General features: G+C 54.9%; 106 protein-coding genes, 1 tRNA gene, 1 other RNA gene and 1 riboswitch (1 of these 109 running past the window's edge). Of the genes, 56 read left to right on the top strand and 52 right to left on the bottom strand.

The window, feature by feature from the left end; all coding sequences use genetic code 11:
* Positions 1-164: 164 nt before the first annotated feature.
* The 5 genes from parE to nudF all read right to left on the bottom strand — a co-directional run bounded on the left by parE (position 165) and on the right by nudF (position 4,637).
* Positions 165-2,060, bottom strand: coding sequence for a DNA topoisomerase IV subunit B (parE, locus tag ACLGE8_RS08400; protein WP_185668386.1), 1,896 nt, complete (start codon positions 2,058-2,060; stop codon positions 165-167).
* A 27-nt stretch (positions 2,061-2,087) separates the two neighbouring features.
* Entirely contained in the window at positions 2,088-2,663 is a 576-nt protein-coding gene (gene yqiA, locus ACLGE8_RS08405; RefSeq protein WP_410997869.1) for an esterase YqiA, read from the bottom strand.
* Positions 2,663-3,490, bottom strand: coding sequence for a 3',5'-cyclic-AMP phosphodiesterase (gene cpdA, locus ACLGE8_RS08410; protein ID WP_410997870.1), 828 nt, complete (start codon positions 3,488-3,490; stop codon positions 2,663-2,665). The genes yqiA and cpdA overlap by 1 nt, the downstream gene beginning before the upstream one ends.
* A gap of 92 nt (positions 3,491-3,582) precedes the next feature.
* A complete protein-coding gene (locus tag ACLGE8_RS08415; protein ID WP_333498757.1) occupies positions 3,583-4,008 on the bottom strand; it encodes a DUF1249 family protein in 426 nt (141 codons plus the stop codon).
* Positions 4,005-4,637 carry an ADP-ribose diphosphatase gene (gene nudF / locus ACLGE8_RS08420; RefSeq protein ID WP_410997872.1) on the bottom strand — a complete coding sequence of 211 codons (633 nt, stop codon included), beginning with the start codon at positions 4,635-4,637 and terminating at the stop codon, positions 4,005-4,007. The genes ACLGE8_RS08415 and nudF overlap by 4 nt, the downstream gene beginning before the upstream one ends.
* A 210-nt stretch (positions 4,638-4,847) precedes the next feature.
* Here nudF and tolC point away from each other — a divergent pair, with 210 nt between their 5' ends.
* The 3 genes from tolC (at position 4,848) to ACLGE8_RS08435 (ending at position 8,301) form a co-directional block, all read left to right on the top strand.
* Positions 4,848-6,275 (top strand): outer membrane channel protein TolC, encoded by a 1,428-nt coding sequence (tolC, locus tag ACLGE8_RS08425; RefSeq protein ID WP_410997874.1) that lies wholly within the window; start codon positions 4,848-4,850, stop codon positions 6,273-6,275.
* Between the two features lie 179 nt (positions 6,276-6,454).
* Positions 6,455-7,135 carry a DUF1190 family protein gene (locus ACLGE8_RS08430; RefSeq protein ID WP_185668391.1) on the top strand — a complete coding sequence of 227 codons (681 nt, stop codon included), beginning with the start codon at positions 6,455-6,457 and terminating at the stop codon, positions 7,133-7,135.
* A 5-nt stretch (positions 7,136-7,140) separates the two neighbouring features.
* Positions 7,141-8,301, top strand: coding sequence for a glutathionylspermidine synthase family protein (locus ACLGE8_RS08435; protein WP_410997876.1), 1,161 nt, complete (start codon positions 7,141-7,143; stop codon positions 8,299-8,301).
* A gap of 3 nt (positions 8,302-8,304) precedes the next feature.
* Here the strand turns inward: ACLGE8_RS08435 and ygiD are convergent, their stop codons facing one another.
* Positions 8,305-9,093: a 4,5-DOPA dioxygenase extradiol gene (gene ygiD / locus ACLGE8_RS08440; RefSeq protein ID WP_410997878.1), complete on the bottom strand. Its 789-nt coding sequence runs from the start codon at positions 9,091-9,093 to the stop codon at positions 8,305-8,307.
* A 195-nt stretch (positions 9,094-9,288) separates the two neighbouring features.
* Here ygiD and zupT point away from each other — a divergent pair, with 195 nt between their 5' ends.
* Positions 9,289-10,062, top strand: a complete 774-nt coding sequence (gene zupT, locus ACLGE8_RS08445) for a zinc transporter ZupT (protein ID WP_410997880.1) — start codon at positions 9,289-9,291, stop codon at positions 10,060-10,062.
* A gap of 63 nt (positions 10,063-10,125) precedes the next feature.
* Here the strand turns inward: zupT and ribB are convergent, their stop codons facing one another.
* Positions 10,126-10,779 (bottom strand): 3,4-dihydroxy-2-butanone-4-phosphate synthase, encoded by a 654-nt coding sequence (gene ribB / locus ACLGE8_RS08450; protein ID WP_185668394.1) that lies wholly within the window; start codon positions 10,777-10,779, stop codon positions 10,126-10,128.
* 107 nt (positions 10,780-10,886) lie between these two features.
* A riboswitch (FMN riboswitch) is annotated at positions 10,887-11,036 on the bottom strand.
* Positions 11,037-11,157: 121 nt separating this feature from the next.
* On the opposite strand from ribB, the gene ubiK reads away from it, so the two are divergent.
* Complete coding sequence (ubiK, locus tag ACLGE8_RS08455; RefSeq protein WP_234508350.1) at positions 11,158-11,427, top strand: ubiquinone biosynthesis accessory factor UbiK; 270 nt, start codon at positions 11,158-11,160, stop codon at positions 11,425-11,427.
* A 107-nt stretch (positions 11,428-11,534) separates the two neighbouring features.
* Here the strand turns inward: ubiK and hldE are convergent, their stop codons facing one another.
* The 3 genes from hldE to ACLGE8_RS08470 are packed head-to-tail and all read right to left on the bottom strand — an operon-like array spanning position 11,535 to position 17,179.
* Complete coding sequence (gene hldE / locus ACLGE8_RS08460) at positions 11,535-12,968, bottom strand: bifunctional D-glycero-beta-D-manno-heptose-7-phosphate kinase/D-glycero-beta-D-manno-heptose 1-phosphate adenylyltransferase HldE (RefSeq protein WP_410997883.1); 1,434 nt, start codon at positions 12,966-12,968, stop codon at positions 11,535-11,537.
* A gap of 47 nt (positions 12,969-13,015) precedes the next feature.
* On the bottom strand, positions 13,016-15,856 hold the full coding sequence (glnE, locus tag ACLGE8_RS08465; RefSeq protein WP_410997884.1) for a bifunctional [glutamate--ammonia ligase]-adenylyl-L-tyrosine phosphorylase/[glutamate--ammonia-ligase] adenylyltransferase: 2,841 nt from the start codon (positions 15,854-15,856) through the stop codon (positions 13,016-13,018).
* Positions 15,857-15,877: 21 nt separating this feature from the next.
* A complete protein-coding gene (locus ACLGE8_RS08470; protein ID WP_410997886.1) occupies positions 15,878-17,179 on the bottom strand; it encodes an inorganic triphosphatase in 1,302 nt (433 codons plus the stop codon).
* A 234-nt stretch (positions 17,180-17,413) separates the two neighbouring features.
* On the opposite strand from ACLGE8_RS08470, the gene ACLGE8_RS08475 reads away from it, so the two are divergent.
* Both ACLGE8_RS08475 and ACLGE8_RS08480 read left to right on the top strand, forming a co-directional pair.
* Complete coding sequence (locus ACLGE8_RS08475; RefSeq protein ID WP_410997887.1) at positions 17,414-18,034, top strand: TIGR04211 family SH3 domain-containing protein; 621 nt, start codon at positions 17,414-17,416, stop codon at positions 18,032-18,034.
* Positions 18,035-18,102: 68 nt separating this feature from the next.
* Positions 18,103-19,344 carry a multifunctional CCA addition/repair protein gene (locus ACLGE8_RS08480; RefSeq protein ID WP_410997889.1) on the top strand — a complete coding sequence of 414 codons (1,242 nt, stop codon included), beginning with the start codon at positions 18,103-18,105 and terminating at the stop codon, positions 19,342-19,344.
* Positions 19,345-19,354: 10 nt separating this feature from the next.
* Here the strand turns inward: ACLGE8_RS08480 and bacA are convergent, their stop codons facing one another.
* Positions 19,355-20,176 (bottom strand): undecaprenyl-diphosphate phosphatase, encoded by an 822-nt coding sequence (gene bacA / locus ACLGE8_RS08485; protein WP_410997891.1) that lies wholly within the window; start codon positions 20,174-20,176, stop codon positions 19,355-19,357.
* 92 nt (positions 20,177-20,268) lie between these two features.
* The gene (gene folB, locus ACLGE8_RS08490) at positions 20,269-20,628 is read right to left on the bottom strand and encodes a bifunctional dihydroneopterin aldolase/7,8-dihydroneopterin epimerase (RefSeq protein ID WP_410997893.1); all 360 of its coding nucleotides are present in this window, start codon (positions 20,626-20,628) and stop codon (positions 20,269-20,271) included.
* A gap of 108 nt (positions 20,629-20,736) precedes the next feature.
* Between folB and plsY the strand changes: the two genes are divergently transcribed.
* Positions 20,737-21,357: a glycerol-3-phosphate 1-O-acyltransferase PlsY gene (plsY, locus tag ACLGE8_RS08495; RefSeq protein ID WP_333496171.1), complete on the top strand. Its 621-nt coding sequence runs from the start codon at positions 20,737-20,739 to the stop codon at positions 21,355-21,357.
* Between the two features lie 90 nt (positions 21,358-21,447).
* Here plsY and tsaD read toward each other — a convergent pair whose 3' ends face one another.
* Positions 21,448-22,461, bottom strand: a complete 1,014-nt coding sequence (gene tsaD, locus ACLGE8_RS08500) for a tRNA (adenosine(37)-N6)-threonylcarbamoyltransferase complex transferase subunit TsaD (protein ID WP_410997895.1) — start codon at positions 22,459-22,461, stop codon at positions 21,448-21,450.
* A 236-nt stretch (positions 22,462-22,697) separates the two neighbouring features.
* Between tsaD and rpsU the strand changes: the two genes are divergently transcribed.
* The 3 genes from rpsU (at position 22,698) to rpoD (ending at position 26,892) form a co-directional block, all read left to right on the top strand.
* Positions 22,698-22,913 carry a 30S ribosomal protein S21 gene (gene rpsU / locus ACLGE8_RS08505; protein WP_001144069.1) on the top strand — a complete coding sequence of 72 codons (216 nt, stop codon included), beginning with the start codon at positions 22,698-22,700 and terminating at the stop codon, positions 22,911-22,913.
* Between the two features lie 238 nt (positions 22,914-23,151).
* Entirely contained in the window at positions 23,152-24,894 is a 1,743-nt protein-coding gene (dnaG, locus tag ACLGE8_RS08510; protein WP_185668406.1) for a DNA primase, read from the top strand.
* Positions 24,895-25,047: 153 nt separating this feature from the next.
* Positions 25,048-26,892 carry an RNA polymerase sigma factor RpoD gene (rpoD, locus tag ACLGE8_RS08515; protein ID WP_185668407.1) on the top strand — a complete coding sequence of 615 codons (1,845 nt, stop codon included), beginning with the start codon at positions 25,048-25,050 and terminating at the stop codon, positions 26,890-26,892.
* Positions 26,893-27,080: 188 nt separating this feature from the next.
* Here the strand turns inward: rpoD and mug are convergent, their stop codons facing one another.
* Positions 27,081-27,587, bottom strand: coding sequence for a G/U mismatch-specific DNA glycosylase (gene mug / locus ACLGE8_RS08520; RefSeq protein ID WP_410997898.1), 507 nt, complete (start codon positions 27,585-27,587; stop codon positions 27,081-27,083).
* A gap of 126 nt (positions 27,588-27,713) precedes the next feature.
* On the opposite strand from mug, the gene ACLGE8_RS08525 reads away from it, so the two are divergent.
* Positions 27,714-27,789 (top strand) — tRNA-Ile (locus ACLGE8_RS08525).
* Between the two features lie 123 nt (positions 27,790-27,912).
* The gene (locus ACLGE8_RS08530; protein WP_410997900.1) at positions 27,913-28,071 is read left to right on the top strand and encodes a hypothetical protein; all 159 of its coding nucleotides are present in this window, start codon (positions 27,913-27,915) and stop codon (positions 28,069-28,071) included.
* Here ACLGE8_RS08530 and ACLGE8_RS08535 read toward each other — a convergent pair.
* The 5 genes from ACLGE8_RS08535 to prpB form a co-directional block, all read right to left on the bottom strand.
* The gene (locus ACLGE8_RS08535; RefSeq protein WP_410997902.1) at positions 28,068-28,682 is read right to left on the bottom strand and encodes a Fic/DOC family protein; all 615 of its coding nucleotides are present in this window, start codon (positions 28,680-28,682) and stop codon (positions 28,068-28,070) included. The genes ACLGE8_RS08530 and ACLGE8_RS08535 overlap by 4 nt on opposite strands.
* A gap of 152 nt (positions 28,683-28,834) precedes the next feature.
* Positions 28,835-30,724 (bottom strand): propionate--CoA ligase, encoded by a 1,890-nt coding sequence (gene prpE, locus ACLGE8_RS08540; protein ID WP_410997904.1) that lies wholly within the window; start codon positions 30,722-30,724, stop codon positions 28,835-28,837.
* A gap of 39 nt (positions 30,725-30,763) precedes the next feature.
* Complete coding sequence (locus tag ACLGE8_RS08545) at positions 30,764-32,215, bottom strand: bifunctional 2-methylcitrate dehydratase/aconitate hydratase (RefSeq protein WP_410997906.1); 1,452 nt, start codon at positions 32,213-32,215, stop codon at positions 30,764-30,766.
* A 40-nt stretch (positions 32,216-32,255) separates the two neighbouring features.
* On the bottom strand, positions 32,256-33,425 hold the full coding sequence (prpC, locus tag ACLGE8_RS08550) for a 2-methylcitrate synthase (RefSeq protein WP_410997908.1): 1,170 nt from the start codon (positions 33,423-33,425) through the stop codon (positions 32,256-32,258).
* Between the two features lie 109 nt (positions 33,426-33,534).
* Positions 33,535-34,416: a methylisocitrate lyase gene (prpB, locus tag ACLGE8_RS08555; protein WP_410997910.1), complete on the bottom strand. Its 882-nt coding sequence runs from the start codon at positions 34,414-34,416 to the stop codon at positions 33,535-33,537.
* Positions 34,417-34,666: 250 nt separating this feature from the next.
* Here prpB and prpR point away from each other — a divergent pair, with 250 nt between their 5' ends.
* Positions 34,667-36,268 (top strand): propionate catabolism operon regulatory protein PrpR, encoded by a 1,602-nt coding sequence (prpR, locus tag ACLGE8_RS08560; protein ID WP_410997912.1) that lies wholly within the window; start codon positions 34,667-34,669, stop codon positions 36,266-36,268.
* 94 nt (positions 36,269-36,362) lie between these two features.
* On the opposite strand, the gene ACLGE8_RS08565 is transcribed toward prpR, so the two are convergent.
* The 4 genes from ACLGE8_RS08565 to ACLGE8_RS08580 form a co-directional block, all read right to left on the bottom strand.
* Positions 36,363-37,448: a porin gene (locus tag ACLGE8_RS08565; protein WP_410997914.1), complete on the bottom strand. Its 1,086-nt coding sequence runs from the start codon at positions 37,446-37,448 to the stop codon at positions 36,363-36,365.
* Between the two features lie 1,027 nt (positions 37,449-38,475).
* Positions 38,476-38,775 (bottom strand): DUF1889 family protein, encoded by a 300-nt coding sequence (locus tag ACLGE8_RS08570; RefSeq protein ID WP_410997916.1) that lies wholly within the window; start codon positions 38,773-38,775, stop codon positions 38,476-38,478.
* Between the two features lie 272 nt (positions 38,776-39,047).
* Positions 39,048-40,601: a peptide MFS transporter gene (locus ACLGE8_RS08575; RefSeq protein ID WP_410997918.1), complete on the bottom strand. Its 1,554-nt coding sequence runs from the start codon at positions 40,599-40,601 to the stop codon at positions 39,048-39,050.
* Between the two features lie 450 nt (positions 40,602-41,051).
* A complete protein-coding gene (locus ACLGE8_RS08580; protein ID WP_410997920.1) occupies positions 41,052-41,816 on the bottom strand; it encodes a siderophore-interacting protein in 765 nt (254 codons plus the stop codon).
* A 236-nt stretch (positions 41,817-42,052) separates the two neighbouring features.
* On the opposite strand from ACLGE8_RS08580, the gene ACLGE8_RS08585 reads away from it, so the two are divergent.
* Positions 42,053-42,637, top strand: coding sequence for a PadR family transcriptional regulator (locus ACLGE8_RS08585; protein WP_410997923.1), 585 nt, complete (start codon positions 42,053-42,055; stop codon positions 42,635-42,637).
* Here ACLGE8_RS08585 and ACLGE8_RS08590 read toward each other — a convergent pair.
* Complete coding sequence (locus ACLGE8_RS08590) at positions 42,634-44,154, bottom strand: methyl-accepting chemotaxis protein (protein ID WP_410997925.1); 1,521 nt, start codon at positions 44,152-44,154, stop codon at positions 42,634-42,636. The genes ACLGE8_RS08585 and ACLGE8_RS08590 overlap by 4 nt on opposite strands.
* Before the next feature lie 365 nt (positions 44,155-44,519).
* Between ACLGE8_RS08590 and ygjG the strand changes: the two genes are divergently transcribed.
* Positions 44,520-45,911, top strand: coding sequence for a putrescine aminotransferase (gene ygjG, locus ACLGE8_RS08595; protein ID WP_410997927.1), 1,392 nt, complete (start codon positions 44,520-44,522; stop codon positions 45,909-45,911).
* A gap of 145 nt (positions 45,912-46,056) precedes the next feature.
* Entirely contained in the window at positions 46,057-48,075 is a 2,019-nt protein-coding gene (locus ACLGE8_RS08600; RefSeq protein ID WP_410997929.1) for an FAD-dependent oxidoreductase, read from the top strand.
* A 145-nt stretch (positions 48,076-48,220) separates the two neighbouring features.
* Here ACLGE8_RS08600 and rlmG read toward each other — a convergent pair whose 3' ends face one another.
* The gene (gene rlmG / locus ACLGE8_RS08605; RefSeq protein ID WP_410997931.1) at positions 48,221-49,357 is read right to left on the bottom strand and encodes a 23S rRNA (guanine(1835)-N(2))-methyltransferase RlmG; all 1,137 of its coding nucleotides are present in this window, start codon (positions 49,355-49,357) and stop codon (positions 48,221-48,223) included.
* Between the two features lie 83 nt (positions 49,358-49,440).
* On the opposite strand from rlmG, the gene ACLGE8_RS08610 reads away from it, so the two are divergent.
* The 4 genes from ACLGE8_RS08610 to sstT all read left to right on the top strand — a co-directional run bounded on the left by ACLGE8_RS08610 (position 49,441) and on the right by sstT (position 53,774).
* Positions 49,441-49,941 (top strand): M48 family metallopeptidase, encoded by a 501-nt coding sequence (locus ACLGE8_RS08610; RefSeq protein WP_333012258.1) that lies wholly within the window; start codon positions 49,441-49,443, stop codon positions 49,939-49,941.
* 72 nt (positions 49,942-50,013) lie between these two features.
* Positions 50,014-51,000 (top strand): Gfo/Idh/MocA family protein, encoded by a 987-nt coding sequence (locus ACLGE8_RS08615; RefSeq protein WP_410997933.1) that lies wholly within the window; start codon positions 50,014-50,016, stop codon positions 50,998-51,000.
* Between the two features lie 273 nt (positions 51,001-51,273).
* A complete protein-coding gene (locus ACLGE8_RS08620; RefSeq protein WP_410997935.1) occupies positions 51,274-52,242 on the top strand; it encodes a TerC family protein in 969 nt (322 codons plus the stop codon).
* A gap of 284 nt (positions 52,243-52,526) precedes the next feature.
* Complete coding sequence (gene sstT / locus ACLGE8_RS08625) at positions 52,527-53,774, top strand: serine/threonine transporter SstT (RefSeq protein ID WP_410997937.1); 1,248 nt, start codon at positions 52,527-52,529, stop codon at positions 53,772-53,774.
* Positions 53,775-53,793: 19 nt separating this feature from the next.
* Here sstT and ACLGE8_RS08630 read toward each other — a convergent pair whose 3' ends face one another.
* From ACLGE8_RS08630 to uxaC, 3 genes are all read right to left on the bottom strand, one after another.
* A complete protein-coding gene (locus tag ACLGE8_RS08630) occupies positions 53,794-54,345 on the bottom strand; it encodes a YgjV family protein (protein ID WP_220440913.1) in 552 nt (183 codons plus the stop codon).
* Between the two features lie 81 nt (positions 54,346-54,426).
* Positions 54,427-55,914, bottom strand: coding sequence for a UxaA family hydrolase (locus ACLGE8_RS08635; RefSeq protein ID WP_410997939.1), 1,488 nt, complete (start codon positions 55,912-55,914; stop codon positions 54,427-54,429).
* Positions 55,915-55,928: 14 nt separating this feature from the next.
* The gene (gene uxaC / locus ACLGE8_RS08640; protein ID WP_185667876.1) at positions 55,929-57,341 is read right to left on the bottom strand and encodes a glucuronate isomerase; all 1,413 of its coding nucleotides are present in this window, start codon (positions 57,339-57,341) and stop codon (positions 55,929-55,931) included.
* A 475-nt stretch (positions 57,342-57,816) separates the two neighbouring features.
* Between uxaC and ACLGE8_RS08645 the strand changes: the two genes are divergently transcribed.
* From ACLGE8_RS08645 to ACLGE8_RS08695, 11 genes are all read left to right on the top strand, one after another.
* Positions 57,817-59,121, top strand: a complete 1,305-nt coding sequence (locus ACLGE8_RS08645; protein WP_410997941.1) for an MFS transporter — start codon at positions 57,817-57,819, stop codon at positions 59,119-59,121.
* A 129-nt stretch (positions 59,122-59,250) separates the two neighbouring features.
* The gene (exuR, locus tag ACLGE8_RS08650; RefSeq protein WP_185667874.1) at positions 59,251-60,027 is read left to right on the top strand and encodes a transcriptional regulator ExuR; all 777 of its coding nucleotides are present in this window, start codon (positions 59,251-59,253) and stop codon (positions 60,025-60,027) included.
* 304 nt (positions 60,028-60,331) lie between these two features.
* The gene (gene yqjA, locus ACLGE8_RS08655) at positions 60,332-60,994 is read left to right on the top strand and encodes a DedA family general envelope maintenance protein YqjA (protein WP_333496213.1); all 663 of its coding nucleotides are present in this window, start codon (positions 60,332-60,334) and stop codon (positions 60,992-60,994) included.
* Between the two features lies 1 nt (position 60,995).
* Positions 60,996-61,376: an EnvZ/OmpR regulon moderator MzrA gene (gene mzrA, locus ACLGE8_RS08660; RefSeq protein WP_410997944.1), complete on the top strand. Its 381-nt coding sequence runs from the start codon at positions 60,996-60,998 to the stop codon at positions 61,374-61,376.
* Between the two features lie 147 nt (positions 61,377-61,523).
* A complete protein-coding gene (locus tag ACLGE8_RS08665; protein ID WP_185667871.1) occupies positions 61,524-61,892 on the top strand; it encodes a DUF1090 domain-containing protein in 369 nt (122 codons plus the stop codon).
* A gap of 26 nt (positions 61,893-61,918) precedes the next feature.
* On the top strand, positions 61,919-62,224 hold the full coding sequence (locus ACLGE8_RS08670) for a YqjD family protein (protein WP_185667870.1): 306 nt from the start codon (positions 61,919-61,921) through the stop codon (positions 62,222-62,224).
* Between the two features lie 2 nt (positions 62,225-62,226).
* Positions 62,227-62,625: a phage holin family protein gene (locus ACLGE8_RS08675; RefSeq protein WP_410997946.1), complete on the top strand. Its 399-nt coding sequence runs from the start codon at positions 62,227-62,229 to the stop codon at positions 62,623-62,625.
* Positions 62,622-62,912 carry a YqjK-like family protein gene (locus ACLGE8_RS08680; protein WP_410997948.1) on the top strand — a complete coding sequence of 97 codons (291 nt, stop codon included), beginning with the start codon at positions 62,622-62,624 and terminating at the stop codon, positions 62,910-62,912. Before ACLGE8_RS08675 ends, ACLGE8_RS08680 begins: the two co-directional genes overlap by 4 nt.
* Positions 62,913-63,104: 192 nt before the next feature.
* The gene (locus ACLGE8_RS08685) at positions 63,105-63,497 is read left to right on the top strand and encodes a DoxX family protein (RefSeq protein ID WP_064542109.1); all 393 of its coding nucleotides are present in this window, start codon (positions 63,105-63,107) and stop codon (positions 63,495-63,497) included.
* A 70-nt stretch (positions 63,498-63,567) separates the two neighbouring features.
* On the top strand, positions 63,568-64,554 hold the full coding sequence (locus tag ACLGE8_RS08690; protein WP_410997950.1) for a glutathione S-transferase family protein: 987 nt from the start codon (positions 63,568-63,570) through the stop codon (positions 64,552-64,554).
* Positions 64,555-64,683: 129 nt separating this feature from the next.
* Entirely contained in the window at positions 64,684-65,049 is a 366-nt protein-coding gene (locus ACLGE8_RS08695) for a DUF805 domain-containing protein (RefSeq protein ID WP_410997952.1), read from the top strand.
* Between the two features lie 104 nt (positions 65,050-65,153).
* On the opposite strand, the gene ACLGE8_RS08700 is transcribed toward ACLGE8_RS08695, so the two are convergent.
* Positions 65,154-66,050 carry a LysR family transcriptional regulator gene (locus tag ACLGE8_RS08700; RefSeq protein ID WP_185667865.1) on the bottom strand — a complete coding sequence of 299 codons (897 nt, stop codon included), beginning with the start codon at positions 66,048-66,050 and terminating at the stop codon, positions 65,154-65,156.
* 104 nt (positions 66,051-66,154) lie between these two features.
* Here ACLGE8_RS08700 and ACLGE8_RS08705 point away from each other — a divergent pair, with 104 nt between their 5' ends.
* Together ACLGE8_RS08705 and ACLGE8_RS08710 are read left to right on the top strand one after the other, a co-directional pair.
* Entirely contained in the window at positions 66,155-66,856 is a 702-nt protein-coding gene (locus ACLGE8_RS08705; protein ID WP_410997954.1) for a pirin family protein, read from the top strand.
* A 26-nt stretch (positions 66,857-66,882) separates the two neighbouring features.
* Complete coding sequence (locus ACLGE8_RS08710; RefSeq protein ID WP_410997956.1) at positions 66,883-67,044, top strand: hypothetical protein; 162 nt, start codon at positions 66,883-66,885, stop codon at positions 67,042-67,044.
* Positions 67,045-67,174: 130 nt separating this feature from the next.
* On the opposite strand, the gene ACLGE8_RS08715 is transcribed toward ACLGE8_RS08710, so the two are convergent.
* From ACLGE8_RS08715 to ACLGE8_RS08725, 3 genes are all read right to left on the bottom strand, one after another.
* A complete protein-coding gene (locus ACLGE8_RS08715; protein WP_410997958.1) occupies positions 67,175-68,479 on the bottom strand; it encodes a serine dehydratase subunit alpha family protein in 1,305 nt (434 codons plus the stop codon).
* A 19-nt stretch (positions 68,480-68,498) separates the two neighbouring features.
* Positions 68,499-69,824: a hypothetical protein gene (locus tag ACLGE8_RS08720; protein ID WP_410997960.1), complete on the bottom strand. Its 1,326-nt coding sequence runs from the start codon at positions 69,822-69,824 to the stop codon at positions 68,499-68,501.
* 664 nt (positions 69,825-70,488) lie between these two features.
* Positions 70,489-70,698, bottom strand: a complete 210-nt coding sequence (locus ACLGE8_RS08725) for a hypothetical protein (protein ID WP_410997962.1) — start codon at positions 70,696-70,698, stop codon at positions 70,489-70,491.
* Between the two features lie 181 nt (positions 70,699-70,879).
* Between ACLGE8_RS08725 and ACLGE8_RS08730 the strand changes: the two genes are divergently transcribed.
* Together ACLGE8_RS08730 and ACLGE8_RS08735 are read left to right on the top strand one after the other, a co-directional pair.
* Positions 70,880-71,446 (top strand): hypothetical protein, encoded by a 567-nt coding sequence (locus ACLGE8_RS08730; protein WP_410998107.1) that lies wholly within the window; start codon positions 70,880-70,882, stop codon positions 71,444-71,446.
* Between the two features lie 340 nt (positions 71,447-71,786).
* Complete coding sequence (locus tag ACLGE8_RS08735) at positions 71,787-72,362, top strand: recombinase family protein (protein ID WP_410997964.1); 576 nt, start codon at positions 71,787-71,789, stop codon at positions 72,360-72,362.
* Between the two features lie 105 nt (positions 72,363-72,467).
* Here ACLGE8_RS08735 and ACLGE8_RS08740 read toward each other — a convergent pair whose 3' ends face one another.
* The 8 genes from ACLGE8_RS08740 to ACLGE8_RS08775 all read right to left on the bottom strand — a co-directional run bounded on the left by ACLGE8_RS08740 (position 72,468) and on the right by ACLGE8_RS08775 (position 82,179).
* Positions 72,468-74,147 (bottom strand): DUF262 domain-containing protein, encoded by a 1,680-nt coding sequence (locus ACLGE8_RS08740; protein ID WP_410997966.1) that lies wholly within the window; start codon positions 74,145-74,147, stop codon positions 72,468-72,470.
* A 309-nt stretch (positions 74,148-74,456) separates the two neighbouring features.
* Entirely contained in the window at positions 74,457-75,158 is a 702-nt protein-coding gene (locus ACLGE8_RS08745) for an inovirus-type Gp2 protein (protein ID WP_410997968.1), read from the bottom strand.
* 624 nt (positions 75,159-75,782) lie between these two features.
* The gene (locus ACLGE8_RS08750) at positions 75,783-77,177 is read right to left on the bottom strand and encodes a tyrosine-type recombinase/integrase (protein ID WP_410997970.1); all 1,395 of its coding nucleotides are present in this window, start codon (positions 77,175-77,177) and stop codon (positions 75,783-75,785) included.
* 289 nt (positions 77,178-77,466) lie between these two features.
* Positions 77,467-77,847: RNase P RNA component class A (rnpB, locus tag ACLGE8_RS08755), an RNA gene on the bottom strand.
* A 32-nt stretch (positions 77,848-77,879) separates the two neighbouring features.
* Positions 77,880-79,025 carry a glycerate 2-kinase gene (gene garK / locus ACLGE8_RS08760; protein WP_410997972.1) on the bottom strand — a complete coding sequence of 382 codons (1,146 nt, stop codon included), beginning with the start codon at positions 79,023-79,025 and terminating at the stop codon, positions 77,880-77,882.
* A 95-nt stretch (positions 79,026-79,120) separates the two neighbouring features.
* The gene (gene garR, locus ACLGE8_RS08765; protein ID WP_410997974.1) at positions 79,121-80,011 is read right to left on the bottom strand and encodes a 2-hydroxy-3-oxopropionate reductase; all 891 of its coding nucleotides are present in this window, start codon (positions 80,009-80,011) and stop codon (positions 79,121-79,123) included.
* A 30-nt stretch (positions 80,012-80,041) separates the two neighbouring features.
* Positions 80,042-80,812 (bottom strand): 2-dehydro-3-deoxyglucarate aldolase, encoded by a 771-nt coding sequence (garL, locus tag ACLGE8_RS08770; RefSeq protein ID WP_410997976.1) that lies wholly within the window; start codon positions 80,810-80,812, stop codon positions 80,042-80,044.
* Between the two features lie 26 nt (positions 80,813-80,838).
* On the bottom strand, positions 80,839-82,179 hold the full coding sequence (locus ACLGE8_RS08775; protein WP_410997978.1) for an MFS transporter: 1,341 nt from the start codon (positions 82,177-82,179) through the stop codon (positions 80,839-80,841).
* 415 nt (positions 82,180-82,594) lie between these two features.
* Here ACLGE8_RS08775 and garD point away from each other — a divergent pair, with 415 nt between their 5' ends.
* Complete coding sequence (garD, locus tag ACLGE8_RS08780) at positions 82,595-84,166, top strand: galactarate dehydratase (RefSeq protein ID WP_410997980.1); 1,572 nt, start codon at positions 82,595-82,597, stop codon at positions 84,164-84,166.
* Positions 84,167-84,224: 58 nt separating this feature from the next.
* Here garD and ACLGE8_RS08785 read toward each other — a convergent pair whose 3' ends face one another.
* The gene (locus ACLGE8_RS08785; protein ID WP_410997982.1) at positions 84,225-85,040 is read right to left on the bottom strand and encodes a DeoR family transcriptional regulator; all 816 of its coding nucleotides are present in this window, start codon (positions 85,038-85,040) and stop codon (positions 84,225-84,227) included.
* Between the two features lie 249 nt (positions 85,041-85,289).
* Between ACLGE8_RS08785 and kbaZ the strand changes: the two genes are divergently transcribed.
* The 8 genes from kbaZ (at position 85,290) to kbaY (ending at position 92,663) form a co-directional block, all read left to right on the top strand.
* Positions 85,290-86,585, top strand: coding sequence for a tagatose-bisphosphate aldolase subunit KbaZ (gene kbaZ / locus ACLGE8_RS08790; RefSeq protein ID WP_410997984.1), 1,296 nt, complete (start codon positions 85,290-85,292; stop codon positions 86,583-86,585).
* Between the two features lie 19 nt (positions 86,586-86,604).
* A complete protein-coding gene (agaV, locus tag ACLGE8_RS08795) occupies positions 86,605-87,078 on the top strand; it encodes a PTS N-acetylgalactosamine transporter subunit IIB (protein ID WP_410997986.1) in 474 nt (157 codons plus the stop codon).
* A 10-nt stretch (positions 87,079-87,088) separates the two neighbouring features.
* Positions 87,089-87,868 (top strand): PTS N-acetylgalactosamine transporter subunit IIC, encoded by a 780-nt coding sequence (gene agaW, locus ACLGE8_RS08800; RefSeq protein WP_410997988.1) that lies wholly within the window; start codon positions 87,089-87,091, stop codon positions 87,866-87,868.
* A complete protein-coding gene (gene agaE / locus ACLGE8_RS08805; RefSeq protein ID WP_410997990.1) occupies positions 87,858-88,736 on the top strand; it encodes a PTS N-acetylgalactosamine transporter subunit IID in 879 nt (292 codons plus the stop codon). Before agaW ends, agaE begins: the two co-directional genes overlap by 11 nt.
* 15 nt (positions 88,737-88,751) lie before the next feature.
* A complete protein-coding gene (gene agaF, locus ACLGE8_RS08810; protein ID WP_410997992.1) occupies positions 88,752-89,186 on the top strand; it encodes a PTS galactosamine/N-acetylgalactosamine transporter subunit IIA in 435 nt (144 codons plus the stop codon).
* Complete coding sequence (gene nagA, locus ACLGE8_RS08815; RefSeq protein ID WP_410997994.1) at positions 89,183-90,316, top strand: N-acetylglucosamine-6-phosphate deacetylase; 1,134 nt, start codon at positions 89,183-89,185, stop codon at positions 90,314-90,316. The genes agaF and nagA overlap by 4 nt, the downstream gene beginning before the upstream one ends.
* Before the next feature lie 301 nt (positions 90,317-90,617).
* Positions 90,618-91,772 carry an SIS domain-containing protein gene (locus tag ACLGE8_RS08820; protein ID WP_410997996.1) on the top strand — a complete coding sequence of 385 codons (1,155 nt, stop codon included), beginning with the start codon at positions 90,618-90,620 and terminating at the stop codon, positions 91,770-91,772.
* Positions 91,773-91,784: 12 nt separating this feature from the next.
* A complete protein-coding gene (kbaY, locus tag ACLGE8_RS08825; RefSeq protein WP_410997998.1) occupies positions 91,785-92,663 on the top strand; it encodes a tagatose-bisphosphate aldolase subunit KbaY in 879 nt (292 codons plus the stop codon).
* Between the two features lie 82 nt (positions 92,664-92,745).
* On the opposite strand, the gene rsmI is transcribed toward kbaY, so the two are convergent.
* A complete protein-coding gene (gene rsmI / locus ACLGE8_RS08830) occupies positions 92,746-93,609 on the bottom strand; it encodes a 16S rRNA (cytidine(1402)-2'-O)-methyltransferase (protein WP_035891050.1) in 864 nt (287 codons plus the stop codon).
* A gap of 62 nt (positions 93,610-93,671) precedes the next feature.
* Between rsmI and ACLGE8_RS08835 the strand changes: the two genes are divergently transcribed.
* The 4 genes from ACLGE8_RS08835 to dolP are packed head-to-tail and all read left to right on the top strand — an operon-like array spanning position 93,672 to position 97,292.
* Complete coding sequence (locus tag ACLGE8_RS08835) at positions 93,672-95,753, top strand: penicillin-binding protein activator (RefSeq protein WP_410998000.1); 2,082 nt, start codon at positions 93,672-93,674, stop codon at positions 95,751-95,753.
* Positions 95,711-96,100 carry a YraN family protein gene (locus tag ACLGE8_RS08840; protein ID WP_410998002.1) on the top strand — a complete coding sequence of 130 codons (390 nt, stop codon included), beginning with the start codon at positions 95,711-95,713 and terminating at the stop codon, positions 96,098-96,100. The genes ACLGE8_RS08835 and ACLGE8_RS08840 overlap by 43 nt, the downstream gene beginning before the upstream one ends.
* A 16-nt stretch (positions 96,101-96,116) precedes the next feature.
* A complete protein-coding gene (gene diaA, locus ACLGE8_RS08845; RefSeq protein ID WP_368478127.1) occupies positions 96,117-96,707 on the top strand; it encodes a DnaA initiator-associating protein DiaA in 591 nt (196 codons plus the stop codon).
* A gap of 9 nt (positions 96,708-96,716) precedes the next feature.
* Positions 96,717-97,292, top strand: a complete 576-nt coding sequence (gene dolP / locus ACLGE8_RS08850; RefSeq protein WP_410998004.1) for a division/outer membrane stress-associated lipid-binding lipoprotein — start codon at positions 96,717-96,719, stop codon at positions 97,290-97,292.
* Between the two features lie 24 nt (positions 97,293-97,316).
* On the opposite strand, the gene ACLGE8_RS08855 is transcribed toward dolP, so the two are convergent.
* From ACLGE8_RS08855 to ACLGE8_RS08875, 5 genes are all read right to left on the bottom strand, one after another.
* Positions 97,317-97,955 carry an NAD(P)H-binding protein gene (locus ACLGE8_RS08855; RefSeq protein ID WP_410998006.1) on the bottom strand — a complete coding sequence of 213 codons (639 nt, stop codon included), beginning with the start codon at positions 97,953-97,955 and terminating at the stop codon, positions 97,317-97,319.
* 112 nt (positions 97,956-98,067) lie between these two features.
* A complete protein-coding gene (locus ACLGE8_RS08860; RefSeq protein WP_410998008.1) occupies positions 98,068-101,211 on the bottom strand; it encodes a CusA/CzcA family heavy metal efflux RND transporter in 3,144 nt (1,047 codons plus the stop codon).
* Positions 101,212-101,221: 10 nt separating this feature from the next.
* Positions 101,222-102,457 (bottom strand): efflux RND transporter periplasmic adaptor subunit, encoded by a 1,236-nt coding sequence (locus tag ACLGE8_RS08865; RefSeq protein ID WP_410998010.1) that lies wholly within the window; start codon positions 102,455-102,457, stop codon positions 101,222-101,224.
* On the bottom strand, positions 102,457-102,801 hold the full coding sequence (locus ACLGE8_RS08870) for a copper-binding protein (RefSeq protein WP_410998012.1): 345 nt from the start codon (positions 102,799-102,801) through the stop codon (positions 102,457-102,459). Before ACLGE8_RS08870 ends, ACLGE8_RS08865 begins: the two co-directional genes overlap by 1 nt.
* A 24-nt stretch (positions 102,802-102,825) precedes the next feature.
* Positions 102,826-104,211: a Cu(I)/Ag(I) efflux RND transporter outer membrane protein gene (locus tag ACLGE8_RS08875; RefSeq protein ID WP_410998013.1), complete on the bottom strand. Its 1,386-nt coding sequence runs from the start codon at positions 104,209-104,211 to the stop codon at positions 102,826-102,828.
* Positions 104,212-104,721: 510 nt separating this feature from the next.
* Here ACLGE8_RS08875 and ACLGE8_RS08880 point away from each other — a divergent pair.
* From ACLGE8_RS08880 to ACLGE8_RS08890, 3 genes are all read left to right on the top strand, one after another.
* The gene (locus ACLGE8_RS08880) at positions 104,722-106,008 is read left to right on the top strand and encodes an ABC transporter substrate-binding protein (RefSeq protein ID WP_410998014.1); all 1,287 of its coding nucleotides are present in this window, start codon (positions 104,722-104,724) and stop codon (positions 106,006-106,008) included.
* Between the two features lie 107 nt (positions 106,009-106,115).
* Positions 106,116-106,799 carry a copper/silver response regulator transcription factor gene (locus tag ACLGE8_RS08885; RefSeq protein WP_185667834.1) on the top strand — a complete coding sequence of 228 codons (684 nt, stop codon included), beginning with the start codon at positions 106,116-106,118 and terminating at the stop codon, positions 106,797-106,799.
* Entirely contained in the window at positions 106,789-108,234 is a 1,446-nt protein-coding gene (locus ACLGE8_RS08890) for a Cu(+)/Ag(+) sensor histidine kinase (protein ID WP_410998015.1), read from the top strand. Before ACLGE8_RS08885 ends, ACLGE8_RS08890 begins: the two co-directional genes overlap by 11 nt.
* On the opposite strand, the gene ACLGE8_RS08895 is transcribed toward ACLGE8_RS08890, so the two are convergent.
* Positions 108,231-108,656, bottom strand: coding sequence for a YhbP family protein (locus ACLGE8_RS08895; protein WP_185667832.1), 426 nt, complete (start codon positions 108,654-108,656; stop codon positions 108,231-108,233). The two genes, ACLGE8_RS08890 and ACLGE8_RS08895, sit on opposite strands and share 4 nt — an antisense overlap.
* A 54-nt stretch (positions 108,657-108,710) precedes the next feature.
* On the opposite strand from ACLGE8_RS08895, the gene ACLGE8_RS08900 reads away from it, so the two are divergent.
* Positions 108,711-108,995 carry a GIY-YIG nuclease family protein gene (locus tag ACLGE8_RS08900; RefSeq protein ID WP_410998016.1) on the top strand — a complete coding sequence of 95 codons (285 nt, stop codon included), beginning with the start codon at positions 108,711-108,713 and terminating at the stop codon, positions 108,993-108,995.
* Here ACLGE8_RS08900 and ACLGE8_RS08905 read toward each other — a convergent pair.
* Positions 108,982-109,485 carry a GNAT family N-acetyltransferase gene (locus ACLGE8_RS08905; protein ID WP_410998017.1) on the bottom strand — a complete coding sequence of 168 codons (504 nt, stop codon included), beginning with the start codon at positions 109,483-109,485 and terminating at the stop codon, positions 108,982-108,984. The two genes, ACLGE8_RS08900 and ACLGE8_RS08905, sit on opposite strands and share 14 nt — an antisense overlap.
* The gene (locus tag ACLGE8_RS08910) at positions 109,479-110,003 is read right to left on the bottom strand and encodes an SCP2 domain-containing protein (protein ID WP_220440894.1); all 525 of its coding nucleotides are present in this window, start codon (positions 110,001-110,003) and stop codon (positions 109,479-109,481) included. The genes ACLGE8_RS08905 and ACLGE8_RS08910 overlap by 7 nt, the downstream gene beginning before the upstream one ends.
* Positions 110,004-110,222: 219 nt before the next feature.
* Between ACLGE8_RS08910 and ACLGE8_RS08915 the strand changes: the two genes are divergently transcribed.
* The 3 genes from ACLGE8_RS08915 (at position 110,223) to ACLGE8_RS08925 (ending at position 113,288) form a co-directional block, all read left to right on the top strand.
* Positions 110,223-111,218, top strand: coding sequence for a peptidase U32 family protein (locus ACLGE8_RS08915; RefSeq protein ID WP_410998018.1), 996 nt, complete (start codon positions 110,223-110,225; stop codon positions 111,216-111,218).
* An 8-nt stretch (positions 111,219-111,226) separates the two neighbouring features.
* Positions 111,227-112,105: a U32 family peptidase gene (locus tag ACLGE8_RS08920; RefSeq protein WP_410998019.1), complete on the top strand. Its 879-nt coding sequence runs from the start codon at positions 111,227-111,229 to the stop codon at positions 112,103-112,105.
* 175 nt (positions 112,106-112,280) lie between these two features.
* The gene (locus ACLGE8_RS08925) at positions 112,281-113,288 is read left to right on the top strand and encodes a luciferase-like monooxygenase (protein ID WP_410998020.1); all 1,008 of its coding nucleotides are present in this window, start codon (positions 112,281-112,283) and stop codon (positions 113,286-113,288) included.
* Between the two features lie 142 nt (positions 113,289-113,430).
* Here the strand turns inward: ACLGE8_RS08925 and mtr are convergent, their stop codons facing one another.
* The gene (gene mtr, locus ACLGE8_RS08930) at positions 113,431-114,675 is read right to left on the bottom strand and encodes a tryptophan permease (RefSeq protein WP_410998021.1); all 1,245 of its coding nucleotides are present in this window, start codon (positions 114,673-114,675) and stop codon (positions 113,431-113,433) included.
* 145 nt (positions 114,676-114,820) lie between these two features.
* Positions 114,821-114,908, bottom strand: partial view of a DEAD/DEAH family ATP-dependent RNA helicase gene (locus ACLGE8_RS08935; RefSeq protein WP_410998023.1) — the 3' portion only. It continues 1,874 nt past the right edge of the window; 88 of the gene's 1,962 nt are visible here — the last part of the coding sequence; its start codon lies beyond the right edge, outside the window — the gene reads right to left on this strand; the stop codon is at positions 114,821-114,823.

Here is a 114,908-nt window from a genome sequence, read left to right on the forward strand (position 1 = left end):
AGGTGTTTTAACAAATCAAAAGGGGTTTTAATAACTGGCTTAAAGCTGAAAGCTTTCCGGAACCCCCAGCCTAGCTGGGGGTTTTCTGTGCACAATAAAAAAGGAGACGCAAGCGTCTCCTTTTCAATCGTAGGCCGGGCAAGCGAAGCGCCTCCGGCAATTTATCAGGCTTCCAGCTCCGCCATGTCGCCTTTCTCCTGCAGCCAGTTACGGCGGTCTTCAGAACGCTTCTTGGCCAGCAGCATGTCCATGGTAGCATCAGTCTGCTGTTCATCTTCATCGGTGATGTACAGCTGCACCAGGCGGCGAGTGTTCGGATCAAGCGTAGTTTCGCGCAGCTGCATCGGGTTCATTTCACCCAGACCTTTAAAGCGCTGTACGTTCGGCTTGCCTTTCTTGCGCTTAAGCTGCTCCAGCACGCCCGCTTTTTCCTCTTCGGTCAGGGCATAGTAAACCTCTTTGCCCAGATCAATGCGGTACAGCGGCGGCAGCGCCACGTAGACGTGGCCTTCTTTCACCAGCGCGCGGAAGTGCTTCACAAACAGCGCGCACAGCAGCGTCGCGATGTGCAGACCATCGGAGTCCGCATCCGCGAGGATACAGATCTTGCCGTAGCGCAGCTGGCTGAGATCCGAACTGTCCGGATCGATACCGATCGCCACGGAAATATCGTGCACTTCCTGCGAGGCCAGCACTTCATCAGAAGAGACTTCCCAGGTGTTGAGGATCTTACCTTTGAGCGGCATGATCGCCTGATATTCACGATCGCGCGCCTGCTTGGCAGAACCGCCTGCGGAGTCACCTTCGACGAGGAACAGTTCGGTGCGAGCCAGATCCTGCGCGGTACAGTCAGCCAGTTTACCCGGCAGCGCCGGGCCGCTGGTGAGCTTTTTACGCACCACTTTTTTCGCCGCGCGCAGACGGCGCTGGGCGCTGGAGATAGCCATTTCGGCCAGCAGCTCAGCCGCCTGGACGTTCTGGTTCAGCCACAGGCTGAAGGCATCTTTCACCACGCCGGAGACAAACGCCGCGCACTGACGGGAAGAGAGACGTTCTTTCGTCTGCCCGGCGAACTGTGGGTCCTGCATCTTCACCGACAGCACGTAGGCGCAGCGATCCCAGATATCTTCCGCCGACAGCTTCACGCCGCGCGGCAGAATGTTGCGGTATTCGCAGAACTCGCGCATCGCGTCGAGCAGGCCCTGACGCAGGCCGTTAACGTGCGTCCCGCCCTGCATGGTCGGGATCAGGTTGACGTAGCTTTCGGTCAGCAGCTCGCCGCCTTCCGGCAGCCATAGCAGCGCCCAGTCCACCGCTTCAGTTTCGCCAGAGAAGTTACCGACAAACGGCTTTTCCGGCAGCAGCGGCAGGCCATTCACGGCTTCGCAAAGATAGTCGTTCAGGCCGTCGGCGTAGCACCAGGTCTGTTCGGTGTCGTTCACTTTGTCTTTAAAGACGATTTCAACGCCCGGGCAGAGTACCGCTTTCGCTTTCAGCAGGTGGCTTAAGCGGGAAACGGAAAAACGCGGGCTGTCGAAGAAGCTTTCATCTGGCCAGAAGTGGACGCTGGTCCCGGTATTGCGTTTACCGCAGGTACCAGTGACGTGCAGATCTTCAACCTTGTCGCCGTTTTCAAACGCGATGGTGTAGACCTGACCATCGCGACGAACGTTGACCTCAACGCGCTTCGACAGGGCGTTGACCACCGAGATCCCCACGCCGTGCAGGCCGCCGGAGAACTGGTAGTTTTTGTTGGAGAACTTACCGCCCGCGTGCAGGCGACAGAGGATCAGCTCAACGGCCGGAACGCCTTCTTCCGGGTGGATATCGACGGGCATACCGCGGCCGTCATCGATCACTTCCAGTGATTGATCGGCATGAAGAATAACCTCAACACGCTTGGCGTGCCCGGCAAGCGCTTCATCCACACTGTTATCAATCACTTCCTGACCAAGGTGGTTCGGACGTGTGGTATCTGTGTACATCCCCGGGCGGCGGCGAACCGGCTCAAGCCCGGTGAGTACCTCAATGGCATCAGCGTTATAAGAAGATTGCGTCATGATCTATTCGTAGGTAGTTGGCGCTGCTTAATGCAACCCCAGAAAATCGATAATCTGTGTGAAGTGATCTTCAAAGCCGGTAAATGCGTGATTACCGCCCTCCTCTACCGTTTGTCGGCAGGAGGCGAAATAGTTCACGGCCTGGCGGTAATCAAGCACTTCGTCACCGGTCTGCTGAAGCAACCAGATAAGATCCGGTGCCTCCAGTGGGTCAATTTGCATGACTTTGAGATCGTAAATATGGCGTGACTCTAGCACATATTGCTGCCCAGTGTAGGGATTCTCATTCGGCCCCAGGAAATTCACCAGCAGCTCAAACGGGCGTATCGCCGGGTTCACCACCACCGCCGGCAGCATGAAACATTGGGACAACCAGGTTGCATAATAGCCGCCCAGCGATGACCCCACGATGCCCAGCGGTTCACCGCCGTGTTTCAGCACCAGCGCTTCCAGCATCTCCGCCGCTTCCGCCGGATAGGCCGGCAACTGCGGGATCAGCATATTCACGTCGGGATAGTGCTCCGCCAGCCACTGCTTAAGCGCCGTGGCCTTTGCCGACAGCGGGGAACTGTTGAATCCATGTAGATAAAGGAGCGTTGACATCAATAGCCTTCGGATGCGGTATCAGGATGGAATTCGCATCCGGCAAGGCGGCAAACTTCGGTGGTTAATGAACCATCGTCATGCAGCTCAAGCCAGCGCCATCCAGGGGAAGCGGTATCCAGCGTGAAGTTGGCACAGTGTGGTTTAAACTGCACGCAGGTTGACGGCGTGGCCATGATGCGACGACCGTTCCAGTCGACATCCAGTTCCTGATGAATATGACCACAAAGCAGGTTTTTTACGCGAGGGTAGCGTACCAGCACATTATCCAGCGCCCCTGCGTTACGCAGGCTGTGCTGATCGAGCCAGCTGCATCCCGCCGGCAGCGGATGATGATGCAGCAACAGCAGCGTGTGCCGGTCCGGCGCTTCCGCCAGCCGTTTTTCCAGCCACTCAAGCTGGAACTCGCTCAGCTCGCCGTGCGGCACGCCGAACACCTGACTATCCAGCAGGAGGATCTGCCAGTTTTCGCCCACTAGTACCCGCTTGGCCGGGGAGATCCCCGCGTCCTGAAGCGTGCTGTACATGGATGGCTGGAAGTCATGATTTCCCGGCAACCAAACGCAGGGTGCAGCGAAACTCGCGATGCCGTCAGCAAAGTGCTGATAGGCCGCGGATGAATGGTCCTGCGCTAAATCGCCCGTCGCCACCACCAGGTCAACGTCACGCGCCGAGGCATGGATAGCCTGCAAGACGGCGTGATAGCTTGCCCAGGTGTTCACGCCTAACAGCGTTTCATCTTTTTCCGCAAACAGGTGAGTATCAGTGATTTGCAGTACCCTGACACTGGCCCCACCAGCCAGAGGAAGGTTTAAAAGGCTTTCCAAATGGTGTCCTTAGGTTTCACGATGCAAACATACACATCATCCTTTCATGCTGCGTCATCGCTGGCAGCGTTCCAGATACAGCTTGAAAGGTGCTATGTACAAACCGGAATCGCCATCGCTCCATGTGCTAAACAGTATCTTAGCCAATCAGCTAAAAACTGATTAATTTGATGCTTTTCGTCGCGTTGATGCAACTTTTTATTTGGATAATCATATCGCGCTTTGAAGCGAAAGATCTGCTGACTTGAACACACTTCAGCCACCATCGCATCGTGATACAGCCGTACGCTCATCGACGGCAGGCTCCAGTAGCTCACCGCCGGGTGCGTCTGCTCAATCGCTACCAGCGTAGTGTAGCGGGTTGATTCCGTTATCGTTAACCGATATTGCGCATTGGCCACCTGATAGTTCACCGTTTCGCCGGCTTCATCAACGCGCGGCAGTAAGCGACGTAATTGTGCGAAATTGGTCTCGCACAGGCGCATCATTTCTGGGAAGTCAGGTGTATAACGCTTCATTTGGCCCACTCTTTTCGTAAGTCCTGATAATGCAGCTGTAGCCATTGCAAAGCGATGACAGAAGCTGCGTTGTCAATTTTTCCCTCTTCTACACATTGATAAGCGTACTCCCGGCTTACCACATGAACCCGGATATCTTCGTGTTCATCCGCCAGGCCATGAATACCTTTGGCCGTTGTTGCATCCACTTCACCGACCATAATGGTCAGGCGCTCGCTGGTGCCTCCAGGGCTTGCCAGATAACTCAGACACTCTTTTACCCGGCCGAGTTCAAGCCCGGCCTCTTCCTGCGATTCGCGACGAGCTACGTCCTCTACGCTTTCGCCCTCTTCAATCATGCCGGCCACCATTTCCAGCAGATAAGGGGTTTCGCTGGTGTCATAGGCCGCAATGCGGATTTGCTCAATCAGCACCACTTCGTCACGCACTGGGTCAAAGGGTAGCAAGACCGCAGCGTGACCGCGCTCAAAAATTTCGCGCCGGACTTCGCCGCTCATCTCGCCGTTGAACAGACGATGGCGGAAACGGTACACATCAATCGAAAAAAAACCGCGATATACCGTTTCTCGTGCAATAATTTCTACATCATTTTTCGAGAGGGTAACCACTGGGTTACGTGATTTTGTCATGGCCTTGCCTATGCTGTAATTGTGGTGAAATTGTGGATTTAAAATCCGTTTGTCTTAGGATCCACTCTCTCTGTGGTAGATTGGTGCAAATTAACGCCAGATGGCACATTACGACAACTTTTTAACGTGGCAGACTCTGGTACAATCGGCGAATATTTTTTCTGTGAATTAGATCAGCGCTAAGCTTCACAACAAGGAATGCAAATGCAAATGAAGAAATTGCTCCCCATCCTTATTGGTCTGAGCCTTACGGGTTTCAGTACAATGAGCCAGGCAGAGAACCTGTTACAGGTCTATCAGCAGGCACGTACCAGTAACCCAGATCTCCGTAAATCCGCAGCAGACCGCGATGCCGCATTCGAAAAGATCAACGAAGCGCGTAGCCCGCTGTTACCGCAGTTAGGTTTGGGTGCCGATTATACCTATACCAATGGCTTCCGCGACAATAACGGCGTGAACTCCAACGCAACCAGCGGCTCGCTGACGTTAACGCAAAGCCTGTTTGATATGTCCAAATGGCGTGCTCTGACCCTGCAGGAAAAAGCGGCAGGCATCCAGGACGTGACCTATCAAACCGATCAGCAGACGCTGATCCTGAATACCGCCACGGCGTACTTTAACGTGTTGAGCGCAATTGACTCGCTCTCCTATACCGAAGCGCAGAAACAGGCGATTTACCGCCAGTTGGATCAAACCACTCAGCGCTTTAACGTGGGCCTCGTGGCGATTACCGACGTGCAGAACGCCCGTTCACAGTACGATACCGTACTGGCGAATGAAGTGACCGCGCGTAACAACCTCGACAACGCCGTTGAAGCACTGCGTCAGGTGACCGGTAACTACTACCCAGAGCTGGCGTCTTTGAACGTCGACAGCTTTAAAACGGACAAACCGCAGGGCGTTAACTCGCTGCTGAAAGAAGCGGAAAACCGTAACCTCTCCCTGTTGCAGGCTCGCCTGAACCAGGACCTGGCGCGTGAACAGATTCGCCAGGCGCAGGACGGCCATCTGCCGACGCTGGATTTGAACGCCTCTACTGGGGTGTCCAACACCTCCTACAGCGGTTCTAAAACCCGTAATTCATCTCAGTACGACGACAACGATGCCGGCCAGAACAAAATTGGCCTGAGCTTCTCCCTGCCGCTGTACCAGGGCGGGATGGTTAACTCACAGGTGAAACAGGCGCAGTACAACTTCGTCGGCGCCAGCGAGCAGCTTGAAAGCGCGCACCGCTCCGTCGTGCAGACCGTGCGTTCTTCCTTCAACAACATCAATGCCTCTATTAGCAGCATCAACGCCTACAAACAGGCCGTGGTTTCTGCGCAGAGTTCATTAGACGCGATGGAAGCGGGTTACTCCGTGGGTACGCGTACTATCGTTGACGTGTTGGATGCAACCACCACGCTGTACAACGCTAAGCAGCAGCTCTCCAGCGCGCGTTATAACTACCTGATCAACCAGCTGAATATCAAAAATGCGCTGGGTACGCTCAACGAGCAGGATCTGATTGCGCTGAACAATGCGCTGGGTAAAAACGTCGCAACCTCTACCGACAGCGTTGCGCCACAGAATCCGCAGCAGGACGCTTCAGCAGACGGCTATACCTCTCCGGCGACCAGCAAAGCGCGTCTGCGCTAAGGCCTCTCGCCGTATTGAAAAGGGTTCGCTTTTAGCGAGCCTTTTTTCATTCTCTTGCGCTAACGTAAGGCAACGTAAAGATCCGCCGCTTTACGCCCTTCTTCGCTTCATTTTCAACCACTCATCCACTATCCTGAGCGTTATTGCAATACCACTCTACTGGGTCCAGGAAGAACACAATGAAACGGACGAACAATATTCAACACGCCGCCTTCCGTAAAAGCTGGGGCGCGCGTCACCTCACGCCGGTCGCATTAGCCGTTACCGCGGTATTCATGCTGGCAGGCTGTGAAAAAACTGACGAAACCGTCACCCTGTATCAGAACGCGGACGACTGCTCAGCAGCGAATCCGGGCAAAAGCGCCGAGTGTAAAACCACCTTCGATAACGCGCTGAAAGAAGCCGAACGTACCGCGCCGAAGTACGCCAGCCGTGAAGACTGCGTCGCTGAATTTGGCGAAGGCCAGTGCCAGCAGGCACCAGCTCAGGCCGGTATGGCACCTGCCAGCGGTGAAAACCAGGCGCAGGCGCAAAGCAGCGGCAGCTTCTGGATGCCGCTGATGGCGGGCTACATGATGGGCCGTATGATGAGCGGCGGCATGGGCGGCTACCAACAGCAACCAGTCTTCACCTCGAAGAACCCATCCAGCCCGGCCTACGGTAAATACACTGATGCCGGCGGTAAAAACTACGGTGCAGCGCAGCCAGGCCGTTCGATGAACGTACCGAAAACCGCCATGGCGCCAAAACCGGCAACCACCAGCACCGTGACTCGCGGCGGCTTCGGTGAGTCCGTGGCGAAACAGTCCACCATGCAGCGTAGCGCGTCGGGCACCACCACCCGTTCAATGGGTGGCTGATTAACATGGAAAGAATCAGCATTACTGAACGCCCGGACTGGCGTGAAAAAGCGACAGAGTACGGCTTCAACTTTCACACCATGTACGGCGAGCCGTACTGGAGCGAAGAAGCTTACTACAAGCTGACGCTGGCGCAGGTTGAAAAGCTGGAAGAGGTTACCGCTGAACTGCACCAGCTGTGCCTGAAAGTGGTTGAGCGCGTCATCGCCAGCGATGAACTGATGGCGAAGTTCCGCATTCCAAAGCACACCTGGACCTTCGTCCGTCAGTCATGGCAAACGCAGCAGCCGTCGCTCTACTCGCGTCTCGATCTGGCGTGGGACGGCACCGGTGAACCGAAGCTGCTGGAAAATAACGCCGATACGCCAACGTCACTGTACGAAGCGGCTTTCTTCCAGTGGATCTGGCTTGAAGATCAGATCAACGCGGGCAACCTGCCGGAAGGCAGCGATCAGTTCAACAGCCTGCAGGAAAAGATCATCGAGCGCTTCAACGTGCTGCGCGAACAGCACGGCTTCCAGCTGCTGCACCTGACCTGCTGCCAGGACACGGTGGAAGATCGCGGTACCGTGCAGTATCTGCAGGACTGCGCCGCTGAAGCCGGCGTGGCGACCGAGTTCCTCTATATTGATGAGATCGGTCTGGGCGAAAAAGGCCAGTTTACCGATCTGCAGGATCAGGTCATCAGCAACCTGTTCAAGCTCTATCCGTGGGAATACATGCTGCGCGAGATGTTCTCTACCAAGCTCGAAGATGCTGGCGTGCGCTGGCTGGAACCGGCCTGGAAGAGCATCATCTCTAACAAAGCGCTGCTGCCGCTGCTGTGGGAGATGTTCCCGGATCACCCAAACCTGCTGCCAGCCTATTTTGCCGAAGACGATCATCCAGAGATGGACAAATTCGTGGTGAAGCCTATCTTCTCCCGCGAAGGCGCAAACATCTCGATCGTTGAGAACGGTAAAACCATCGAGCAGGTGGAAGGGCCGTACGGTGAAGAGGGGATGATCGTGCAGCAGTTCCATCCGCTGCCGAAATTTGGTGATAGCTACATGTTGATTGGCAGTTGGCTGATTAACGACGAACCGGCTGGGATTGGCATCCGTGAGGACAGAGCGTTGATCACTCAGGATCTGTCACGCTTCTACCCCCACGTTTTCGTCGAATAATCGTTAACCGATTAGCACCGACAGCATACTTAAGGAGCCCATTTCGATACCGTCTACCGGGATCGTGATGGGCTCTTCGCCATCCCAGGCCCCCAGCACATAAAGCAGCGGCAGGAAGTGATCCGCCGTTGGGTTCGACAATGAACCGCCTTCATGCATCAGATAGTTCACCAGCGGATGCTGCTCTACCGGCCCTTTCCAGTCCAGGTTTGCCTTCACATAGTCGTTAAACGACGTTGCCCATGGGTAAGGCGTTGAATCACCGTGCCATTTCGCCGTACGCAGGTTGTGCACCACGTTGCCGCTCGCCACCAGCATAATGCCTTCATCGCGCAGGCTCGCCAGCTTACGACCCATTTCAAAGTGCCACGCCGCTGGCTTAGTGCTGTCGATACTCAGCTGCACCATCGGGATGTCCGCATTCGGGTACATCTTAATCAGCACGCCCCAGGAGCCGTGATCGAAGCCCCAGGCTTCTTTATCCAGCGCCACCGGAACCGGTGCCAGCAGCTCTACCAGCTTCTGCGCCAGCGCCGGGGAGCCCGGAGCCGGGTAATGGGTATCGTAAAGCGCCTGCGGAAAACCGCCGAAATCGTGGATCGTTTTCGGGGTTTCCATCGCCGTCACGCCCGTGCCGCGGGTAAACCAGTGCGCAGACACCACCACGATCGCTTTCGGACGCGGTAAGGTTTCGCCAAGGTGCTGCCAGGTACGGGTATAGAGGTTATCTTCCAGTACGTTCATCGGGCTACCGTGACCTAAAAACAGTGCTGGCATTCGGCTACGAGACATGATGTTATCCTTCCAGAGGGAATAATTGAATAACACCACATTAACCTGTTTTGAGTGAGGATAAACTCAGATAAGCGTGATGATGATCTTCAGAAAATTTGAATGTAAGGATGAAGTAAAGAATAGCGTCGCCTCTCGCCACGGCTGACGATTTTCAATATCATGAATGATAATCATTATCATAAGGAGTAAGCGATGTCGGTACCGCTGATTCTGACATTACTGGCAGGAGCTGCCACCTTCATTGGTGCAATACTCGGGGTTATCGGACAAAAACCGTCCAACCGAGTACTCGCTTTTTCACTCGGCTTCGCCGCCGGCATTATGCTGCTGATCTCCTTAATGGAGATGCTGCCCGCCGCGCTCGACGCTCCCGGAATGTCGCCGGTATTGGGCTACGGGATGTTTGTCGTTGGCCTGATTGGCTATTTCGCCCTCGATCACATGTTGCCGCATGCGCATCCGCAAGATTTGATGCAGAAAAACACCCAGCCGCTGCCGCGCAATATCCGCCGCACCGCCGTGCTGTTAACCCTCGGCATCAGTCTGCACAACTTCCCGGAAGGTATCGCCACCTTCGTCACCGCCAGCAACAACCTTGAGCTTGGCTTCGGCATTGCGCTCGCCGTGGCGCTGCACAATATTCCTGAAGGGCTGGCGGTTGCCGGGCCGGTCTATGCCGCCACGGGCTCAAAGCGTAAAGCGGTATTCTGGGCGGGGATTTCCGGTATGGCAGAAATACTCGGCGGCGTGCTGGCGTGGGCGATCCTTGGCAGCATGGTGTCACCGGTGCTGATGGCCTCGATTATGGCGGCCGTCGCCGGGATTATGGTCGCCCTTTCCGTCGATGAACTCATGCCGCTGGCCAAAGAGATTGACCCTAACAACAACCCCAGCTACGGCGTGCTGTGCGGCATGTCGGTTATGGGGATGAGCCTGGTGATTCTGCAGTCGATGGGCATTGGCTAACGTCAGGCAATAAAAAAGCCCGGTGCGTATCGCAAACCGGGCTTCATCACGTAGGCCGCTAGATTAGCTGGCTTTACGCTCGTGTTCACGACGGTAGGCCACCAGATCTTCGATGGTCACCAGCGCCATGTTATGTTTCTTCGCAAACTCGATGCACTCTGGCGCGCGTGCCATGGTGCCGTCGTCGTTGGTCAGTTCACACAGCACGCCTGCTGGTTTAAAGCCTGCCAGCGTCACCAGATCGATAGTCGCTTCGGTGTGACCACCACGGGTCAGTACGCCACCCGCCTGCGCGCGCAGTGGGAAAACGTGACCAGGACGGTTCAGATCGGAAGGTTTCGCATTGTCGGCAATCGCCGCGCGAACGGTGGTCAGACGGTCAGCGGCAGAAACGCCGGTGGTCACGCCGTGAGCCGCTTCGATGGTGACGGTAAAGCCGGTGCCGTAGGCGCTGGTGTTGTTTTCTACCATCATTGGCAGTTCCAGCTGTTTACGACGTTCGTCGGTGAGACACAGACAAACGATGCCGCTACCGTGACGGATAGTCAGCGCCATTTGTTCAACGGTCATGTTTTCGGCGGCAAAGATCATGTCGCCTTCGTTCTCGCGATCTTCGTCGTCCAGCACCATCGCACCGCGACCTTCGCGCAGAGCAACAAGCGCGTTTTCAACGCGTTCGAACGGAGTACCAAAAGAGGAAAGTAGCGTCTGATTCATGGTAAAAAAACCTCATTAATATTATGGTTACCAGAATCAGGGCAGTCTTAGGAGTGCCGATATAACGGCAAATAGATAACGCGAGCGGGTGCTTAACCCAACTGAGTCGTTACTCTCTCCCATCCGGACTCTAACCGTCGGCCCCGGAATTACACCGGATCTGCTGACCTTCCCATGTTCATAGGAAGCGCTCGCGGGCTTTCAGCCGTAGCTGATTTACCGCCGGTGGGGAATTTCGCCCCGCCCTGAGAATAAGCGTACTCACTATAACGCCAATGACTATCTTCGGCAATGCATAAGCTTCGAACAATTCTGGTTTATCGCACCGGGATAAGACACTACAATAGCCTTCATGCCGACAGAATCAGGGAACAAGAGATGATCGACCCGAAAAAAATTGAACAAATTGCCCGCCAGGTCCACGAGTCCATGCCGAAAGGTCTGCGTGAGTTCGGTGATGATATTGAGAAGAAAGTTCGTCAGGTGATCCAGTCGCAGCTGACGCGCCTTGACGTGGTGAGCCGTGAAGAGTTTGACGTGCAGACTCAGGTTCTGCTGCGTACGCGTGAGAAGCTGGCGCTGCTGGAACAGCGGATTAGCGAGCTGGAAAACCGCGCTGCGGCACCGGCTGTAGACGACAAAGAGTAATCGTTGTTGAGTGCCGGATGGCGGCTACGCCTTATCCGGCCCACAAATCGGATGCTCGAGAAGTTGTAGGCCGGATAAGCGTAGCGCCATCCGGCATCAATAGTGCGCTACTTCTCGCTATCTTTCTGAATCTTCTTGATAATATTGGTCGTTGAACAACCATCTTCAAAGTTCAGCACCAGCACCTCACCACCGTTGGCCCACACTTCTTCGCTACCGGCAATTTGCTCTGGCTTATAGTCACCGCCTTTGACCAAACGATCCGGCAGGATCCCGGCAATCAGACGCTGCGGGGTATCTTCTTCAAACGACACCACCCAGTCGACCGACTCCAGCGCGCCCAGCACGATCATGCGCTGATCCAGCGGGTTAACCGGACGGGTTTCGCCTTTCAGGCGCTTGGTTGAAGCATCGCTGTTCACCGCGACGATCAGACGATCGCCCAGCTTACGTGCGTTAGCCAGATAGGAGACGTGCCCCGCGTGCAGAATATCGAACACGCCGTTGGTCATCACCACTTTCTCGCCGCGACGACGAGCAGCGGCAACCGCCTGCTTCAGTTCTTCTTCGCTCATCACGCCAAAACCGGTGTCTGCACGACCGCGCACGGCGTTTTCCAGTTCGATAGGTGAAACGGTAGACGTACCCAGTTTACCCACCACTACGCCCGCCGCGGCGTTGGCAAAGAAGCACGCCTCTTCCAGGGTATTACCGGAAGCCAAAGTCGCTGCAAGCACACCGATAACGGTATCGCCCGCACCGGTCACATCGTACACTTCCTGCGCCTGCGTCGGCTGATGCAGCGGTGCTTTGCCCGGCTGCAGCAGCGTCATGCCCTGCTCGGAACGCGTCACCAGCAGCGCGGAAAGATCGTAATCGGCAATCAGCTTCATGCCGCGCTCAACGATCTCGGCTTCGTCTTTACACTTGCCTACCACCGCTTCGAACTCAGAGAGGTTTGGCGTCAGCAGCGTTGCGCCACGGTAGCGTTCGAAGTTGGTGCCTTTCGGGTCGATCAGTACCGGCACGTTCGCTTTGCGCGCCAGTTGGATCATCTGCTGTACGCTTTCCAGCGCGCCTTTGGCGTAGTCGGACAGCACCAGCGCACCAACGCTCGGCAGACCGCTCTGGATGCGGTCATGCAGCGGCTGTGGATCTACGCCGGCAAACCCTTCTTCAAAATCCAGACGGATAAGTTGCTGGTTACGCGACAGCACGCGCAGCTTGGTGATGGTCGGGTGCGTAGGTACAGAAACAAAGTCACACTTCACGTTGACGTCGGCCAGCGCTTTATTCAGCGCGCGCGCCGCATCGTCAATGCCGGTCAAACCGACCAGACGCGAACCCGCCCCCAGGGATGCAATGTTCATCGCCACGTTTGCCGCGCCGCCAGGACGTTCTTCGATAGTTTCCACCTTCACCACGGGAACCGGGGCTTCCGGGGAAATACGACTGGTTGGGCCATACCAATAGCGATCCAGCATGACGTCGCCAACCACCATCACTCCTGCGCGTTCAAATTCCGGCAGCGTTACTTTCATTCTTGTCTCCTGGGAGAATCAAAATTTTGGCGCGATAATAGCACATTTCACGGTTGAACCAGCCACTTCTGCCAGCTGGCGCTGACCAGTTCACGTTCCCGAAGGAAGCTTGATAAATCGACATTTCCCGGCAGCTCCTGAAGCGCCAGGTGATGCAACGCATCGCGCAACGTGGTATAGGCGCGGGTGAGCGCCTGTGCTTCGTGCTCGTCCATAATATCGTTTTGCGCCAGCAGTTCGAGAATGCGCACGTTATCCGACCAGCGAGTCAGCTTCGGCTTCTCGTGGGCGTAGCGCAGCACCAGGTACTGGGTAATAAACTCAATATCGGTGATCCCGCCCGCATCGGTTTTGATATCAAAACGATCGCGCTGTTTACCGCCAAGATGAGCGCGCATTTTTTCACGCATTTCACGCACTTCGGTTTGCAGCGCGCTGCCTTCCCGCGCGGTAGTCAGGATCTGTCGGCGAATGTCGTCAAACTGCTGCTGCAACTGTGGGTCGCCGTAGACCACGCGAGCTCGCACCAGCGCCTGATGCTCCCAGGTCCACGCTTCGTTTTGCTGATAATCAGCAAATGATTCGGCGGTGGTCACCAGCATGCCCGCCGCGCCGGATGGGCGCAGACGCGCATCGACTTCATACAAAATGCCGGACGAAGTACGGGTGCTGAACAGGTGCATGATGCGCTGCGCCAGACGCAGATAGAACTGACGGCCATCGATTTCTCGTTCGCCGTCGGTCATCGCATCCATCGGGCAGTCATGCAGGAACACCAGATCCAGATCCGAACTGTAGCCCAGCTCCCAGCCGCCAAGCTTGCCGTAGCCAATCACCGCAAAGCCGCGACCGTGGCGCTCCCGCAGATGGGTTGGCTGACCGTAGCGCGCCACCATCTGTACCCACGCCTGCTGAACAACAGCGTCTATCATCGCCTCTGCAAGCCAGGTTAAGTGGTCGCTGACCTTCATCACCGGCAACGTACCGGCAATATCGGCGGCGGCAATGTGCAGCAGCTGCGCCTGCTTAAACTGGCGCAGGGCTTCCAGCTGCTGCTCTTCGTCCTCTTCCGGTACGCGCAGCAGATACTGGCGCAGCTCGTCACGATAGGCATCGGTCGCCGTCGGTTGGTAGAGCGTGTTCGGGTCAAGCAGCTCATCCAGCAGCAACGGGTAGCGTGCCAGTTGGCTTGCCACCATCGGTGACGCGGCGCACAGACGGATTAGATGCTTTAAGGTACCAGGATATTCGCTTAACAGCTCGAGGTAGGTGGTACGAGTAACGATGCCGCTCAGCAGCGGGGTAATGCGCGTGAGCAGCACCGTAGCATCTTCGCGCGAGCACACTTCGCTCAGCAGATGCGGCATCAGCGAATCCAGCACCTGACGCCCGCGCGGGCCTATAGTGCGTTTATCCAGCTCTTTGCGGAAATCAGCGATTTGCGACAGCACCCGCTGGCGGTCATCGCTGCCCAGATGCACCAACCCCGCTGGTGAGTCATCTTCCTGCAGGGTGTCCTGCCACAGCTCACGCCAGGATTCCGAAAGCTGCTCTTCCTGCGATGGCTCTTCATCGTCGCCGATAAGTTCGTTAAAGACGCGGCGAACTTCGGCCATCAGCGCATCCAGCCGCGCGGTCATCGTGGCCCAATCGGCAAAATGCATCCCCCATGCCAGACGGGCGCGATTGAGGTCATCGCCGGGCAGCGTCTGCGTCTGTTCGTCGTTGATACTTTGCAGCAGGTTTTCGAGGCGGCGTAAGAATAGATAGGCTTCACGCAGCGCCTGCGCGTCGGTTTCCGACAGCAAATTCAGCGTTTCAATGGCCTTGAGGGTCGGCAGCAGCGAGCGGCTTTGCAGCATCGGTTCGCGCCCGCCGCGAATCAGCTGAAAGACCTGGACGATAAACTCAATTTCACGAATACCGCCCGCCCCGAGCTTGATGTTGTCCTTCAGGCCACGGCGGCGCACTTCACGGGTGATCATCCCTTTCATATTACGCAGCGACTGGATCACGCTGAAGTCGATATAGCGGCGGAAGACAAACGGCCGCAGCATCGCCCGCAGCTCGCTGGTGTAAACGCCGTCGTCATCGCCCATGATCCGCGCTTTGACCATCGCATAGCGCTCCCAGTCGCGCCCCTGCTCCTGGTAATAATCTTCCAGCGCCGCAAAACTCAGCACCAGCGGGCCGCTGTCACCAAACGGCCTTAAGCGCATATCAACGCGGTAGACAAAGCCATCCTGCGTCGGTTGGTCCAGCACTTTAATCAGACGCTGGCCCAGACGCGTAAAGAACTGCGCGTTATCCAGCTCACGACGCCCGCCCTGGGTGCTGCCATGCTCCGGCCAGGCAAAGATCAGGTCGATATCAGAGGAGAAGTTAAGCTCTCCGCCGCCCAGCTTGCCCATCCCGAGGATCAGCAGCGGCTGCGGCACGCCTTCCGCGCTGCACGGTGTGCCCCAATCGCGACAGCAGGCCTCGTAAAGCCAGTTACGCGCGTTGACGATCAGCGTCTCCGCCAGGTGGCTCAACTGCTGTAACGTATCCTGTTCCGACACCTGCGACAGCGCCTGCGCCCAGGCAATACGCACCATCACCCGGCGACGGAACAGCCGCAGGGCGCGCATCAGCGCCGTTTCATCATAAACTTCCGCCAGCTCCGCCTGAAGCCAGCCCGCGTATTGCCGCCACTCATCCGCCTGCGGCGGGTCGCTTTCCAGCGACGCCAGCCACTCAGGATGCGCCGTTAAACTTTGCTGAACAAAATCACTAAAGGTGAAAACAGCCTGCGCTTCACTACCGAGCGCCTTGAGAGGGAAATCCTCCGGAGCACGCTCAACGAGCATTTGCCAGTGCTGCTGTAACTGCGAAGAAAGCGGCGTCATACGCGGGTTCCCTGAAGTTAATTAACGTTTTCCGCTGTGCAGCCAGAACGGCTCAACCGACAGTGCTTCATTGCGGAAATGTTCAATTTCAATGTGCTGGCGGGTTTCAATAGCGTGGCGCAGCCCCTGCCAGTTCGCCAACCAGCGGTCGGCCTGTTCGGTGTCGTAATAGCCAGCCAGCAGTTGGACGGTATTAATGTCACGCTTCAGACGCGGCAGTTGATCTGCGTAAGCATCGCCCAGCGGATAGGCAAAGACGGTGCGCAGTTCAGCGGCCTGACGAGACAGATGAATATCGGCAAAGCGTTTAAATGAGTCGGCCATTTTGGCCTCTGCTTTGGCGTCGAGGAACGGCTCCCAGCCGCGCAGCACCAACCATTCGGTGTAGGCAAGCTTCGTCAGCGCAGTTTCACGGCTGAACACTGCATCATGCGCGGACGCATCGCTCGCCATCAGCGCATCAACCTGAGTCAGACCATCTCGCAGTGCGGCGCTCGCCTTACGCGGCACAATACCGCCGAACAGCGTCAGGATATGGCGCACCAGCCCCTGCGCATTCAGCACTTCGACTTTTGCCTTTTTGTTGCCGCGCAGCCACAGCTCTTCATGGTACTGCCAGTGGGCAAGCGCTTTTTCCAACGCCGCTTCCAGCGCCTGGCCTACCGTCGCTTTTGGCGGCAGTGAGAGAATAGTCAGCGGTTTGATAACGCGGTCTTCATTCCCCTGCGCCAGATGATATCCGCGCGCGGCTTTGCTCAGGCTGCCCTGACGCAGCAGGCCGGTTTCCGCCAACTGTTTCGCCAGCGTCAGCACATCGGCGGTTTCACCGCTCAGCAGTTCAAGCTCCAGCTCGCAGATAGCTTCCTGATGCTCACCGGCTTTGACGTCGCCCAGATCCAGCGCAACTTCAATGCGGCTTTTCCCCTGCGCCACCACCCACTTCTCGCGGAAGAAATCGGTGCTGAACAGCGGCTGAACTTGCTCCGCCAGCCCTTGCGGCATCTCGCCGTTCGGCCAGACTTCCGCAGGCAGTTTGTCGAGCGCCAGTTCAGGGGTGCTGATATCAATATTATATTCCGGGCGCTGATGCAGCCCGCCCACGGTGCGCCCAGCGATTTTCATCGTCATCTCATAGCGACCGTTATCGCCCCGAATACGCAGCCCCATATCGTGGCGACGCAGCCAGTTATCGGCGGTTTCATAATAGATATTCAGCAGCTGAGCCGGTGGTGTGTGCTCGGCATTGAGGGTCTGAAGGTGGTTACGCAGCGTCTCGACGCCAGCGTTATCGACGATAAATTTTAATTCGATTTCTTGAGCCATGATTGAATTCTTGTGGTTTCGTTGCCCGGAAATACCTTTGCGGCGAACTTACAGGTATTCTTTTTGTCAGTAGATAGTATTTTGCGACAAATTGCCATGCAATGCGCAATTTGTCGGGCTAATCGCTGATGGCGTTTTTTCCTCCTGGAGGATTCTGATTGCCGCAGAATGCTTTGCGTCGTCAGACTGTTGCCACTACTATCGTTCCACTTTTATGACAAAAACGATGATCTAATGCCAAAATTACGCTTAATTGCCATTACTTTACTGACACTTACTGCTTCCACCATCGCGCACGCTGATGAAAAGCGCTACGTTTCTGACGAATTGAACACCTGGGTCCGCAGCGGCCCGGGTGATAACTACCGTCTGGCAGGTTCCCTGAACGCGGGCGAAGAAGTCACCCTGCTGCAGACTAACGACAACACCCAGTACGGCCAGGTGCGCGACAGCAACGGCCGCACCGCGTGGATCCCACTGAAAGAGCTGACCGCTACGCCAAGCCTGCGCATTCGCGTGCCGGATCTGGAAAATCAGGTCAAAACCCTGACCGATAAGCTCAATAATATCGACACCACCTGGAACCAGCGCACCGCAGAAATGCAGAAAAAGGTCGCCCAGAGCGATAGCGTGATTAATGGTTTAAAAAATGAAAACCAGAAGCTGAAAAACGAGCTTATCGTCGCGCAGAAAAAAGTGAACGCCGCCAACCTGCAACTGGATGACAAGCAGCGCACCATCATTATGCAGTGGTTTATGTACGGCGGCGGCGTGCTGGGTGTCGGCCTGCTTCTCGGCCTGGTGCTGCCGCACATCACCCCAAGCCGTAAGCGCAAAGATCGCTGGATGAACTAACCCCGATTCGCGTTCTCAGTGCTTCTTTCGTATCATCATCAAAGATAAGAGACGAGGAGAAGCGTGGCGTGAAGAGTTATCTGGTCGGTGGTGCTGTTCGGGACGGGTTGTTAGGGCTACCGGTCAAAGATAAAGATTGGGTGGTGGTCGGCGCCACGCCGCAGCAAATGCTCGACGCGGGCTACCAGCAGGTAGGCCGCGACTTTCCTGTTTTTCTCCACCCCGAAAGCCACGAAGAGTATGCGCTTGCCCGAACCGAGCGCAAATCAGGTTCGGGTTATACCGGCTTTACCTGCTATGCCGCACCGGACGTCACGCTGGAGCAGGATCTACTACGCCGCGATTTAACCGTCAACGCCCTGGCTCAGGATGCCGACGGCACGATTATTGACCCTTACGGCGGTAAGGCTGACCTTCAGCAGCGCATTCTGCGCCACGTTTCCCCTGCTTTCGGTGAAGACCCACTGCGCGTGCTGCGCGTGGCGCGCTTTGCCGCACGCTATGCGCACCTGAGTTTCCGTATTGCCGATGAAACCATGACGCTGATGCGCGAGATGACCGACGCCGGCGAACTCGCGCATCTCACGGCGGAGCGCGTGTGGAAAGAAACCGAAAATGCGCTCGGCACCCGCAACCCTCAAGTCTTCTTCCAGACGCTGCGTGACTGCGGCGCCCTGAAAGTTCTGTTCCCGGAAATTGATGCGCTGTATGGCGTACCTGCACCGGAAAAATGGCACCCGGAAATTGATACCGGCGTGCATACGTTGATGACCGTGACCATGGCGGCGATGCTGAGCCCGGAAATTGATGTTCGCTTTGCCACGCTGTGCCACGATTTAGGCAAAGGCCTTACGCCAAAAGAGTTCTGGCCGCGTCACCACGGCCACGGCCCGGCAGGCGTGAAGCTGGTTGAACAGCTTTGCCAGCGCCTGAAGGTGCCCAACGAGATGCGCGACCTGGCGAAGCTGGTTGCCGAGTTCCACGACCTCATCCATACCCTGCCGATCCTGCAGCCCAAAACCCTGGTGAAGCTGTTTGACTCCATCGACGCCTGGCGCAAGCCGCAGCGGGTAGAGCAGATTGCGCTGACCAGCGAGGCGGACGTACGCGGTCGCACCCACTTTGAAGCCTGCGACTATCCGCAGGGACGCCTGCTGCGTGAAGCCTGGCAGGTGGCGAAAGCGGTGGGCAACAAAGAGGTTATCGACGATGGTTTTAAAGGGCCGGAGATTCGAGAAGAGCTGACGCGCCGGCGAATTCAGGCGGTTGCGAACTGGAAGGAAAAACGTTGCCCTCAGCCCAAAGACTGAGGGCTCTTCATCAGAAGAAGACCACGTAAACCGCTGCTGCCACAACGAAGCGATAGATAGCGAACGGAATAAACGAAATCCGTTTAATCAACTGCAGGAAGGTTTTAATCGCCACCAGCGCAACCAGGAACGCCATCACAAAGCCTACCGCAAACATCGGGATGTCGGCGGCGCTCAGGAAGTGCCAGCTCTTATAGAGATCCAACACCGTCGCGCCCATCATCATCGGCACCGCCAGCAGGAACGAGAACTCAGAGGCCGCGTAGCGGCTTACGCCCATCAGCATACCGCCGGAAATCGTTGCCCCGGAGCGGGAGAAGCCAGGCCACAGCGCCAGGCACTGGAAGCAGCCAATCGCAAAGGCCTGACGATAGCTCATATCATCAATGCCCACCGCGCTTGGTTTTTTCGGTTTCAGCAGCTCAGCGGCGATTAACAGCAAGCCGCCCACGATCAGGGCGTACATCACGTTAACCGGGTTAAACAGCGATTTAATTTTATCGTGCAGCACTAATCCCAGTACCACCGCGGGGATCATGCCAAGCAGAATATGAATCAGCGATAAATGCCCGGAGCCTTCACCTTCGTGAACCGGTGGACGCCCGAAGTTGATACCAATCAGCCCAAACAGGCGACGCCAGAACATCACCACCACCGCCAGAATCGACCCCAGTTGGATGACAACTTCAAAGGTGTCCGCCGTTTCACCTTCAAACCCCAGCAGGTGGCCTACGATAATCATATGACCGGTACTGGATACGGGCAGAAACTCCGTCAGTCCTTCGACCACACCCAAAATTGCCGCGACCAGCAGCGAGTGTATATCGCTCATTAATAAACCCTTAAAAAGTAAACAATAAAATAAACCCGGCACTAAGACCGGTATAAATCACTTTGGTTTAAATAATATTACTGCTGATACTTTTATTTAAGATTATGGCCACGCTCAATGATAACGCCGACGTTCGCCGCACGGGCGACGGCCCCCGGTTTGCTCACTTTAATACGCACCCACGGGGAGTTGAATCGGGACATCAACAGCTCGGCCAGCTCTTCTGCTACGCGTTCAACCAGCGCAAAACGGCTGCCTTCGACATGCTTGACTACCGCTTCGCTGATATCCGCATAGCTCAGGCAGTCATCCACGTTGTCGCTGGCGGCTGCTTTACGGTTATCCCAGCCTAATTCGATATCGAACACCAGCTTCTGTTCGATGGTTTGTTCCCAGTCATAAACACCGATAGTGGTGATTACCGAAAGTTGCTCTATAAATACAATATCCATCACGACCTGCTTGGTTTTTAGGCTAAACCGGATACCACTCCCGGCGAATTATGCGTATTATCCACAGATGCAGAGAATACTTCGACATTTTCAAAATGGAACAGCGTTATGAGTGCAATCGAGCCTGGCATGATCCTTCTTGCCTACCTTTGCGGCTCAATTTCCAGCGCCATTCTGGTCTGCCGCATCGCGGGGTTACCCGATCCTCGCGCCAGTGGTTCCGGTAACCCCGGCGCCACTAATGTGTTACGCATCGGCGGAAAAGGCGCAGCCGCAGCCGTTCTGATTTTCGACGTCCTGAAAGGGATGCTGCCCGTTTGGGGCGCGTACGCCCTTGGCCTTTCTCCATTCTGGCTAGGTCTGGTGGCGATTGCCGCCTGTCTGGGCCATATCTGGCCGGTATTTTTCCATTTCCAGGGCGGTAAAGGCGTTGCCACTGCGTTTGGGGCGATTGCGCCAATCGGCTGGGATCTCACCGGCGTAATGGCTGGGACCTGGCTGCTGACCATTCTGCTGAGCGGCTATTCGTCGCTGGGAGCCATCGTCAGCGCGCTGGTCGCGCCGTTCTATGTCTGGTGGTTTAAACCTCAGTACACTTTCCCGGTATCAATGCTCTCATGTTTGATCCTGTTGCGTCATCATGACAATATTCAACGCCTGTGGCGACGTCAGGAAACAAAAATCTGGGCGCGTTTGAAAAAGCGTAAGCAGAAGAAAGAAGAAGAGTAGAAAGGGCAATCCCGGGGTCGGCTAAACGCCTCACCCGGACTACAGACCACGTAGGCCGGATAAGGCGTTTACGCCGCCATCCGGCATCTCTTACGCGGCTGGGAGTTCGGCCAGCGGCCAGCGCGGGCGAACGGTCACGCCCAGCGATTCATTCACGCCGGTTTTCAGACGCACCATCCCCGCATAGGCAATCATCGCGCCGTTATCGGTACAGAATTCCGGGCGCGCGTAGAACACTTCGCCGCGGCGTTTTTGCATCATTTCTGCCAGCTTCGCGCGCAGCGTACGGTTGGCGCTCACGCCGCCCGCCATCACCAGACGCTTGAAGCCGGTTTGATCCAGCGCGCGTTTGCACTTGATCATCAGCGTATCCACCACCGCATCTTCAAACGCGCGCGCGATATCGGCGCGAGTCTGATCGTCGGTACCGTTGTTACGAATGGTGTTAGCGGCGAAGGTTTTCAGGCCGGAGAAGCTGAAATCCAGACCCGGACGGTCGGTCATTGGACGAGGGAAGACAAAACGCCCTTCCGTGCCTTGCGAAGCCAGCTTCGACAGCATCGGGCCACCAGGGTAGTCCAGCCCGAGCAGTTTCGCAGTCTTATCAAAGGCTTCACCCGCCGCATCGTCAATCGATTCGCCGAGCAGCGTGTATTCACCAATGCCGGTAACGCTAATCAGCTGCGTATGGCCGCCGGAGACCAGCAGCGCCACAAACGGGTATTCAGGCGGATTATCTTCCAGCATAGGTGCCAGAAGGTGCCCTTCCATATGGTGTACCGGAATCGCCGGCACGTTCCAGGCAAACGCCAGCGAACGCCCCACGGTTGCGCCAACCAGCAGCGCACCCACCAGACCTGGGCCTGCGGTATAGGCAACGGCATCGATATCTTTCGCCGTCAGATTGGCCTCTTTTAAGGCTTCCTGAATCAGGGGCACCGTTTTACGCACGTGATCGCGCGAGGCCAGTTCAGGCACCACGCCGCCGTAGTCAGCATGCAATTTCACCTGACTATACAGTTGGTTGGCTAACAGACCTTTTTCATCATCATAAATTGCGATGCCGGTTTCATCGCAGGATGTTTCAATACCCAGTACACGCATGGCTATATTTACCTCGTTTCAATACCGCGCAGTTTAGGTTTTCTAACCCGGCTTGTAAAACATTGTTCGCCCCAGGAAGCTGCCTCGTGTATACTCCTCACCCTTAAAAAGTTCATTTCAAAAAAGGCTCCGGTGCTTTACAAAGCAGCAGTAGTTGCAGTAAAATTCCGCACCATTTTGAAATAAGCTGGCGCTGATGCCAGCAGCAAACCGAATTAATCAAAGGTGAGAGGCACATGCCGGTAATTAAAGTACGTGAAAACGAGCCGTTCGACGTAGCTCTGCGTCGCTTCAAGCGTTCCTGCGAAAAAGCAGGTGTTCTGGCGGAAGTTCGTCGTCGTGAGTTCTATGAAAAACCGACTACCGAACGTAAGCGCGCTAAAGCTTCTGCAGTGAAACGTCACGCGAAGAAACTGGCTCGCGAAAACGCACGCCGTACTCGTCTGTACTAATCTCTTGAGAGCATCGGCTCTCAATTGTCAGACCGAGTTGTAGTTGCAAGGCCGTGCTTCCGAAAGGAATGCGCGGCTTGTTTTCGTTTATAAATCAGCATTTACACAAAATCATTCATACTGTATCAAGGCGGCAAGCGAGTGAATCCCCGGAGCTTACATAAGTAAGTGACAGAGGTGAACGAACGTAGCCAGCGTAGAGACAGTTTGAAGGATGAAGTGTAAATAAACGGGGCTTATGGCTGGACGAATCCCACGCGTATTCATCAATGACCTGCTGGCACGCACCGACATCATCGATCTGATTGATGCCCGGGTGAAGCTGAAAAAGCAGGGCAAGAATTACCATGCGTGCTGTCCGTTCCATAACGAGAAAACCCCCTCTTTCACCGTGAACGGTGATAAGCAGTTTTACCACTGCTTCGGCTGCGGCGCGCACGGTAACGCCATCGACTTTTTAATGAACTACGACAAGCTCGAGTTCGTTGAAACCGTTGAAGAACTGGCGGCCATGCACAATCTTGAAGTGCCGTATGAAGCCGGAACAGGCCTGAGCCAGATAGAACGTCATCAACGACAGAATCTCTATCAACTCATGGAAGGATTAAATGATTTTTATCAGCAATCCTTCACGCAACCCATCGCCGAGCCTGCACGCCAGTACCTGGAGCAACGTGGCCTTAGCGCCGAAATTGTCCAGCGTTTTGCTATTGGCTTTGCGCCCCCAGGCTGGGATAACGCCTTAAAACGTTTCGGCGGTAATGTCGACAACAGAAAGCTGCTGCTCGATGCCGGAATGCTGGTCAACAACGACCAGGGAAGAACGTACGACCGTTTCCGCAATCGCGTGATGTTCCCGATTCGCGACAAACGAGGCCGGGTGATTGGATTTGGTGGTCGCGTATTAGGTAACGATACGCCGAAATACCTTAACTCCCCGGAAACCGATATTTTCCATAAGGGTCGTCAGCTTTATGGCCTTTATGAAGCCCAGCAGCATAGCGCGGAACCCCAGCGCCTGCTGGTTGTCGAAGGTTATATGGATGTCGTTGCCCTCGCGCAATACGGTATTAACTACGCCGTCGCGTCTTTGGGTACATCGACCACGGCCGACCACATCCATATGCTGTTCCGTGCGACAAATAACGTGATTTGCTGTTACGACGGCGACCGCGCCGGGCGCGATGCCGCATGGCGTGCGCTGGAAACGGCCATGCCTTACATGACCGACGGTCGTCAGCTACGCTTTATGTTCCTGCCAGACGGTGAAGACCCGGATACGCTGGTACGTAAAGAAGGCAAAGAGGCTTTTGAAGCCCGGATGGAGCATGCACAACCGCTCTCCGTGTTCTTATTCAACAGTCTCTTACCGCAGGTTGACCTGAGTACGCCAGACGGCAGCACCCAGCTCGCAGCGCTGGCGCTACCGTTAATCAGCCAGGTACCTGGCGATGCGCACCGTATTCAGCTGCGTCAGACGCTGGGTCTGAAGCTCGGTATTTTTGATGATGCGCAGCTTGATCGTTTAATGCCGAAACAGGCAGAAAGTGGTGTTGTACGCCCGACCCAGCAGATAAAACAGACGCCTATGCGTATACTGATAGGACTGCTGGTGCAAAACCCAAATCTGGCACCACTTGTCCCCCCAATGCATGGGGTGAGTCAGACGAAGCTACCAGGGCTCAACCTGTTCACCGAGCTCGTAAGTCTATGCGTTGCGCAGCCGGGCCTGACAACGGGTCAGCTATTAGAGAATTATCGTGGCACAAGTGAATACTCAACACTTGAAAAACTCTCAGCCTGGAACGATATAAAGGATGAGAACGTTGAAAAAATGTTCACCGATACGCTCAACCGAATTTTTGATTCAATGCTTGAACAGCGACAGGAAGAGTTGATAGCTCGCGATCGCACGCACGGTTTAAGCAGTGAAGAACGCAGGGAGTTCTGGGAAATCAGACAGGCCCTGGAAAAAAAATGAATTCAACGGCTTAAGTGCCGAATACCGATCGGGAAGCCCCCGACAGCCGCTCGAGGCGCAGCGGCACTAATATAAGTACGCCCTCGCTTTAAATGTCGGCGGTTCGTTCGCCGACCGACACCAATCAAATGAATTAAGTGTGGATACCGTCTTATGGAGCAAAACCCGCAGTCACAGCTCAAGCTTCTTGTCCAGCGTGGTAAGGAGCAAGGCTATCTGACCTATGCCGAGGTCAATGACCATCTGCCGGAAGATATCGTCGATTCAGATCAGATCGAAGACATCATCCAAATGATCAACGACATGGGCATTCAGGTGATGGAAGAAGCGCCGGATGCCGATGATCTGTTGCTGGCTGAAACCTCCAACAACACTGATGAAGACGCAGAAGAAGCGGCTGCACAGGTTCTGTCCAGCGTGGAATCTGAAATCGGGCGTACCACCGACCCGGTGCGCATGTACATGCGCGAAATGGGCACGGTAGAACTGCTGACCCGTGAAGGCGAAATCGACATCGCTAAGCGCATCGAAGACGGGATCAACCAGGTTCAGTGTTCCGTTGCCGAATACCCAGAAGCCATTACCTACCTGTTGGAACAATACGATCGCGTTGAAGCTGAAGAAGCGCGTCTGTCTGACCTGATCACCGGTTTCGTTGACCCGAACGCTGAAGAAGATATGGCGCCTACCGCCACTCACGTCGGTTCCGAACTGTCTCAGGAAGAGATGGATGACGACGATGAAGACGAAGACGAAGACAGCGATGACAGCAGCGACGATGACAACAGCATCGACCCTGAGCTGGCACGTGAGAAATTTGGCGAGCTGCGTACTCAGTACGAGATCACTCGCGACACGATCAAAGCAAAAGGCCGTAGCCACGCCAGCGCTCAGGAAGAGATCCTGAAGCTGTCTGAAGTATTCAAGCAGTTCCGTCTGGTACCGAAGCAGTTCGACTACCTGGTAAACAGCATGCGTACCATGATGGACCGCGTGCGTACCCAGGAACGTATCATCATGAAGATGTGCGTTGAACAGTGCAAAATGCCGAAGAAAAACTTCATCACTCTGTTCACCGGCAACGAAACCAGCGAAACCTGGTTCAACGCGGCTATCGCGATGAACAAGCCGTGGTCTGAAAAGCTGCACGACGTGAAAGAAGACGTTATGCGTAGCCTGCAGAAGCTGCAGCAGATTGAAGAAGAGACCGGCCTGACCATCGAGCAGGTTAAAGATATCAACCGTCGTATGTCCATCGGTGAAGCGAAAGCCCGCCGTGCGAAGAAAGAGATGGTTGAAGCAAACTTACGTCTGGTTATTTCTATCGCCAAGAAATACACCAACCGTGGTCTGCAGTTCCTTGACCTGATTCAGGAAGGCAACATTGGCCTGATGAAAGCGGTAGATAAGTTTGAATACCGTCGCGGCTACAAGTTCTCCACCTACGCTACCTGGTGGATCCGTCAGGCTATCACCCGTTCTATCGCAGACCAGGCGCGCACCATCCGTATTCCGGTGCATATGATTGAGACTATCAACAAGCTCAACCGTATCTCCCGCCAGATGCTGCAAGAGATGGGTCGTGAGCCGACGCCGGAAGAGCTGGCCGAGCGTATGCTGATGCCAGAAGATAAGATCCGTAAGGTGCTGAAAATCGCCAAAGAGCCAATCTCCATGGAAACGCCAATCGGCGACGATGAAGATTCGCATCTGGGTGATTTCATCGAGGATACTACCCTCGAGCTGCCGCTGGACTCTGCGACCACCGAGAGCCTGCGCGCTGCCACCCACGACGTTCTGGCTGGCCTGACCGCCCGTGAAGCGAAAGTCCTGCGTATGCGTTTCGGTATCGATATGAACACCGACCACACGCTGGAAGAAGTGGGTAAACAGTTCGACGTTACCCGCGAACGTATCCGTCAGATCGAAGCGAAGGCGCTGCGTAAACTGCGCCACCCAAGCCGTTCTGAAGTGCTGCGTAGCTTCCTGGACGATTAATCGCCCGGTAAAAAACGTAAAAAGCTCCCTGATGGGAGCTTTTTTTTGCCTGTTATTCTGCGCATTCCCGGCGGCGCTGCGCTTGGCCGGGCTACAGGCCGGAGTAGCCCCGTAGGCTGGATAAGGCGTTTACGCCACCATCCGGCAATTTGCACATATACTGCCGGATGGCGCTTCGCTTATCCGGCCTACAGGCCGCGCGCCTTCAACGCCACGTCCAGTTCCTGATACGCCTCTACCAGCTTATCCAGCGTAATCCGGCTCAGCCCACTCGGGTTCGGCAGCACCCACACCTCGGTATCACCAATCATGTACGTCTGCTTGCCCCACGTCGCCCTGTGCTGCCCTAAGCCGCGTTCAAAGGCCTGTTTACCGAGCACCGCCAGTGCTGCTGGCTTGTAATGCTCAACCTTCTCAATCAACTCCTGCCCGCCGCTGCGCAACTCCTGCAAGGTGACCTCACTCGCCTGCACCGTCGGGCGCTCAACCAGCTTGGTCACGCCACAGCGGAATGCCAGCATCTGCTCCGCCTCTTCCGGCTTCAACTGGTGTTCGGTAAACCCCGCAAGATGCAGCACCTTCCAGAAACGGTTTGCCGGATGGGCAAAGGGATAACCCAGAGAAGAAGATGACAGCCCCGGGTTGATGCCGCAGAACAGCACCCGCAGCCCCGAATCAATAATATCCTTAACCATAATTTTCTCGGCCAATACATCGTGAGATCAGTATAACGAATTGAAAATGCATTGTTTATAAAAACAGCATGTGCGCGCTTAACGCTGGATTGGCGCCCGTTGTTACTTTATAATCGTCCGCTACCTGGCCCCTTAGCTCAGTGGTTAGAGCAGGCGACTCATAATCGCTTGGTCGTTGGTTCAAACCCAACAGGGGCCACCAGATATGAAAGGAGTTAGATGAGTAATCATCTAACTCCTTTTTCTTTGGGTGCAAATCGGCTCGCTGTCTTGCTAGCATCGTTTAGTGGCACTAGAATCACAACGTAACCAACGAGACGCCATCATGACAAAAAAAAGATCACATACTAAGGTCACGAAAACGCAGCTTTTCCGCACCGTTGCCAGCTCCACAGCAATTGAAACCGGCGTGTCTGTGGAGAAAATTGAGCTGCAGCTTAAGCGCTTTCAGGCACAGGCCAAAGCCGTTGGCCTGGCGCGTTAATCAGGAAGAATATCGCTAACCAGCCAGATCATGGGGGCAAAGTTACCCGATACACCGGCCTGAATCGCCTTGAAGTAAAATGCTTTATGCTCATCCCATAAGCTGTAATCCAGCACACCGACCTCCGCCTGTACCGCCAGAACATCAAAAAGTAAGCGCGATAAACGTCCGTTACCTTCCCGAAAAGGATGAATCAAGATAAATTCCACATGGCATTCCGCCAGAAAACTAGCCAACTCAACGCGAGAAAGTGTGTTTAGTTCCGTGAAGCGGGAAAGGTATTGTTTTTCAAACTCCGTAATCAGCTGCGGGATTCTGTCCGCAGCGGCAAAATGAAACCCATCTTTAGCCAGGTTAGCATTACGGAGCTTTCCAGCCCAATCGTAGACATTACCTAGCCATTTGCGATGCCACTCGCGAATATGCGCAAAACTCAACGTTGCAGGTAGCCGCTGGCTGATAAATAGCTGCTCATACAACATGAGCAACAGCCCTGACTCCAGCGCATCCATTTCAGCAGCATCAATAATCTCCAGCTTATTCGCTAACACTAAATCACCCGAACCAGGCTGAAAACGTTCTTCTACTGAATTAAGCTCATATTTTGGCAAGCAAGACCTCCGCCCAAACTATGTCACCGTATTGCGCCTATTCTGTCATGGATAGTTGCTGTCTCAGCTGAATTTTGGTCAGATTGCGAGCTTTGCTGGCAAAAGGACCGCCGAAAAATCGTCGGTCCTTTTACTTTTTCACGCTAAATCAATCACCCCGCCTCAATCGCCTGCCGGATCTGTTGCAACGCCGCCGGATCGTCGAGCGTGGTCAAATCCCCCGGATCGCGCCCTTCACAAATCGCCTGAATCGTGCGGCGCAGCATCTTGCCGGATCGCGTTTTCGGTAGCTGCGAGACAAACCAGACGTTCGCCGGGCGGCCAAAGTTGCCAATCTGGCTGTCCACCAGCGCCATGATCGCCTCCTTCTCGGTATGGGCGACCTCGCGATCGTCCAGGCTGTCGCTCTGTTTGGGGATCACAAACGCTACGGCCACCTGCCCTTTTAACGCATCCTTGACGCCCACCACCGCCACTTCCGCGACGTTCGGATAGCTGGAGATACTCTCTTCGATTTCGCGTGTGCCAAGACGGTGCCCGGCAACGTTAATCACATCATCGGTACGGCCGAGAATGAAGTAATAACCGTCGGCATCGCGGATACCCCAATCGAAGGTGGCGTAAACCTGGCGGGAAAACAGCGACCAGTAGGTTTTGACGAAACGCTCGTCATCGCCCCAGATAGTCTGAATGCAGCCCGGCGGCAGCGGCCCGTCTATCACCAGCATCCCCTTCTCGTTTGCCGCACAAGGTTCACCGGTGACTTCGTTAAGCAACTGGACGTTATAGCCGTACATCGGCACGCCGGGGCTGCCGAGGCGCGATGGTCGGTCGTCCAGCGCACGGGCAATCGCCATAATCGGCCACCCGGATTCGGTCTGCCAGTAGTTGTCGATAACCGGCACGCCCAGCGCCTCGGTTACCCACGCGGCGGTCGTTTCGTCGAGCGGTTCGCCCGCCAGGTAGAGCGCCTCCAGCGAGGAGAGATCGTGATGGCGAATCTGCGCGGTCGGGAACTTCTTCAGCACGCGGATGGCAGTTGGCGCCGAGAACATGCGGTTGACCTGGTATTTCTCGACGATTTTCCACCACACGCTGCAGTCGGGATAAACCGGCAACCCTTCGTAGACAATGGTCGCCATGCCCGCCAGAAGCGGTGCGTAGACAATATAGGAGTGCCCAACTACCCAGCCGATATCCGAAGCGCAGAAGAATACGCCGCCCGCCTTGCCGCCGAAAATGGTGTCCATTGAGGTCGCCAGCGCCACCGCGTAGCCGCCCACGTCGCGCTGAACCCCTTTCGGTTTACCGGTAGTGCCGGAGGTGTAGAGAATGCAGGAGGTCTCATTCGACTCAAGCCAGGCCACCGGCACTCGCGCCCCTCCATGCTGCTGGCGCAGCGTGGCGAAATCGAGATCGCGCCCGGAGACGCGCGCCATTTTCGCCAGCCCGCGGTCCACCAGCAGCACATGGCGTGGCTGGTGCTGCGCCTGGTCGATGGCATCATCAAGCAGCTTTTTGTACGGCATGATTTTGCCGCCGCGCGCGCCCGCATCTGCCGATACAATCAGTACCGGCCTGGCATCATCAATGCGTGCCGCCACGCTATGCGAGGCAAAGCCGCCAAACACCACCGAGTGGATCGCGCCAATGCGCGCGCAGGCCAGCAGCGTAATCTGCGCCTCCGCGATCATCGGCATATAGACCAGCACCCGGTCGCCGCGCTGCACCCCCAGCGACAGCAGCATGGAGGCTACCGCGTTCACTTCGTCATACAGCTGGCGAAAAGTAAAGGTACGCTCCTCTTCGGTCTCTGAGGAGACGGCAATCAGCGCCAGCGCGTCCGGCTGTTTGTCCAGCCAGCGGTCGATGGCGTTGTGGCACAGATTGGTGGTGCCGCTGCAAAACCAACGGGCAAATGGCGGATGGCTACTATCCAGCGTCTGGGTAAAGGGCCTCTGCCAGTCGATACGCTGGGCCTGTTCGGCCCAGAAGGTCTCCGGCTCGGTAATGGAACGCTGATAAAACTCGCTAAAAGACATAATGCTCTCCTGTTGAACTTACGCCTGATGAGTCGTGTTTCAGATAACGAACAGATCCATATACTCATTGACCGGCATCTGCTCCAGACGGGTTCTGTCGAGGGAGACATCCAGAATGCGCTGCTGCTGGCGGGTCGGGAACTGGCGCGCCAGGTTGATTTTGAATTTATCGATAAGCTTCGGAATACCATCGGTGCGGCGGCGGGCGTGGCCAATCGGGTACGCCACCACCACCTCTTCAAAGCGCGTGCCATCGGTGAACTCGAGGGTAATAGCGTTGGCGATCGCGCGCTTATCCGGCGCGTGGTAGTCGGCGGTAAACGCCGGGTCTTCAAAGCAATTAATCTTCTCGCGCAGAGCGTCGATGCGCTTATCCTGCGCCACGCTGTCCTCGTAGTCCGCGGCGGTTAAGCGGCCAAACAGCAGCGGGATCGCTACCATGTACTGGATGCAGTGGTCGCGGTCAGCCGGGTTATTCAGCGGGCCTTTTTTGTCGATGATGCGAATACAGGCCTCGTGAGTGCGGATGGTCACCTTCTCGATATCAGCGGCCGTTTTGCCCGCTGCCTGCATTTGCTCATGCAGGGTCATCGCTGCTTCTACCGCCGTCTGTGAGTGGAACTCCGCCGGGAAGGAGATTTTAAACAGCACGTTCTCCATCACATAGGAACCGTACGGGCGCTGGAAGCGGAAGGCTTCGCCCTTAAATGAGACGTCATAGAAGCCCCAGGTTTTCGCCGTCAGCGCCGACGGATAGCCCATCTCGCCGGTCTTCGCCATCAGCGCCAGACGCACGGCGCGGGAGGTAGCATCGCCCGCCGCCCAGGACTTACGCGTTCCGGTGTTCGGCGCATGGCGATAGGTGCGCAGCGACTGGCCGTCGACCCACGCCAGAGAAACCGCGTTAAGGATCTCATCGCGCGTCAGCCCCAGCATTTCGGCTACCACCGCGGTGGACGCCACTTTCACCAGCAGCACGTGGTCGAGGCCGACGCGGTTAAAGGAGTTCTCGAGTGCAATACAGCCCTGAATCTCATGGGCCTTAATCATCCCGGTCAGCACCTGCTTCATGGTCAGCGGCGTTTTGCCTGCGGCAACGGCATTGCGCGACAACCAGTCCGCCGTCGCCAGGATGCCGCCAAGGTTATCGGAAGGATGCCCCCACTCGGCGGCAAGCCAGGTGTCGTTAAAATCGAGCCAGCGGATCATCGCGCCAATGTTAAATGCCGCCTGCACCGGGTCGAGCTGGAACTGGGTGCCCGGCACGCGCACGCCGTTCGGCACGACGGTGCCCGGCACAATCGGCCCCATCAGCTTTTTGCAGGCCGGATACTCCAGCGCTTCCAGCCCGCAGCCCAGCGTGTCGAGCAGGCAGTAATGGGCGGTGTCATAGGCTACTTTGGAGGTGATGTCGTAGTGCATCACGTAATCCACGATATCGACGATTTCACGGTCAAATTCCGGGCGAATATTTATCATCTGAGCGGACATAGGGTACTTTTCCTGTTTTTTTATCGTTAGCGGTAAGGGATTACTGACGCTTATCCAGCGGCACAAATTCGCGGTCTTCCGGGCCGGTGTAGTTGGCGGAAGGACGGATAATTTTGTTGTCCTGACGCTGCTCGATGATATGCGCCGCCCAGCCGGTGACGCGGGCGATAACAAACAGCGGGGTGAACATTTCGGTCGGCACGCCCATCATGTTGTAGGAGACCGCCGAGAACCAATCGAGGTTGGGGAACATCTTCTTGGTGTCCCACATCACCGATTCCAGGCGGTCGGCGATGTTGTACATTTTGAGCGAACCGCCCTCCTGAGAAAGTCGTTTGGCGACGCGCTTGATAACCTGATGACGCGGGTCGGCAATGGTATAAACCGGGTGACCAAAGCCAATCACCACCTCTTTGTTTTCCACGCGCTTGCGGATATCCACCTCGGCTTCGTCCGGCGTTTCGTAGCGCTGCTGGATTTCCAGCGACACCTCATTGGCTCCGCCGTGTTTCGGGCCGCGCAGCGCGCCAATAGCGCCGATAATTGCCGAGTAAACGTCAGAACCGGTCCCGGCAATCACCCGGCTGGTAAAGGTGGAGGCGTTAAACTCATGCTCGGCGTAGAGCACCAGCGAAATGTGCATCGCTTTTTCCCAGCTGGCCGAGGGTTTTTCACCGTGCAGCAGATGCAGGAAGTGGCCGCCGACCGAGTCGTCATCGGTTTCCGGCTGGATGCGTTCACCGTTATGGCTGTAGTGATACCAGTAGAGAAGGATTGAGCTGAGCGAGGCCAGCAGTTTATCGGCAATATCGCGCGCGCCGGAGACGGTATGCCCCTCTTTTTCCGGCAGCGTGCAGCCCAGCGCCGAGACGCCGGTGCGCATCACATCCATCGGGTGAGAAGCAGCCGGCAGCGCTTCCAGCACGGTGCGCACGTTGGCCGGCAGGCCGCGCAGCGCCTTGAGTTTAATCTTGTAGGCCTGCAGTTCATCGCGGGTTGGCAGCTTGCCGTGGATCAGCAGATGGGCCACCTCTTCAAACTCGCAGTGCTCCGCTAAGTCGAGAATATCGTAGCCGCGGTAGTGCAGGTCATTGCCGCTTTTACCGACGGTGCACAGCGCGGTATTTCCCGCCGGTACGCCGGAAAGGGCGACGGATTTTTTAGGCTTAATGACATGGGTGCTATTTTGCAGGATCGATGTGTGGCTCATGTTGTCCTCGTCATTATTGTAATGTTGTAGGGTACAGAGGGTGTGCGAGTAGGCCTGATAAGGCGCTGCCGCCATCAGGCAATGCCGGATGGCACTGCGTTTATCCGGCCTACTTTTTGGTGTACAACGCGTCGAGCTTCTCTTCGTACTGGTAGTAGTTGATGCTCTCGTACAGCTCATTACGCGTCTGCATCATGTCGATAACGCTTTTCTGCGTGCCTTCCTGGCGCAACACGTTGTAAACCTGTTCGGCGGCGCGGTTCATGGCGCGGAAGGCCGAGAGCGGATAGAGCGCCATCGCCACGTGGGCGCTGCGCAGTTCATCGGTGGTGAACAGCGGCGTCGCGCCGAATTCGGTGATATTGGCGAGGATCGGCACCTGCGTCGCGTCAGCAAACTGGCGGTACATCGACAGCTCGGTAATCGCCTCCGGGAACAGCATATCGGCGCCCGCTTCCACATAGGCGCGAGCGCGATCGATAGCCGCCTCCAGCCCTTCCACCGCCAGTGCATCGGTACGCGCCATGATCACGAAGTCCGGGTCCGTGCGGGCATCCACCGCCGCCCGAATACGGTCAACCATCTCCTCTTTGGATACGATGGCTTTGTTTGGGCGGTGACCGCAGCGCTTAGCGCCGATCTGATCTTCAATGTGCAACGCGGCAGCTCCGGCCTTGCTGATGGACTTCACCGTACGCGCCACATTAAACGCCGATGAGCCGAAGCCGATATCCGCGTCCACCAGCAGCGGCAACGGGCAAACGTCGGTAATGCGGCGAATGTCGGTCAGCACGTCATCGAGCGTGGAAATGCCCAAATCCGGCAGCCCGAGAGAACCGGCCGCCACGCCGCCGCCGGAGAGATAAATGGCCTGATACCCGGCTCGTTGGGCCAGCAGCGCGTGGTTGGCGTTAATGGTGCCAACAATCTGTAAGGGGTTTTCTTTCGTCAGCGCAGCGCGGAAAGCCTGGCCTGGAGAGTGTAGAGACATATTCCGTCCTCTTGTTATCAACTTGTTACTATCGGTTGATTCAGATAAAGCAAGGGATATGCCAACGGCTGATTTTTCACCGCTATTTTTTAAACATCTTTTATAACAATGCATTAGTCGTTCACTACGCTACTGCTGGCGATTAAAGCGTGTCAGCTAACGTTTCACCACGCGTTCCAGCCTGTTTCATTGCAACATTTATGAAACATGGTCTACACCCAATATTCGGCCCTCTTTTTTTGAGCACGCAATGGCAGCCACACCTCTTCCGCCACGGGTGAATGACGACAAGCCGGTTATCTGGACGGTGTCGGTAACGCGCCTGTTTGAACTGTTCCGCGATATCAGCCTCGAGTTCGATAACCAGGCCACTATTACGCCCATCCAGCTTGGGTTTGAAAAAGCGGTGAACTACATCCGCAAGAAACTGGCGACCGAGCGCTGCGACGCCATTATTGCCGCAGGCTCCAACGGCGCATACTTAAAAAGCCGCCTCTCCGTGCCGGTTATTCTGATTAAACCCAGCGGCTTTGACGTGCTGCAGGCGCTGGCAAAAGCCGGCAAGCTCACTGCGTCTATCGGTGTGGTAACCTATCAGCAGACGCTGCCCGCGCTGGTCGCTTTTCAAAAGACCTTTAACCTGCGCCTCGACCAGCGCAGCTACGTCACCGAAGAGGACGCACGCGGGCAAATCAACGAGCTAAAGGCCAGCGGTATACAAGCCGTGGTGGGCGCAGGGTTGATTACCGACCTCGCCGAAGAGGCCGGTATGACTGGCATCTTTATCTACTCCGAAGCCACTGTCCGCCAGGCGTTTAGCGATGCGCTGGATATGACCCGCCTGACCCAGCGACAAAGTCGCCGCTATGCTGCCGGTAGCGGCCTGCGCACACGATACGCATTAGACGATATGCATGGGGCGTCCGCGCCGATGGAGCAGGTGCGCCATACCATCCTGCTCTATGCGCGCTCCAGCGCGGCGGTGCTGATTCAGGGGGAAACCGGCACCGGGAAAGAGCTGGCTGCGCAGGCAATCCACCGTGAATATTTCGCGAGGCTCGGCCATCGTCAGGGTAAATCCTTCCCACCGTTTGTCGCCGTCAACTGCGGGGCAATTGCCGAATCGCTATTAGAAGCAGAGCTGTTTGGTTATGAAGAAGGGGCGTTTACCGGCTCGCGGCGCGGGGGGCGTGCCGGGCTGTTTGAAATTGCCCACGGCGGGACGCTGTTTTTAGACGAGATTGGCGAGATGCCCCTGCCCCTTCAAACCCGGCTGCTGCGCGTGCTGGAAGAAAAGGAGGTGACCCGCGTTGGCGGGCATCTGCCGATTCCAGTCGAGGTGCGAGCGATCAGCGCCACCCACTGCGACCTGGAAGCAGAGATGAAGCGCGGGCAGTTTCGCCAGGATCTGTTTTATCGCCTGAGTATTCTGCGTCTGAAGCTGTCGCCGCTGCGCGAGCGGCTGGCAGATATCGTGCCGCTGGCGGAAGGTTTTTTGCAGCAGTCGCTGGCGGCATTAAACGTGCCGTTTAGCGAAGCGATACATCAGGGGTTAGCGCAAAGCCAGTCGGTACTGCTGAGCTACGCCTGGCCCGGCAATATCCGCGAGCTGCGCAATATGATGGAGCGGCTGGCGCTTTTCTTAAGCGTTGAGCCGCAGCCTGAGCTGAACAGCGATTTTTTACGCCAGTGTCTGCCTGAACTGACAGAATGCCGCATCGACTCGCCGCCGACCGTCTCGCTCACTCCGCATCAGGTGCTCGCGCAGTTTAACGGCGATAGAAGTGCCGCCGCGCGCTATCTGGGGGTGAGTCGCACCACCTTCTGGCGCAGGTTAAAAGCGGGAAATTAGGCCATAAAAAAGCCCCACCAAAGTGGGGCAAAATACGTTCAAAAGAATTAGGCACATATAAAAAAAACAAACTAATGAGAGTTTGCTACCTGAATTAGAACTGGTAGGTAGCGCCCAGTACTGCCTGATCGTCGGTTGTTAAACCGTAGTTATGATCGTCTTTCAGCATGTTGATTTTGTAAGCCGCATCAACCGCGAAGTTTTTGTTGAAGTAGTACGCCGCACCCAACTGAACGTATTTCACCGCGTCGAAGGATGCACCGTTAACTTCCGCACGCTGCTGTACATAGCCAACGGTTGGCTGCAGGCCGAAGTCGAAGGTGTAACCCGCAATAGCTTCGAACGCTTTGGACTTGTCGGTGAAGAGCTCATCGGTCGTCGTGCCAGCTACAGTTTTAGCCAACGGAGTCATGTTGTGAGTTTCGGTGTACATGGTCGCCAGCATAATGCTGTTCGCGTCATATTTCGCACCAACGGACCATGCTTCAGCAGTATCACCTGATGCAGCACGGTGAGCAGGAGCAGTTCCGTAATTCAGGTCGGTAGTCTTAGCACGGCTGTAAGCGGCACCCAGAGTCACACCTGAATCAGGAATTTCGTACTGGAGGGAAGTACCGAAGCCTTCACCGTTGGATACCAGCGGATCGCGTTTATCTTCGTTAGCGCCCTGGTACTGCAGACCCAGCGCCAGACCGTCAACCAGACCGAAGAAGTTTTTGTTACGATAGGTCAGAACGCCGGTGGTACGACCGTTCATGTAGTTATCAGTGTACTGGTAGGAGTCACCGCCGAATTCGGTCAGCACGTCGGTGTAAGAACCGATGTCGTACTGAATACCGTAGTTACGACCGTAGTCGATAGAACCGTAGTCACCGAAGTCCAGACCAGCGAAGGCCAGACGGGTTTTTTCAGTCTGCGAACCTTCAGGCTGGTTCGCGTTGAACTGGTGTTCAAACTGACCAAAGCCTACTACGCCGTTAGCAATCTGAGTTTCGCCTTTGAAGCCCAGACGCGCATAGGTGGCGTCAGCGTTGCCAACGGAAGAGACGAAGTCGTGCTCACCCTTCACTTTGCCATACAGATCAAGTTTGTTGCTGTCTTTGTTATAGATTTCAGCAGCGTGAGCAGTGGATGCCAGTGCCACGAGACCGATCAGAATTGCCAGCTTGCTTTTCATCATTTTTGTGTTCCTTTGATTATTATTCCCCGTAGGGTTTTGCCCGGTAATCCAGGCTTTTTTAATGGCTCGCGAGGCTATCGCGCGTCATTAAAAAAGCCCTCCCGCAAGGGAGAGCCTGAGGCTGATTACCGAATTCAAAGGATGAGCTGGCTTCCGAACATCCCACGATATAAGCGGGAATCGGAATCAATTTGACGTATGCCGAACGAACGTGCAGAGGCCATCATGCTCCGCATAGAACCATTCCGTATCATTTTGCCACTCATCAATTAACAAATAATGGATCGTCAAAAAACATCACATCTGCTTTTGCAGTTTTTATTACGATATTTTTTGTTACGCACTCGTTATCGGTGCTTTTATTTTTTTCAACGCGGAAATAACCGGCTTTCAGAAAAGTATGAAAGCGTTTACTTCCTGTCGTAAATTTGTGTAAAGCCTAATATTTAAAATATAACTCCGTCAACATGAATTAATTGTTAAACAACATCTCTAAAATAGATAACGAATGGCAGCAAAGCCCCATAGCTAGTAGGTTTTAAACGATGACATCTACGTCTTAACGAGTAATTATCAACATAATTCATTGACTGAAATCAAATTTATGCGTTGAATGTTAATAAATCCGCAATATTTCTTTAATCATCACTGACGATTCCGTAAATCAAAATAATGCAAATGATTAACTACGGTAGCAATTCATTCATATTTTTTTAATTTAAAATGATGAGATGAAATAATAGAGAGACGGCAGGTTAAATTTCCTGATAGGAAAAATATGATAGCAATAACCAGCGAAATAAATAGCGCGGTAATAAAACCTCTGCTAACAAATAAAACACTCCAAAATGATTAAAATAAATTCGCCAGGTGTTCTTAATTTCACCACTTGTAATACCAGAAGCGCAGCAGAAGAAAGACGAATATCGCAAGATGGGGGGATGGAGGATAAAAAATAATAAAAGATGCTTTCACGTAGAAAGTGAAAGCATCCGGGATGGATTATCAGGGTTTAAGCGGGATTAACTCACACCAGTGAGCGGAGCTCTTCGCGCATGTAGGAAGAGAAGAATTCAGGGTTCTTAATCACCATATGCTCACCGGACTCGACCTTGCCGGCCCATCCTGCGACTTTGTCCGTAAAGCCGTCACTCCAGCCTTCCTGATGGCCGCGTTCAGCCACATCGGCAGCGCTCACCGGCATACCTAATTCTTTCAAATATTTCAGAATTCCCTTTGCCGTACTTTCATCCATGGACTGTGGTACTGGCTCAGACGTGTTCATACCACCAATAAAATCCAACGCTTTATCAATGACTGCTGGCATATGCTTGTCCTTAAAATTAACCACGTAGTAATCAAGTCTATACTATGGACCGGAATCCGCCGCAATTTCAAAGGAACCGCTCACGTTATTGCACTTATTCTCGATCAAAAATCACGTTTTATGGCTGTTTTGCGCAAGAAACGGTGCGCGCTGCGCAAAAAAAAAGCCGGTACAGAGTGTACCGGCTCAGAGCGTTGCCTGATGGCGCTTCGCTTATCAGGCCTACAAGAGGTTCTGTAGGCCGGGTAAGGCGTAGCCGCCACCCGGCGCTTTTACGCGTTGCTAACCGGCTTTTGCTCCGGGCTAGATTTGGCGTTTTCTAGCATCCGGCGAACCGGCACAATCAGCACGCACAGCACCGCCGCACAGATCAGCAGCGCGATGGAGCAACGCGCGAACAGGTCCGGCAGCATATCCAGCTGGTCGGCCTTCACGTGGCCGCCAATCAGCCCTGCGGCCAGGTTACCCAGCGCACTGGCGCAGAACCACAGACCCATCATCTGGCCGCGCATTCTCTCCGGCGCCAGCAGCGTCATGGTCGCCAGACCAATCGGGCTCAGGCACAGTTCGCCAAGCGTCAGCATCAGGATGCTGCCCACCAGCCACATCGGCGACACGCCAGCACCGCCGTTGCTCAGCACGTTCTGCGCCGCCAGCATCATCAGGCCAAAGCCTGCCGCCGCACACAGAATACCGATAACGAACTTGGTGATACTGCCCGGACGGACGTTTTTACGCGCCAGCGCAGGCCAGGCCCAGCTAAAGACCGGTGCCAGCAGGATGATAAACAGGGCGTTAATAGACTGGAACCACACCGCCGGGATCTCAAAATCACCGATCATGCGGTTGGTGTAGTCGTTGGCAAACAGGTTGAACGACGTTGGCTTCTGCTCGAAAGCGGACCAGAAAAACGCGGCGGAGACCAGCAGAATAAAGCACACCAGCAGGCGCGCGCGCTCTTTACGGCTCAGGCCCGCGAAGACAAACAGGTAGATGAAGTACAGTGCAACGGAAGCCGCAATCACGTATACCAGCACGCTGGCAACGGCCACCGGGTTAATCACAATGATGCCCTGGGCAATCAGGGTGATAATCACCGCCACGCCCACTGCTAGCGCCAGCAGCCATGCGCCGACGCCGTTTTTCTTCGCAACAGGGCTGTTCCAGGTCGAGTCGAGGCCCACTTCGCTGTCGTAGCGCTTCATCGCCGGTACGGCGAACACGCGGAAGATAACCAGCGCCACCAGCATCCCGATACCGCCGATGCCAAAGCCCCAGTGCCAGCCATGAGATTTAATCAGCCAGCCGGAAATCAGCGGGGCGATAAATGACCCCATGTTGATGCCCATATAAAACAGCGAGAAGCCGCCGTCACGACGGGCATCGCCCTTTTTATACAGCGTACCGACCATCACCGAGATACAGGTCTTGAACAGACCGGAGCCCAGTACGATAAACATCAGGCCGATAAAGAACAGGTTATCGCCCATAAAGGCCGACAGCGCGATCGACAGGTGGCCGAGCGCAATCAGGATGGAGCCGTACCACACCGCCTTTTGCTGGCCAAGCCAGTTATCGGCCAACCAACCGCCCGGCAGCGCCGCCAGGTACATGGTCCCCGCGAAGATACCCACGATGGCCGAGGCATTTTCACGCGCCAGGCCCATGCCGCCGTCATAGACGGTTGCCGCCATAAACAGAATCAGTAACGGGCGGATACCGTAAAACGAGAATCGCTCCCACATTTCGGTAAAGAACAGCGAACCCAACGGGTACGGATGACCGAAAAAGGTCCGGCTTTCGTTTTTATTAACAGAGGAATGCATAGTTTCTCCAGAGAAGGTGCGTCGTAACGCAGGTAAGTCGTGTATGCGGGCTAACCATTTTCTAATTTTGCCGATGAAAAACATCTGGCACGGTATTTTTTAACCATTTGATAACCATTGCATGGTCGTGTCTAGCCCTGGACCCGGTATTTTTAGACGAAAAGTCGACAAAGTTCTAGTTTTACAGATTTTGTATTGGAAAACCGAATGTAGTGATTGACATCACATAACCATGTCTTTATGTATCAATAGTCCATTAAAAACAATTAATTAGATATTAAACAATCGTCAAATACAGCGTTAAAAAAGGGGCAAAATAATCGCATAAAAAGTGTGGAAAATAGGATGTTCATCATAATGATGATGGAAGATCTGGATAAATCATGCGGAGAGAGATGGCAGGAAGGAGGCTGCGCTATCACATCATCGTATAGCGCAACCGGAATGCTGTTATTTCGCGTGCCAATAGGCGCTTGAACGCACTAGCTGCGGGTCAATCGCGTCGGTCACAAAACCGTCGGTCAGGTTTTTTACCACCTTTCCTTCGCCGGTCAGCCAGATAAAGTAATCCGACGCCGGCACCGTGAGTTGTGCCAGGCGCGCGGCGACGGTGGCAGCATCGTAGCCAGCGATCCACTCGATATTAAAGCCGTCAAACCCGGCCAGATAGGCTTTGTCCAGGTCCTCTTTGACCATCACCAGCGCCGTCACCTGCGGACGCTGCGCCAACGTCTGCAGCGCTTCAAGACGGCGACGCAGCGCCGGCATACCGGTTTCATCGCAAACATATAGCTGCCAGGCATAATCTTCCGGCACCACCAGCGAGCCGCGCGGGCCGCCGATAAGCAACGTATCACCTGCTTTTGCTTCCATTGCCCACTGGCTGGCAACGCCGCCATCGTGGATAAAGAAATCGTAGGCCAGCTCATGGCGCTCGGCGTTGTAAAGCGGGGTGTAGTCACGAGCCTGCGGGCGTACACCGTCTGCCCACACAATCCCTTCATCGGTCACCGTCGGTGGAATCAGAGTGCAGCCAGCCTGCGGGAAAAACAGCTTGGTGTGATCGTCAAAGCCGCGCGAACTAAAACCTTCCAGCGCCTCGCCGCCCAGCACCACGCGCTGGAAAGCATCGCCAATACGCTCCACGCGCAGGACGGTCAGTTCACGGAAACGGAGTTCATTGCGCACGCGCTGTGGATACTTGTTCTCTTTCATTCGGCGTCTCTCTCACAAATAGATATATCTAAATCATTTGCAAATGATAATGATTGCCAACTAAGCAGAAAGCAAGCTATTTTTAAGATATATGAAAAGCTGCGCACAAAAAATCCAACATCAATACTATACCCATTATAAATCAATAATTTAAAATATATTTCATTTTCGATATTGCTAAATATATAGTTTTAGATATAAGTTAGATATATCTAAAAAACATAAGGATAAACATCATGAGACCTTTCTCTGATTCTGAACATCGTGGCCGTGGTGGTCGCGGACATCGCGGCGAACGCGATGAGTGTGAACATCGTGGCGGGCGTGGTGAAGGCCACGGCGGCGGTGGCGGACGTCGCCAGCGCTTCTTCGGCCACGGCGAGCTGCGCCTGGTGGTCCTCAGCATCCTGAAGGATAACGCCAGCCACGGCTATGAACTGATTAAAGCCATTGAGGCGCTGACCCAGGGCAACTACAGCCCAAGTCCTGGCGTTATCTACCCGACGCTCGACCTGCTCCAGGACCAGGGGCTGATTACGGTGCATGAAGAGGACGGCGGGCGTAAAAAAATCGCCATTACCGCAGAAGGCATCCAGACGCTGGAAGAAAATCAAGAACCACTGGAACATATTCAAGCGCGTCTGAAGTCCAGGATGGTCGGGCATGAACTGCGCAAAAACCCGCAAATGAAGCGGGCGCTGGATAACTTTAAGGCCGTGCTCGACCTGAAGGTGAATCAGGGCGAGATCGGCGACGCGCAGCTGAAGCAGGTGATTGGCATTATCGACCGCGCGGCGCTGGAGATCTCGCAGCTGGATTAATGCAGGACGGTGACCGCATCCTGTAAACGGCTGGCGCGGTGTTTTACCATCGCCGACACGTTGGCGCTTTCCGCCACCAGTCCGGCGTTTTTCTGGGTTATCTCATCCAGCTTCGCCACGGCACGCGTTAAATCAGACAGCCCCGTGGCCTGTTCAGACGTAGATTGACTAATCTGCGCAATCAGTTGGGTGACATTCTGCACCTGCGAGACAATGTCATCCATCGTGCGCCCGGCCGCGTGAACCTGCTCGGAGCCCGACTGCACCTTGCTGGCGCTGGCCTCAATCAGCTGACGAATTTCGTTTGCCGCCGTCGCGCTACGGCTCGCCAGATGGCGAACTTCCCCGGCGACCACGGCAAACCCTCTCCCCTGCTCGCCCGCGCGCGCCGCTTCAACAGCGGCGTTCAGCGCCAGAATATTGGTCTGGAATGCGATATCGTTAATCAAAGTGGTGATAGAGCCAATGCGCTGCGTGCTGTCAGCAATATCTTCCATGGTCTGCACCACCCGGTGCATCGCCTGGCCGCCCTGTGCCGCCGCGCCGCTAGCCGCCAGCGAGAGCTTATCGGCCTCGGCTGCCGTCTGAGAATTATTCTGCACCGACGCCGCCATCTGGCTCATCGTCGCCACGGTCTGCTGCACGTTGACCACCGTTTCCTGAGTACGCTGATTCAGATCTTCATTGCCGCGGGCCAGCACATCGCTACCGTCGCTCACGCTGTTCACCTGCGTCGAGACATCGTTAATCAACCAGCGGCACATCAACCCGAGCTGGCCGACCGCGCGTAACGTTAGGCCCAGCTCATCGCTGCGCGGCAGCGGATCGACGCTGTTACGCTCACCGGTTGCCACGCTGAGCGCCTGTCGCGCCACATTTTCTACCGGACGAACAATCTGCCACTCCAGTACCAGCGTGGTCAGTAAAAGGATCATCGCCGACGCCAGCACCGCCAGAATCGGCGCGCTCAGGGCCAGCAGGCTCGCCGCAAGCAGCAGGTAGAACCCCAGCATAATGCTTCTGACCCGCCAGCGCAGCGGGATAGCTGACAGTTTGCCCCACCAGCGTTTGCTGATAACGCGGCCTTTATGGAGGCGCTTATTGCTGCGTTCTTCGCGTAGCGCCTGATACAGCGGCTCCACCGCCGCAATCTCTTCCTCACTGGCTTTGGTACGAATCGACATATAGCCAATCGTTTTGCCATTACGCACCTGGGGGATGGCGTTCGCCCGCACCCAGTAATGGCCGCCGTGTTTCGGGCGATTTTTGACGATACCGCTCCACGGCTCGCCCTGCTTCAGGGTACGCCACATATCGGCAAAGGCGGCTTTTGGCATATCGGGATGGCGCACCATGTTGTGCGGCTGGCTGAGCATCTCGTGGCGGCTATAGCCGCTCACCTTTATAAAGGCATCGTTAACGTGGGTGATATAGCTGTTGAGATCGGTGGTGGACATCAAAGTGGTGTGGTCGTCCAGAAGCGATTCGGACGAGTTTTGGTCGGGCAGGGTAGACATACGAACATCCTTTTCAGGTGCAAAGAGAAATGTATTACAATTGTTATATCGGAGGATATTAAATTAACCTTAATTGTTAATTTTGCGTTAGATCGCAAAATCGACAAAAGCCCTACTTTTCTCACGTCATTCTTTGCTGCTCATCCGTGGCGCAAAACCTGCCCTTTTGTAGGGCAATACGCCCAGCCACAACGCACCTCCGCGTGACCGCTTTCACACTCCCTCGCTTCGCTGGACGATTAAATATTGTACAAACGCGATTTCCCCTGGCGTTTATCCCGATTTTCAGCGCCAACGCTGAGATGGCGTAATCCCTGCAATACTTAAATCAGTATCGTGTGATACGTGATCCCCAGGAGCTTATTTTGAACAGGTTACCTTCCAGCGCATCGGCTCTGGCCTGCAGCGCACACGCACTGAATCTCATTGAAAAGCGAACGCTTGACCATGAGGAGATGAAAGCTCTTAACCAGGAGGTCAGGGAATACTTTAAAGAACATGTGAATCCGGGGTTTTTAGAGTACCGAAAATCTGTAACTGCCGGTGGGGATTACGGAGCCGTAGAGTGGCAGGCGGGAGGGTTAAATACGCTTGTCGACACCCAGGGTCAGGAGTTTCTCGATTGCCTGGGCGGTTTTGGTATTTTCAACGTGGGGCACCGTAATCCAGTGGTGGTTTCCGCCGTACAGAATCAGCTCGCGAAACAACCGCTTCACAGCCAGGAACTCCTCGACCCGCTACGAGCGATGCTCGCCAAAACGCTGGCGGCGCTGGCGCCGGGCAAATTGAAGTACAGCTTCTTTAGCAACAGCGGCACCGAGTCGGTAGAGGCAGCGCTGAAGCTGGCGAAAGCCTACCAGTCGCCACGCGGCAAGTTCACCTTTATCGCCACCAGCGGCGCGTTCCACGGGAAATCGCTCGGGGCGCTGTCAGCCACCGCCAAGTCAACGTTCCGCAAGCCGTTTATGCCGCTGCTGCCGGGCTTCCGCCACGTGCCGTTCGGTAACCTCGACGCCATGCGCACGATGCTCAGCGAATGCCAGAAAACCGGCGATGACGTGGCGGCGGTGATCCTTGAGCCCATCCAGGGTGAAGGTGGCGTCATTCTGCCACCGCAAGGCTACCTGCCCGCCGTGCGTAAGCTGTGCGATGAGTTTGGCGCACTGCTTATCTTCGACGAAGTGCAAACCGGCATGGGGCGCACCGGTAAGATGTTTGCCTGCGAGCATGAGAACGTTCAGCCGGACATTCTGTGCCTGGCGAAGGCGCTCGGCGGCGGCGTGATGCCGATTGGCGCGACCATCGCTACCGAAGAGGTGTTCTCGGTGCTGTTTGACAACCCGTTCCTGCACACCACCACCTTTGGCGGTAACCCGCTGGCCTGTGCGGCCGCGCTGGCGACCATCAACGTGCTGCTGACCGAAAACCTGCCCGCTCAGGCGGAGCAGAAAGGCGATATTCTGCTGGACGGTTTCCGCAGCATGGCGCGCGAATACCCGGATCTGATCCGTGAAGCGCGCGGCAGAGGCATGCTGATGGCCATTGAGTTTGTCGATAACGAAATCGGCTATAACTTTGCCAGCGAGATGTTCCGCCAGCGCGTGCTGGTTGCCGGAACGCTCAACAACGCCAGGACCATCCGCATCGAGCCGCCGTTAACCTTAACGATGGAACAGTGCGACCAGGTGCTTAGAGCCGCGCGTAAAGCGCTGGCAGCCCTGCGCGTCAGCCAGAATCAGGTTGCCACCGAGCAGTAAATTCACGCCCCCTACCCTTTGGTGGGGGGGCGTTCTTTGAATCCCATCACAATCATCGCATTCCCCTTTTCCCTTTTTCCCGCCGACGGCTAAATTAGTAACTCATCCGACCACATAACAATAATTTCACATACTGGACATCCTTATGAGCTATCCGTCGCTGTTCGCCCCGCTCGATCTCGGTTTTACCCAGCTGAAAAACCGTGTGCTAATGGGCTCTATGCATACCGGGCTGGAAGAGTATCCCGACGGTGCCGAACGTCTGGCGGCGTTCTACGCGGAACGCGCGCGTCACGGGGTGGCGCTGATCGTCAGCGGCGGTATCGCTCCGGATGCTACCGGCGTAGGGATGGCGGGCGGCGCGATGCTGAACGATGTGAGCCAATTACCGCACCACCGCACCATTACCGACGCCGTCCATCAGGAAGGCGGCAAAATTGCGCTACAGATCCTGCATACCGGGCGCTACAGCTACCAGCTAAATCTGGTTGCCCCTTCCCCGCTTCAGGCGCCGATCAACCGCTTTACGCCGCGCGAACTCACCCACGAAGGCATTCTGGGGCTGATCGATGACTTTGCCCGCTGCGCCCAACTGGCGCGGGAAGCGGGCTATGACGGTGTGGAGGTGATGGGCTCGGAAGGCTATCTGATTAACGAATTTCTCGCCGCACGCACCAACCAGCGCGACGATCAGTGGGGTGGCAGCTACGACAACCGCATGCGCTTTGCGGTAGAAGTGGTGCGCGCCGTGCGCCAGCGCGTCGGGAAAGACTTTATAATTATCTACCGCCTGTCGATGCTCGACCTGGTGGACAACGGCGGTACCTTTGATGAAACCGTACGCCTTGCTCAGGCTGTCGAAGCCGCGGGGGCGACGATCATCAACACCGGGATCGGCTGGCACGAAGCGCGGATCCCGACCATCGCCACACCAGTGCCGCGCGGCGCATTTAGCTGGGTGACGCGTAAATTAAAAGGGCGGGTGACGATTCCGCTGGTCACCACTAACCGCATTAACGATCCGCAGGTGGCGGACGATATTCTGGCCCGCGGCGATGCCGATATGGTGTCGATGGCGCGCCCGTTCCTTGCGGATGCCGAACTGCTGTCAAAAGCTCAATCGGGGCGCAGCGATGAGATCAACACCTGTATCGGCTGTAACCAGGCCTGCCTGGATCAGATCTTTGTCGGCAAGGTGACCTCATGCCTGGTCAACCCGCGCGCCTGCCACGAAACCAAAATGCCGATCCTCCCGGCCGTGACGCGTAAAAATCTGGCGGTCGTCGGTGCAGGCCCGGCGGGGCTGGCGTTTGCGATCAACGCCGCTGCGCGCGGCCATCAGGTGACGCTGTTCGACGCCAGCGCGGAGATCGGCGGGCAATTTAATATCGCCAAACAGATCCCCGGCAAAGAAGAGTTTTACGAAACGCTGCGCTACTACCGCCGGATGATCGACGTCACCGGGGTGACGCTGAAGCTCAACCAGCGCGTCAGTGCCGACGATCTCCTCAGCTTTGATGAAGTGATCCTATCGACCGGGATCGCACCGCGTACCCCGCCGATCGATGGCATCGATCACCCGAAAGTGCTGACCTATCTGGACGTGCTGCGTGATAAAGCACAGGTTGGGCAGCGGGTGGCGATCATCGGCTGTGGCGGCATCGGTTTTGATACGGCGATGTACTTAAGCCAGCCGGGCGAGCCCACCAGCCAGAATATTGCTGAGTTTTGCGTAGAATGGGGCATTGATACCAGCCTACAGCAGGCGGGCGGCCTGCGCCCGGAAGGGCCACATCTGGCCCGTAGTCCGCGGCAGATTGTGATGCTGCAGCGTAAAGCCAGCAAGCCGGGCGAAGGGTTGGGTAAAACCACCGGCTGGATCCACCGCACCACCCTGCTTTCACGCGGCGTGAAGATGATCCCGGCGGTCAGCTATCAGAAAATAGACGATGAAGGTCTGCACGTTGAGATAGGCGGCGAAGCGCAGCTGTTGGCGGTCGATAACGTGATTATCTGTGCCGGTCAGGAGCCAAACCGTACGTTGCACGAGCCGCTGCTGGCGGCGGGCAAGACGGTGCATCTTATCGGTGGCTGTGATGTGGCAAGTGAGCTGGATGCCCGACGGGCGATCGCGCAGGGGACAAAGCTGGCGCTAGGGATATAGGCTGTTACGCGCCATCCAGCACTCTGCTCCACCTTGCCTGATGGCGCTGCGCTTATCAGGCCTACAGGGGCGTACAAAATGCCTTTTGTAGGCCGGATAAGGCGGTTACGCCGCCATCCGGCAATGTGAAACCGTGCGACGTTAATTAACGACGACGACCCAACTTCACCGCTTTGAGGATCACAAACTTGTTGTTGGTGGCGATGGTTTCGCAGTTACCAAAAATCTTCTTCAGCTTGTGGAAGTAGTCCAGGTGACGGTTCGCCACGATATACAGCTCGCCGTTAATTTTCAGGCAACGGCGGGCGTGGTGGAACATCTCCCACGCGATATTATCGGTCAGCGCATGCTTCTGGTGGAACGGCGGGTTGCAGAACACCGCGTTGAAGCGGAACGGCTCTACGCCGGAGAGCGCGTTGTTGATCATAAACTCGCTGCGATCCAGCGCGTCCGGCAGGTTGGTTTCCACGTTCAAACGGCTGGAAGCGACCGCCATCGGTGATTCATCAACGAACACCACGCTAGCTTCCGGGTTTTTCGCCAGCAGCGTCATACCCAGCACGCCATTGCCACAGCCGAGATCGACAATCTCACCTTCCAGGTTTTCCGGCAGATGCTCCATAAAGAAGCGCGCGCCGATATCCAGCCCGGTACGGGAGAAAACGTTCGCGTGGTTGTGGATAGTCCAGTCAGTGCCTTCCAGCTTCCAGCTCAGGGTCTGGGCGGTTTCAGCCAGCGCCGGCTTGGTAAAGGTGCCGTTGATCAGGCGTGCCTTTTTCCACGCCAGCGTGGTGGTGGTTGGGCCCAGCACTTTTTCAAACAGCTCAAGCGTAGAGGTATGGATGTCACGCGCTTTCGCACCGGCGAGAATGCGTGTTTCTGGCGTTAACACTTCACGCAATGCACGCAGTTGCTGTTCCAGCAATGCCATGGTTTTCGGCAGCTTAATCAGTACGACACCCGGCGCCTGCGGGTATTCCGCGGTGCTGTCGAGGAACTTCACGCTCGACTCGGCAATGTCGTTGTGGCGCAGGTTTTCACGTGTTGCCAGCTCGCTTAAGTAAGAGTCGCCGATGCTGTACGGCGTATGCTCCGCCAGCGCACAGGCCAGCGCGCCGAAGGTATCATTCAGGATAAGCACCGGGCCGCGAATCTCAGTATCGTCCAGCTGTTGCAGCAGATATTCATCGGCTGCTTCCCACGCCAGCAGTGGGTTAACGTCGTCCGTCTCCGGGAAACGTTTAAGTGTCAGTGAACGGAAACCGTTGTCTGTGTGGCTCATCGGCCCTCCTGAATGGTAAAATTTCGGCGTATCCCTGAAAAGGGTGCGTGAGTATACACTTTTTATGATTGGCATGGGCAAAGATGAACCAACTAACTTACCTCCAGGGCTACCCGGAACATTTACTTTCTCAAGTGAGAACGCTGATTGCGGAACAGCGTCTGGGGGCGGTGCTGGAAAAACGCTATCCGGGTACCCACGATTTCGCCACCGATAAAGCCCTCTGGCAGTACACCCAGGATCTGAAAAGCCAGTTCCTGCGTAACGCGCCGCCGATCAATAAAGTCATGTACGACAATAAGATCCACGTGCTGAAGAACGCGCTCGGGCTGCATACGGCGGTATCACGCGTGCAGGGCGGTAAGCTAAAGGCAAAAGCCGAAATCCGCGTGGCGACCGTATTTCGCAACGCCCCGGAGGCTTTTTTGAAGATGATCGTGGTGCACGAACTGGCGCATCTGAAAGAAAAAGAGCACGACAAAGCGTTCTATCAGCTGTGCTGCCATATGGAGCCGCAGTACCACCAGCTGGAGTTTGATACACGTTTGTGGCTGACGCATCTTTCGTTAAAGGAATCTGCGTAGTCGCCCACTGGCAATGTCATAAAGGCGTGTTACATTGACGAAAGAATCCCTTTATGGAGCCAGAAGGCGTTTATGATACGTTTCGCAGTAATTGGGACAAACTGGATCACCCGCCAGTTTGTCGATGCCGCACATGAAACCGGCAAGTACAAGTTGACCGCCGTCTATTCCCGCAGCCTTGAGCAGGCACAGACCTTCGCCAACGATTATCCCGTCGAACATCTGTTTACGTCGCTGGACGCCATGGCGCAAAGCGAAGAGATTGACGCGGTTTATATCGCCAGCCCGAACTCGCTCCACTTCCCGCAGACAAAGCTGTTTTTACAGCATAAAAAGCATGTGATTTGCGAGAAGCCGCTGGCCTCCAACCTGCATGAAGTCGAGCAGGCTATCGCCCTTGCGCGGGAAAATCAGGTGGTGCTGTTCGAAGCGTTCAAAACTGCCAGCCTGCCTAACTTCCAGATTTTACAGCAGTCGCTGGAGAAAGTTGGCCCGGTTCGTAAGGCGTTTATCAACTACTGCCAGTACTCCTCACGCTACCAGCGCTACCTCGACGGCGAAAACCCGAATACCTTTAATCCAGCCTTCTCCAACGGCTCGATTATGGATATCGGTTTCTACTGCCTGGCCTCCGCGGTAGCCCTGTGGGGCGAGCCAAAGCAGGTACAGGCGTCTGCCAGCCTGCTGGATAGCGGCGTCGATGCGCACGGTATCGCGGTGCTCGACTACGGCGATTTCAGCGTGACGTTGCAGCACTCTAAGGTCAGCGACTCTACCCTGCCGAGTGAGATTCAGGGCGAAGCGGGCGCGCTGGTTATCGAGAAGATCTCGGAGTGCCAGAAGGTCTGCTTTATCCCGCGCGGCAGCAAAGCGCAGGATCTCAGCCAGCCTCAGCATATTAATACTATGCTGTATGAAGCCGAGGAGTTTGCGCGCCTGGTCGAAAACAACGAAGTGGACCACCCTGCTCTTGAAGTGAGCCGTATCACCGCGAAGGTTCAGACGGAAATTCGTCGCCAGACCGGCGTTGTTTTCCCGGCGGATGTCCCTGCCGCGTAAAACAACGTAAAGCACATGTTACGGACCATTGACGAAATCAATGGTCTGTCATATTTTGTTACGTGCAAAGGGGAGTAACTTCCTTGTCGGTGGATCGTCATTACGATACGTGCAAAACCGTATCCGGTCGCCGAGCAACGGAAAACGAATGCGCCACCGCATTCGTTTTTAGTTGTAAGTGAGACCTTGCCGGAAGGCGAGGTCTATGCATAAAAAAGCAGCGGCTATCGTCTTCTGACGTTAGCCGTTTTTTTTATGCGTAAGGAAAATTCTATGAATACAGTCGGCACACCGTTGCTGTGGGGCGGGTTCGCTGTCGTTGTGGTGATTATGCTCGCTATCGACCTGTTCCTGCAGGGTCGTCGCGGCGCGCACACCATGTCCATGAAGCAGGCAGCAGCCTGGTCGCTGGTGTGGGTCACCCTCTCATTACTGTTTAACGCCGCGTTCTGGTGGTATCTGGCGGAAACTCAGGGCCGTGCGGTGGCTGACCCGCAGGCGCTGGCCTTCCTCACCGGTTACCTGATCGAAAAATCGCTGGCGGTGGACAACGTCTTCGTCTGGCTGATGCTGTTTAGCTACTTCTCCGTGCCTGCAGCGCTGCAGCGCCGTGTGCTGGTTTACGGCGTACTGGGCGCGATCGTGCTGCGTACTATCATGATCTTCGCGGGAAGCTGGCTTATCTCCCAGTTCGAATGGCTGCTGTATCTCTTCGGGGCGTTCCTGCTGTTCACCGGGATTAAGATGGCGCTGGCGAAGGAAGATGAAGGCGGCATTGGCGATAAACCGCTGGTGCGCTGGCTGCGCGGGCATCTGCGGATGACCGATAAAATCGAGAACGAGCACTTCTTTACCCGTAAGAACGGCGTACTGTTTGCGACACCGCTGCTGCTGGTGTTGATTCTGGTGGAGTTGAGCGACGTTATCTTCGCGGTTGATAGCATCCCGGCTATCTTTGCGGTCACCACCGATCCGTTTATCGTGCTGACTTCTAACCTGTTCGCGATCCTCGGCCTTCGTGCGATGTACTTCCTGCTGGCGGGCGTGGCTGAGCGCTTCTCGATGCTGAAGTACGGGCTGTCGGTAATCCTGGTGTTTATCGGTATCAAGATGCTGATCGTCGATTTCTACCATATCCCGATCTCGGTATCGCTGGGCGTGGTCGGCGGGATCCTGGCATTCACCCTGATCCTCAACGCTTGGGTTAACCACCGTAACGATATGAAAAAGCAGAAGATGTAACCCGTAGCCCGGCCGAGCAAAGCGACGCCGGGTGTGGCACCGAGCCTCCCCGGGGTCGGCGTGAACGCCTCGCCTGGGCTACATTCATACTTCAATCTGCGTCACACATTGTAAATTATTAGTTAAAAAATATGATGTGCGGCGTAAATTCCAGCATTTTGTACTTCCCCAAACCACGACTTTCCTTATACTCGATCCGGCAAACACTTTTTTACATCCAGACATAAACGTAACAAATAATACGTCGCTGGAAAGACAACACACATCACTTAAGGAATGCATTGATGACAAAACCATCCGCATCACCCGGCTTTTTACGTTTTATAACCAGCGGCAGTCTGGTTAAACAGATTCTGGTTGGGCTGATCCTGGGGATTCTGCTGGCCGTCGTTTCCAAACCGGCCGCCATCGCCGCTGGCCTGTTGGGCACGCTGTTCGTCGGCGCGCTGAAAGCCGTTGCACCGGTGCTGGTATTAATGCTGGTCATGGCCTCAATCGCCAATCACCAGCAGGGGCAAAAAACCAATATCCGTCCGATTCTATTTCTGTATCTGCTCGGCACTTTTGCCGCTGCGCTGACTGCGGTACTCTTTAGCTTCCTCTTCCCTTCTACGCTGCACCTCAGCGCCGCTGCGGAAGATATTGCGCCGCCATCGGGCATCGTGGAAGTGCTGCACGGTCTGCTGATGAGCATGGTATCAAACCCAATCACCGCACTGATGAATGCCAACTATATCGGCATTCTGGTATGGGCCGTCGGTTTAGGTTTTGCGCTACGCCACGGTAACGACACCACCAAAAATCTGATCAACGATATTTCCCATGCGGTGACCTTTATCGTCAAAGTGGTGATTCGTTTTGCGCCGCTCGGGATCTTCGGTTTAGTCTCCTCCACGCTTGCCACAACCGGCTTTGAAACCCTGTGGGGCTATGCGCAGCTGCTGCTGGTACTGATCGGCTGTATGCTGCTGGTCGCGCTGGTGATTAACCCGCTGCTGGTCTTCTGGAAGATTCGCCGCAACCCGTATCCGCTGGTCATGGCCTGTCTGCGCGAAAGCGGCGTGTATGCCTTCTTTACCCGCAGCTCTGCCGCCAATATTCCGGTGAATATGGCGCTGTGTGAAAAACTCAATCTGGATCGGGACACCTACTCCGTCTCCATCCCGCTGGGCGCAACAATCAACATGGCCGGGGCAGCAATCACCATTACGGTATTAACGCTGGCGGCGGTCCATACGCTGGGGATCCCGGTAGATTTACCTACCGCACTGCTGTTGAGCGTGGTGGCTTCGCTGTGTGCCTGTGGGGCATCCGGGGTGGCGGGCGGTTCTCTGCTGCTGATCCCGCTGGCCTGTAATATGTTCGGCATTCCGAACGATATTGCCATGCAGGTAGTGGCGGTCGGCTTTATTATCGGCGTGCTGCAGGACTCCTGCGAAACGGCGCTCAACTCGTCAACCGATGTGCTGTTCACCGCAGCAGCCTGCCAGGCGGAAGACGAGCGTCTGGCGAAGAACGCCCTGCGTAGCTAATACTCTTACCCCTTCGCCATCAGGCGGAGGGGTTCTCTTCCTGTACCTTCTTCTCGACCTTAAACGGGTCAATCCCCTTACGCTGCATCCGCCAGAAGCGAATGATGTTCAGGCCGTTCATCACCAGGAAGCTGCCCTCAATCATCGTGCCGCCTATCGAGCCAAGCCAGAAGTTATGAATCACCCAGCAAAGCGTGGAACACCACATCACGCAGCGTACCGTCAGCCCTTTACAGCGGAATAACGCCCAGGTACTGGCCACCGTGCCGGCGATCGGCAACAGTTCCATAGCATGGTGCAATTTACCAAGCCCAAGAATCAGCGTCAGCGCAATAAAGACGAACATCACCCAGATCCGGCGCGTGTAGACCGAAATAATGGTTCGGATAACGTTCAGCTCAGCGCTCATCCCGGCGGGAATGGCCCCCATCAGGAAGAAGTGCACGCCAATGGTGGCGCTGTAAAGGGAGAGCTGGAACTTAAAGCGCCGTTCATCACGGTTGATGAAGGTGGTGATACCGATAATAAATGCCAGAACGCCAACGCCCTGGGCCAGCCAATACGCCGTCATGAGAGGTCCTTGTTAAACAGCATAAAAAAACGGCGTTTCACACAATGAAACGCCGTTTTATCGTATCAGATCACATTTTTATTACAACGTGACGCCGCTCTTAAAGATAGCCAGTTCGCGGAAATCATTGCGCTCGTTGCAGGTCTGCTTACCGTTGGCGAAGTCGACGATAACGTCGACAAACTCTTCCAACAGCTGAGGCATCGCTTTACCGTGAATCAGTTGGCCAGCATTGAAGTCGATCCAGTGTTTCTTCTTCGCAGCCAGTTCGCTGTTGGTGGCAATTTTCACCGTCGGCACAAAACCACCGTAAGGGGTACCGCGACCGGTACTGAACAGCACCATATGACAGCCCGCGCCCGCCAGGGCACTGGTCGCCACCGCATCGTTACCCGGTGCGCTGAGCAGGTTCAGACCGTGTGTTTTCAGGCGTTCGCCGTAGCGCAGCACGTCAACCACTTTGCTGGAGCCCGCTTTCTGCGTGCAGCCCAGTGATTTGTCTTCCAGCGTCGTAATACCGCCCGCTTTGTTACCCGGCGATGGATTCTCGTAGATAGGCTGGTCATGGGCAATGAAGTACTGCTTAAAGTCATTGACCATGGTCACCAGCTTGCCGAAGGTCTCTTCGTCACGACAGTGGCTCATCAGCAGCTGCTCAGCACCGAACATTTCCGGCACTTCGGTCAGCACGGTGGTGCCGCCGTTGGCAATCACGTAGTCGGAGAAACGACCCAGCATCGGGTTGGCGGTAATGCCGGACAGGCCGTCAGACCCGCCGCACTCCAGACCAAACTTCAGCTCGCTCAGTTTACCCGGCTCGCGTTTGTCATTGCGCATCACGCTGTACAGCTGATGGAGATGTTCGATCCCGGCTTCCACTTCGTCTTCCTGGTGTTGGCAGACCATAAAGTGTACGCGTTCAGGATCGAACTCGCCAAGGGTTTCACGGAACGCATCGACCTGGTTGTTTTCACAACCCAGACCAACCACCAGCACCGCGCCCGCATTCGGGTGACGCACCATGTTTTGCAGCATGGTGCGAGTGTTGATGTGATCGTCACCGAGCTGTGAGCAACCGTAGGTGTGGCTGAAGAGGTGAACGCCATCGATACCTTCGGCATCGTTGGTCTCTTTCAGGAAACGGTTCTGCATCTGGCGAGCCATGGCGTTAACGCAGCCAACGGTCGGCAGGATCCAGAGTTCGTTACGCACGCCCACGTCACCGTTCGCACGGCGGTAGATCTGCACGTCACGATCGACGGGCTGGGCAACCTCTGCCTGGAAATCAGGTTGGTAGCTATACGTGTCCAGATCGCTGAGATTGGTGCGCGTGTTATGAGCATGAATATGCTCGCCCGCTGCCACATCCACCAGCGTATGACCAATAGGTAAACCGTATTTAATGACGTTTTCACCCTTCGCAATGTTGCTTAAGGCGAACTTGTGGCCACGTGTTACCGCCTGACGCAGGGTAATCACCTGCCCATCAACGGTGACGTCGGTTCCTTCGGCCAAATCAGCGAGCGCGACTGCGACGTTATCCAGCGCATGGATCTTGATGTATTGCATACCAACCCCAGACCTTAGTTCAGTTCAATGGCGAAGTAATCACGCGCATTGTTAAAGCAAATGTTTTTCACCATCTCACCCAGCAGTTGGATGTCGGCAGGCGCTTCGCCCGCGGCAACCCAGCGGCCGATCATCTGGCACAGAATACGACGGAAGTATTCGTGACGGGTGTAAGACAGGAAGCTACGGCTATCGGTCAACATACCCACGAAGCGGCTCAGCAGGCCCAGCTGTGCCAGCTGAGTCATCTGGCGTTCCATACCGTCTTTCTGATCGTTGAACCACCAGCCGGAACCGAACTGCATCTTGCCCGGCATACCTTCACCCTGGAAGTTACCGATCATGGTGCCCAGCACTTCGTTATCGCGTGGGTTCAGGCAGTACAGAATGGTTTTTGGCAGCAGGTTCTGTTCGTTCTGCTTGCTCAGCAGTTTAGACAGCTCTTCCGCCATTGGGCGGTCGTTGATGGAGTCGAAGCCGACGTCCGCACCCAGCAGTTTGAACTGGCGCAGGTTGTTATTACGCAGCGCGCCGATGTGGTACTGCTGTACCCATTCGCGACGAGCGTATTCCGCACCCAGGAAGACCAGAACGGCGGTTTTGAACTGGGCGACTTCGTGCTCGCTCAGGGTTTCACCGGCCAGGCGACGTGCCAGGATGCTATCCAGTTCCGCTTCGTTAGATTCCGCGAACAGCACAACGTCCAGCGCGTGATCGGACACTTTACAGCCGTGAGCGGCGAAGTGATCCAGACGCTTAGTCAGCGCAGTCTGCAGGTCAGCAAAGCGACGGATGTCGGTGTCAGACACTTCACCCAGTTTTGCCATGTAGTCGTTGAAGGTTGCCAGTTCAATGTTGAACGCTTTATCCGGGCGCCAGCTCGGCAGCACTTTCACGTCAAAGGAACCGTCTTTCGCGACGGCCGCATGATGTTCCAGAGAATCGATCGGGTCATCGGTGGTGCCGACCATTTTCACGTTCATCTGCTTCATGATGCCGCGCGCGGAGAATTTGTCCTGAGCCAGCAGCTCGTTGCACTCATCCCAGATTTCGCCAGCGGTAGACGGCGACAGCAGTTTACCGGTGATGCCGAATGGGCGACGCAGTTCGAGGTGAGTCCAGTGGTATAACGGGTTACCGATGGTGTGCGGCACGGTGGCTGCCCACGCGTCAAACTTCTCGCGGTCAGACGCATCGCCGGTACACAGGCGTTCCGCTACGCCGTTGGTACGCATTGCGCGCCACTTGTAGTGGTCGCCTTTCAGCCAGATGTCATACAGGTTTTTAAAACGATAGTCTTCCGCAACCTGCTGTGGTGGCAGGTGGCAGTGATAGTCGAAAATCGGCTGATCTTTTGCGTAGTCGTGGTACAAACGGCGAGCAAATTCGGTGTCTAACAGAAAATCTTCAGTCATGAACGGGGTCATTATCGTCTTCCTCTCAACGAGTGGGTCAGATGTTTATCTGTAATGCTGTCAAAGTTATCACACCAATTTCGTTCAACCGAAGATTTTTTCGTGAGTTAGATCAATAAACCCTGACAAAAAATGACAGAAAAAATGACGAAACGCCCCTGCAACCCGCGCCGCGCCTGGCCTGCCCTATCTACCCCTTAAACCGTACGGAAAATACCTCTTTTGTGACGGTATTCACCTTTTAAAGTTGTATGACAAGTTATCTTGCACCCCGTCGAAACACATTGAACGACGGAATGTAGTAGCCGTGGTCGATACAGACACCTGATTGAGCGGTACGGATACCGAATTCAGCACGCGTACTTACTGGCAAGTTCGGGCCGTACCGGGAAGTTAACTCCGGTAAGCCCCTTCGAGAATGACATCTTCCGGCAACACGGGAGGATGGCTGCAGGACTCGCAGTTATAACAACACGATGAGGTTTACATGCGTAAAATTAAAGGGTTACGTTGGTACATGATCGCACTGGTGACGATGGGCACCGTGCTGGGCTACCTGACACGTAATACCGTGGCGGCAGCTGCGCCGACTCTGATGGCTGAGCTGCACATTTCCACACAGCAATACTCTTACATCATCGCTGCTTACTCTGCAGCTTACACCGTGATGCAGCCGGTTGCCGGCTACGTTCTGGACATTCTGGGTACCAAAATCGGCTACGCCTTCTTCGCCATTGCCTGGGCTGTTTTCTGCGGCGCGACTGCGCTAGCAGGCAGCTGGGGCGGCCTGGCCATCGCACGTGGTGCGGTCGGTGCGGCTGAAGCGGCAATGATCCCTGCGGGTCTGAAAGCCAGCTCCGAGTGGTTCCCGGCGAAAGAGCGTTCTATCGCGGTAGGTTACTTTAACGTCGGTTCGTCTATCGGCGGCATGATTGCTCCACCGCTGGTGGTCTGGGCTATCGTGATGCACAGCTGGCAGATGGCGTTCATTATCTCCGGTGCGCTGAGCTTCATCTGGGCAATGTCCTGGCTCATCTTCTACAAACACCCACGCGATCAGAAGAAATTAACTGACGAAGAACGTGATTACATCATTGGTGGTCAGGAAGCACAGCACCAGACCAACAACGCGAAGAAAATGTCGCCATGGCAGATCATTCAGACCCGTCGCTTCTGGGGTATCGCCCTGCCGCGTTTCCTGGCTGAGCCAGCCTGGGGTACCTTCAACGCCTGGATCCCACTGTTCATGTTCAAAGTCTACGGCTTCGACCTGAAAGAAATCGCGATGTTTGCGTGGATGCCAATGCTGTTCGCTGACGTAGGCTGCGTACTGGGTGGTTACCTGCCGCCGCTGTTCCAGCGCTGGTTTGGTGTGAACCTGATTGTGTCTCGTAAAATGGTTGTCACCATGGGTGCCCTGCTGATGATTGGCCCAGGGATGATCGGTCTGTTCACCAGCCCATACATTGCAATCGCTCTGCTGTGCCTCGGTGGCTTTGCTCACCAGTCCCTGTCCGGCGCGCTGATTACGCTTTCTTCTGACGTCTTCGGTCGTAACGAAGTAGCAACCGCGAACGGTCTGACCGGGATGGCGGCGTGGATGGCGAGCACCATGTTTGCTCTGGTCGTCGGTGCGCTGGCAGACACCATCGGCTTCAGCCCGCTGTTTGCAGTCCTGGCTATCTTCGACCTGTTAGGCGCAGTGGTTATCTGGACCGTGCTGCAGAATAAGCAGGCAGACGACGGTCAATCCGGCGCGAATAGCCCGACGCAGCAGGCCACGCAAAACTAATCTGTAACGGATGTCTGTTTTCCCAAAAGCCGCCTTGTTCCAGGCGGCTTTTTTCATGTCATAATGTGGTTAGCTGCTCGTAAAAGTGGTATAACAAATTTAATCTGCCGTACCCTGCCTGGAGAGCATATGGAAATCGCCGACGCACGTCGCTTGTATCAGCAATTAGCCGCTGAACTAAAAGAACGCATTGAGCAAGGCGTCTACCTTGTGGGCGATAAACTGCCTGCGGAGCGCTTTATTGCCGATGAAAAAAGCGTCAGCCGTACCGTGGTTCGCGAAGCCATCATCATGCTGGAGGTGGAAGGGTATGTTGAAGTACGAAAAGGCTCCGGCATTCACGTCATTTCCAATCAGCCGAAATACCACCAGATGCCGGACGAAACGCTGGAGTTTGCCAACTACGGCCCGTTTGAGCTGCTGCAGGCACGTCAGCTGATTGAGAGCAACATCGCAGAGTTCGCTGCCACCCAGGTCACCAAGCAGGACATCATGAAGCTGATGGAGATCCAGGAAAATGCACGCAAAGAGCAGTGTTTCCGCGACTCCCAGTGGGATCTCCAGTTCCACGTGCAGGTTGCTCTGGCGACACAAAACACCGCGCTTGCGGCCATCGTCGAAAAAATGTGGACCCAGCGCGTGCACAACCCATACTGGAAAAAACTCCACGACCATATCGACGCTCGTACCGTAGATAACTGGTGTGACGATCACGATCAGATCCTGAAAGCGCTGATTCGCAAAGATCCGCACGCGGCAAAAATTGCCATGTGGCAGCATCTGGAGAACACCAAACTGATGCTGTTCAACGAAACCAGCGATGATTTTGAGTTCAACGCCGACCGCTATCTGTTTGCGGAAAACCCGGTAGTTCACCTCGATACGGTCGCTATCGGCGGCAAATAAGCGCCCTTGTCACTTATCATGGCTTACCTGGCTTTTCGCGTGGGTAAGCCTTTGTAAATCCCCTAGCCACTCCCCGCCCGAAACCGCAAAATCACTCTGCAACAAATTGCAATTTCTATGACGGAAAACCGCGCATTTGTTACAATTGCATGCATTTTGCCTTTTTGTTGTTCAGCAGTAGATTATTTTGCCAAAACAAGGACTGTTCAGCGCGTATTTACCGCGATGCTATTAAAATAGAAACAAGCAAAGACCGTCGCAGCGCGTTCAGGCATTACGTTAATCGATGTACCAGGAATCGTGAATGGAACTACTAACCCAACTCTTAAATGCCTTGTGGAGCCAGGATTTCGAAACTCTCGCTAATCCGTCCATGATCGGCATGCTCTATTTTGTCTTATTTATGATTCTGTTCCTTGAGAACGGTTTGCTGCCGGCCGCGTTTTTACCGGGCGATAGCCTGCTGGTGCTGGTCGGCGTACTGATTGCTAAAGGCGCAATGGGCTTTCCACAAACGGTTCTTTTGCTGACCGTCGCCGCCAGCCTCGGCTGCTGGCTTAGCTATATTCAGGGCAAGTGGCTGGGCAATACCCGTATCGTCCAGAACTGGCTTTCACACCTTCCCGCCCACTATCACCAGCGCGCGCACCATCTGTTCCATAAACATGGGCTTTCCGCACTGTTGATTGGCCGCTTTATCGCGTTCGTTCGTACCCTGCTGCCCACCATTGCCGGGATCTCAGGTCTGAACAACGCGCGTTTCCAGTTCTTCAACTGGATGAGCGGCCTGCTGTGGGTACTGATTCTGACCACTCTTGGCTATCTGCTGGGTAAAACCCCGGTATTCCAGAAATACGAAGACGCGCTAATGTCGTGCCTGATGCTGCTACCGGTGGTGCTGCTGGTCGTCGGCCTGATCGGTTCACTGGCCGTGGTGTGGAAAAAGAAATACGGTAATCGGGGCTAAGATGGTAGCAAACCGCATTCTGCTACGTCGATTTGCCATTAGCCTGGGCATGATGCTGGCGCTATGTCTCATGCTTTGGCTATGGGCCGCACTTCAGCGCGAAGAGTCTACGCTGGCCATTCGCCCGATGAATCAGGCCAGCATGCCCGACGGCTTCTCCATTTCTCATCATCTGGATGCTAACGGCATTCGCTTTAAGAGCATCACGCCGAAAGATGATGCTTTATTGATTACCTTTGAATCCAGCGAACAGAGCGCCGCAGCGAAGCGCGTGCTGGATAATACCCTGCCGCACGTCTACGTCATTGCGCTGCAGGATGAAGATAACAACCCGGCAAGCTGGCTGTCCCTTCTTCGTGATACCTCGCATCGATTTGGTTAGCCACTTCCAGGATTCCGAATACTTTCACCCGCTTTGGTGATTTTGTATTTTACTTACTATGCTTAGTATTGTGGGTGACGCAGCGGCGCTGCCCACATACCGGAAAAAGTACATGCACATGTACTACGCACAATGGAAGGTTCATACATGAAATACCGCATCGTTCTTGCTCTTGCCCTCGCGTCTCTTAGTGCGAGCGCAGCAGCAACATCACTGTGTCAGGAAAAAGAGCAGGACATTCAGCGTGAGATTGGCTATGCCGAAAAGCATAACAATCAGCACCGTATCGACGGCCTGAAAAAGGCACTGAGCGAAGTCCAGGCACACTGTACTGACAGCAAGCTTCGCGCCGATCATCAGGAAAAAATTGCGGAACAGAAGGATGAAGTTCGCGAGCGCGAGCAGGATCTGAAGGAAGCAGAGCAGAAAGGCGATGCGGATAAAGTGGCGAAACGCGAGCATAAGCTGCAGGAAGCCAAAAAAGAACTTAACGCGCTGGAATCCCGCGCATATTGAGTGGAAATCCTTAAAGGAGAGATACGATGGCTAAAGATTCGACATCAGATCAGTTACGCGCAGAGCTGAAGGCCCTGTCCGATACCCTGGAAGAAGTCCTGAATGCTTCCACCGACAAATCCAAAGAGGAGATGAGCAAGCTGCGCAGTAAAGCAGAGAGCGCGCTCAAAGAGAGCCGTGACCGCTTGGGCGAAGCGGGTGAAGTGCTGACGAAGCAAACGCGTGAAGCGGCGGCGAAAGCCGACGGCTACGTGCGTGAAAACCCATGGACCGGCGTCGGTATTGGTGCAGCTGTCGGGCTGGTGCTGGGCGTCCTGCTGACGCGTCGCTAAGCATGAGTCAATCTCAACACGCGCCGGGGCCGGGAAAGAACATTCTCGGCATCGGCCAGCGCATAGTGACCCTCGTGGTCCAGATGGTCGAAACGCGGCTGCGCTTAGCGGTCGTTGAGCTGGAAGAGGAGAAAGCCAACCTCATCCAGATCCTGTTAATGGCCGGGCTTACCCTGCTGTTTACCGCTTTCGGCCTGATGAGCCTGCTGGTGCTGATAATTTGGGCAGTCGATCCGCAGTATCGTCTTATCGTGATGATCGCCACCACGGCTACGCTGCTGCTGCTTGCGCTGATTGGCGGAATATGGACCCTGCGCAAAGCTCGTCGTTCCACGCTGCTTCGCCACACTCGCCACGAGCTGGCTAACGATCGCGCCCTGCTGGAGGATGATAAACCATGAATCCACGTCAGGAGCGAGAGGAACGCAAAGCCTATTTGCTGCGGGAAATTCAACAACAACGGCTGGATCTCATCGCCAGCCGTCGCGATTGGCTTGAAGCCACGCAACCTTACGATCGCGGCTGGGGCCGACTTGTGAGCCTGCGCTCATGGGTAATGGTCGCCAGCAGCGCGATGGCTGTGGTCTCTCTACGCCATCCGCGTTTTCTGGTGCGCTGGGGCCGTCGTGGGCTGGGCATCTGGAGCACCTGGCGCATGGTCAGGAATATCCTGCGTCGTTCCGTTTAGCCTTGGCCCTTCTTCTTTTCCACTGCCATACCTCATTGCTCAGATTCTTTGAAGAACTTCAACAGTTTTCCTTGCTAACAATTGTTATACACCACAGTTATATTTCTCTCCATCGACAGCCGCTACGCGCTATCAACGTGTAAACGCTCAATAAAACGGTTTAACTGCCCGCAAGGTTCTCTGGAGAGAAAGATGAAAAAATTAGAAGATATTGGTTTCCTGGTCGCACGTATTCTGATGCCGATTCTGTTTATCACCGCAGGCTGGGGCAAAATCACCGGGTATGCGGGTACGCAGCAGTATATGGAAGCAATGGGTGTCCCAGGTTTCCTGCTGCCACTGACCATTCTGCTTGAGTTTGGCGGCGGTCTGGCGATTCTGTTCGGTTTCCTGACTCGTACCACCGCGCTGTTCACTGCAGGCTTCACCCTGCTGACCGCCTTCATCTTCCACAGCAACTTTGCTGAAGGCATGAACTCGCTGATGTTTATGAAAAACCTGACCATCGCTGGCGGCTACCTGCTGCTGGGTATCACCGGTCCAGGCGCATTCAGCATCGACCGCGTGCTGAATAAAAAGTGGTAAGCGCACTATACTGAATGAATAAAAAAGCGAGGAGATATCTCCTCGCTTTTGCTATCTGGAGGAGAACATCATGGGACAATTGATCGATGGCGTCTGGCAGGACGTCTGGTATGACACCAAATCCACCGGTGGACGTTTCCAGCGTTCGGTTTCCGCCTTTCGCAACTGGCTGACCGCCGACGGCGAGCCGGGCCCGACCGGCAACGGTGGTTTTGCCGCCGAGAAGGATCGCTATCACCTGTACGTCTCCCTTGCCTGTCCGTGGGCGCATCGCACGCTGATCCTGCGTAAGCTCAAAGGGCTGGAGCCGTTTATCTCGGTTTCCGTCGTCAACCCGCTGATGCTGGAAAATGGCTGGACCTTCGATGCCGATTTCCCGGCCGCCACTGGCGATACGCTTTATCAGCATCAGTTCCTTTATCAGCTCTACCAGCATGCCGATTCCAGCTACTCCGGGCGCGTCACCGTGCCGGTGCTGTGGGATAAAAAGAACCAGACCATCGTCAGCAACGAATCTGCGGAGATCATTCGCATGTTCAATACCGCCTTTGATGCGCTGGGCGCCAAAGCGGGTGATTACTATCCGGTCGCGCTACGTGAGCAGATTGACGAGCTGAATAGTTGGATCTACGACACCGTGAACAACGGGGTCTACAAAGCCGGTTTCGCCACCAGCCAGGCGGCCTATGATGATGCCGTCGAAAAAGTCTTTAGCTCGCTGGATCGTCTGGAGAAGATCCTCGGCCAGCATCGCTATCTGACCGGTAATCAGCTTACCGAAGCCGATATTCGCCTGTGGACGACGCTTATCCGCTTCGATCCGGTCTACGTGACCCACTTTAAGTGCGATAAGCATCGCATCAGCGACTATCTGAACCTGCACGGCTTCCTGCGTGATATCTACCAGATGCCGGGTATCGCTGAAACCGTCGACTTCGACCATATCCGCAACCACTACTTCCGTAGCCACAAAACGATCAACCCGACCGGGATTATCTCCATCGGGCCATGGCAGGATCTGGAAGAGCCGCACGGCCGCGACGAGCGTTTCCGCTAAGCACACCGGGCATCGGTTCTCGATGCCCTATTAATTCACACGATCAATATTTACCACCTTTTCATTCACGACTATCCTTAGCTTGATCGCTTTAAAAACAAGTGATTAATGATCAACTGAGGCATAAAAATGGATTGGTATCTCAACGTTCTACGTAATTACATTGGGTTTGGCGGCCGCGCCCGTCGCAAAGAGTACTGGATGTTCATTCTGGTGAACGTCATTTTGACGTTCGTGCTGGGGGTGGTAGACAAGATGCTGGGCTGGCAGCGCGCGGGCGGCGAAGGGATCCTCACCACTATTTACGGCATTCTGGTGTTTATTCCGTGGTGGGCAGTGCAGTTCCGCCGACTGCACGACACCGATCGCTCGGCGTGGTGGCTGCTGCTGCTGATCATTCCGGTGATAGGCTGGATTGTGATAATCATCTTTAACTGCCAGAAAGGAACGCCTGGCGACAACCGTTTCGGGCCGGATCCGAAGCGTCTTTCCTGATATGTAGGCCTGATAAGTCTTGTAGGCCTGATAAGCGCAGCGCCATCAGGCATTCAGCGCTGATTGCCGGATGGCGGCGTAAACGCCTTATCCGGCCTACAACTCTACTTCGCGGTTAACAGCTTTTGAATCTCACGCAGACACCAGGACTTCGCTTCGCCCATACTGTCGCGACGCCAGGCCATGATGATATCAATCTCGCTGGTGTATTCCGGGCTCACCACGCGCAAACGTCCCTGCGCAATATCCTCTTCGACCATCGGATACGGCATGGTCGCCACGCCCAGGCCAGCTAACAGCGCCTGACGCTTCTCTTCCATCGACGTCACCGTTAAACGCGGCTGCTTATCCAGCAGCTGTACCGTCAGCACCGGACGTTCGCGGGCGGTGTCGGCAATCGCTACGCCGCGATACTTCACGCGCGTCACTTCCGACAACGGCTCGGCTTCCTGATGAATCGGATGATCCGGCGCGGCAACATAAACGTTCATCACCGAATAGAGCTTGCGGGAGTTAATCTCCGTCGATGAGCGGAAATGCATATCCGGCGCAATCACGATATCCGCCCGCCCCTGCTCCAGGCGCTCCCAGGCCCCTGCCAGCACTTCGGTAATAATCGACAGTTGGGTATTGGATTTGGTCGCCAGCTTTTCCACCAGCGGGAACAGCGCGGAAGTTGGGATCAACGCTTCTGCTACGATGGTGAGGTGGGTTTCCCAGCCGCGAGCCAGCGCTTCGGCATCAGTGGTCAGCTTATCGGCGGCTTCCAGCAGCACGCGACCGCGTTCCAGCAGCATGCGCCCTACGTTAGTGAATTTTGTTCGATGACCCGAGCGGTCAAACAGCACCACGTCCAGCTCTTCTTCCAGCTTTTGCATGGTGTAGCTTAATGCCGAAGGCACGCGTCCAAGCTCATCAGCCGCGGCGGCAAAGCTTCCGCGTCTATCAATCGCGTCCATTACTCGTAGTGCTTCTAGCGTCAGTGCTCTCTCTTTGGCCATAGCGCGCTCATTCAGTAAATTTGAACATACCGGGCAGAATATCTGGCTAACAATGCAGCGTCCATACCTTTACCATTGATTTAGTGTAAAGGAGGGTCAAGAAGATGATTACCACAAGAACAGCGAAACAGTGCGGACAGGCAGACTTCGGTTGGCTGCAGGCTCGCTACACCTTCTCTTTTGGGCACTACTTTGATCCGAAGCTCTTGGGCTACGCCTCACTGCGCGTGTTGAATCAGGAAGTGCTGGCACCGGGTGCCTCTTTCCAGCCACGTACCTATCCAAAAGTCGATATTCTGAATCTGATTCTGGAAGGTGAAGCGGAGTACCGCGATAGCGAAGGCCACCATATTCACGCCAAAGCCGGTGAAGCGCTGCTGATCGCCACTCAGCAAGGCGTGAGCTACAGCGAGCATAATCTGAGTAAAGACAAGCCGTTAACCCGGATGCAAATCTGGCTCGACGCCTGCCCAGAACGCGAAAACTCGCGTGTGCAGAAGATCAAACTGAAAGAGACCGATCACCAACTGTTAGCCTCACCGGACGGCAGCCAGCATAGTCTTCAGCTGCGCCAGCAGGTATGGCTGCACCATATCGAGCTTGCCAAAGGCGAACAGGTCAGCCTGCAACTGCACGGGCCACGTGCCTATCTGCAGTCGATTCATGGCACGGTTCACGCGTTGGCTCACGAGGCAGAAAAGCAGTCGCTGACCTGCGGCGATGGCGCATTTATCCGCGATGAGAGCAATATCACACTGGTGGCTGATACCCCGCTGCGCGCTTTGCTGATAGATTTACCGGTGTAACGATTTTCAGGGACACCGAAGACAAAATGAGTAAGCGAAACAACAAAAAGCAGCACAAGGCCGTCGTCGTTAAAGCACCACAGCCGGTCAACACACCGAAAGCGTTTGGTTTTGAAGAGATGCTAAACGAGCTGGAAGCGATTGTGTGTGAAGCAGAACGTCATCAGGCAGAAGAACACGCCGCCTGAGAAGATGCCCCGGCCAGACTCCGGGGCTTTTTTTATTGCAGGCCGGATCAGCAACGCGCCATCCGGCAAAACCTGCGCAGATTGCCGGATGACGGCGTGAACGCCTTATCCGGCCTACGTTCCCTATTTTTTAGCCAAGCTTGCTCGCCATAATCTGAATCACCTGTTTGTCCGTCTGCTGCATGGAGTGGCAGGCCAACGAGCAAAGGTTGCTAATCGACTGCTCTACATCGTTCGCCACAATCCCCTCGTTCCCGGTTACCGCCGTTTCATCCAACGCCATCAGCACCGCTTTCCACGCCGACGACACGCTGGTTGATACCTTCATCGCGCAGCTGTTAGACGCACCATCGCAGATAATACCGCTGACGTCGCCAATCATGCTGCTGATAGCCATCGAGATACTGCGGTATCTGCCGTCGATAAGCCAGCAGATACCGGCCGCCGCCCCCATTGAGGCCGTGGTGGCCGCACAGAGCGCCGACAGCATCGGCAACTGATGATGGATGTAAATAGCCGTCAGGTGCGAAAGAATCAGCCCGCGGGCCATTTTCTCCTGCGAGCAGCCCAGATGCTCCGCCACCACTACAACCGGCATGGTGGCGGCAATACCCTGATTGCCCGAGCCGGAATTGCTCATTGCAGGCAGGCAAGCGCCGCCCATACGCGCATCCGACGCCGCCGAGGTGCGGATCATAATGTCGGTGAGCAGATCTTTTGCCAGCAGCCCGCGCTCACGCTGACGTTGCAGCGTTGCGCCAATATGCAGGCCGTACGGCGCGCGCAGCCCTTCATGGGAGAGCGCGCTGTTCAGCAGGGCGGCATCGAGGATAAAGCTTATCTTCTCAAACGGCACCTGCTCGGCAAACTCAACAACCTGCTCCAGCGTGACGTTCTCAAGGGATGTTGTCTGCTCTTCTTCTGCGCCGTCACAATTGCTAGCATCCAGCAGCGTCACGCCGTTTTTGACCACGCGAATCACTCGCGTATGGCCACCGGCAATGGTTACCGTCGCCGATTCATTGAGGGTATAGACCGTGGCGCTGGCATAGAGCACTTCATCGCACGGCTCTTCCATCGTCACCGACACCTTACCGCTGGCCAGCAGAACCTTGGCCGCCGTAATGTCCTCGACCGAAGCGCCCTTCAGCACCTCAAGCCCGGCCTGCGCGTCGCCGCCAAGCGCACCGAGCGCGGCGGCAATCGGCAGCCCCACCATCCCCGTTCCCGGCACGGTAACGCCCATGCCGTTTTTCATCAGGTTCGGCGACACTTTAGCCACGATATGGCTGACCCTGCCCGCCAGATACGATGCCGCAATCGCACTCGCCAGCGCCAGCGAAACCGGTTCAGTGCAGCCCATCGCGGGCTTCACGTTCTGTTTTACCGCCTGAATCATGTTGTCCCAGAGCGGATTCATTGATACATCAACCATATTCATTACCACGCGTAAATCAGGAGAAGGCCAGGAACGGCGAGACGCAGAGCAGCAGGCCGGTAATGATGATAATCACCAGCGAGACGCCTTTGTATTTGTGCAGCGCCGGCACCTTGTAGACCAGCCAGGCTGGGATAAGACAGCCGACCATGCCGAAAATAGGGCTACAGATAGAGGTGAAGCTCAGCACCGGCGCATTGAGCACGATTGCGCTCCAGGCCAGCAGGATGGCGAAGATCATGATCCCGCGCTGCACCAGCTTCTGATTGATTTTGTCCTCCGGCATTTTGCGGCGCAGCAGGTTGATAACGATCCCCTGCGTGGCTTCGCGAAAGCCCAGGTAAACCCCAAAGAAGGCGGTCATCACGGCAAAGATGTTGAGGATCACACTCACCACGGTGACCCATGCGCCCGCGCTGCCGTTAATAAACTGGGCGGCAATTGCCAGCGCCGAGATGTTCTGCTCGTAAGCCTTCACCGCTTCGTCGTGGCCCATTGCCAGCGTGAAGGAGACGGCGTAGAAGAAGACCACCACGAACAGAATGCCAAAGGCAATGTTCATCGCCCGCAGCGCTTTATGACGCGCTACTTCGCGGGATTTCTCCTTTGAGCGATAAGAGATGACCATTGGGCTCAGGGTTTGAATAAACAGGATAGAGGTCAGGGTAAACGGCAGCGTGATAATGGCGTTTTTAATCAGCAGCCCCATCGGCGGCAGGGTGCCGGCGTTGTACAGATGCCACATGCCGACCATCGATACACCCAGCGCCGCCACCACCAACAGTTTGGTCAGCACCATAAAGCTGGAGACTTTAAACAGCAATTTCTCCCCACGCGACGATATCGCCACCAGCACGCAGATCAGCACCAGCCCATAAAATGGGTTTTCGGAGAGCAGTCCGTCGGTTACGCCGAAGGTATGCAGGTAGGAGGCGCTGTCGTTGGTGATCGCCGTGGAGTAAACGAACATCCAGATAACCAACATGATGAAGTAGAGCGCGCCGAGCAAGATCCCCCAGTTTTTGCCGAGGTAGCCGCTGATAACGCTTGGGTAGTCTTTACACTCCGGTGATTCGGCGAGGGTATTGATAAACAGCCTCTGGAACAGGTACATCGCCGGGTAGCCAACGATAGAGGAGAGCAGGAAAACCCACAGCCCCATCAGGCCAACCTGAACCGGCAGGAACACGATCCCTGCCCCGATCGCCATCCCGATGCTCATAATGACCCAGCCAACATCGGTACTGTCGAATTTTATTGCCTCCTGCCATTCACTTTCTGACATGCCCGCTCGCACGGCCGCTGACGACGTCGGCGCGGTTGCAACTGAGATTGTTTCCATAACAAATTCTCACTCTTAGTATGTAGGGGATTATTGTTTTAATGCAGTTTGATGTTCCGGGTAGTGCGGATATTACAGGCTTATTCACTGCCTTTTTTAGAGTGAGAAAATGATAGCGCGGCTTCAGGAGAAAAAACTTGCAACTCTTTGCGCAAGAAAACGCCGAAAATAGAAAATATTCCTATGATTAGCGCAAAATTAACCAATGCATTTCTCTTTAACTGAAAAAAGAGAGATTCAGATTGTTTTCGTCTTTGGATGAATAATCATAACAAATTGTTTTGTAAGGAATTTTAAGAAAGTGCCGATTTCTACGATGGCGCACGCCAGGTGGGTTTTGTGAGATAGCGCAATGATCCGTGTTAATAAGATGTGAAGTGAAAGAATGGCAAAAAATGATGACTATCACACCACCGCATCAATTTAGTGAATAACTCCATTGTTTGTATGGATATGGTAAACAATCAGAATATAACGCTACTGAAATGGTATGTTCTTCCTTGCGAGCAGAAAAGCAAAAACCCCGCCGAGGCGGGGTTTTTTAAGAGGTGAAACTGACCGATAAGGCGGCTTCGTTCATCCATACGTCAGGTATCTACAGCGCTGGAGTATCTTGTGTCGCAGACTGTATCTCACTTTGTATCTCAACAAAAGTCCTGAACCCCTACTCGCTGTCAGCCGTATCGAAGGTCCTGCTATATGGGCAGTGCTTCGCCCTTGTGATGTAGGTAAAGGTGTAGATGCTGTTGGAATAGACGCACAGGGTTTGCCCGTTTTCAGTAGTCGTCTGTTTCGGGTCATTCATCGTTATACGTCCAGCGCTGACGCTAAAGGCCACCAGAAGCCCGCAAAGTATCAGTACATAACCTTTCATCTTGTTTTCCTCCGTTGCCGCCGCTTGTTGCTTATATGAACATTCCAATGTGTTCAGTACAACCCAATCGATCGATAAAAATTATCAATAAGATCGAATTTATTAATTAATAAGGTTAGGATAATTCCCAGCACCTTCCAACTACACCAAATTCAAGGACGCAACTTTGACAACTAACAGCATGAAACATAAAGATTTGTACTTTTATCTCTACATGGCTATCCCGTTGCTGTTCCCGGTAGCTTACTTTTTCACCATGAATAATAAGGTGGCTTGCGTAGTCTTTTACGTGGTCGCGCTGGTTTGTATGGTTTTCGATCAAAAAGAAATGGTGAAGTCTGCCAATGAATCTGAGCCACAATTTGCGGCCTCTGCTTTGGGGATCATCATATTTCCGCCTATCTATGTTTATGGTCGGGCAAAAGCTGCTGGAGTGAGGCTCGGTAGAAGATGGATGTTGTTTTTCATGTACATATTGATAACGCTAGGTTGCACTTTGATCGCCGTTTCAATGAGTAACGACTCAGCACTGAAAACGAGCGCGTGTGAAATTACAACATCGATATTCAAGGACAAAGGGAGTGATGTGAAATGTCTGGTTGTGGAAGACATGAAGAAGGTTTCAGACAAAAACTACCGGGCGAAAGCTGTTTTGAATAACGGAGTTGATATGCCAATCACCATTGAAGAACGTGACGATAATTATATCTACGTGACGTTAGCACCGTTAGGTGGCTTGCTAGAATAAGTGACTGGCACAGGGGAGCAATCCCCTTAATCCTTTCCCCGTCGCCGCAATGGTTTAAAACAGATCCCCCTCTATGCCACTGCCAGCATTAAAATATCACCGACACACGAACAGCACGATCAAGCGTCTACTCCACAGAACAGAGCCCCTTCACTGATGATTTTCAAATATCAAAGGGTGAGCAGGTAGATGGCTCTCTTTGCTTCTGGTATCAACAATCGAACGTTTTACGATACCAATCTATCCCCATCAAAACTGGTATCAACAATATAGAGTGTTGACATTAAGATACCAACGATCAATTATGATACCGTTAATTGATACCACTTGAGAGGATGTTATGAGCCGCACTTTTGCATATTGCCGTGTGTCCACCAGCGAGCAGACAACCGAAAACCAAATCATGGCGATTCGTCAGGCTGGCTATGATGTGCTAGATAACCGTGTAGTGTCGGAAGTTGTCTCCGGTGGAGTGCAGGCGATGAAGCGTAAGGCTTTCTCCGACCTCGTTAACCATAAACTGGAAGCCGGAGATAAGTTAGTTGTGCTCAAGTTGGATCGTTTGGGACGTGACAACATCGATGTGCAGCAAACAATCTCGATGCTTGTAACCAAAGGAATTGATGTTGTTTCTATGGACCTACCTGCGAGCAATCTTGCCAGTGCTGAAGGGAAGTTGATGCTGCAAATGTTTTCAGCGTTTGCAGAGTTTGAAAAATCCCGTATTACAGAGCGCACTAAAGAAGGGCTTGAGAGAGCGAAGAAAGAAGGCAAGACGTTAGGCCGTCCTGCGGCAACAGACACGTATAAGCGTGTACAAGAGGCTAAATCTAATGGTCTGAGCCAAGCTAAAGCCGCCGCTGCCTTAGGGTTAGGGATTGCCACAGTAAAACGGCACTGGAACAGTTGTGTATAAACTTCGAACATCACCAACCGTGGCGGCAGTACTCATTCTATGAATATCTAAACATAGGTGGGTTAATAAATATATCTGTGCTGAACTTAACCCACCTTTCATTTTTTACAGATAACCTGTATTAATCAATTGTTGCGCTTTCTCAAGCAACATTTCATTGCGAAGCCTAATAAAATCATTAAACGGCAGTGTACCATCTTTCGCTTCATCCGGTATTAATGCTGCTGTAAAAATTTCTTCCTTGTGCTCAACCGGAATATCTTTAAAGTAGTTACTTGGGGCTTTATCACTAATGGCATTATTCTCAGAAGCAGAAAGAAAGCATATGTTGGAGATGATATTTGCTTCATGAAATTGCACATTACTTAAAGCCAGATATCCTTTAGGATAAATGTGATGGAATTGTCTTGCATTGTAGGCTGATAAAACTGTACCTAAGTCCACTTCCGAACCAGTCAAGAAGGATCTTGGTCTTAACTGAGCCATCAAGCACAATGCTGTTTTGGCTGCTGTTGAATTAATTCGCCAAGAGCTACTGAATAAATCAGATTTTACAACTGGGTTGTTTTCATCAAATGGATTTTCACCTTCAGCAACCCTTTTAATTTTAGCTAAATCCTCAAGAACCAAACGATTAGTACCTGCTTTATATCGTAAGGTCAAGGAGCATTGCCAAAACCATTTTCTGAGTTGTTTTATCTGATTCGCGTTCGGCCGACGAATCAAAGCATAGAAGTTGACAATAGGTATCATCATAATTGGAAAAGGTAAAAATATTATATTCTTAACCTTTAATTGCCCTTCCAAAAAGTCAACTGCTGAAGTCACTGCACCTTTGAGAACACTCATCCCATTGACCAACGCATCTGGTTCAACATCTACTAAATCATCTGAATCAATTGAGTGGCAGACTAATGAAGATAGCATTCTCATTAACATGGTCTGATCTATATCTTCATAGCCCTTGTCTTTAAGGCTATCTAATAACGAATCAATTTCTCTTCTTAAATCAAATTGATCAGACCAAGTCCATGCAGTTAGCAATTCCAAATTACTAAGCGGGGTTCCCGAGGAGTTTATTCTTTGGAATATACTACATACTTCTTTATTGCTCCGTTCTCGAATGGTAACTACTGGAAACTCATAATCTTTAAATGATTCAGTTAACTTTGCGATATTGTTTTTCTGTGCATCATTAAATGCTGGCAATTCGACTAAGAGCTTAGTTGTATCTAATATTTTATTTAACTGTATTTTGTTTTTACCATTCGCAGCACTATAATGAACAAAAACATCTTCGTCGGGTAAGAAACAAATATTAAACCTATCAGCAAGCTCCACATCAGAAGTATTTTCATCAGAATGAAATACCCCATATAACGTTGTAAGCCTTTGCTGTCCATCCAATATATAATTTACAGGGTAGTCTTCCGGTGTATTTGGTAAAGAGAAACCGCCAACATTACGCTCATGTTTTAACTCTTCTCTTGTCGACCACATTAAGAGCGAACCAACTGGATACCCTCTATATATAGAATCCAAAAGGCTGATAATTTGATCATCAGTCCAAATATATTCACGCTGAAAAACTGGGATTTTTATATTTCCGCGCTCTACATCAGATAACAATGAAGCAAGCCGTGGACTAGAAGGAGTGATCTTACTCAATGATGCCATAATCGAGCCTTTTGTGTGATGTAAGTCTAATTTTTTCCAATTTAAACACGTCGCCCATGTCACAAACAGTGATAACGCCCCTGCACATTTCTCTTCGTCTCGTGCCATGAATCGTAATGCGTTGGTGTAAAGTGGGCAAACATGCATATGGCTATACTTTCTTACCATTTGTCTGGAGATTACTACAATAAATCTGGGAAAACAAAAAAGGACTACCGCATTCAAAGCAGTAGCCCCTTAGTTGATTTTCAAGAAAAACTGAGAATCACAGCCAATAAATTAAATCTGAACGAGATAGAGAACAAAGCCCCCTGTTAGATAGCCTGTATGACTCTCTGTGAGGATTTTATGATGTAGGTAATGCGATGGTACTGCTAATGATTTAAAAGTGAATACAGGACTTCCTGTGAAGGGTTTTTAATGCAGCGTAATAGCCGTCTTAAATCTTACCCTTGAAGCTGAAAAGGTTTGCTGCCCTTTGCCAGTAGAATACTTCCCACGGTTTTTTGCAATGTATGAGATTCTTTCGACCATGTCCACCAGCGAACCGTGATCACCTCTTTTGATTCTGTAACTACCTTTAGCTACATGAGCACGGGAAACACCATTAGTCAGTTCAGACCATATACGGCTGATTCTACCCGCCATGCCTTTATCACGAAACCCTGCCGTTCTTACTTGAAAGTATGGTAGAGCAATCCAGCAATGATAATGAAGCTGTTTAGCCGTTTCAATTTCCCCACTCCAACCATATCCAAAGCGTTTTATAGGCTGACCATTCCATGCCTTTGCAGTGAATTCCCCCCGTAAGAGGGTAAATAAATTACTAACTAATTTGTTGCTTTCAGCAACGGACATTCCATCTGGTACAGATAAGTCAAAACGAAAAGCGAACAGTTCGTCGTAGTACGACAACATAGCGTGTAGTTGTTCGATGAACCTGTCGATAATTTCTTTTCGTATCGGGCTACTACGATTATTTAACGGATCATGATTAAGCTTGTAAGCCAAACCCTTATGGATATACGTTGTAGAATGGATCAGAGTGTAATGACCGTTGTCACGGTGAGATGTCAGTAAATTGATGGGTTGAGGTAAAGATAAAACAGGTTGCTGCATACGCCTCCTTCTAGAATGTCAGATAGATATAGATCCTTAATACAGATATTAATAAAAACCAGTAGCAAACAGAAACGCAAAAAGCCCAGCAGACCCACACCACTTCTGGCGTTGGAATACAGGCATCACAGGATTTTTTACTCAGAAACGTTTCTGTATTGAACAAGAAACTTTTATTAGATTACCACTGGATTTTATGTTTCGCAAGGGCCTAGCTGGCGCTTGTATAGTCCTGATTACAGTATGGGCAAAAATTAACGTGGTTAGCGGAGACCAAGAACCAGCGAGATACGCCTGAACGATCGATGATGTAGTCAGCTAAACCAGCCTTAGATAGTACAGATAAATTGCGGTGTGTTGTTGAAAGTGGCACGTTCAGGAGTTTTGAAAGTTCTAGAGCCGTACTTGGGATAACGGTTCGGGTTAGGTGGTAGAGGACATTGATACGTGAACTGGTCAGTGTTAATCCTGCTGACTTCAGAGTGCTTGCCGCGCGTTTACGCTCATTCAATGACGGTGGAGCAAACGCTGGCAGATTGAATTTGAGATGCAAGATTTCCCCTCTGCAAAATGATTTATCACAGAGGGCATTTTATCATAAAACCGCACAATTGAGAATCATTATCACTTAAGCCAGTCAATGCAGTCGATAACCGGAATCAAAGCAGAAACGTTAAATTCATGTATATATACTTGCGTCTGACCAATGCGAGATAGTTCGTGTCCGACCGTCCGTTGCACAATTGGTAGATTGTTAGTTTTCGCCGCTTCAGTGATGAAAGTATGGCGTAAACTGTGAATGATACGGCGACGCTTAAAGTCATCCAGGTAATGAATATCCAGCGTTTCACGTATGCTGTGAAAAATTCGTGTCAACTGTGTTTTATTAGTTATTTGAGGGAAGAGTCTTGCATCTGGATTCTTGTCTTTGATGTAACTTAAAAAGTTCATTTCTATCAAGCGAAGTGAAAGAGGAATTTGTCGTATTCCTGCTTCAGTCTTACTGTCTTGGATCAGAATGTAGTACCGCTGGCTATCATCATCCAGACGGATATCCGAAACTTTCAAAGCTGCTATTTCAGAGCGACGAGCCCCTGTATATGCAAGCAGTAAAAACACCCATTTTTTCCAATCTTCAAGCGTTTTAAAATACGCCACCAGCTTTCGCATCTCTGTAAGGCTATAGTTGCCATAGCTGCGACTTTTCGCCTCAAACTTGACATTATTCGTAGGCGATGATTCAAGAACATCTTCTTCTTTGACCAAGTAGGCAAACAATCCCTGACACAGCTTTAAATAGCCGTTAACTGTTCTCGAAGACACCAGATCTTCTTCAGGGATATCATCCGCATCGAGGCACTCCTGAGTAGTCATCCTGTTGTACGGTTTTTTGTTCTGTTGAGGGAGACCCGCTGCCATCTCGAGTAAATTTTTGATATCACGACGGGTAATACTATTGACGATAGTACCAGCCCCCAGAACAGCCTCTATGACTTCGTAATATTTTTCACTTTCTTGGCGGATCTTCGGAGTCCAGTCCGACTTAAATTTTACAAATCCCTTCCATGCCTCAGATAGTGACAAAGCAGAGGCCTGTGATTCTTCCGACTTACTAGCTTGCTCGGAAACATAATTACTTTCTGGCCGCAAAGAGCTAAGGATCTGCCGATATTCGGAATGTCGGGAATCAAGAAAAGCTGCATATGCATCACAGCTATTTCTCCACATGAGGTCATACTCTGCCGCTATATAATCAATCTCATCCGCCATGCCTGTAATGTCATACTGCCTGCTAAGATGTTCGATAACAATGTCTTCCGACAAAGCTGGGCCATCTTTAGTGAAAGTCTCACCAAGTATGTCTCCTAAGAGCATAATGTTACTTTTTTCACGAACCAATGAAATCGAGTTACGCATTCTCTTACGAGTAGTTGCTGGGATTTTTTTTACTGCAGCATAAAAGGTGGCCTGAACACTGAGTAAATAATCATCAATGTCTTTTTGTTCTAATTTCTTCATTTTCTGCACTATGTCCAAAAGTTGGGCTGGCTCCATCTTGGACGATTTTACAAGAGAAATGAACATAGCGAGACGAGAAGATTTAAACCTTGCTCTACTGGCAGAATCGCAGCCCAGAGATAAGCGAAAGAAGCCGCCTGAAGGTAATCTGAAATGAAGGCTGTAGCGGTTGCCACGCTTTAGGATATTCGGGATGGAACAGCCGTTGGTGTGTCTCGTTTGTATCACAGTCTGTGTCACAGTTTTGCCTTAGAAAGCCTGAGACACACCAACGTATTGTTTTAGAAGAAGTTGAAGCTGACCGATAAGCCGGGTTCTGTCGTGGACAGTCATTCATCTAGGCCAGCAATCGCTCACTGGCTCAAGCAGCCTACCCGGGTTCAGTACGGGCCGTACCTTATGAACCCCTATTTGGCCTTGCTCCGGGTGGAGTTTACCGTGCCACGGACTGTTACCAGCCGCGCGGTGCGCTCTTACCGCACCCTTTCACCCTTACCTGATCCCGCTTGCGCGGGCCATCGGCGGTTTGCTCTCTGTTGCACTGGTCGTGGGCTGTTACACCCCCCAGGCGTTACCTGGCACCTTGCCCTATGGAGCCCGGACTTTCCTCCCCTCCGCCCGTCTCCCCCGAAGAGGACGACGACGAAGCGGCGACTGTCTGGTCAGCTTCGGCGCGCAGTATAGAGGGTTTGCGCGCTGATGTCACCCTTCGATCCGCATCCCCACCTGAATGGTAGCGGCGATGTTCCGGGAGGTCTGATAAATATTCTCCGCCGCATCGCGGAAAGCCTCTTCCAGCGAGCCAATGCGGTTCAGCACGCTGAATACCGAATCAATGCCGTACTGATGCACCACGCCGACATCGCGCGTCAGGCTACCGGCAATGCCGATAACCGGTTTATGGTATTTCTTCGCCACGCTGGCTACGCCTACCGGCACCTTACCGTGAATGCTCTGGCTATCGAGACGGCCTTCGCCGGTAACCACCAGCGTGCAGTCGTGGATATGTTCTTCCAGGTTCAGCGCCTGGGTCACAATCTCAATACCGCTGCGCAGCTCTGCGCCCAGGAACGCCATCAGCGCTGCTCCCATTCCGCCCGCGGCGCCAGAGCCCGGCACCGTTTTCACATCAATGCGCAGCGAGGTTTTAATCGCCTCCGCATAGTGAGCCAGGTTGCGATCCAGTTCGACGATCATCGCCTCGGTCGCCCCTTTCTGCGGGCCAAAGATGCAGGAAGCACCCTGCGGCCCCGTCAGCGGGTTCGTCACATCGCAGGCTACGCGAATTGCGCAGTGCTGCAGGCGAGCGTCCAGGCCGGAAATATCAATGTGATTGAGGCTCATCAGGCTGCCACCGCCAAAGCCAATCTCCTTACCCTCGGCATCGCACAGCTTCGCGCCCAGCGCCTGTACCATACCGGCACCGCCGTCGTTGGTCGCGCTGCCGCCAATACCGATAATAATATTCTTCACCCCACTCTCCAGCGCCTGAAGAATCAGCTCCCCGGTGCCGTAAGAGGTGGTAATCAGCGGGTTACGCTGTTCTGGTGGCACTAACGCCAGGCCGCTTGCCGCCGCCATTTCAATAAAGGCGGTGCTCCCGTCGCCGGAGATCCCCCACTGTGCATCCACAGCTTCGCCAAGCGGGCCGGTGACCGTTGACGTCATCGAACGCCCCTGGGTGGCCGCTATCATCGCCTCAACCGTTCCTTCTCCACCGTCGGCGACCGGCACTGACACGAATTGCGCTTCCGGAAAGATTTCCCGAAATCCTTTTTCTATTGCCTGAGCTACCTCGGTGGCAGAAAGGCTTTCTTTATAAGAGTCTGGGGCGATTACGATTTTCATATCTGAGCCTATTAGCGCACGACGCCGGAGGGCGTTTTACTGCTCCGGCCTACCCTGTAAGCCCGGCACGCAATGCGCCACCGGGCACAACGTCCTTAGCGAGTGACTTCCACTTTCGCCAGCTTCTCGTAATAGCATGCCAAAGCGCTATGGTCGGCGGTTCCCAGACCGTCGGCACGCAGCGCCTGCATCATCTCCATCACCGCCGCAGTCAGCGGCAGCTGTGCGCCAACGCCATGCGAAGTATCCAGCGCGTTCGCCAGATCTTTAATGTGCAGGTCGATACGGAAGCCAGGCTTGAAGTTACGGTCCATGACCATCGGTGCTTTGGCATCCAGCACGGTGCTGCCCGCCAGGCCGCCGCGAATCGCCTGATACACCAGATCCGGGTTAACGCCCGCTTTGGTCGCCAGGGTCAGCGCTTCAGACATCGCCGCAATATTCAGCGCCACGATCACCTGGTTTGCCAGCTTGGTCACGTTACCCGCGCCAATTTCACCGGTATGCACCACAGAACCCGCCATCGCTTTCATCAGGTCGTAGTACTTATCGAAGATAGCTTTATCGCCGCCCACCATCACTGACAGAGTGCCGTCGATGGCTTTTGGCTCGCCGCCGCTCACCGGGGCATCAAGCATCTCAATACCTTTAGCCTTCAGCGCCTCGCTGATTTCACGGCTCGCCAGCGGGGCAATCGAACTCATGTCGATAAGCACGGTGCCCGGCTTCGCGCCATCAATAATGCCGTTTTCACCCAGCGCGACCTCTTTCACGTGCGGGGAGTTTGGCAGCATGGTGATGATCACATCACACTGTTCAGCAATCGCTTTTGCGGTGGTCGCCGTTTCAGCGCCAGCGGCGATCACTTCAGCGATCGTTTCAGGATTACGGTCACAAACCACCAGCGAGTAACCTGCTTTCAGCAGATTTTTACTCATCGGTTTACCCATGATACCCAGGCCAATAAAACCAACTTTCATCGTCATTTCCTCAAATGTGTATGTATTCGGTGGTGGTTACTTCTTGAAGGCGTCAGCCAGTTTCTGCGTACCGGCGCGGAACACGCCCAGATCGCTGCCAACCGCCACAAAGGTCGCGCCCCATTCCAGATAGCGACGCGCATCGGCTTCAACCGGTGCCAGAATGCCGCTTGGTTTACCGTGCGCTTTAGCACGGGCGAAAATGTGTTGAATCGCCTGCTGCACTTCCGGGTGAGAAGCGTTGCCCAGATGGCCTAATGCTGCCGCCAGGTCGCTTGGGCCAACGAAGATGCCATCTACGCCTTCGGTGGCGGCAATGGCATCAACGTTGTCGACGCCCAGCTGGCTTTCGATCTGCACCAGGATGGTGATGTTTTTATTGGACTGCGCGAAGTAATCCGGCACGGTGCCAAACATGTTGCCACGGTGAGAAACGGAGACGCCGCGAATGCCTTCTGGTGGATAGCGAGTAGAAGAGACCGCCTGCGCGGCTTCTTCTTCGGTTTCAACGAACGGAATCAGGAAGTTGTAGAAACCGATATCCAGCATGCGTTTGATAACCACCGGCTCGTTGGTCGGGATACGCACTACCGGTGCACTCACGCTGCCTTTTAAGGCCATCAGTTGCGGAATGAGCGTTGTCACGTCGTTCGGCGCATGTTCACCGTCCAGCACCAGCCAGTCGAAACCGGCCAGTCCTAACACTTCGGTGCTGATTGGGCTGGAAAGTGCGGACCAGCAGCCAATCTGAACCTGTTTGGCAGCCAGTGCCGCTTTGAATTTGTTAGGGAAAATCGCGTTATCCATTTTCATTACCTTAAGTTAGTCGTGGCTTACTTACGCAGTTCCAGACGTTTGATGTCGCCCACCACGAACAGGTAGCAAACCATCATCATCAGCGCAGAACAGCCTACAAAAATCAGTGCGCCATTAAAGGAGTGCAGTTCACTCACGATATAGCCAATCACCAGCGGAGTGACGATAGATGCCACGTTGCCGAAGACGTTAAACAGCCCGCCGCACAGCCCAACAATCTCTTTCGGTGCCACATCGGAGATAACCGGCCAGCCGAGTGCGCCAAAGCCTTTACCGAAGAATGCCAGCGCCATCAGGGTTACCACCAGCGCGGTGCTATCGGTGTAGTTACACAGAATAATCGTCGATGCCAACAGCATCCCCAGCACGATAGGCAGCTTACGAGCAAAGGTCAGCGTACAGCCACGACGGATCAGGTAGTCAGAGAACAGACCGCCCAGCACACCACCGGCAAAGCCACACAACGCCGGGATAGACGCCACCAGCCCCACTTTCAGAATCGACATGCCTTTGTCCTGCACCAGGTAAATCGGGAACCAGGTGAGGAAGAACCAGGTAATGGTGTTCAGGAAGTACTGGCCGAAGAAGATCCCTAACATCATACGGCTGCTGAGCAGCTGCTTGATGTACTCCAGCTTCGGACCTTTTGCCGCATCGCTGCCCGGCTTTTTATGGTCCATATCGACCACAGCGCCGTTATCCGCAATAAACTTCAGCTCATCTTTAGACATACGCGGATGATCAGTCGGGTTATGAACAAATTTCACCCACATCCCGGTCAGCACGAAGCCAATCGCCCCCATCACGGTAAAGACGTGTTCCCAGCCCCAGGCGAAGGTCAGCCAGCCCAGCAGCGGAGAGAACAGCGCTAACGAAAAATACTGCGCAGAGTTAAAGATAGCGGACGCGGTGCCACGCTCTTTAGTCGGGAACCAGGCCGCTACGATACGGGCATTCGCTGGGAAAGACGGCGCTTCGGAGAAGCCCAGCATAAAGCGCATAAAGAACATGGAGACGCCTGCCCACGCTAATGGGAAGAAGCCAACAAAGCCCTGCAGGAAAGTGAACAGCGACCAGAAGAACAGGCTGTAGGTGTACACTTTCTTCGAACCAAATTTATCCAGTAACCAACCACCGGGGATCTGCATGAGCAAATAAGCCCAACCGAACGCAGAGAAGATATACCCCATTTCTACCGCACTCAGTCCCAGCTCTTTCGCCACCGATGTACCGGCAATGGAGAGCGTGGCGCGGTCAGCATAGTTAACGGCCGTAACAATAAAAATAACTAACAAAATTAAATAACGAGTCGGCATTCCTTTCGTTGATCCAGAAACATCAGCTGTATCATGTATCATTTTATTATCCTCGGGGGGGTACAGAGCGCCTTAATTATATTGTTATTATTAAGACAGTAATTCGCTGATTATTTATTGATAACAAGCGGCTAAAAAACAAATAAGTCACTATGAAATCGGGATTCAGTATAATCAGGAAACCAGCGCCAGACATTGTGCAAAGACACAATTTCAACGCTTACAAAAATCTTTTAGTTATACATATGCACATACCACTGGGCGCTGATGCACAATTTCACGCTTTGATACCCTTGCGCCACGGGGCATCACGATAATAAGTGATCTTTATCACATTTTTAAACTTAAACTCCTGACATGCTTTATTCCATAATCAAAGTGTTCTTATTTTCAATAATGAAAAACCTAACACTTATATCTTTTATTTTTTGCCCCGCTGGCTGGAGAATACTGGACAATGGCTAACATTGAAATCAGACAAGAATCGCCGACTGCTTTTTATATTAAAGTGCACGACACTGATAATGTGGCGATTATTGTTAACGATAACGGATTAAAAGCAGGAACGCGTTTCCCTGACGGTCTGGAATTAATTGAGCATATTCCCCAGGGGCATAAAGTGGCTCTGGTGGATATTCCCCATAATGGCGAAATTATCCGCTACGGCGAAGTCATCGGCTATGCCGTTCGCGATATCGTGAAGGGCAGCTGGATTGATGAGTCCACGGTCATTCTGCCGGAAGCGCCGCCGCTGAACACGCTCCCGCTGGCCACCAAAGTACCGGAGGCGTTACCGCCGCTGGAAGGCTACACCTTCGAAGGCTACCGCAACGCCGACGGCAGCGTGGGGACCAAAAACCTGCTGGGCATCTCCACCAGCGTGCACTGCGTGGCGGGCGTGGTGGATTACGTGGTCAAGATTATTGAACGCGATCTGCTGCCAAAATACCCGAACGTCGATGGCGTCGTAGGTCTTAACCACCTGTACGGCTGCGGCGTGGCGATTAACGCTCCAGCAGCCATTGTGCCAATTCGCACCATCCATAATATCGCCTTGAACCCGAACTTTGGCGGCGAAGTGATGGTCGTCGGCCTCGGCTGTGAAAAACTGCAGCCGGAGCGCCTGCTGCAAGGCACCGAAGATGTGCAGAGCATCCCGGTTGATAGCGCCAGCATTGTGCGTCTGCAGGACGAGCAGCATGTCGGCTTTAGATCGATGGTCGACGACATTCTGCAGGTCGCTGAACGCCACCTGGAAAAACTCAATAAACGCCAGCGCGAAACCTGCCCGGCATCTGAACTGGTCGTTGGGATGCAGTGCGGCGGCAGCGATGCCTTCTCCGGCGTCACCGCCAACCCGGCAGTGGGCTACGCGTCTGACCTGCTGGTACGCTGCGGCGCAACCGTCATGTTCTCAGAAGTCACCGAAGTGCGTGATGCGATCCACCTGCTCACCCCGCGCGCCATCAACGAAGAGGTCGGTAAACGCCTGCTGGAAGAGATGGCCTGGTACGATAACTACCTCGATATGGGCCAAACCGACCGCAGCGCCAACCCATCTCCGGGTAACAAGAAAGGCGGCCTGGCAAACGTGGTAGAAAAAGCGCTGGGCTCTATCGCCAAATCCGGCAAAAGCGCCATTGTGGAAGTGCTGTCACCGGGCCAGCGCCCAACCAAACGAGGCCTGATTTATGCCGCTACCCCGGCAAGCGATTTTGTCTGCGGCACACAACAGGTGGCCTCCGGCATTACCGTGCAGGTCTTCACCACCGGGCGCGGTACGCCTTACGGCCTGATGGCCGTGCCGGTCATTAAGATGGCTACCCGTACAGAGCTGGCGAACCGCTGGTATGACTTAATGGATATCAACGCCGGGACCATTGCCACGGGCGAAGAGACCATCGAGGATGTGGGCACGAAGCTGTTTGAGTTCATTCTGGACGTGGCGAGCGGGCGTAAGAAAACCTTCTCGGATCAGTGGGGTCTGCATAACCAGCTGGCGGTATTTAACCCGGCGCCGGTGACCTGATTCACCGACGCACCAGCATAATGACAACCGGGATAGCCCTGACGCTATCCCGGTTTTTTTATTCCGATGCCGCCACCAGCGTGACATCAATGCCGCTTTTGCGCAGCCCTTCCAGGCTTTCTGCCGGGATCCCCTCATCCACGATAATCATATCCACGCGCTGCATATCAATAATCTTATGCAGGCTAGAGCGGTTAAATTTGCTGGAGTCGGTGACCACAATAATCTTCTCTGCCACTTCGCTCATCCGCCGATTCAGCCGTGCCTCATCTTCATTATGGGTACTGATCCCACGCTCAAGATCGATCGCATCCACGCCGAGGAACAGCATATCGAAATGGTAATTCTGCAGCGACTGCTCCGCCTGGTCACCGTAGAACGATTGCGACTGACGGCGCAGATGGCCGCCGGTCATCAGCAGCTCAACGCCTTCTGCATCCAGCAACGCATTCGCCACGTTCATACCGTTGGTCATGGCAATCACGTCCGTATGCTGACGCAGACGGCGCGCAATCTCATACGTGGTGGTTCCCGAGTCGAGAATAATGCGATGCCCCGGCTTTATCAGTTGAACCGCTACGTCGGCAATACGGCGTTTGATCGCGGTATTCAGCGAACTTTTGTCCTCAACCGATGGCTCATTTCCCGGCTGGCTACCGTCACAGATTAACGCGCCGCCGTAGGCACGCACCGCAATACCCTGCTTTTCGAGAAATGCCAGATCGTTACGGATAGTAACGGTCGATACGCCAAAGTAGGTGGAAAGATCGTTAACCTGAACGCTTCCCTGCTGGCGCAAGCGCTGAATAATGAGTTCACGCCTTTCACTGGTGCCAGTGATGCGTTTTTCTGCGGACGAATCCGTGCGGCTCATAGTGATCCCTTAATTCAATCTTTCGTTTCATTTCGATTCCCCTATTAACGCCTTTCCTTTAGCAGATTGCAAGCGCCAGAATTGGCACTTGCCCCGTATCATCGGCCATCTGAATCTTTCATTACGTTTCTTTTGTGAAACAGATCGGAAAATGAAAACCTTTCGTTTTATTTTTTAAATGACGTAATGCACTATAAAGTGAAATAAAACGAAAGATTAAAATTAAAACCATCGAATACGGAGAGGAAAGTGAAACATCTCATAGAAATGGTGGAACAACACAAACGGGGGAACGCAAAGGGCATTTATGCCGTTTGTTCAGCACATCCGCTGGTGCTGGAGTCCGCGATGCGCCTGGCGCTGCAAAACCATAGCCCATTACTGATTGAAGCCACCTCCAACCAGGTCGATCAGTTTGGCGGCTATACCGGTATGACGCCCGCTGATTTTCATCGTTTCGTCCATCAACTCGCTGATACTTTACAGTTGCCGCGCGAGCAGCTGATTCTTGGCGGCGATCACCTCGGCCCAAACCGCTGGCAAACGCTGCCTGCCGAAACGGCCATGGCCAATGCCGACGAGCTGATCAAAAGCTACGTTGCCGCCGGATTCAAAAAAATCCACCTTGATTGCAGCATGTCCTGTGCCGACGATCCCGTGCCGCTGACCGATGCAATCGTTGCGGCGCGCGCGGCACGTCTTGCTGCCATCGCCGAAGAGACCTGCAAAATGCGCTTCGGGTACTCTGACCTGGTGTACGTCATTGGCACCGAGGTTCCGGTCCCTGGCGGCGCGCACGAAGCGCTTACTGAACTTGCCGTCACCACCCCGGAGGCGGCTCAGGCCACGTTGCAGGCGCACCATCATGCCTTTGAAGCGCTGGGGCTCGCCGATCTCTGGTCACGTATCATTGCCTTAGTGGTTCAGCCTGGCGTTGAGTTTGACCACACCAACGTCATCGATTACCAGCCGCAGAAAGCCGCGGCGCTGAGCAAAATGGTGGAGTCGCACCCGGCACTGGTCTTTGAAGCCCACTCCACCGACTACCAAACGCCGCACGCCCTGCGTCAGTTGGTTATCGATCACTTTGCCATTTTGAAAGTTGGCCCGGCGCTCACCTTCGCCCTGCGCGAAGCGCTGTTTTCACTGGCCGGAATTGAAGAAGAGTTGTTGCCCGCTAAAGCCATTTCGGGGCTGCGCCGCGAGCTGGAAAACGTCATGCAGGATCGCCCCGAATACTGGCAGAGCCACTACCATGGCGATAGCAATACGCGCCGGCTGGCACGAAGCTATAGCTACTCGGATCGCATGCGCTACTACTGGCCTGATGCCCAGGTCGACAACGCCTACGAACGGCTGGTACGCAACCTGGCGGATACTCCAATTCCTCTGCCGTTGATAAGCCAGTATCTCCCTTTGCAATACGCCAGAGTCCGGGAAGGCAAGCTGAGCGCGACGCCGCACGCGCTCATCATCGACCATATTCAGGACGTTTTACGCCAATACCACGCCGCCTGCCAGGGCACTGAATCCGATAGCGAATAACAATTAAGAGGAAAATGCTATGCCAAACATTGTGTTAAGCCGTATTGATGAACGTTTGATTCATGGTCAGGTCGGGGTGCAGTGGGTAGGGTTTGCGGGGGCAAACCTGGTACTCGTTGCCAACGATGAAGTCGCAGAAGACACCGTACAGCAGAACCTCATGGAGATGGTGCTGGCCGAAGGGATCGCCGTGCGTTTCTGGTCGTTACAGAAGGTCATCGACAACATTCATCGCGCCGCAGACCGACAAAAGATCCTGCTGGTGTGCAAAAACCCCGCCGATTTCCTCACGCTGGTTGAGGGCGGCGTACCGGTTAAGCGCATCAACGTCGGCAACATGCACTATGCCGAAGGCAAAAAGCAGATAGCCAAAACGGTCTCTATTGATGCTAACGACACGAAGGCTTTCAACGGGCTGAAAACGGAAGGCGTTGAATGCTTCGTCCAGGGCGTTCCCACCGAACCCGCTTTAGATCTCTATAAACTCATCTGAGGTAATTGCGATGGAAATCAACTTACTACAGGCGTTTGCGCTGGGCATCCTCGCCTTTATCGCTGGCCTGGATATGTTTAACGGTTTAACGCACCTGCACCGCCCCGTGGTATTGGGGCCGCTGGTCGGCCTGATTCTCGGTGACCTGCATACCGGTATTTTGACCGGTGGGACGCTGGAGTTGGTATGGATGGGTCTGGCACCGCTGGCCGGCGCCCAGCCGCCTAACGTCATTATCGGCACCATCGTCGGCACCACGTTTGCGATTACCACCGGCGTAAAACCCGACGTCGCTGTGGGCGTCGCCGTACCGTTCGCCGTCGCGGTACAGATGGGTATTACCTTCCTGTTTTCTGTCATGTCGGGCGTCATGTCACGCTGTGACCGCATGGCCTCAAACGCGGATACTCAGGGCATTGAACGCGTTAACTACCTGGCGCTGCTGGCGCTCGGCACCTTCTACTTCTTATGCGCCTTTTTACCGATTTACTTCGGTGCGGAGCATGCCAAAACCGCGATGAGCGTTCTGCCTGAGCGTTTGATCGATGGCCTCGGCGTGGCGGGCGGCATCATGCCAGCCATCGGCTTTGCCGTACTGCTGAAAATCATGATGAAAAACGTCTACATCCCTTACTTCATCATCGGCTTTGTCGCCGCCGCCTGGCTCAAACTGCCGGTGCTGGCAATTGCCGCCGCCGCGCTGGCGATGGCGATGATCGACCTGCTGCGTAAGAACCCGGAACCTAAAGTGTCTCAGGCACAGAACGAGGAATTTGAAGATGGCATCTAATCAAACCACCCTGCCGAATGTTGCCGAAAGCGAAGAGACACTGCTAAGCGGCGTGAACGAAAACGTGTATGAAGATCAGACCATTGGCGCAGAGTTAACGCGAAAAGACATCAACCGCGTGGCCTGGCGTTCCATGCTGCTACAGGCCTCTTTTAACTATGAACGTATGCAGGCATCGGGCTGGCTGTATGGCCTGCTGCCCGCGCTGAAAAAGATCCACACCAATAAACGCGACCTGGCGCGAGCCATGAAAGGGCACATGGGATTCTTCAACACCCACCCTTTCCTCGTCACCTTTGTCATCGGCATTATTCTGGCGATGGAGCGCTCCAAGCAGGATGTTAACAGCATCCAGAGCACCAAAATCGCGGTCGGCGCGCCGTTAGGCGGCATTGGTGATGCGATGTTCTGGCTCACGCTGCTGCCAATTTGCGGCGGTATTGGCGCAAGCCTGGCGCTTCAGGGTTCCATTCTGGGTGCCGTGGTCTTTATTGTGATGTTCAACGTTGTGCACCTGGGCCTGCGCTTTGGCCTCGCCCACTATGCTTATCGCATGGGGGTCGCCGCCATTCCGTTGATCAAGGCGAACACCCAGAAGGTCGGCCATGCGGCTTCTATTGTCGGAATGACGGTGATTGGCGCGCTGGTAGCGACCTACGTCCGCTTAGCCACAACGCTTCAGATTACCGCCGGTGACGCCATCGTCAAACTGCAGACCGATGTCATTGATAAGCTGATGCCCGCGTTTCTACCGCTGGTCTACACCATGACCATGTTCTGGCTGGTGCGCCGTGGCTGGAGCCCGCTGCGTCTGATTGGGATCACTGTGCTGTTAGGCGTGGTCGGCAAGTTTGCCCATTTCCTGTAAGTAAAAGAGGTCACAATGTTAGGCATTATTCTTTGTGGGCACGGCGGTTTCGCGACCGGTCTGGAACAAGCGATGAAGCAGATCCTGGGCGAACAGCCGCAGTTTATCGCCATCGATTTTCCTGAAGCCTCAACAACCGCACTGCTCACCTCACAGCTGGAAACCGCAATGACCCAGCTGGACCCCGAGCAGGACATCGTCTTTCTGACCGATTTATTGGGCGGAACACCTTTCCGCGTAGCTTCCACGCTCGCCATGCAAAAACCGGGCAGCGAAGTGATCACCGGTACGAACCTTCAGCTGCTGCTGGAAATGGTGCTGGAACGTGAAGGGTTAACCAGCACGGCATTTCGTCTCCAGGCGCTGGAGTGCGGGCACCGCGGGCTGACCAGCCTGGTCGATGAGCTCAAGAATTGCCGCGAAGAGGTAGCGGTAGAGGAAGGGATATGACCCAGGTACTACGCGCACGCAGGGTGCTGAGCGAAGACGGCTGGCTGGACGACCATCAGGTCCATCTCGTTGAGGGTCAGATAGCACAAATCACGCCGATTCCTGCCGGCATCACCGCGCGCGACGTCGACCTGCTGTGCCCGGCTTATCTCGACCTCCACGTTCACGGCGGCGCGGGCGTCGATGTGATGGATGATGACCCGCGCGCACTGGAGACACTGGCGATACACAAAGCCTGCGAGGGCGTCGGGGCCTGGCTCCCGACTACCGTCACCGCTCCGCTACCCGCGATTGAAGGTGCGCTCAGACGGATCGCCCAGCGCGTTCAATGTGGCGGCGAAGGTGCAATGCTACTGGGGAGCTATCTTGAGGGGCCGTACTTCACGCCGCAAAACAAGGGAGCCCACCCGCCCGAACTGTTTCGCGAACTGAACATCAATGAGCTGGATGCGTTGATTGCCCAGTCGCAAAACACGCTTCGCGTGCTGGCGCTGGCGCCAGAAAAAGCCGGTGCGCTGGAAGCCATTGCCCATCTCAAGCGACGCGGCATTCGCGTAATGCTCGGCCATAGCGCCGCTACCCACGCGCAGACCGTAGCCGCCCTGGATGCTGGTGCGGATGGGCTGGTGCACTGTTTTAACGGCATGACCGGCCTGCACCACCGAGAGCCAGGCATGGTTGGCGCAGGCCTGACCGACCCGCGCGCCTGGCTTGAGTTGATTGCCGACGGTCACCACGTTCACCCGGCGGCCATGCAGCTTTGCGCGCACTGCGCCCCTGAGCGCACGGTGCTTATCACCGATGCAATGCGGGCGGCCGGGATGCCTGACGGTCGCTACGACATCTGCGGTTATGAGGTCGAGATGCGCGGAGGTATCGTGCGAACGTCGTCCGGCAGCCTGGCAGGCAGCACGCTCTCGGTCGATGTGGCGGTAAAAAACATGGTGGAGATGGCGGGCGTCAGCGTAGAAGAGGCAATCCGCATGGCCTCTCTGCATCCCGCCCGGCTCCTCGGTATGGAGGACCGCCTCGGGTCGATTGGCGTTGGCAAGCTGGCGAACTTGATTGAACTTAACGTTCATCTTGAGGTGCAGAAAATCTGGATCAAGGGCATACCGTTAAACCTTTAGTCTTTCATTGTCTATCATCGTGGTCCCGGCGTCGATGCGCCGGGGCCTTTCTTTTCCTTTCGTCTTACGACCAAAAACCTTTCACCAATAAAACATAACCCACTGAATAACAAGAACAAGCAAAACAAAAACCGTTCACGGCTCTAATTTTTCGTTTTATTTTCATTTTCTCAATTGAACTTTCGATTTCTTTTCTGTAGATTTTATTTAACAGCAAAAGCATTAAAGTGAAACGAAACGAAAGACAAACATGAGCAGCACCACTTTCTGATGCTGAGTTCATACGATTAAGGATTGCGTTATGTCAGAAACCTACACCCCGTCTCGCACCAGAACCCGTTCCTGGACTGAAGAAGAAATCCATCAGCAGCCTGACAGCTGGCTTCGTTCTTTGTCCCAGATCGATAGCGCACGCCAGTCGATTGACAACTTTCTTGCCCCGCTGCTGGCTCGGCACGATCTGCAGATCGTCCTCACAGGCGCGGGCACCTCGGCCTTTATTGGCGACATGATCGCCCCGTGGCTGAGCCACCATAGCGGCAAAGATTTTCGTTCAATTCCCACTACCGATCTGGTTTCTAACCCGATGGATTATCTGAGAATTGAAGGCCCGCTGCTGCTGGTGTCATTCGCGCGATCTGGCAACAGCCCAGAAAGCGTGGCGGCGGTCGATCTGGTTAATCAGCTGGTTCCCGAGTGCTATCACCTGGTGATCACCTGCAACGAAGCGGGAAGCCTGTACCTGAACGCCCGCCAAAGCGCTAACGCGTTGGTACTGCTGATGCCTGCCGAGACCCACGATCGTGGTTTTGCGATGACCAGCAGCATCACCACCATGATGGCAAGCTGCCTGTCCGTTTTCGCCGCGGACGCAATCAACAGTCGCACCTTCCAGGATGTCGCCAGACGCTGCCAAACGATCCTCAGCAAACTGGGCGATGGCGCAGACGGCGTGTTCGGCCAGCAATCCTGGAAACGTATCGTCTATCTGGGCAGCGGCGGCCTACAAGGCACCGCGCGTGAATCTGCATTGAAGGTGCTGGAGTTAACCGCCGGTAAAATTGCCGCCTTCTACGACTCCTCCACCGGCTTCCGTCATGGCCCTAAATCACTGGTTGATAGCGAAACGCTGATCGTCATGTTCGTCTCCAGCCACCCTTATACCCGCCTGTACGATCTGGATCTGCTGGCAGAACTGCGCCGTGACCAGCTTGCCATGCGCGTTGTGGCCATTGCCGCCGAAGCCGATGAAGCGATCGTCGCAGGTCCTCATATTCTGCTGCCGCCATCGCGCCCGTTTAGCGATGTCGAGCAGGCTTTCTGTTTCCTGATGTACGCCCAGATTTTCGCGCTGTCGGAGTCCATCAACGCCGGTATCACGCCGGATACGCCTTCCGCCAGCGGCACGGTTAACCGCGTGGTACAGGGCGTCAACATTCACCAATGGCGCGGCTAAGAGGATTGAATCATGGCTATTATTTCCACGAAATACCTGCTCCAGGATGCCCAGGCAAAGGGCTACGCGGTTCCCGCATTTAACATTCATAACGCCGAAACGATCCAGGCGATCCTTGAGGTATGCAACGAAATGCAATCCCCGGTGATCCTCGCCGGTACGCCAGGGACGTTTAAGCACATTGCCTTTGAAGAGATCTACGCCCTGTGTGAAGCCTACTCCACCAGTTACGACTTTCCGCTGGCCCTGCATCTCGACCACCACGAGTCGCTGGCAGACATCCGCCGCAAAGTGCACGCCGGCGTGCGTAGCGCAATGATTGACGGCAGCCACTTCCCGTTTGATGAAAATGTGAAGCTGGTGAAATCGGTCGTCGACTTTTGTCACCATAACGACTGCAGCGTTGAAGCGGAGTTGGGGCGGCTTGGCGGCGTAGAGGATGATATGAATGTCGACGAAGAGAGCGCCTTCTTTACCGACCCGCAGGAAGCGCGCCGCTTCGTTGAGCTGACCGGCGTAGACAGCCTGGCAGTCGCCATTGGCACCGCCCACGGTCTCTATACCAAGCGTCCAAAAATCGACTTCAACCGTCTGGCAGAGATCCGCAAGGTGGTGGATATTCCTTTAGTCCTGCACGGTGCCAGCGACGTTCCCGACGAGTTTGTTCGCCAGGCCATTGAGCTGGGCATTTGCAAAGTTAACGTCGCGACCGAGCTCAAAATCGCCTTTGCCGATGCGGTGAAACGGTGGTTTGCTGAGAACCCGGAAGGTAACGATCCGCGCTACTACATGCGCGTGGGGATGGATGCGATGAAGGAAGTGGTCAGAAACAAAATCAACGTCTGCGGCTCAGCGCAGAGAATTCAGACGGGCGCAGCGGCTACGGCCTAAGCGCTGATACAAAGGGGCCCGGAAATCCCGAGCCTCTTTTGTATTTCAGGTTCTATATTGCACAGGTTTTCAGGCTTTTTCCCTACTCCCCCTGCTGCTCCAGCGCATACTTATACAGCGCATTCTTCTTCACGCCGTGGATTTCCGCCGCCAGCGCCGCCGCCTTCTTCAACGGCAGTTCAGCCTGTAACAACGCCAGTGTGCGCAGCGCGTCGGCAGGCAGTTCGTCTTCCTGCGCTTTGTGCCCTTCTACAATCAGCACCATCTCGCCTTTACGGCGGTTTTCATCTTCCTTCACCCACGCCAGCAACTCGCCCACCGGCGCGCCGTGAATGGTTTCCCAGGTTTTGGTCAGCTCACGCGCCAGCACCACGTAGCGAGATTCGCCCCAGACGGCGACCATATCTTCCAGGCTGTCGAGCAGACGGTGGGTGGATTCATAGTAAATCAGCGTACGCGGCTCGGCTTCGATGGCCTTCAGCGTATCGCGGCGGCCTTTGGATTTGGCCGGCAGGAAGCCTTCGTAACAGAAACGGTCCGACGGCAGACCGGCGGCGCTCAGGGCGGCAATCGCCGCGCACGGACCCGGCAGCGGCACGACGCGGATCCCCGCTTCGCGACAGGTACGCACCAGATGGTAGCCAGGGTCGTTGATAAGCGGCGTTCCGGCGTCAGAAACCAGCGCGATGTTCTGCCCTTCCTTCAGTTTTGCCACCAGCGTTTCCGCCTTTTGTTGCTCATTGTGATCGTGTAAGGCAAACAAACGGGCATTAATGGCGAAGTGTTGCAGCAATAAACCTGTATGACGGGTGTCTTCAGCCGCAATTAAATCAACAGCTTGCAATACTTCGAGCGCTCGTTGGGTAATATCAGCCAAATTTCCGATAGGAGTAGGTACAATAAAGAGTTGGCCTTGAGAATTATCCGCCGATTCGTGTTGTTTCATTGTTTCGTCCGTATTGCCGATTTAATATTGAGCATTGCGTAAAAAATATTACTGGATACAGAATGGTACCCTCAACATTTTCTCGTATGAAAGCCGCGCGCTGTCTGCCGGTAATCCTGGCAGCGCTGCTGTTTGCAGGCTGTGGCACCCAGGCCCCCGATCAGAGTGCAGCCCAACTTCAGGGCGCGACGCAGGCTGACTCCGGCTTTTATCTGCAGCAGATGCAGCAAAGCTCGAATGATAGCAAGACCAACTGGCAATTACTCGCCATTCGTTCATTGCTGAAGGAAGGTAAGAGCCAGCAGGCGCTGGAGCTGTTCAATCAGCTGCCGCAGCAGTTGAACGCAGCCCAACGTCAGGAGCAGGCGCTGTTAGCGGTTGAACTGAAGCTGGCGCAGAAAGATTACGCCGGTGCACAGGCGCTGCTGCAAAAGCTGAAGGCCGATGATTTCGACAGTGCGCTGCAGGCGCGTTTCTGGCAGGACACCATCAGCGCCGAGCAGGGTAAGCCGTCCCTGACGCTGCTGCGCGCCCTGATTGCCCAGGCACCGCTGCTGACCACTCAGCCGGAAAGACAGCAAAACAGCGATGCCACCTGGCAGGCGCTTTCCTCCATGACCCAGGAGCAGGCCAATGCGCTGGTTATCAATGCGGATGAAAACGTGCTACAAGGCTGGCTCGATTTGCAGCGCGTCTGGTTCGATAACCGTAACGATCCCGATATGCTGAAGGCCGGTATTAAAGACTGGCAGACTCGCTATCCACAGAACCCAGGCGCGAAAGTGCTGCCATCACAGCTGGCGAACGTGCAGAACTTTAAGCCCGCATCGGTCAACAAAATCGCCCTGCTGCTGCCGTTAAACGGCCAGGCCGCGGTGTTTGGCCGCACCATCCAGCAAGGTTTTGAGGCGGCGAAGAACGGCACTATGCCGGTAAGCGGCAGCGCGGTACCGGAACAGGTCGCGCAAGCAGCGACCACCGCCGTGGTGAGCCCATCTCAGGCTGAAGTTACCGACCTGACTACGCCGCAAAGCCAGGTACCAGCGGCGGCTCCAGTTCAGGCCGCACAGGCCAACAACGCAGCCGCACCTGCAGCTCAGGCTCCAGCGGCCGACGCGGCTCCTGCTCAAACACCGGCAGTGCAGCCCGTCGCGAGCGTAGCAGCAAACCCATCGGCAGAGCTGAAAATCTACGATACCTCTTCCCAGCCGCTGAGCCAGATTCTGGCGCAGGCGCAGCAGGACGGCGTCAGCCTGGTGGTTGGCCCGCTGTTGAAAAACAACGTTGAAGAGCTGATGAAGAGCAACACCACGCTTAACGTGCTGGCGCTGAACCAGCCGGAAGCGGTAAGCAACCGTCCTAACATCTGCTACTTCGCGCTGTCGCCGGAAGATGAAGCCCGCGATGCGGCACGTCATATTCACGATCAGGGCAAACAGTCTCCGCTGCTGCTGGTGCCGCGTAACGCCCTCGGCGATCGTGTCACCCAGGCCTTCGCCGACGAGTGGCATAAAATCGGCGGTGGTACAGTCTTACAGCAGAAGTTTGGTTCACTGTCCGAGCTGAAAGGCGGCGTGAACGGTGGTTCCGGTATCTCGCTGTCTGGCACCCCGGTTATCTCCGCGCAGTCTCAGCCGCAGGGCGTCACCATCGGTAACCTGACTATTCCAGCCGCACCGACCGACGCGCAAATCACCGGCAGCAACAAGGTAGACGCGGCTTATATCCTGGCAACCCCGGAAGAGATCGCCTTTATCAAACCGATGATTGCGATGCGTAACGGCAGCCAGAGCGGCGCAATGCTGTACGCCAGCTCCCGCAGCGCACAGGGTACCGCTGGCCCGGACTTCCGTCTGGAGATGGAAGGCCTGCAGTACAGCGAAATCCCAATGCTTGCCGGCAGCAACCCGGCGCTGATGCAGCAGGCGCTGCGCGCGGTGAACAACGACTATTCACTGGCTCGTCTCTATGCCATGGGCGCGGATGCCTGGGCGCTGGCCAACCACTTCGCGCAGATGCGCGGCGTGCCGGGCTTTGAGCTGAACGGTAATACCGGCGATCTCAGCGCCACTTCGGACTGCGTGATTAACAGGAAGTTATCATGGCTCAAATACCAGCAGGGGCAGATAGTCCCCGCCAGTTAACCACAAAACAGGTTGGCGACGCCGTGGAACAGCGCGCGCGTCGCTGGCTTGAAGACCAAGGACTGGCATTTATCGCCGCCAACGTGCGCGAGCGCAGCGGCGAAATTGATTTGATTATGCGGGAAGGGACGGTCACGGTTTTCGTGGAAGTTCGCTATCGCCGCTCCGGGTTCTATGGCGGTGCTGCCGCCAGTGTGACCCGGAGCAAACAAAACAAACTGTTACAGACTGCCCGCTTGTGGCTTGCCCGCCACAATGGGAGTTTTGATACTGTGGATTGCCGTTTCGATGTGATAGCCTTCACCGGCAATGAAATCGAATGGTTTTCAAACGCTTTTAGCTCATAGAATGTAAAGGGATATCGTGCTCGAAAGAATCAAAGTGTGCTTCACCGAAAGCATTCAAACCCAAATCGCCGCGGCGGAAGCGCTCCCGGACGCTATCTCCCGAGCTGCGATGACCCTGGTACAGTCGCTGCTGAACGGCAACAAAATTCTCTGTTGTGGTAACGGTTCATCCGCCGCCAACGCACAGCATTTTGCTGCCTGCATGATTAACCGTTATGAAACAGAGCGTCCCGGTTTACCCGCGATTGCACTTAATTCCGATAATGTGGTCTTAACGGCAATAGCGAACGATCGCCTGCATGATGAAATCTACGCCAAGCAGGTACGCGCGCTGGGTCACGCTGGTGATGTTCTGCTGGCTATTTCAACCCGTGGTAACAGTCGCGATATCGTCAAGGCGGTAGAAGCGGCTGTCACGCGTGACATGACGATCGTCGCACTGACCGGCTATGACGGCGGTGAACTGGCGGGCCTGCTCGGTCAACAGGATGTGGAGATCCGCATTCCGTCGCACCGCAGCGCCCGTATCCAGGAGATGCACATGCTCACGGTAAACTGTCTGAGTGATTTAATTGATAACACCCTTTTCCCACACCAGGACGACTAAGGAGAACAAATGAAGGTGATTTCGACCCTCGCGGTCCTTATTTCCGCACTGCTGCTCCAGGGATGTATTGCAGCTGCCGTTGTCGGCACGGCTGCAGTCGGTACCAAGGCCGCAACTGACCCCCGCACGGTGGGAACTCAGGTGGATGACAGCACGCTGGAAGTTCGTGTGAACAGCGCCCTGTCTAAAGATGCGCAAATTAAGAAAGAGGCGCGCATTAACGTGACCGCCTACCAGGGTAAAGTGTTGCTGACCGGCCAGACGCCGGATCTTAGCCTCGCCACCCGTGCGAAGCAGATCGCCGTTGGCGTTGATGGCGCAACCGAAGTGTATAACGAAATTCGCCAGGGCCAGCCGATTAGCCTCGGTACCTCGTCTTCCGATACCTGGATTACCACTAAAGTCCGCTCCCAGCTGCTGGCGAGCGATCAGGTGAAATCCTCTAACGTGAAGGCGACTACCGAAAATGGTGAAGTGTTCCTGATGGGTCTGGTCACCGACCGTGAAGGTAAAGCCGCGGCCGATATCGCCAGCCGCGTTAGCGGCGTGAAGCGCGTGACTACCGCGTTCACCCCAATTCAATAACGTCTCACACCTTGCCCGGCAGGTTCACTGCCGGGCGATTTCCCTCAGCTTACGCGACGACAGAATCTCTACCTGTGTATTTCCCGGGTGCTTTGCCGTACTCAGCATCGCCTTTGCCACATCGTGTGCTTCAATCGCCTTCCAGTTCCCCGGTAGCAGGCTAAACAGCGGCGCCAACAGACGCTCGTTCAGACGCGGTGTGCCGCGTTGACCGAGTAGCATTGAAGGTCTTGCGATAACCAACTGCGGCCAGCCCTGGTCTATCAGCGCCGCTTCCATTTCACCTTTCACCCGATTGTAGAAAAAGGGGGAGTTCGCGTTTGCTCCCATCGCGCTGACCACCAGCAACTGCTGAGCGCCCAGCCGCAGGCCGGAGTGGGCGGTTTCCAGCACCAGATCGTAGTCGACGTGGCTGAAAGCGGCCTTCGAGCCTGCATCGCGGATCGTGGTGCCAAGGCAGCAGAAAACGGTATCGACGGGCGACGCGACCTTCGCCAGCGCCGCGCTGAGATCGGGGTCGTGCGGGTTGACGATCCCAAAGGCGTGCTCCAGCGGATGGCGCGTAGGCGCGACGATGGATTCCACCTGCGACTCCCGGCGAAGCATGTTAAGTAAGTGCCCACCAACAAGGCCGGTGGCACCGGTAATGAGAACGTGGTGCATGGGGGTCTCCGTATTATGGTTCACCGCTTGTCGTTTGTAGGCCTGATAAGCGCAGCGCCATCAGGCAATACGGTACACATTGCCGGATGGCGGCGTAACCACCTTATCCGGCCTACAAACTACGCCTGTGCCGATACAACCATATCAATTTATAGGCCGCCGGAATGATAAACAGCGACAGCAGCGGCGCGGTGATCATGCCACCAATCATCGGCGCGGCAATGCGGCTCATCACTTCAGAACCGGCCCCGGTTCCCCATAGTATGGGCAACAGCCCGGCAATAATCACGGCCACCGTCATCGCCTTAGGCCGCACGCGCAGCACTGCCCCATGATACAGCGCTTCGTCCAGCGCCTGCGGGCTAAAGGTGTCGGCCTTTTGCAACCGCGGTTCGGCTTCAATCGCATGACGCAGATACATCAGCATCACCACGCCAAACTCGGCCGCCACCCCCGCCAGGGCGATAAACCCGGTCCCGGTTGCTACCGACATATGGAACCCCTGCCAGTAGAGGAACCAGATGCCGCCCACCAGCGCAAACGGCAGGCTCATCAGAATCAGCAATGCTTCATCCACCCGGCGGAAGGCCAGATAGAGCAGAATGAAGATAATCATCACCGTCATCGGCACCATCAGCTTGAGTTTCTTATTGGCGTGCTCCAACAGCTCAAACTGCCCGGAAAACGCCACGCTGGTACCCGGCTTCAGCGTCACGCTGCGGCTAATCGCCGTTTGCAGGTCATGCACCACGGAGACCATATCGCGGTCGCGGGCATCGATGTAAATCCAGCTCGCCGGGCGCGCGTTCTCGGTTTTCAGCATCGTCGGGCCGGAGACAACCTTCACGTCCGCCACGTCGCCGAGCGTGATTTGTTGCTTCCCGGGCGTGAGGATCGGCAACTGACGCAGCGCCGTCGGGCCATCGCGGAAGCCCTGCGGATAGCGAATATTGATAGGGTAGCGCGCTACGCCCTCTACCGTTTCCCCCACCGTCGCGCCGCCAATAGCCGACGAGACAAACAGCTGCACATCGCCCACCGTCATACCGTAACGCGCGGCTTTCTCGCGGTTGATATCAACGTCGATATAGCGCCCGCCCTCCAACCGTTCTGCCAGCGCGGAGACCACGCCCGGCACGGTTTTGGCCACCGTTTCAATACGCTGGGCGGCGTCATCAATATCCGCTAGCGACGTACCGGAGACCTTGATACCAATCGGGCTCTTAATCCCGGTGGAGAGCATATCAATACGGTTACGAATTGGCGGCACCCACAGGTTCGCCAGCCCCGGCAGCCGCACGGTGGCGTCAAGCTCGTCGATAATCTTATCGAGCGTCATTCCCGGCCGCCACTGATCCTGCGGCTTGAGTTGAATGGTGGTTTCAATCATCTCCAGCGGCGCGGAGTCGGTCGCAGTTTCCGCTTTCCCTGATTTACCAAACACCGATGCCACTTCCGGCACCGTCTTAATCAGCTTATCGGTCTGCTGGAGCAGCACCGCCGCCTGCCCCGGAGAAATCCCCGGCAGGGTCGAAGGCATATACAGCAGGTCACCTTCGTTAATTTTCGGCAGAAACTCGCCGCCGACTTTGCTGAGCGGCCACAGCACGGTGAAGATAGACAGCAGCGCCACCAGCAAGGTGAGCTTCGGCCACTTCAGCACCTTCAGCAGCAGCGGGTGGTAGATCGCAATCAGGAAGCGGTTCAACGGGTTGCGCGATTCCGCCGGGATCTTACCTTTGATCCAAAAGCCCATCAGGATGGGGATCACCACGATTGCCAGCGCCGCGGCTCCGGCCATGGCATAGGTTTTGGTAAACGCCAGCGGGCCAAACAGCCGCCCTTCCTGGCCTTCAAGGGTGAAGATCGGGATAAACGACAGCGTGATAATCAGCAGGCTGATAAACAGCGCCGGCCCCACTTCCACCGCCGCGTCGGTTATCTCTTTCCAGCGAGTGGCGTTATCCATCGACTCATCAGGATGCGCCTCCTGCCAGTGTTCCAGCCGCTTGTGGGCGTTTTCGATCATCACGATCGCCGCATCCACCATCGCGCCGACGGCGATCGCGATCCCGCCCAGTGACATGATGTTGGCGTTCAGCCCCTGGAAATGCATCACGATAAAGGCGATACACAGCCCCAGCGGCAGCGAGACGATCGCCACCAGCGCCGAGCGCACGTGCCAGAGGAATAGCGCGCAGACCACCGCCACCACGATAAACTCTTCAATCAGCTTCGAGCGCAGGTTGTCGATGGCCCGGTCAATCAGCTGGCTACGGTCGTAGGTGGTGACCACCTCAACCCCTTCCGGCAGGCTTTTTTGCAGCGAAGCGAGCTTCTCTTTCACCGCCGAAATCACTTCACGGGCGTTCTTGCCGGAACGCAGTAGCACCACGCCGCCCGCCACTTCACCCTCACCGTTCATTTCAGCAATGCCACGGCGCATTTCCGGGCCGATCTGCACCCGCGCCACGTCCTTCAGATAGACCGGCACGCCGTTCGCTTCTGCTTTCAGGACGATATGGTTAAAGTCCTCCAGGCTTTTCAAATAGCCGGTGGCGCGTACCATATATTCCGCTTCGGCTATCTCCACCGATGAGCCGCCCGCCTCCTGGTTGGAGCTGGTCAGCGCCTGCTTCACCTCGCTAAGAGTGATGCCGTATTGGGCGAGCTTCATCGGGTCGACCTGCACCTGATACTGCTTCACCACGCCGCCAACGGAGGCCACTTCCGCCACGTTGGGGATGGTTTTCAGCTCATATTTCAGGAACCAGTCCTGCAGCGAACGCAGTTCGGCAAGGTCGTGCTTGCCGCTTTTGTCCACCAGCGCGTATTCAAAGATCCAGCCCACGCCGGTGGCGTCCGGGCCAATCTCCGAGCTCACGCCCTGCGGCAGCTTACCCTGCACCTGGTTGAGGTACTCCAGCACGCGCGAGCGCGCCCAGTAAAGGTCAGTGCCGTCCTCAAAAATCACGTACACGTAGGAGTCGCCAAACTGCGAGAAGCCGCGCACCGTTTTCGCCCCCGGCACCGACAGCATGGTGGTGGTGAGCGGATAAGTTACCTGATTCTCGACAATCTGCGGCGCCTGCCCCGGATAGCTGGTTTTAACAATCACCTGTACGTCAGAGAGATCCGGCAGCGCATCTACCGGCGTATTGACAATGGTCCAGCCGCCCCAGAGGCTCAAAAACAGCACGCCCATCATCACCAGAAAACGGTTGGCGACCGAGCGCCGGATAATCCATTCAATCATCACCGTCTCCTTAATGCCCGGCGTGGGCATCAGCGGTATGCCGCATTCTGTCCAGCGCGCCGCTGATATTCGCTTCCGAGTCAATCAGGAACAGGCCGTTCAGCACCACCGATTCCCCTTCCGATAGCCCCGCGCCAATGCCGGCCTGATGCTGAGATTCATGCAGCACCTGGATCTTTTTCGGCACAAACTCGCCGTTGCTTGCCACCGTAATCACCCGTTGTTCATCGCCAGTATCAATCACCGCCTGAGACGGGATCAGCAGCATCTCGTCGCTTTGCGCGTTCAGCTTCAAATAGGCGTTCATCCCCGGCTTCAGGAGCTCATCCGGGTTATTGACCTGCAAACGCACCTGCAGCGTGCGCGTGGTTTGGTCGACGCTCGGCAGGATAGACCATTTCTGGATCGGGAAGGTTTTGTCCGGATAGGCCGGGATAAACACCGTAAACTGGGTGGAGTCTTTGAGCAGATAAGCGATCGACTCCGGCACGGCGGCGGTGATCCACACCGGGTCCATGCCCTGAATCTGCGCCACCACGCTGTCTTTGGCGATGTTCATGCCGCTTTTCAGGCTAAAGGCCGTCAGTACGCCATCGATAGGCGCGGTAAGGGTAAAGCGCGTCTGTACGCGGCGAGTGCTACGCATCCGCTGGATATCCGCTTCCGGCATACCCGCCAGCCGCAGACGTTCCAGCACGCCATCGAGCTGGTTTGCTGTGCCGCCTGAGTTCGCCAGCAGCAGGTATTCGCTCTGCGCTTCCACCCACGAAGGAATGGTGACCTCAACCAGCGGCGTACCTTTACGCACTTTGTCGCCCACCGTCAGCGGGGAGACCTTTTCGATAAACCCTTCGGCACGCGCCTGGACAATCACAAACTGGTATTCGTTGTAGCTGACGTTCGCGGGAAGGGTCTGACCATAGTTGAGGCGACCCTTGCTGACCTTCTCCGTACGCAGCCCCAGGTTGTGCACCTGAGTGGGGTCGATACGGACGCCGCTTGACTGGGTATCCCCGCCCTCGTCGGCGTATTTCGCCACCAGGTCCATGTCCATAAACGGCGATTTACCCGGCTTATCGAAGCGTACGTCGGGCTTCATCGGATCGTACCAGTACAGCACCTTACGCTCGGCAGGCTGAGATTCAGCCTGGGCGTTCGGCGCAATAAAGCGGCTTATTACTGCCGTCGCCAGGCCGCCAATAATCAGGCTACAGACAATGGCAGCCGTATATTTTAATTTAGCCATCAGATTGACTTAATATCCTGAAGCAGCGAGAGGTTCCCCTGCTGAATAAAGGAGAAGTTCACGTGGCTGCCCTCTTTCAGCTGATTAATCGCCTCGGTTGGCGCGGTATAGGTAAAGCGCATGGTCATCGCCGGCCAGTCAATGGCGGGAATGGCTTCGTGGGCGATGGTGATTTTTTTCGCCGCTTTATCCACGGACTGCACCACGCCGGTACCCTGAATAACCGCCTGCTGAGCGTTCATTTCCATCATCTGGCCATGGCCGTCATGCTGCATTTCGGCTGCCTGAACGTTTGCCACCATCGCCATTAAAATCCCACCAACCAGCATCGTTACGTTACGCATATTGAGAATCTCCTGAATAAAGGGTTACGCTTTCCAGCCGCCACCGAGTGCGGTGAATAAATTAATTTCGTTGACCTGTTGGGAATAAAGTAAATCGAGGATCGCCTGCTGCGTGGTGAAGATAGAGCGCTCGGCATCGAGCACTTCGATATAGCTCACCGCCCCGCTGGCATATAATCCGCGGGCGCGCTGCAGGGTAATTTGCAGCGACGCTAAATAACGCTGCTGCGCCACCAGTTGGCCTTCGATGCTTTCGCGAAGCGACAGCGCATCCGCCACCGCTTTAAAGGCAGCCTGAATTTTCTGCTCGTAGTTCACCACCGCCTGACGCTGCTTCACGTTGGCGAGCGCCAGGTTGGCTTCGTTACGCCCGGCGTTAAAGATGGGCAGATCCACCTTCGGCACGAAGTTCCACATGCCGCTGGCGGCGTTGAATAGGTTAGAGAGCGACGAACTGCTGCTCGAAATGCCGCTGGTTAACGTTATCGACGGGAAAAAGGCCGCGCGGGCCACGCCGATGTTGGCATCCGCCGCGCGCAGCTGGTGCTCGGCCTCCATGATGTCCGGGCGCTGAAGCAGAATGGTCGACGGCAGGTTAGCCGGCAGCGGCAGTGGCTTCACCGCTGTAACGTTCTGCGCGTCGCCGCTTAACGAAGTGTTGTAAGTACCCAATAGCTGCTGCAACGCGTGATTGGCCTGCGCCAGCTCGCCTTCCCGCTTAGCGATATCCGCACGGGTGCTTTCAATCACCCCGCGCGCCTGCTCCAGCGCCAGCACGTTAGTGCTGCCGGTCACCAGCTGTTGTTCCACAAACGCGTAGGACTGCTGGTAGTTACGCAGCGTCTCTTTGGCGATCGCTAACTGCGCCGCCAGCCGCCGTTGGTTGAAGTATCCCTGCGAGACGTTGGTCACCACCACAATCTGCGCCGCGCGCTGGGCGGCCTGGCTGGCGAAGAAGCTCTGACGGTCCGCTTCGCTCATGTTTTTCAGCTTGCCGAAAAAGTCGAGCTCAAAGCTCAGGTTCAGGCCTGCGCTGTAGCTTTTAGTGGTGGCGTTTTTTCCCTGCAGGTCGCCTTCATAGCTGCCGCCCGTCGAGCCATTAAGCTGCGGGTAGCGACCGGCATCGGTCACGTTGTACTGCGCGCGCGCGGCTTCAACGTTCAACACCGCCATGCGCAAATCACGGTTGTTGCGCAGAGCAACATCAATCAGGCGTTTCGCCTGTGGGTCGACAAAAAAGGTCTGCCAGCCGGTCTCCTGCCACTGGCCGCCGCTCGGCACCAGCGCCCCCTGAGACAACGAAAACTGCTGAGGTACTACATTTTCCGGCTGTCGGTAATCCGGCGCCAGCGAGGTGCATCCGGCCAGAATGAACGCCATCATCAGCGTCAGTTGTTTTACTTTAAACATGTCACGTCCTGTTCAGCCGAATCAAAAGGGGCTGGCTATGTGGCTACTTTACGGAGGTGACTCTGTTTGCTCGGTGACAGGTTAATGACAAAGCTGTCATTTACGCGCGGTGGAACGTGATCGGCATGGCGAAAAATAAGCCGTAATAGTGGTGGGAAATAATAAAGGACCAAAAAATTGTTCTTTTTTGCTGCAATATTCATTGCCGATCACGCTTTCACGGAAAAAGGCTGGCGTGCTCACAAATTTATTCTCTTGCTATCACTCATGTTTATTTAGCGCAAAACGGCAACGGTAATCTTTTCATATGGTTATATTATAGAGAGTAAATATCGTCTGATTTTCCCTGTGAACTCATCCACATAATCATCTGATATTCATGGAATTACATTTTCGAAACATTGTTTCATCCTTGCCACACTCCTATCATCATTTTCGTTCCTTTTTTCACCAATCCTTACCTCTGTTCAGGGATGGCAAATATCTACCGTAAAAAATCGGAGTTAATATATGCAATTCAAAACCAAAGCGCTGGGTTTGGCCCTGTTAATTAGCCTTTCACATAATGCTTTCAGCGAAGAGCTGGATGTCTGGATCCGCGCCAGCAACGATTCAAAAGTGATTTATCAACAGCTTGCGGACCAGTTTAAAAAAGAGACCGGGATATCGATTAAATACTTCAACGCGGTGACCGACTTCGACCAGCGTCTGGCACGGGCGGCCACCGGCAACGCGCTGCCGGACGTGGTGTTCAACGATGCAATTATCGTCGGCCAGATGGTGCAGCTCGGCATCGTCGATGAAATTAAGCCGGGTGAGCTAAAGGGCGGCGGTGATGTCTATGAGGCGGCGTGGAAATCCACCCAACTGCCGGACGGGAAATATTACGGCGTCCCAACCTCCGCGCATACCTACGCGCTGTTTATTCGTCAGGACTGGCTGAATAAGCTCAACCTGAAAGCCCCTACCAACTGGGAGGAGCTGAAAAACGTGGCAAAAGCGTTTACCCATGACGACCCGGACGGCAACGGTAAAAACGACACCTATGGTTTTACCATGCCGTTAGCCACCACCCGCGGCTATGCCAGCTCGTTCTCATCATCCTATCTGTGGCAGGCGGGAGCAAACTACCTGGTCGCGACTCAGCCGGGGAAATTTAAAGCGGCGCTGGACAGCAAAGAGATGGTCACCGCGATGACGTTTATGCGCGGGATGGTGTGCGAAGGGCTGGCGCAGCCGGGGGCGATTAACCACACCACCGCCGATGCCAACACCTCGTTCCGTTCCGGGCAGACCGGGATGTACTCCTCCGGCCCGTACCACATCGCGCTGTTCGATAAAGATCCGGGCAAAGAGACCTACACCGTCGTGCCACCACCGGCAGGCCCCGGCGGTGCCATCTCCATGGCGGAGGGCACCACGGCATTCCTGATGAAGACCAGCCAGCATAAAGCAGCGGCGAAGCGGTTCCTTGAGTTTTTGATCTCGCCTGCGGGGCAGAAGATCGGTATGGCGACCGACAGCACCTCAATGCCGATCGTCCGTCTGCCCATTAACAAGACGCTGAACATCAAGGATTATCACGACGATCCGCGCTGGGAAGTGTTCGCAGAAACCTACGCCAAAGAGGGTCGCTACATGCCGCAGATCCCAAACTGGATCCCGGTACGACAAATCACCGCCGACGGCTTTAATAAAATCTACGCCAGCTGCGACGGCGATATTCCTGCCGTGTTGAAGGAGATTAACGGCAAGGTGAACGAGGAGTTGAAGCGCCAGAACGCGTGGGCGGAGTAAATGTAGCCCGGCCTTAAATGACAATGCTGTCATTTAAGGCCTCAGTCGTTGCCATCAACGTTCGCTCCATTAGAATGGCTCCATCACACAGCGGCGATGGAGGGCAGATGAAAATTCTGGTGGTGGAAGACGAGGTCAAAACGGGCGAATACCTGGCTAAGGGGCTGACGGAAGCGGGCTTTGTGGTGGATCACACCGACAACGGCCTCAACGGTTATCACCTTGCGATGACCGCCGATTACGACCTGATTGTGCTGGACATTATGCTGCCTGACGTCAACGGCTGGGATATCGTGCGCATGCTGCGCGCGGCCAACAAAGGGATGCCAATCCTGCTGCTCACCGCACTCGGCACCATTGAGCATCGGGTAAAAGGGCTGGAACTGGGCGCCGATGATTATCTGGTGAAACCCTTCGCCTTTGCCGAACTGCTGGCGCGCGTCAGAACGCTGCTGCGCCGTGGGGCGGCGGTGATCGTTGAGAGCCAACTGCAGGTTGCTGACCTCACGCTCGACAGAGTCTCCCGCAAGGTGACCCGCGGCGATACGCGCATCACCTTGACCAGCAAAGAGTTTACGCTGCTGGAGTTCTTCCTTCGCCATCAGGGCGAGGTGCTGCCGCGTTCACTCATTGCCTCCCAGGTCTGGGATATGAATTTCGACAGCGATACCAATGCCATCGACGTCGCCATCAAACGCCTGCGCGCCAAAATTGACAACGACTTTACGCCGAAGCTGATTCAGACCGTACGCGGCGTCGGCTACGTGCTTGAGGTTCGCGATGAAGGTTAACTCGCGTCGCCGCCCGTTCTCGCTCGCCACCCGCCTGACCTTTTTTATCAGCCTGGTGACCATTCTTGCGTTTGCCGCCTTTACCGGAATGATGCTGCATTCGGTGGAAAAACACTTCGCCGAGCAGGACGTGAATGACCTCAAGCAGGTGAACGCGACGCTTAATGCACAGCTTACCGCGCCGGATATCTCAGAGGCCGAGAAGCTCGCCAATATCCAGAGCGCGCTGGCGGGCTATCGCAATATTGTTGTGATGCTACGCAGCCAGGACACTCCGCTGCTGTATCGCTCCCCCACCGGGCCGGATCTATCGCCGATCTTTGCATCTCCCCAGTTTTCGCAGGCGTTGAAATCCCAGCGCATGTTCCGCTGGGTTGGCAGCAGTATGCCACCGATGGAGAGCCACGACGCCAGCGCCATGCCGACAACGACCTATCGGGTTATCGCTTCAACGATTCAGAGCGATAGCCAGCGCTATACGCTGCTGACCGCGCTATCGATAGACTTCCATCTGCACTATCTCAAAGAGCTCAAGCGCAACCTGATGATGATCGCTGCCATCATCAGCCTGTTTATCGTGATGATCGTGCTGATCGCGGTGCGTAAAGGCCACCAGCCGCTGCGTGATGTCAGCCTGGAGATCAAAAATATCACTTCGGAAAATCTCGACGTGCGGCTGGATCCCACACGCGTGCCGATCGAGCTGGAGCAGCTGGTTATCTCGTTTAACCAGATGATCGGCCGGATCGAGGATGTGTTCCGCCGTCAGGCCAACTTCTCCGCCGATATCGCCCACGAGATGCGCACGCCAATCACTAACCTGGTCACCCAGACCGAGATAGCGCTCAGCCATCCCCGGACGGTCAAAGAGCTGGAAGACGTGCTCTACTCCAGCCTTGAGGAGTACAACCGCATGGCGAAGATGGTCAGCGATATGCTGTTCCTGGCGCAGGCGGATGAGAACCTGCTGGTACCGGAAAGCGTACCGCTGGATCTGCAGACGGAAACCATGAAGGTGTTTGAGTTTTTCGAAGCCTGGGCGGAAGAGCGCGACGTGGCGCTACGCTTTGTTGGGCAACCGTCGCTGGTGATGGGCGATCCGCTGATGATCCGCCGTGTTATCAATAACCTGCTCTCCAACGCCATTCGCTACACCCCGCGGGGGATGTCGGTCACCGTCCAGGTGAGCGCTCATAGTGATAGGGTCATCTACAGCGTAGAGAATCCAGGCACGCCGATTGCCGAGGAGCATTTGCCTCGCCTGTTCGATCGCTTCTACCGGGTTGATCCTTCGCGGCAGCGGAAAGGGGAAAACAGCGGAATTGGGCTGGCGATCGTGAAGTCGATCGTCCGAGCGCATCATGGGAAGATTGGCGTGACATCCGATACCGTCGCCACGCGCTTTATCATTGAACTGCCAACGCTTAAGGCTTAGTCGCGCAGCCAGTGCAGCTTCTTGCCGAAGCCGAGCGTGTTGTCGGTGAACTTCAGTTCATCGAGGCGCAGTTCCCACACCGGCGCGGAGAGCATCCGGGCAACGGGGAAGCGTTTGACGTAGAGCGCGCGTTTTTCATCGGCTTCATCGCCGCTCAGCAGACGAATTTCGCCTTTGAACTGCACGCCGCGAATCAGCGCCACGGTCTTCGGCTGGCCGTTTATCGTGCCGGCAACCGGCGCCTGCTGGCCGGTCATCTGACCATGGCGCGTGGTCTCTTCGCTGAGCAGGTAAAAGGCGACGCGCTGCGCGTCGTAAACGTAGAATGCGTTCGCGCACCATAGCTCGCCTTCCTTCGCGACGCACCAGCTGACGACATGCTGTTTTGCCAGCCACTTGCTAATGGCAGTGAGGGTTTCCATCCGTTCTCTCCGTTATGCTATGGTGCGTTCACCCACACAGACAGGTTGCCACACGTGCGTTGGTTTCTTTATCTCGTCCGTACCGAGGACGACAAATTGTACACCGGTATCACCACCGATGTTGAACGACGGTTCCACCAGCATCAAAGCGGTAAAGGGGCGAAAGCGCTGCGCGGCAAAGGCGTGCTGCGGCTGGTGTTTTCCGGTGAGGTTGGCGAGCACTCGCTGGCACTGCGCCTGGAGTACCGCATTAAGCAGCTAACGAAGCGCCAGAAAGAGCGCCTCGTCGCAGGTGACGGTTCATTCGAAACGTTACTGAGCGGCCTTAAACACGATTGAAGTGGTCAGAATACTCCACCAGCCCGTGAACGCCATTCAGCGCGTCGTCTGCCAGACGATGTACCATAAATGCGTCTTCGGTGCCCGGCCAACGACAGCGCAGATCGTACTGTGCCGCACGCTCAAAGCCAAAACGACCGTAGAGCTCAGGTTCACCCAGCGTGACTACCGCCGCGTAGCCAAATTCATTGAGCGAATCCAGCCCTTCATAGACCAGCTGACGCGCCAGCCCCTGACCACGGTAGGCTTCGTCTACCGCCAGCGGTGCCAGCCCCACCCACTGTAGCTCTTCGCCTTCAATGCTGACAGGGCTAAATGCAACATAGCCGACGACATGACCTTCATCGTCTGTGGCTACCAGTCCCAGCGTAATTAGACCGTCTTCGCGCAGCTCGCGGACCAGATTGGCTTCGCCGTCACGGTTGAAGGTACGACGCAGCAGCGCGTCGATACCTGGAGCATCAATTCCAATTTCTACTCGAATCAGCATGGCTCACCTACCGATGTATGTTTAGTTTCTGATGGTGATTTTAGGCCAGCCTCTACGAAATCAGCCAGCTGCATCAGCATCATGCGCAACGCTTTCGGCATCTGCTCAAGCTCAATGGCATCCATCAGGTTTTTGACATAGAGACCCAGCTCCGTATCCCCTTCAATCACCAGGCGGCGCTGGAAGAAGAGCGTATCAGGGTCCTGTTTGCGCGCGGCGATCATTAACAGATCGCTCGCATCTGCGCTGAAGCTCACGTCCGCCTGAGCGGCGTCGCTGACGATTAAGCGCCCGTTCTCGACGGAGGTAAACCAGGTGAGGCCAATATCACGCACCTCAATACTCAGCCAGCGGCCGTCAAGAAAATCCAGTTCTCCGTCATCCAGCGCCTGGCGGAACTGCCAGCTTAACACCTGCTGAAGGACCTGCCGTTTAAGCGCGAACGGCGTGAATTTCACCGGAACGCTCATCAGAGTCGGTGCGACATGGACCAGACGTGAACGCAGTTTATCCAACACAAGCTTTACTCCCTGAATGCAATAGTTCCGTTATTTTGCCATATCAGTTAAACGACATAGCGGCGTAAATCAACAATTATGTCGTGAGGTAGAGGGATTATTGGCGTCATCAATACGCTTTTGTCTGCCTCAAATCAAAAATGATTAGCGATAGGTTAACTAAAATCTCCATTCATTAACAATAATGCGCCCTGCTGGGCCGCTAACTCAGGAATAATTATGGAGTTGCTCTGCCCTGCCGGAAACCTCCCGGCGCTAAAGGCGGCTATCGAAAACGGTGCCGATGCGGTGTATATCGGGCTGAAAGATGATACTAACGCCCGACATTTCGCCGGTCTTAACTTCACCGAGAAAAAGCTGCAGGAAGCGGTGAACTTCGTACACCAGCATAAACGTAAGCTGCACATCGCGATTAATACCTTTGCGCACCCGGACGGCTACGTCCGCTGGCAGCGTGCCGTCGATATGGCCGCACAGCTGGGCGCCGACGCCCTCATCCTCGCCGACCTCGCCATGCTTGAGTATGCCGCAGAGCGCTACCCGCATATTGAGCGCCATGTCTCCGTTCAGGCATCAGCGACCAACGAAGAGGCGATTAATTTCTACCATCGCAACTTTAACGTGGCCCGCGTAGTGCTGCCACGCGTGCTGTCGATTCACCAGGTGAAACAGCTCGCTCGCGTCACGCCAGTGCCGTTAGAGGTATTTGCCTTTGGTAGCCTGTGCATTATGGCGGAAGGCCGCTGCTATCTCTCATCTTACCTGACCGGCGAGTCGCCAAACACCGTCGGTGCCTGCTCACCGGCGCGCTACGTGCGCTGGCAGCAAACCCCGCAGGGGCTGGAGTCACGCCTTAATGAAGTGCTGATCGACCGTTATCAGGATGGCGAAAACGCCGGTTACCCAACGCTGTGTAAAGGCCGCTATCTGGTCGACGGCGAGCGCTACCACGCGCTGGAAGAGCCAACCAGCCTCAACACCCTGGAACTGCTGCCGGAACTGCTGGCCGCCAATATCGCCTCGGTGAAAATTGAAGGCCGCCAGCGTAGCCCAGCGTACGTCAGCCAGGTGGCGAAGGTGTGGCGTCAGGCGATTGACCGCTGCATGGCCGATCCGCAGAACTTCGTCCCGCAGGCCGCGTGGATGGAGACGCTTGGCTCGATGTCGGAAGGCACCCAAACCACCCTCGGCGCTTATCACCGTAAATGGCAGTAGGAACAGCAATGAAATATTCATTAGGACCAGTGCTTTACTACTGGTCAAAAGAGACGCTGGAAGATTTTTACCAGCAGGCCGCTACGAGCCACGCCGACACCATCTACCTCGGTGAAGCAGTATGCAGCAAGCGTCGCGCCACCAAAGTGGGCGACTGGCTGGATATGGCGAAATCTCTCGCGGGTAGCGGCAAGCAGGTCGTGCTCTCTACGCTGGCGCTGGTGCAGGCATCGTCTGAGCTGGGCGAACTGAAGCGCTACGTCGACAACGGCGAGTTTCTTCTGGAGGCGAGCGACCTTGGGGTAGTTAACCTCTGCGCCGAGCGCAAGCTGCCGTTCGTCGCCGGTCACGCGCTGAACTGCTACAACGCCGTCACTCTGCGGATATTGCAAAAACAGGGTATGGTGCGCTGGTGCATGCCGGTTGAGCTGTCTCGCGACTGGCTGGTGAACCTGCTTAATCAGTGCGAAGAGCTGGGCATCCGCGATAAGTTTGAGGTGGAAGTGCTGAGCTACGGTCATCTGCCGCTGGCCTACTCCGCCCGCTGCTTTACCGCACGTTCGGAAGATAAGCCCAAGGATGAGTGTGAGACCTGCTGCATCAAGTATCCGAATGGGCGCAGCATGCTGTCGCAGGAGAATCAACAGGTGTTCGTGCTGAACGGCATTCAGACCATGAGCGGCTATGTTTACAACCTCGGCAATGAGCTGACGTCGATGCACGGGCTGGTTGATATGGTGCGTCTGTCGCCGATGGGCGATGAGACCTTCGCCATGCTCGACGCCTTCCGCGCCAACGAAAACGGTGCCGCCCCGCTACCGTTGACGGCTAATAGCGACTGTAACGGTTACTGGAAGCGTCTGGCTGGGTTGGAGCTGCAGGCCTAAACATCCCCGGCGTCGCTGCGCTCGGCCGGGCTACAGTTCGTCTGTAGGCCTGATAAGCGCAGCGCCATCAGGCATTTTCTGACCAGCGCCCATCGTATAAAGCTCACTTTGTTAACAACATTCACTATTCTTTAATGCAGTATAAAAAGATTAGCAGCTAGCAAAGTGAGCCTTTATGACTGACAAAACCGTTGCCTTCTCGGTGCTCGATCTCGCGCCGATCCCTCAGGGTTCCTCCGCGCGAGAAGCCTTCTCCCATTCGCTCGATCTCGCACAGCTCGCTGAAAAGCGCGGCTACCACCGCTATTGGCTAGCAGAACACCACAATATGGTGGGTATCGCCAGTGCGGCAACCTCAGTGCTGATCGGCTACCTCGCCGCCCACACCACCACGCTGCATCTGGGTTCCGGCGGCGTGATGCTGCCCAACCACTCGCCGCTGGTGATTGCCGAGCAGTTTGGTACGCTCAACACGCTCTATCCTGGCCGTATCGATCTCGGCCTGGGCCGCGCGCCGGGCAGCGATCAGCCAACGATGCGCGCACTGCGCCGCCATATGAGCGGCGATATCGATAACTTCCCGCGCGATGTCGCAGAGCTGGTGGACTGGTTTGATGCAGTCGACCCTGACCCGCAGGTACGCCCGGTACCGGGCTACGGCGAGAAGATCCCGGTGTGGCTGCTCGGTTCCAGCCTTTATGGCGCTCAGCTTGCCGCGCAGCTCGGCCTGCCGTTTGCTTTCGCCTCCCACTTCGCCCCGGATATGCTGTTCCAGGCGCTGCATCTCTACCGCACCAACTTCAAGCCATCGGCGCGGCTGGAAAAACCGTACGCGATGGTGTGCATCAATATCATCGCCGCCGACAGCAACCGTGATGCCGAATTCCTCTTCACCTCTATGCAGCAGGCGTTCACGAAGCTGCGTCGTGGAGAAACCGGGCAGCTACCGCCGCCGATTCAGCAGATGGAGCACTTCTGGACCCCGTCGGAGAAATACGGCGTTGACCAGGCGCTACGGATGTCACTGGTCGGTGATAAGGCGAAGGTTCGCCACGGGCTGGAGTCGATTCTGCGGGAAACGCAGGCGGATGAGATTATGGTTAACGGCCAGATTTTTGACCATCAGGCGCGACTACATTCGTTTGGGTTGGCGATGGATGTGAAGAAAGAATTATTGGGGTAGTGCGGTTTGTTCCCCTCACCCCGGTCCTCTCCCCAAAGGGGCGAGGGGGAAGGCCTGTCCGAGCGCTTTCTTAACCGAAATACCGCACCGAGCGGTTCCCTCTCCCCCGTGGGGAGAGGGTTAGTGTGAGGGGGCGAATCCCTTACTGATAAACCGGCAGCAGATTAAAGCTCGACAGCACGTGCACCAGCGCGTTACCCACACCAAAGATCAGAATTAGCGCAATCATCGGCTTACCACCCCAGACGCGGAATTTCGGGCTACCGAAGCGCTTGCGGGATTTACGTGCCAGCAGCGCCGGAACAATCGCCGCCCAGATAGTCGCCGCCAGCCCTGCATAGCCAATGGCATACAGGAAACCGTTCGGCCACAGCAGGCCACCGATAATCGGCGGCAGGAAGGTCAGCAGTGCGGTTTTGAAACGGCCCAGCGCAGAGTCATCAAATTTGAACAAATCCGCCAGATAGTCAAACAGACCAAGCGTCACCCCAAGGAACGAACTCGCCACCGCAAAGTTTGAGAACACGACCAGCAGCAGATCCAGGCTACGGCTATTGAGCACGCCGCTCAGCGCCTGCACCAACACATCAATATTGCCGCCCTTCTGCGCAATGCCGATAAACTCCGGACGTGGGATGTTGCCCATCGTCCCCAGCAGCCACACCGTGTAGAGCACCAGCGCCAGCAGCGTGCCGTACACCAGGCATTTCACAATGGTCTTAGGATCTTTGCCGTAGTACTTCATCAGACTTGGTACGTTACCGTGATAGCCAAACGAGGCCAGACAGAACGGCAGCGTCATCAGCAGGTAAGGCGTATAGCTGGCGTGCGTCTCCGCTACGTTAAACAGCGTAGCGGGCGTGACGTGGCCCATCAGGCTACCGAAGGTCAGGAAGAAGGTAATGACCTTAGCGCCCAGCACGATGGCCGTCATACGGCTCACCGCTTTGGTGCTCAGCCACACCACGAATGCCACCAGCAGCGCAAAGCCAAAGCCTGCGGCCCGAGGCGGGACATTCAGCGACATCTCAGCGAAGGTGTGATGCAGAATCGAGCCGCTCGCCGAGATATAGGCGTAGGTCAGGATGTAGAGCACAAAGGCAATGGAAATGCCGTTCACCACGTTCCAGCCTTTGCCCAGCAAATCTTTGGTGATGGTGTCGAAGCTCGAACCAATACGGTAGTTGAGGTTCGCTTCGAGGATCATCAGCCCAGAGTGCAGCATGCAGAACCAGGTAAACACCAGCGCCGCCATCGACCAGAAGAACCACGCCCCGGACATGACCACCGGCAGAGAGAACATCCCCGCACCAATGATTGTGCCGCCGATGATCACCACGCCGCCAAGCAGCGAAGGTGACGTTTGGGTGGTGGTTAGTGTCGCCATACAGCCTTTTCTCCAGTGTATTATTTTGCTACTGCATTTTAATGTGTCGCACTGTACCAGTACACGAGTACAAATGGAATAAAAAAAGCCCCAATCATAACGATCGGGGCTGTATATATTACTTTACGCTTTTAAACCGTGAGGTTTATGCGTCACCGCCGAAACGACGACGACCGGTAGAATCATCACGACGTGGAGCAGCTCCTGCATCATCACGGCGCGGCGCACGGTTA

The sequence above is a fragment of the Kluyvera sp. 142486 genome (genome assembly GCF_046569695.1).
GTDB lineage: Bacteria > Pseudomonadota > Gammaproteobacteria > Enterobacterales > Enterobacteriaceae > Kluyvera.

Bases quoted from the DNA above. Each gene is read 5' to 3' on its own strand.
- parE (WP_185668386.1), bottom strand. From the start codon at position 2,060: ATGACGCAATCTTCTTATAACGCTGATGCCATTGAGGTACTCACCGGG.
- yqiA (WP_410997869.1), bottom strand. From the start codon at position 2,663: ATGTCAACGCTCCTTTATCTACATGGATTCAACAGTTCCCCGCTGTCG.
- ACLGE8_RS08415 (WP_333498757.1), bottom strand. From the start codon at position 4,008: ATGAAGCGTTATACACCTGACTTCCCAGAAATGATGCGCCTGTGCGAG.
- nudF (WP_410997872.1), bottom strand. From the start codon at position 4,637: ATGACAAAATCACGTAACCCAGTGGTTACCCTCTCGAAAAATGATGTA.
- tolC (WP_410997874.1), top strand. From the start codon at position 4,848: ATGAAGAAATTGCTCCCCATCCTTATTGGTCTGAGCCTTACGGGTTTC.
- ACLGE8_RS08430 (WP_185668391.1), top strand. From the start codon at position 6,455: ATGAAACGGACGAACAATATTCAACACGCCGCCTTCCGTAAAAGCTGG.
- ACLGE8_RS08435 (WP_410997876.1), top strand. From the start codon at position 7,141: ATGGAAAGAATCAGCATTACTGAACGCCCGGACTGGCGTGAAAAAGCG.
- ygiD (WP_410997878.1), bottom strand. From the start codon at position 9,093: ATGTCTCGTAGCCGAATGCCAGCACTGTTTTTAGGTCACGGTAGCCCG.
- zupT (WP_410997880.1), top strand. From the start codon at position 9,289: ATGTCGGTACCGCTGATTCTGACATTACTGGCAGGAGCTGCCACCTTC.
- ribB (WP_185668394.1), bottom strand. From the start codon at position 10,779: ATGAATCAGACGCTACTTTCCTCTTTTGGTACTCCGTTCGAACGCGTT.
- ubiK (WP_234508350.1), top strand. From the start codon at position 11,158: ATGATCGACCCGAAAAAAATTGAACAAATTGCCCGCCAGGTCCACGAG.
- hldE (WP_410997883.1), bottom strand. From the start codon at position 12,968: ATGAAAGTAACGCTGCCGGAATTTGAACGCGCAGGAGTGATGGTGGTT.
- glnE (WP_410997884.1), bottom strand. From the start codon at position 15,856: ATGACGCCGCTTTCTTCGCAGTTACAGCAGCACTGGCAAATGCTCGTT.
- ACLGE8_RS08470 (WP_410997886.1), bottom strand. From the start codon at position 17,179: ATGGCTCAAGAAATCGAATTAAAATTTATCGTCGATAACGCTGGCGTC.
- ACLGE8_RS08475 (WP_410997887.1), top strand. From the start codon at position 17,414: ATGCCAAAATTACGCTTAATTGCCATTACTTTACTGACACTTACTGCT.
- bacA (WP_410997891.1), bottom strand. From the start codon at position 20,176: ATGAGCGATATACACTCGCTGCTGGTCGCGGCAATTTTGGGTGTGGTC.
- folB (WP_410997893.1), bottom strand. From the start codon at position 20,628: ATGGATATTGTATTTATAGAGCAACTTTCGGTAATCACCACTATCGGT.
- plsY (WP_333496171.1), top strand. From the start codon at position 20,737: ATGAGTGCAATCGAGCCTGGCATGATCCTTCTTGCCTACCTTTGCGGC.
- tsaD (WP_410997895.1), bottom strand. From the start codon at position 22,461: ATGCGTGTACTGGGTATTGAAACATCCTGCGATGAAACCGGCATCGCA.
- rpsU (WP_001144069.1), top strand. From the start codon at position 22,698: ATGCCGGTAATTAAAGTACGTGAAAACGAGCCGTTCGACGTAGCTCTG.
- dnaG (WP_185668406.1), top strand. From the start codon at position 23,152: ATGGCTGGACGAATCCCACGCGTATTCATCAATGACCTGCTGGCACGC.
- rpoD (WP_185668407.1), top strand. From the start codon at position 25,048: ATGGAGCAAAACCCGCAGTCACAGCTCAAGCTTCTTGTCCAGCGTGGT.
- mug (WP_410997898.1), bottom strand. From the start codon at position 27,587: ATGGTTAAGGATATTATTGATTCGGGGCTGCGGGTGCTGTTCTGCGGC.
- ACLGE8_RS08530 (WP_410997900.1), top strand. From the start codon at position 27,913: ATGACAAAAAAAAGATCACATACTAAGGTCACGAAAACGCAGCTTTTC.
- prpE (WP_410997904.1), bottom strand. From the start codon at position 30,724: ATGTCTTTTAGCGAGTTTTATCAGCGTTCCATTACCGAGCCGGAGACC.
- ACLGE8_RS08545 (WP_410997906.1), bottom strand. From the start codon at position 32,215: ATGTCCGCTCAGATGATAAATATTCGCCCGGAATTTGACCGTGAAATC.
- prpC (WP_410997908.1), bottom strand. From the start codon at position 33,425: ATGAGCCACACATCGATCCTGCAAAATAGCACCCATGTCATTAAGCCT.
- prpB (WP_410997910.1), bottom strand. From the start codon at position 34,416: ATGTCTCTACACTCTCCAGGCCAGGCTTTCCGCGCTGCGCTGACGAAA.
- prpR (WP_410997912.1), top strand. From the start codon at position 34,667: ATGGCAGCCACACCTCTTCCGCCACGGGTGAATGACGACAAGCCGGTT.
- ACLGE8_RS08565 (WP_410997914.1), bottom strand. From the start codon at position 37,448: ATGATGAAAAGCAAGCTGGCAATTCTGATCGGTCTCGTGGCACTGGCA.
- ACLGE8_RS08570 (WP_410997916.1), bottom strand. From the start codon at position 38,775: ATGCCAGCAGTCATTGATAAAGCGTTGGATTTTATTGGTGGTATGAAC.
- ACLGE8_RS08575 (WP_410997918.1), bottom strand. From the start codon at position 40,601: ATGCATTCCTCTGTTAATAAAAACGAAAGCCGGACCTTTTTCGGTCAT.
- ACLGE8_RS08580 (WP_410997920.1), bottom strand. From the start codon at position 41,816: ATGAAAGAGAACAAGTATCCACAGCGCGTGCGCAATGAACTCCGTTTC.
- ACLGE8_RS08585 (WP_410997923.1), top strand. From the start codon at position 42,053: ATGAGACCTTTCTCTGATTCTGAACATCGTGGCCGTGGTGGTCGCGGA.
- ACLGE8_RS08590 (WP_410997925.1), bottom strand. From the start codon at position 44,154: ATGTCTACCCTGCCCGACCAAAACTCGTCCGAATCGCTTCTGGACGAC.
- ACLGE8_RS08600 (WP_410997929.1), top strand. From the start codon at position 46,057: ATGAGCTATCCGTCGCTGTTCGCCCCGCTCGATCTCGGTTTTACCCAG.
- rlmG (WP_410997931.1), bottom strand. From the start codon at position 49,357: ATGAGCCACACAGACAACGGTTTCCGTTCACTGACACTTAAACGTTTC.
- ACLGE8_RS08610 (WP_333012258.1), top strand. From the start codon at position 49,441: ATGAACCAACTAACTTACCTCCAGGGCTACCCGGAACATTTACTTTCT.
- ACLGE8_RS08615 (WP_410997933.1), top strand. From the start codon at position 50,014: ATGATACGTTTCGCAGTAATTGGGACAAACTGGATCACCCGCCAGTTT.
- ACLGE8_RS08620 (WP_410997935.1), top strand. From the start codon at position 51,274: ATGAATACAGTCGGCACACCGTTGCTGTGGGGCGGGTTCGCTGTCGTT.
- sstT (WP_410997937.1), top strand. From the start codon at position 52,527: ATGACAAAACCATCCGCATCACCCGGCTTTTTACGTTTTATAACCAGC.
- ACLGE8_RS08630 (WP_220440913.1), bottom strand. From the start codon at position 54,345: ATGACGGCGTATTGGCTGGCCCAGGGCGTTGGCGTTCTGGCATTTATT.
- ACLGE8_RS08635 (WP_410997939.1), bottom strand. From the start codon at position 55,914: ATGCAATACATCAAGATCCATGCGCTGGATAACGTCGCAGTCGCGCTC.
- uxaC (WP_185667876.1), bottom strand. From the start codon at position 57,341: ATGACCCCGTTCATGACTGAAGATTTTCTGTTAGACACCGAATTTGCT.
- ACLGE8_RS08645 (WP_410997941.1), top strand. From the start codon at position 57,817: ATGCGTAAAATTAAAGGGTTACGTTGGTACATGATCGCACTGGTGACG.
- exuR (WP_185667874.1), top strand. From the start codon at position 59,251: ATGGAAATCGCCGACGCACGTCGCTTGTATCAGCAATTAGCCGCTGAA.
- yqjA (WP_333496213.1), top strand. From the start codon at position 60,332: ATGGAACTACTAACCCAACTCTTAAATGCCTTGTGGAGCCAGGATTTC.
- mzrA (WP_410997944.1), top strand. From the start codon at position 60,996: ATGGTAGCAAACCGCATTCTGCTACGTCGATTTGCCATTAGCCTGGGC.
- ACLGE8_RS08665 (WP_185667871.1), top strand. From the start codon at position 61,524: ATGAAATACCGCATCGTTCTTGCTCTTGCCCTCGCGTCTCTTAGTGCG.
- ACLGE8_RS08670 (WP_185667870.1), top strand. From the start codon at position 61,919: ATGGCTAAAGATTCGACATCAGATCAGTTACGCGCAGAGCTGAAGGCC.
- ACLGE8_RS08675 (WP_410997946.1), top strand. From the start codon at position 62,227: ATGAGTCAATCTCAACACGCGCCGGGGCCGGGAAAGAACATTCTCGGC.
- ACLGE8_RS08680 (WP_410997948.1), top strand. From the start codon at position 62,622: ATGAATCCACGTCAGGAGCGAGAGGAACGCAAAGCCTATTTGCTGCGG.
- ACLGE8_RS08685 (WP_064542109.1), top strand. From the start codon at position 63,105: ATGAAAAAATTAGAAGATATTGGTTTCCTGGTCGCACGTATTCTGATG.
- ACLGE8_RS08690 (WP_410997950.1), top strand. From the start codon at position 63,568: ATGGGACAATTGATCGATGGCGTCTGGCAGGACGTCTGGTATGACACC.
- ACLGE8_RS08695 (WP_410997952.1), top strand. From the start codon at position 64,684: ATGGATTGGTATCTCAACGTTCTACGTAATTACATTGGGTTTGGCGGC.
- ACLGE8_RS08700 (WP_185667865.1), bottom strand. From the start codon at position 66,050: ATGGCCAAAGAGAGAGCACTGACGCTAGAAGCACTACGAGTAATGGAC.
- ACLGE8_RS08705 (WP_410997954.1), top strand. From the start codon at position 66,155: ATGATTACCACAAGAACAGCGAAACAGTGCGGACAGGCAGACTTCGGT.
- ACLGE8_RS08710 (WP_410997956.1), top strand. From the start codon at position 66,883: ATGAGTAAGCGAAACAACAAAAAGCAGCACAAGGCCGTCGTCGTTAAA.
- ACLGE8_RS08715 (WP_410997958.1), bottom strand. From the start codon at position 68,479: ATGGTTGATGTATCAATGAATCCGCTCTGGGACAACATGATTCAGGCG.
- ACLGE8_RS08720 (WP_410997960.1), bottom strand. From the start codon at position 69,824: ATGGAAACAATCTCAGTTGCAACCGCGCCGACGTCGTCAGCGGCCGTG.
- ACLGE8_RS08725 (WP_410997962.1), bottom strand. From the start codon at position 70,698: ATGAAAGGTTATGTACTGATACTTTGCGGGCTTCTGGTGGCCTTTAGC.
- ACLGE8_RS08730 (WP_410998107.1), top strand. From the start codon at position 70,880: ATGAAACATAAAGATTTGTACTTTTATCTCTACATGGCTATCCCGTTG.
- ACLGE8_RS08735 (WP_410997964.1), top strand. From the start codon at position 71,787: ATGAGCCGCACTTTTGCATATTGCCGTGTGTCCACCAGCGAGCAGACA.
- ACLGE8_RS08740 (WP_410997966.1), bottom strand. From the start codon at position 74,147: ATGGCACGAGACGAAGAGAAATGTGCAGGGGCGTTATCACTGTTTGTG.
- ACLGE8_RS08745 (WP_410997968.1), bottom strand. From the start codon at position 75,158: ATGCAGCAACCTGTTTTATCTTTACCTCAACCCATCAATTTACTGACA.
- ACLGE8_RS08750 (WP_410997970.1), bottom strand. From the start codon at position 77,177: ATGAAGAAATTAGAACAAAAAGACATTGATGATTATTTACTCAGTGTT.
- garK (WP_410997972.1), bottom strand. From the start codon at position 79,025: ATGAAAATCGTAATCGCCCCAGACTCTTATAAAGAAAGCCTTTCTGCC.
- garR (WP_410997974.1), bottom strand. From the start codon at position 80,011: ATGACGATGAAAGTTGGTTTTATTGGCCTGGGTATCATGGGTAAACCG.
- garL (WP_410997976.1), bottom strand. From the start codon at position 80,812: ATGGATAACGCGATTTTCCCTAACAAATTCAAAGCGGCACTGGCTGCC.
- ACLGE8_RS08775 (WP_410997978.1), bottom strand. From the start codon at position 82,179: ATGATACATGATACAGCTGATGTTTCTGGATCAACGAAAGGAATGCCG.
- garD (WP_410997980.1), top strand. From the start codon at position 82,595: ATGGCTAACATTGAAATCAGACAAGAATCGCCGACTGCTTTTTATATT.
- ACLGE8_RS08785 (WP_410997982.1), bottom strand. From the start codon at position 85,040: ATGAGCCGCACGGATTCGTCCGCAGAAAAACGCATCACTGGCACCAGT.
- agaV (WP_410997986.1), top strand. From the start codon at position 86,605: ATGCCAAACATTGTGTTAAGCCGTATTGATGAACGTTTGATTCATGGT.
- agaW (WP_410997988.1), top strand. From the start codon at position 87,089: ATGGAAATCAACTTACTACAGGCGTTTGCGCTGGGCATCCTCGCCTTT.
- agaE (WP_410997990.1), top strand. From the start codon at position 87,858: ATGGCATCTAATCAAACCACCCTGCCGAATGTTGCCGAAAGCGAAGAG.
- agaF (WP_410997992.1), top strand. From the start codon at position 88,752: ATGTTAGGCATTATTCTTTGTGGGCACGGCGGTTTCGCGACCGGTCTG.
- nagA (WP_410997994.1), top strand. From the start codon at position 89,183: ATGACCCAGGTACTACGCGCACGCAGGGTGCTGAGCGAAGACGGCTGG.
- ACLGE8_RS08820 (WP_410997996.1), top strand. From the start codon at position 90,618: ATGTCAGAAACCTACACCCCGTCTCGCACCAGAACCCGTTCCTGGACT.
- kbaY (WP_410997998.1), top strand. From the start codon at position 91,785: ATGGCTATTATTTCCACGAAATACCTGCTCCAGGATGCCCAGGCAAAG.
- rsmI (WP_035891050.1), bottom strand. From the start codon at position 93,609: ATGAAACAACACGAATCGGCGGATAATTCTCAAGGCCAACTCTTTATT.
- ACLGE8_RS08835 (WP_410998000.1), top strand. From the start codon at position 93,672: ATGGTACCCTCAACATTTTCTCGTATGAAAGCCGCGCGCTGTCTGCCG.
- ACLGE8_RS08840 (WP_410998002.1), top strand. From the start codon at position 95,711: ATGGCTCAAATACCAGCAGGGGCAGATAGTCCCCGCCAGTTAACCACA.
- dolP (WP_410998004.1), top strand. From the start codon at position 96,717: ATGAAGGTGATTTCGACCCTCGCGGTCCTTATTTCCGCACTGCTGCTC.
- ACLGE8_RS08855 (WP_410998006.1), bottom strand. From the start codon at position 97,955: ATGCACCACGTTCTCATTACCGGTGCCACCGGCCTTGTTGGTGGGCAC.
- ACLGE8_RS08860 (WP_410998008.1), bottom strand. From the start codon at position 101,211: ATGATTGAATGGATTATCCGGCGCTCGGTCGCCAACCGTTTTCTGGTG.
- ACLGE8_RS08865 (WP_410998010.1), bottom strand. From the start codon at position 102,457: ATGGCTAAATTAAAATATACGGCTGCCATTGTCTGTAGCCTGATTATT.
- ACLGE8_RS08870 (WP_410998012.1), bottom strand. From the start codon at position 102,801: ATGCGTAACGTAACGATGCTGGTTGGTGGGATTTTAATGGCGATGGTG.
- ACLGE8_RS08875 (WP_410998013.1), bottom strand. From the start codon at position 104,211: ATGTTTAAAGTAAAACAACTGACGCTGATGATGGCGTTCATTCTGGCC.
- ACLGE8_RS08880 (WP_410998014.1), top strand. From the start codon at position 104,722: ATGCAATTCAAAACCAAAGCGCTGGGTTTGGCCCTGTTAATTAGCCTT.
- ACLGE8_RS08885 (WP_185667834.1), top strand. From the start codon at position 106,116: ATGAAAATTCTGGTGGTGGAAGACGAGGTCAAAACGGGCGAATACCTG.
- ACLGE8_RS08890 (WP_410998015.1), top strand. From the start codon at position 106,789: ATGAAGGTTAACTCGCGTCGCCGCCCGTTCTCGCTCGCCACCCGCCTG.
- ACLGE8_RS08895 (WP_185667832.1), bottom strand. From the start codon at position 108,656: ATGGAAACCCTCACTGCCATTAGCAAGTGGCTGGCAAAACAGCATGTC.
- ACLGE8_RS08905 (WP_410998017.1), bottom strand. From the start codon at position 109,485: ATGCTGATTCGAGTAGAAATTGGAATTGATGCTCCAGGTATCGACGCG.
- ACLGE8_RS08915 (WP_410998018.1), top strand. From the start codon at position 110,223: ATGGAGTTGCTCTGCCCTGCCGGAAACCTCCCGGCGCTAAAGGCGGCT.
- ACLGE8_RS08920 (WP_410998019.1), top strand. From the start codon at position 111,227: ATGAAATATTCATTAGGACCAGTGCTTTACTACTGGTCAAAAGAGACG.
- ACLGE8_RS08925 (WP_410998020.1), top strand. From the start codon at position 112,281: ATGACTGACAAAACCGTTGCCTTCTCGGTGCTCGATCTCGCGCCGATC.
- mtr (WP_410998021.1), bottom strand. From the start codon at position 114,675: ATGGCGACACTAACCACCACCCAAACGTCACCTTCGCTGCTTGGCGGC.